Source organism: Streptococcus macacae NCTC 11558 (assembly GCF_000187995.2).
GTDB classification, from domain to species: domain Bacteria; phylum Bacillota; class Bacilli; order Lactobacillales; family Streptococcaceae; genus Streptococcus; species Streptococcus macacae.
Map to the genome: position 1 here is coordinate 461,374 of NZ_AEUW02000001.1, position 115,343 is coordinate 576,716.

Annotated in this window: 105 protein-coding genes, 3 pseudogenes and 2 other annotated features (2 of these 110 only partly in view); of the genes and pseudogenes, 90 read left to right on the forward strand and 18 right to left on the reverse strand. The window is 37.5% G+C overall.

The window, feature by feature from the left end; genetic code table 11:
• The 9 genes from STRMA_RS02325 to gorA form a co-directional block, all read left to right on the forward strand.
• A protein-coding gene (locus STRMA_RS02325; protein ID WP_003078494.1) for an ABC transporter permease crosses the window boundary here: on the forward strand, nt 1-32 show its final stretch. 778 nt of this gene lie to the left of the window's left edge; 32 of the gene's 810 nt are visible here — the last part of the coding sequence; its start codon lies beyond the left edge, outside the window; the stop codon is at nt 30-32.
• Nucleotides 32-1,240: an ABC transporter ATP-binding protein gene (locus STRMA_RS02330; RefSeq protein WP_003081369.1), complete on the forward strand. Its 1,209-nt coding sequence runs from the start codon at nt 32-34 to the stop codon at nt 1,238-1,240. Before STRMA_RS02325 ends, STRMA_RS02330 begins: the two co-directional genes overlap by 1 nt.
• Nucleotides 1,241-1,258: 18 nt before the next feature.
• Nucleotides 1,259-2,635, forward strand: coding sequence for a glycosyltransferase family 2 protein (locus STRMA_RS02335; RefSeq protein WP_003081241.1), 1,377 nt, complete (start codon nt 1,259-1,261; stop codon nt 2,633-2,635).
• Nucleotides 2,632-4,383 (forward strand): rhamnan synthesis F family protein, encoded by a 1,752-nt coding sequence (locus STRMA_RS02340; RefSeq protein WP_003081967.1) that lies wholly within the window; start codon nt 2,632-2,634, stop codon nt 4,381-4,383. Before STRMA_RS02335 ends, STRMA_RS02340 begins: the two co-directional genes overlap by 4 nt.
• A complete protein-coding gene (locus tag STRMA_RS02345) occupies nt 4,380-6,914 on the forward strand; it encodes an LTA synthase family protein (RefSeq protein ID WP_003080461.1) in 2,535 nt (844 codons plus the stop codon). Before STRMA_RS02340 ends, STRMA_RS02345 begins: the two co-directional genes overlap by 4 nt.
• A gap of 59 nt (nt 6,915-6,973) precedes the next feature.
• Nucleotides 6,974-8,248, forward strand: coding sequence for a hypothetical protein (locus STRMA_RS02350; RefSeq protein WP_003082181.1), 1,275 nt, complete (start codon nt 6,974-6,976; stop codon nt 8,246-8,248).
• 44 nt (nt 8,249-8,292) lie between these two features.
• Nucleotides 8,293-9,219 (forward strand): glycosyltransferase family 2 protein, encoded by a 927-nt coding sequence (locus tag STRMA_RS02355; RefSeq protein WP_003080589.1) that lies wholly within the window; start codon nt 8,293-8,295, stop codon nt 9,217-9,219.
• 235 nt (nt 9,220-9,454) lie between these two features.
• Nucleotides 9,455-11,080, forward strand: a complete 1,626-nt coding sequence (locus tag STRMA_RS02365) for a GBS Bsp-like repeat-containing protein (RefSeq protein ID WP_040841467.1) — start codon at nt 9,455-9,457, stop codon at nt 11,078-11,080.
• A gap of 221 nt (nt 11,081-11,301) precedes the next feature.
• Nucleotides 11,302-12,654, forward strand: coding sequence for a glutathione-disulfide reductase (gene gorA / locus STRMA_RS02370; RefSeq protein ID WP_003080378.1), 1,353 nt, complete (start codon nt 11,302-11,304; stop codon nt 12,652-12,654).
• Between the two features lie 186 nt (nt 12,655-12,840).
• Here the strand turns inward: gorA and STRMA_RS02375 are convergent, their stop codons facing one another.
• Nucleotides 12,841-13,293, reverse strand: a complete 453-nt coding sequence (locus STRMA_RS02375; RefSeq protein WP_003081673.1) for a DUF6556 family protein — start codon at nt 13,291-13,293, stop codon at nt 12,841-12,843.
• A 126-nt stretch (nt 13,294-13,419) separates the two neighbouring features.
• Here STRMA_RS02375 and STRMA_RS02380 point away from each other — a divergent pair, with 126 nt between their 5' ends.
• From STRMA_RS02380 to rpmA, 6 genes are all read left to right on the forward strand, one after another.
• Complete coding sequence (locus STRMA_RS02380; RefSeq protein ID WP_003078798.1) at nt 13,420-14,562, forward strand: cysteine desulfurase family protein; 1,143 nt, start codon at nt 13,420-13,422, stop codon at nt 14,560-14,562.
• A 4-nt stretch (nt 14,563-14,566) separates the two neighbouring features.
• Entirely contained in the window at nt 14,567-15,781 is a 1,215-nt protein-coding gene (gene thiI, locus STRMA_RS02385) for a tRNA uracil 4-sulfurtransferase ThiI (RefSeq protein WP_003082222.1), read from the forward strand.
• 89 nt (nt 15,782-15,870) lie between these two features.
• Nucleotides 15,871-16,392, forward strand: a complete 522-nt coding sequence (locus STRMA_RS02390) for a methyltransferase family protein (protein ID WP_003080333.1) — start codon at nt 15,871-15,873, stop codon at nt 16,390-16,392.
• Nucleotides 16,393-16,477: 85 nt separating this feature from the next.
• Nucleotides 16,478-16,553, forward strand: a sequence feature (ribosomal protein L21 leader region).
• A gap of 35 nt (nt 16,554-16,588) precedes the next feature.
• Nucleotides 16,589-16,903, forward strand: a complete 315-nt coding sequence (rplU, locus tag STRMA_RS02395) for a 50S ribosomal protein L21 (RefSeq protein WP_003082482.1) — start codon at nt 16,589-16,591, stop codon at nt 16,901-16,903.
• Between the two features lie 11 nt (nt 16,904-16,914).
• Nucleotides 16,915-17,250, forward strand: a complete 336-nt coding sequence (locus tag STRMA_RS02400) for a ribosomal-processing cysteine protease Prp (RefSeq protein WP_003079119.1) — start codon at nt 16,915-16,917, stop codon at nt 17,248-17,250.
• A gap of 21 nt (nt 17,251-17,271) precedes the next feature.
• Nucleotides 17,272-17,565 carry a 50S ribosomal protein L27 gene (rpmA, locus tag STRMA_RS02405; RefSeq protein ID WP_003080889.1) on the forward strand — a complete coding sequence of 98 codons (294 nt, stop codon included), beginning with the start codon at nt 17,272-17,274 and terminating at the stop codon, nt 17,563-17,565.
• A 350-nt stretch (nt 17,566-17,915) separates the two neighbouring features.
• Here the strand turns inward: rpmA and STRMA_RS02410 are convergent, their stop codons facing one another.
• The gene (locus tag STRMA_RS02410; protein WP_003081000.1) at nt 17,916-19,022 is read right to left on the reverse strand and encodes a cell wall-binding repeat protein; all 1,107 of its coding nucleotides are present in this window, start codon (nt 19,020-19,022) and stop codon (nt 17,916-17,918) included.
• A gap of 444 nt (nt 19,023-19,466) precedes the next feature.
• Between STRMA_RS02410 and STRMA_RS02420 the strand changes: the two genes are divergently transcribed.
• From STRMA_RS02420 to STRMA_RS09855, 27 genes and pseudogenes are all read left to right on the forward strand, one after another.
• Nucleotides 19,467-20,123: a CPBP family intramembrane glutamic endopeptidase gene (locus STRMA_RS02420; protein ID WP_003082187.1), complete on the forward strand. Its 657-nt coding sequence runs from the start codon at nt 19,467-19,469 to the stop codon at nt 20,121-20,123.
• Nucleotides 20,124-20,281: 158 nt separating this feature from the next.
• Nucleotides 20,282-21,199, forward strand: a complete 918-nt coding sequence (locus STRMA_RS02425; RefSeq protein ID WP_003081516.1) for a LysR family transcriptional regulator — start codon at nt 20,282-20,284, stop codon at nt 21,197-21,199.
• Nucleotides 21,196-21,663, forward strand: a complete 468-nt coding sequence (gene lspA / locus STRMA_RS02430; protein ID WP_003078609.1) for a signal peptidase II — start codon at nt 21,196-21,198, stop codon at nt 21,661-21,663. The genes STRMA_RS02425 and lspA overlap by 4 nt, the downstream gene beginning before the upstream one ends.
• Complete coding sequence (locus STRMA_RS02435; RefSeq protein ID WP_003081798.1) at nt 21,647-22,537, forward strand: RluA family pseudouridine synthase; 891 nt, start codon at nt 21,647-21,649, stop codon at nt 22,535-22,537. The genes lspA and STRMA_RS02435 overlap by 17 nt, the downstream gene beginning before the upstream one ends.
• Nucleotides 22,538-22,649: 112 nt before the next feature.
• Complete coding sequence (locus tag STRMA_RS02440; RefSeq protein ID WP_003079015.1) at nt 22,650-23,237, forward strand: TVP38/TMEM64 family protein; 588 nt, start codon at nt 22,650-22,652, stop codon at nt 23,235-23,237.
• Between the two features lie 204 nt (nt 23,238-23,441).
• Nucleotides 23,442-23,972, forward strand: coding sequence for a bifunctional pyr operon transcriptional regulator/uracil phosphoribosyltransferase PyrR (gene pyrR / locus STRMA_RS02445; protein WP_003082251.1), 531 nt, complete (start codon nt 23,442-23,444; stop codon nt 23,970-23,972).
• Entirely contained in the window at nt 23,969-25,231 is a 1,263-nt protein-coding gene (locus STRMA_RS02450) for a uracil-xanthine permease family protein (RefSeq protein WP_003080468.1), read from the forward strand. The genes pyrR and STRMA_RS02450 overlap by 4 nt, the downstream gene beginning before the upstream one ends.
• 5 nt (nt 25,232-25,236) lie before the next feature.
• Nucleotides 25,237-26,163: an aspartate carbamoyltransferase catalytic subunit gene (locus STRMA_RS02455; protein WP_003078842.1), complete on the forward strand. Its 927-nt coding sequence runs from the start codon at nt 25,237-25,239 to the stop codon at nt 26,161-26,163.
• Nucleotides 26,164-26,250: 87 nt separating this feature from the next.
• A complete protein-coding gene (locus tag STRMA_RS02460; RefSeq protein ID WP_003079902.1) occupies nt 26,251-27,339 on the forward strand; it encodes a carbamoyl phosphate synthase small subunit in 1,089 nt (362 codons plus the stop codon).
• 184 nt (nt 27,340-27,523) lie between these two features.
• Nucleotides 27,524-30,703: a carbamoyl-phosphate synthase large subunit gene (carB, locus tag STRMA_RS02465; protein ID WP_003079376.1), complete on the forward strand. Its 3,180-nt coding sequence runs from the start codon at nt 27,524-27,526 to the stop codon at nt 30,701-30,703.
• A gap of 206 nt (nt 30,704-30,909) precedes the next feature.
• On the forward strand, nt 30,910-31,185 hold the full coding sequence (rpsP, locus tag STRMA_RS02470) for a 30S ribosomal protein S16 (protein WP_003081353.1): 276 nt from the start codon (nt 30,910-30,912) through the stop codon (nt 31,183-31,185).
• Nucleotides 31,186-31,203: 18 nt separating this feature from the next.
• A complete protein-coding gene (locus STRMA_RS02475) occupies nt 31,204-31,446 on the forward strand; it encodes a KH domain-containing protein (RefSeq protein ID WP_003079020.1) in 243 nt (80 codons plus the stop codon).
• An 83-nt stretch (nt 31,447-31,529) separates the two neighbouring features.
• Nucleotides 31,530-32,048 carry a ribosome maturation factor RimM gene (gene rimM / locus STRMA_RS02480; protein WP_003080772.1) on the forward strand — a complete coding sequence of 173 codons (519 nt, stop codon included), beginning with the start codon at nt 31,530-31,532 and terminating at the stop codon, nt 32,046-32,048.
• Complete coding sequence (trmD, locus tag STRMA_RS02485) at nt 32,038-32,754, forward strand: tRNA (guanosine(37)-N1)-methyltransferase TrmD (protein WP_003078578.1); 717 nt, start codon at nt 32,038-32,040, stop codon at nt 32,752-32,754. The genes rimM and trmD overlap by 11 nt, the downstream gene beginning before the upstream one ends.
• 75 nt (nt 32,755-32,829) lie before the next feature.
• A complete protein-coding gene (locus STRMA_RS02490; protein WP_003082284.1) occupies nt 32,830-33,828 on the forward strand; it encodes an NAD(P)/FAD-dependent oxidoreductase in 999 nt (332 codons plus the stop codon).
• 327 nt (nt 33,829-34,155) lie between these two features.
• Nucleotides 34,156-34,868, forward strand: a pseudogene (locus tag STRMA_RS02495) (DeoR/GlpR family DNA-binding transcription regulator).
• Complete coding sequence (pfkB, locus tag STRMA_RS02500) at nt 34,865-35,776, forward strand: 1-phosphofructokinase (protein WP_003079916.1); 912 nt, start codon at nt 34,865-34,867, stop codon at nt 35,774-35,776. The pseudogene STRMA_RS02495 and the gene pfkB overlap by 4 nt, the downstream one beginning before the upstream one ends.
• A complete protein-coding gene (locus tag STRMA_RS02505) occupies nt 35,773-37,740 on the forward strand; it encodes a PTS fructose transporter subunit IIABC (protein WP_003081564.1) in 1,968 nt (655 codons plus the stop codon). The genes pfkB and STRMA_RS02505 overlap by 4 nt, the downstream gene beginning before the upstream one ends.
• Before the next feature lie 326 nt (nt 37,741-38,066).
• A complete protein-coding gene (metE, locus tag STRMA_RS02510; protein WP_003079234.1) occupies nt 38,067-40,304 on the forward strand; it encodes a 5-methyltetrahydropteroyltriglutamate--homocysteine S-methyltransferase in 2,238 nt (745 codons plus the stop codon).
• Between the two features lie 17 nt (nt 40,305-40,321).
• Entirely contained in the window at nt 40,322-42,178 is a 1,857-nt protein-coding gene (locus STRMA_RS02515) for a bifunctional homocysteine S-methyltransferase/methylenetetrahydrofolate reductase (protein WP_003080482.1), read from the forward strand.
• Nucleotides 42,179-42,335: 157 nt separating this feature from the next.
• Nucleotides 42,336-43,157, forward strand: a complete 822-nt coding sequence (locus STRMA_RS02520; protein ID WP_003082067.1) for a Cof-type HAD-IIB family hydrolase — start codon at nt 42,336-42,338, stop codon at nt 43,155-43,157.
• A 223-nt stretch (nt 43,158-43,380) separates the two neighbouring features.
• The gene (locus tag STRMA_RS02525; protein ID WP_003080321.1) at nt 43,381-44,679 is read left to right on the forward strand and encodes a PTS sugar transporter subunit IIC; all 1,299 of its coding nucleotides are present in this window, start codon (nt 43,381-43,383) and stop codon (nt 44,677-44,679) included.
• A complete protein-coding gene (locus STRMA_RS02530) occupies nt 44,672-45,529 on the forward strand; it encodes an alpha/beta hydrolase (RefSeq protein WP_003081664.1) in 858 nt (285 codons plus the stop codon). The genes STRMA_RS02525 and STRMA_RS02530 overlap by 8 nt, the downstream gene beginning before the upstream one ends.
• 125 nt (nt 45,530-45,654) lie before the next feature.
• The gene (locus STRMA_RS02535; RefSeq protein WP_003079929.1) at nt 45,655-46,173 is read left to right on the forward strand and encodes a DUF308 domain-containing protein; all 519 of its coding nucleotides are present in this window, start codon (nt 45,655-45,657) and stop codon (nt 46,171-46,173) included.
• 104 nt (nt 46,174-46,277) lie between these two features.
• Nucleotides 46,278-47,384, forward strand: a complete 1,107-nt coding sequence (locus tag STRMA_RS02540; RefSeq protein ID WP_003081222.1) for a low temperature requirement protein A — start codon at nt 46,278-46,280, stop codon at nt 47,382-47,384.
• A 236-nt stretch (nt 47,385-47,620) separates the two neighbouring features.
• Nucleotides 47,621-48,625: pseudogene (locus STRMA_RS02545) on the forward strand (alpha/beta hydrolase).
• A gap of 325 nt (nt 48,626-48,950) precedes the next feature.
• On the forward strand, nt 48,951-49,181 hold the full coding sequence (locus STRMA_RS09855; RefSeq protein ID WP_003080317.1) for a GlcG/HbpS family heme-binding protein: 231 nt from the start codon (nt 48,951-48,953) through the stop codon (nt 49,179-49,181).
• 75 nt (nt 49,182-49,256) lie between these two features.
• Here STRMA_RS09855 and STRMA_RS02555 read toward each other — a convergent pair whose 3' ends face one another.
• From STRMA_RS02555 to STRMA_RS02565, 3 genes are all read right to left on the reverse strand, one after another.
• Nucleotides 49,257-49,826 carry a TMEM175 family protein gene (locus STRMA_RS02555; protein WP_003079109.1) on the reverse strand — a complete coding sequence of 190 codons (570 nt, stop codon included), beginning with the start codon at nt 49,824-49,826 and terminating at the stop codon, nt 49,257-49,259.
• A 122-nt stretch (nt 49,827-49,948) separates the two neighbouring features.
• A complete protein-coding gene (locus STRMA_RS02560; protein ID WP_003080142.1) occupies nt 49,949-50,947 on the reverse strand; it encodes an alpha/beta hydrolase in 999 nt (332 codons plus the stop codon).
• Nucleotides 50,948-51,020: 73 nt separating this feature from the next.
• A complete protein-coding gene (locus STRMA_RS02565) occupies nt 51,021-51,584 on the reverse strand; it encodes a flavodoxin family protein (RefSeq protein ID WP_003081392.1) in 564 nt (187 codons plus the stop codon).
• Nucleotides 51,585-51,719: 135 nt separating this feature from the next.
• Between STRMA_RS02565 and STRMA_RS02570 the strand changes: the two genes are divergently transcribed.
• Both STRMA_RS02570 and STRMA_RS02575 read left to right on the forward strand, forming a co-directional pair.
• Entirely contained in the window at nt 51,720-52,112 is a 393-nt protein-coding gene (locus STRMA_RS02570) for a MerR family transcriptional regulator (protein WP_003079289.1), read from the forward strand.
• A gap of 290 nt (nt 52,113-52,402) precedes the next feature.
• Entirely contained in the window at nt 52,403-53,479 is a 1,077-nt protein-coding gene (locus STRMA_RS02575) for a serine hydrolase domain-containing protein (RefSeq protein WP_003080502.1), read from the forward strand.
• Between the two features lie 221 nt (nt 53,480-53,700).
• Here STRMA_RS02575 and STRMA_RS02580 read toward each other — a convergent pair whose 3' ends face one another.
• On the reverse strand, nt 53,701-54,327 hold the full coding sequence (locus tag STRMA_RS02580) for a hypothetical protein (protein WP_003078821.1): 627 nt from the start codon (nt 54,325-54,327) through the stop codon (nt 53,701-53,703).
• 295 nt (nt 54,328-54,622) lie between these two features.
• On the opposite strand from STRMA_RS02580, the gene STRMA_RS02585 reads away from it, so the two are divergent.
• The 9 genes from STRMA_RS02585 (at nt 54,623) to STRMA_RS02625 (ending at nt 68,936) form a co-directional block, all read left to right on the forward strand.
• Complete coding sequence (locus STRMA_RS02585; RefSeq protein ID WP_003080541.1) at nt 54,623-54,997, forward strand: DUF1149 family protein; 375 nt, start codon at nt 54,623-54,625, stop codon at nt 54,995-54,997.
• A 4-nt stretch (nt 54,998-55,001) separates the two neighbouring features.
• The gene (locus tag STRMA_RS02590) at nt 55,002-55,847 is read left to right on the forward strand and encodes a DegV family protein (RefSeq protein ID WP_003082179.1); all 846 of its coding nucleotides are present in this window, start codon (nt 55,002-55,004) and stop codon (nt 55,845-55,847) included.
• A gap of 10 nt (nt 55,848-55,857) precedes the next feature.
• Nucleotides 55,858-56,625, forward strand: coding sequence for a 4-hydroxy-tetrahydrodipicolinate reductase (dapB, locus tag STRMA_RS02595; protein ID WP_003081173.1), 768 nt, complete (start codon nt 55,858-55,860; stop codon nt 56,623-56,625).
• Nucleotides 56,622-57,830: a CCA tRNA nucleotidyltransferase gene (locus STRMA_RS02600; RefSeq protein WP_040841469.1), complete on the forward strand. Its 1,209-nt coding sequence runs from the start codon at nt 56,622-56,624 to the stop codon at nt 57,828-57,830. The genes dapB and STRMA_RS02600 overlap by 4 nt, the downstream gene beginning before the upstream one ends.
• Entirely contained in the window at nt 57,827-59,707 is a 1,881-nt protein-coding gene (locus STRMA_RS02605) for an ABC-F family ATP-binding cassette domain-containing protein (RefSeq protein WP_003080883.1), read from the forward strand. Before STRMA_RS02600 ends, STRMA_RS02605 begins: the two co-directional genes overlap by 4 nt.
• Nucleotides 59,708-59,774: 67 nt before the next feature.
• A complete protein-coding gene (locus STRMA_RS02610) occupies nt 59,775-61,511 on the forward strand; it encodes an ABC transporter ATP-binding protein (protein WP_040841739.1) in 1,737 nt (578 codons plus the stop codon).
• A 14-nt stretch (nt 61,512-61,525) separates the two neighbouring features.
• Nucleotides 61,526-63,301, forward strand: coding sequence for an ABC transporter ATP-binding protein (locus STRMA_RS02615; protein ID WP_003081527.1), 1,776 nt, complete (start codon nt 61,526-61,528; stop codon nt 63,299-63,301).
• Nucleotides 63,302-63,388: 87 nt separating this feature from the next.
• Entirely contained in the window at nt 63,389-64,312 is a 924-nt protein-coding gene (locus tag STRMA_RS02620) for an AEC family transporter (protein ID WP_003078656.1), read from the forward strand.
• A 208-nt stretch (nt 64,313-64,520) separates the two neighbouring features.
• Entirely contained in the window at nt 64,521-68,936 is a 4,416-nt protein-coding gene (locus STRMA_RS02625; protein WP_003079947.1) for a glycoside hydrolase family 70 protein, read from the forward strand.
• 203 nt (nt 68,937-69,139) lie between these two features.
• Here STRMA_RS02625 and STRMA_RS02630 read toward each other — a convergent pair whose 3' ends face one another.
• Nucleotides 69,140-69,646 (reverse strand): DUF308 domain-containing protein, encoded by a 507-nt coding sequence (locus STRMA_RS02630; RefSeq protein WP_003079140.1) that lies wholly within the window; start codon nt 69,644-69,646, stop codon nt 69,140-69,142.
• A gap of 45 nt (nt 69,647-69,691) precedes the next feature.
• On the reverse strand, nt 69,692-69,826 hold the full coding sequence (locus STRMA_RS09995) for a hypothetical protein (protein ID WP_268741100.1): 135 nt from the start codon (nt 69,824-69,826) through the stop codon (nt 69,692-69,694).
• A 129-nt stretch (nt 69,827-69,955) separates the two neighbouring features.
• On the opposite strand from STRMA_RS09995, the gene gdhA reads away from it, so the two are divergent.
• The 9 genes and pseudogenes from gdhA to STRMA_RS02675 all read left to right on the forward strand — a co-directional run bounded on the left by gdhA (nt 69,956) and on the right by STRMA_RS02675 (nt 79,274).
• Nucleotides 69,956-71,305, forward strand: coding sequence for an NADP-specific glutamate dehydrogenase (gene gdhA / locus STRMA_RS02635; protein WP_003082376.1), 1,350 nt, complete (start codon nt 69,956-69,958; stop codon nt 71,303-71,305).
• Nucleotides 71,306-71,613: 308 nt separating this feature from the next.
• Nucleotides 71,614-72,048, forward strand: a complete 435-nt coding sequence (locus STRMA_RS02640) for a MarR family winged helix-turn-helix transcriptional regulator (protein WP_003078644.1) — start codon at nt 71,614-71,616, stop codon at nt 72,046-72,048.
• A gap of 3 nt (nt 72,049-72,051) precedes the next feature.
• On the forward strand, nt 72,052-73,857 hold the full coding sequence (locus tag STRMA_RS02645) for an ABC transporter ATP-binding protein (RefSeq protein WP_003080340.1): 1,806 nt from the start codon (nt 72,052-72,054) through the stop codon (nt 73,855-73,857).
• Nucleotides 73,847-75,604, forward strand: coding sequence for an ABC transporter ATP-binding protein (locus STRMA_RS02650; protein ID WP_003081868.1), 1,758 nt, complete (start codon nt 73,847-73,849; stop codon nt 75,602-75,604). The genes STRMA_RS02645 and STRMA_RS02650 overlap by 11 nt, the downstream gene beginning before the upstream one ends.
• Nucleotides 75,605-75,877: 273 nt before the next feature.
• A pseudogene (locus tag STRMA_RS09775) lies at nt 75,878-76,026 on the forward strand (ComC/BlpC family peptide pheromone/bacteriocin); the annotation flags it as partial.
• Nucleotides 76,027-76,097: 71 nt separating this feature from the next.
• On the forward strand, nt 76,098-76,523 hold the full coding sequence (locus STRMA_RS02660; protein ID WP_003081483.1) for a hypothetical protein: 426 nt from the start codon (nt 76,098-76,100) through the stop codon (nt 76,521-76,523).
• Between the two features lie 199 nt (nt 76,524-76,722).
• Nucleotides 76,723-77,346 (forward strand): GTP pyrophosphokinase, encoded by a 624-nt coding sequence (locus STRMA_RS02665; protein WP_003079117.1) that lies wholly within the window; start codon nt 76,723-76,725, stop codon nt 77,344-77,346.
• 1 nt (nt 77,347) lies between these two features.
• A complete protein-coding gene (locus STRMA_RS02670) occupies nt 77,348-78,049 on the forward strand; it encodes a response regulator transcription factor (RefSeq protein ID WP_003080903.1) in 702 nt (233 codons plus the stop codon).
• Nucleotides 78,039-79,274: a sensor histidine kinase gene (locus STRMA_RS02675; RefSeq protein WP_003078690.1), complete on the forward strand. Its 1,236-nt coding sequence runs from the start codon at nt 78,039-78,041 to the stop codon at nt 79,272-79,274. The genes STRMA_RS02670 and STRMA_RS02675 overlap by 11 nt, the downstream gene beginning before the upstream one ends.
• Before the next feature lie 67 nt (nt 79,275-79,341).
• Here the strand turns inward: STRMA_RS02675 and STRMA_RS02680 are convergent, their stop codons facing one another.
• Both STRMA_RS02680 and STRMA_RS02685 read right to left on the reverse strand, forming a co-directional pair.
• On the reverse strand, nt 79,342-79,695 hold the full coding sequence (locus tag STRMA_RS02680; RefSeq protein ID WP_003080138.1) for a DUF1304 domain-containing protein: 354 nt from the start codon (nt 79,693-79,695) through the stop codon (nt 79,342-79,344).
• Between the two features lie 178 nt (nt 79,696-79,873).
• Nucleotides 79,874-80,779 carry a LysR family transcriptional regulator gene (locus STRMA_RS02685; RefSeq protein ID WP_003080908.1) on the reverse strand — a complete coding sequence of 302 codons (906 nt, stop codon included), beginning with the start codon at nt 80,777-80,779 and terminating at the stop codon, nt 79,874-79,876.
• A gap of 253 nt (nt 80,780-81,032) precedes the next feature.
• On the opposite strand from STRMA_RS02685, the gene STRMA_RS02690 reads away from it, so the two are divergent.
• The 8 genes from STRMA_RS02690 (at nt 81,033) to fni (ending at nt 88,452) form a co-directional block, all read left to right on the forward strand.
• Entirely contained in the window at nt 81,033-82,040 is a 1,008-nt protein-coding gene (locus STRMA_RS02690) for a uroporphyrinogen decarboxylase family protein (protein WP_003079879.1), read from the forward strand.
• A gap of 27 nt (nt 82,041-82,067) precedes the next feature.
• Nucleotides 82,068-82,922 carry a transporter substrate-binding domain-containing protein gene (locus STRMA_RS02695; RefSeq protein WP_003082419.1) on the forward strand — a complete coding sequence of 285 codons (855 nt, stop codon included), beginning with the start codon at nt 82,068-82,070 and terminating at the stop codon, nt 82,920-82,922.
• An 8-nt stretch (nt 82,923-82,930) separates the two neighbouring features.
• Nucleotides 82,931-83,626, forward strand: a complete 696-nt coding sequence (locus STRMA_RS02700) for an amino acid ABC transporter permease (RefSeq protein ID WP_003080191.1) — start codon at nt 82,931-82,933, stop codon at nt 83,624-83,626.
• Nucleotides 83,627-83,634: 8 nt separating this feature from the next.
• Entirely contained in the window at nt 83,635-84,309 is a 675-nt protein-coding gene (locus STRMA_RS02705) for an amino acid ABC transporter permease (RefSeq protein WP_003081948.1), read from the forward strand.
• A gap of 9 nt (nt 84,310-84,318) precedes the next feature.
• A complete protein-coding gene (locus tag STRMA_RS02710) occupies nt 84,319-85,083 on the forward strand; it encodes an amino acid ABC transporter ATP-binding protein (RefSeq protein ID WP_003079874.1) in 765 nt (254 codons plus the stop codon).
• A 428-nt stretch (nt 85,084-85,511) separates the two neighbouring features.
• On the forward strand, nt 85,512-86,444 hold the full coding sequence (mvaD, locus tag STRMA_RS02715) for a diphosphomevalonate decarboxylase (RefSeq protein WP_003081606.1): 933 nt from the start codon (nt 85,512-85,514) through the stop codon (nt 86,442-86,444).
• A gap of 1 nt (nt 86,445) precedes the next feature.
• A complete protein-coding gene (locus tag STRMA_RS02720; RefSeq protein WP_003081390.1) occupies nt 86,446-87,444 on the forward strand; it encodes a phosphomevalonate kinase in 999 nt (332 codons plus the stop codon).
• 9 nt (nt 87,445-87,453) lie between these two features.
• Complete coding sequence (gene fni, locus STRMA_RS02725; RefSeq protein ID WP_003078944.1) at nt 87,454-88,452, forward strand: type 2 isopentenyl-diphosphate Delta-isomerase; 999 nt, start codon at nt 87,454-87,456, stop codon at nt 88,450-88,452.
• Nucleotides 88,453-88,524: 72 nt separating this feature from the next.
• On the opposite strand, the gene trhA is transcribed toward fni, so the two are convergent.
• The 4 genes from trhA to STRMA_RS02745 form a co-directional block, all read right to left on the reverse strand.
• Nucleotides 88,525-89,181 carry a PAQR family membrane homeostasis protein TrhA gene (gene trhA / locus STRMA_RS02730; RefSeq protein ID WP_003078937.1) on the reverse strand — a complete coding sequence of 219 codons (657 nt, stop codon included), beginning with the start codon at nt 89,179-89,181 and terminating at the stop codon, nt 88,525-88,527.
• The gene (locus tag STRMA_RS02735; RefSeq protein ID WP_003081028.1) at nt 89,150-89,623 is read right to left on the reverse strand and encodes a DUF1836 domain-containing protein; all 474 of its coding nucleotides are present in this window, start codon (nt 89,621-89,623) and stop codon (nt 89,150-89,152) included. The genes trhA and STRMA_RS02735 overlap by 32 nt, the downstream gene beginning before the upstream one ends.
• A gap of 110 nt (nt 89,624-89,733) precedes the next feature.
• Entirely contained in the window at nt 89,734-91,002 is a 1,269-nt protein-coding gene (locus STRMA_RS02740; RefSeq protein WP_003079188.1) for a hydroxymethylglutaryl-CoA reductase, degradative, read from the reverse strand.
• A 2-nt stretch (nt 91,003-91,004) separates the two neighbouring features.
• Nucleotides 91,005-92,180 carry a hydroxymethylglutaryl-CoA synthase gene (locus STRMA_RS02745; RefSeq protein WP_040841478.1) on the reverse strand — a complete coding sequence of 392 codons (1,176 nt, stop codon included), beginning with the start codon at nt 92,178-92,180 and terminating at the stop codon, nt 91,005-91,007.
• Nucleotides 92,181-92,344: 164 nt separating this feature from the next.
• On the opposite strand from STRMA_RS02745, the gene STRMA_RS02750 reads away from it, so the two are divergent.
• From STRMA_RS02750 to mmuM, 7 genes are all read left to right on the forward strand, one after another.
• On the forward strand, nt 92,345-93,184 hold the full coding sequence (locus tag STRMA_RS02750) for a thymidylate synthase (RefSeq protein ID WP_003080244.1): 840 nt from the start codon (nt 92,345-92,347) through the stop codon (nt 93,182-93,184).
• 256 nt (nt 93,185-93,440) lie between these two features.
• Complete coding sequence (locus tag STRMA_RS02755; protein ID WP_040841742.1) at nt 93,441-93,953, forward strand: dihydrofolate reductase; 513 nt, start codon at nt 93,441-93,443, stop codon at nt 93,951-93,953.
• Nucleotides 93,954-93,970: 17 nt separating this feature from the next.
• The gene (locus STRMA_RS09780) at nt 93,971-94,141 is read left to right on the forward strand and encodes a hypothetical protein (protein WP_003080977.1); all 171 of its coding nucleotides are present in this window, start codon (nt 93,971-93,973) and stop codon (nt 94,139-94,141) included.
• Between the two features lie 21 nt (nt 94,142-94,162).
• Complete coding sequence (gene clpX / locus STRMA_RS02765; protein ID WP_003082210.1) at nt 94,163-95,395, forward strand: ATP-dependent Clp protease ATP-binding subunit ClpX; 1,233 nt, start codon at nt 94,163-94,165, stop codon at nt 95,393-95,395.
• Nucleotides 95,396-95,406: 11 nt separating this feature from the next.
• The gene (yihA, locus tag STRMA_RS02770; protein WP_003081520.1) at nt 95,407-96,006 is read left to right on the forward strand and encodes a ribosome biogenesis GTP-binding protein YihA/YsxC; all 600 of its coding nucleotides are present in this window, start codon (nt 95,407-95,409) and stop codon (nt 96,004-96,006) included.
• 329 nt (nt 96,007-96,335) lie between these two features.
• Nucleotides 96,336-97,712, forward strand: a complete 1,377-nt coding sequence (locus tag STRMA_RS02775) for an amino acid permease (protein WP_003078571.1) — start codon at nt 96,336-96,338, stop codon at nt 97,710-97,712.
• A 9-nt stretch (nt 97,713-97,721) separates the two neighbouring features.
• A complete protein-coding gene (gene mmuM / locus STRMA_RS02780; protein ID WP_003081788.1) occupies nt 97,722-98,693 on the forward strand; it encodes a homocysteine S-methyltransferase in 972 nt (323 codons plus the stop codon).
• A gap of 73 nt (nt 98,694-98,766) precedes the next feature.
• Here mmuM and STRMA_RS02785 read toward each other — a convergent pair whose 3' ends face one another.
• A complete protein-coding gene (locus STRMA_RS02785; RefSeq protein WP_003078999.1) occupies nt 98,767-100,050 on the reverse strand; it encodes an aminotransferase-like domain-containing protein in 1,284 nt (427 codons plus the stop codon).
• A gap of 104 nt (nt 100,051-100,154) precedes the next feature.
• Here STRMA_RS02785 and STRMA_RS02790 point away from each other — a divergent pair, with 104 nt between their 5' ends.
• Both STRMA_RS02790 and STRMA_RS02795 read left to right on the forward strand, forming a co-directional pair.
• Nucleotides 100,155-101,012, forward strand: a complete 858-nt coding sequence (locus STRMA_RS02790) for a pyridoxamine kinase (RefSeq protein ID WP_003082268.1) — start codon at nt 100,155-100,157, stop codon at nt 101,010-101,012.
• Nucleotides 101,002-101,532: an ECF transporter S component gene (locus STRMA_RS02795; RefSeq protein ID WP_003078666.1), complete on the forward strand. Its 531-nt coding sequence runs from the start codon at nt 101,002-101,004 to the stop codon at nt 101,530-101,532. Before STRMA_RS02790 ends, STRMA_RS02795 begins: the two co-directional genes overlap by 11 nt.
• Before the next feature lie 287 nt (nt 101,533-101,819).
• Here the strand turns inward: STRMA_RS02795 and STRMA_RS02800 are convergent, their stop codons facing one another.
• The gene (locus tag STRMA_RS02800; protein WP_003081746.1) at nt 101,820-103,922 is read right to left on the reverse strand and encodes an AAA family ATPase; all 2,103 of its coding nucleotides are present in this window, start codon (nt 103,920-103,922) and stop codon (nt 101,820-101,822) included.
• 228 nt (nt 103,923-104,150) lie between these two features.
• Nucleotides 104,151-104,283: a sequence feature (ribosomal protein L10 leader region), on the forward strand.
• Between the two features lie 32 nt (nt 104,284-104,315).
• Here STRMA_RS02800 and rplJ point away from each other — a divergent pair.
• Nucleotides 104,316-104,819: a 50S ribosomal protein L10 gene (gene rplJ, locus STRMA_RS02805; RefSeq protein WP_003079989.1), complete on the forward strand. Its 504-nt coding sequence runs from the start codon at nt 104,316-104,318 to the stop codon at nt 104,817-104,819.
• Nucleotides 104,820-104,884: 65 nt separating this feature from the next.
• Entirely contained in the window at nt 104,885-105,253 is a 369-nt protein-coding gene (gene rplL / locus STRMA_RS02810) for a 50S ribosomal protein L7/L12 (protein ID WP_003082454.1), read from the forward strand.
• Between the two features lie 217 nt (nt 105,254-105,470).
• On the opposite strand, the gene STRMA_RS02815 is transcribed toward rplL, so the two are convergent.
• A complete protein-coding gene (locus tag STRMA_RS02815; RefSeq protein WP_003078705.1) occupies nt 105,471-106,265 on the reverse strand; it encodes a DUF4145 domain-containing protein in 795 nt (264 codons plus the stop codon).
• 315 nt (nt 106,266-106,580) lie between these two features.
• Nucleotides 106,581-107,477 (reverse strand): polysaccharide deacetylase family protein, encoded by an 897-nt coding sequence (locus tag STRMA_RS02820; RefSeq protein WP_003081973.1) that lies wholly within the window; start codon nt 107,475-107,477, stop codon nt 106,581-106,583.
• A 108-nt stretch (nt 107,478-107,585) separates the two neighbouring features.
• Here STRMA_RS02820 and STRMA_RS02825 point away from each other — a divergent pair, with 108 nt between their 5' ends.
• The 9 genes from STRMA_RS02825 to STRMA_RS02865 form a co-directional block, all read left to right on the forward strand.
• Complete coding sequence (locus STRMA_RS02825; protein WP_003080007.1) at nt 107,586-108,872, forward strand: homoserine dehydrogenase; 1,287 nt, start codon at nt 107,586-107,588, stop codon at nt 108,870-108,872.
• A 1-nt stretch (nt 108,873) separates the two neighbouring features.
• Complete coding sequence (thrB, locus tag STRMA_RS02830; protein ID WP_003079713.1) at nt 108,874-109,737, forward strand: homoserine kinase; 864 nt, start codon at nt 108,874-108,876, stop codon at nt 109,735-109,737.
• A 202-nt stretch (nt 109,738-109,939) separates the two neighbouring features.
• On the forward strand, nt 109,940-111,211 hold the full coding sequence (locus STRMA_RS02835; protein WP_040841747.1) for a bifunctional folylpolyglutamate synthase/dihydrofolate synthase: 1,272 nt from the start codon (nt 109,940-109,942) through the stop codon (nt 111,209-111,211).
• Nucleotides 111,212-111,291: 80 nt separating this feature from the next.
• The gene (folE, locus tag STRMA_RS02840) at nt 111,292-111,861 is read left to right on the forward strand and encodes a GTP cyclohydrolase I FolE (RefSeq protein ID WP_003081506.1); all 570 of its coding nucleotides are present in this window, start codon (nt 111,292-111,294) and stop codon (nt 111,859-111,861) included.
• Nucleotides 111,861-112,661, forward strand: a complete 801-nt coding sequence (gene folP, locus STRMA_RS02845) for a dihydropteroate synthase (RefSeq protein WP_003079844.1) — start codon at nt 111,861-111,863, stop codon at nt 112,659-112,661. Before folE ends, folP begins: the two co-directional genes overlap by 1 nt.
• Nucleotides 112,662-112,667: 6 nt before the next feature.
• The gene (gene folB / locus STRMA_RS02850) at nt 112,668-113,030 is read left to right on the forward strand and encodes a dihydroneopterin aldolase (protein WP_003082094.1); all 363 of its coding nucleotides are present in this window, start codon (nt 112,668-112,670) and stop codon (nt 113,028-113,030) included.
• Nucleotides 113,027-113,539 (forward strand): 2-amino-4-hydroxy-6-hydroxymethyldihydropteridine diphosphokinase, encoded by a 513-nt coding sequence (gene folK / locus STRMA_RS02855; protein WP_003080330.1) that lies wholly within the window; start codon nt 113,027-113,029, stop codon nt 113,537-113,539. The genes folB and folK overlap by 4 nt, the downstream gene beginning before the upstream one ends.
• 163 nt (nt 113,540-113,702) lie before the next feature.
• Complete coding sequence (gene murB, locus STRMA_RS02860) at nt 113,703-114,605, forward strand: UDP-N-acetylmuramate dehydrogenase (RefSeq protein ID WP_003080335.1); 903 nt, start codon at nt 113,703-113,705, stop codon at nt 114,603-114,605.
• Between the two features lie 18 nt (nt 114,606-114,623).
• Nucleotides 114,624-115,343, forward strand: partial view of an ABC transporter ATP-binding protein gene (locus STRMA_RS02865; protein ID WP_003078566.1) — the 5' portion only. The gene runs 435 nt beyond the window's last position; 720 of the gene's 1,155 nt are visible here — the first part of the coding sequence; the start codon lies at nt 114,624-114,626; its stop codon lies beyond the right edge, outside the window.

Genomic DNA, 115,343 nt, shown 5'->3' on the forward strand with positions numbered 1-115,343 from the left:
ACAATGCTAAGAAATTTGCGGAGATTCTATAATGTTAAAAGATAATATTGCAGTAAAAGTAGATCATGTCAGTAAATATTTTAAATTGCCTACTGAATCCACTAATAGCCTTAGAACAGCGATGGTTAACCGCTTTAAAGGTATTAAAGGATATAAAAAACAGCATGTCCTGCGAGATATCAATTTTGAAGTTGAAAAAGGTGATTTTTTTGGTATTGTTGGACGAAATGGTTCAGGGAAATCAACGCTTTTAAAAATTATTTCACAAATTTATCTTCCTGAACAAGGTTCTGTCACTGTTGATGGTAAATTGGTTTCTTTCATTGAACTTGGCGTTGGATTTAATCCAGAACTGACAGGCCGTGAAAATGTCTATATGAATGGAGCCATGCTTGGTTTTACAACTGAAGAAGTTGATGCCATGTACAATGACATCGTTGAATTTGCAGAATTGCAAGATTTTATGAACCAAAAGCTTAAAAATTATTCTAGCGGTATGCAAGTTCGTTTAGCTTTTTCTGTCGCTATCAAAGCTCAAGGAGATGTCTTGATTCTTGATGAAGTGCTTGCAGTTGGTGATGAAGCTTTTCAGCGTAAATGCAATGACTACTTTCTTGAACGTAAGCAAAGCGGTAAAACAACTATTTTAGTTACTCACGATATGGGGGCTGTTAAAAAATATTGTAATAAAGCTGTCTTAATTGAAGATGGCTTAGTCAAAGCTATCGGAGAGCCATTTGATGTTGCCAATCAGTACAGTGTTGACAACACAGATCAGGTAGCAGAAGATACAGAAGTAAAACATGAAGATGACCAGATTGTTGTTGAAGATCTAAAGGTGAGACTTTTGTCAAAACAGCAGATAACTCCAGACGAACCTATCGCTTTTGAAATTTCTTATAATGTCCTTTCAGATATTGAGACCTATGTTGCTCTGTCTCTAACAGATATTGATCGCAATATATGGATATATAATGATAATTCTTTAGACCACTTAACAAGCGGGTCTGGTCGAAAACGGGTGACTTATACCTGTGATCTCAAAAATATGAATGATATTAAATTGAAATTGGAAGTGACAATCAGAGATAAACAAGAGCAGATGTTAACCTTTGCTAGTGCAACAAATACGCCTATTATATCCATTAACAGAAATGATATTAAAGGGGATGATAAGTCAGCAATGGATTCTGCCAGCGGACTTATTCAAAGAAATGGCCAGTGGGAATTTTCGTCATAAGCTGCATTGGAGAACAAAATGGTAAAAGTATCAGTTATTTGTACAAACTACAATAAGGGAAATTGGATAGGAGAAGCGCTGGAGAGCTTTCTAAATCAGGAGACAGCTTTTTCTATTGAAATTATTGTTATTGATGATGCTTCAACAGACTGCTCTATAGATATCATAAAACAATATCAAAGCAAGTATCCTCATCGCATAAAAGCTTTTTTCAACAATGAAAATAAAGGCATTACCAGAACATGGATAGAAGCTTGTCAAAAAGCGCAAGGCCAGTATATTGCAAGATGTGACGGCGATGATTATTGGACAGATTCTCTCAAACTTCAAAAACAGGTTGACCTTTTGGAAAGTACAGCAGATTCTAAATGGTCCAATACGGATTTTGATATGATAAGTCCAGAAGGAGAGGTTACTCAAAAGCATGTTTTGACCAATGGCATCATTCCCTTTATAGATTCTTATGAAAAAATGCTTGCTTTAAAAGGGATGACCATGGCATCTACTTGGTTAGTTGAAGCTGACTTAATCCGCCAAGTCAACGAAGAAATTGATTTGGAAGCTGTAGATGATACCTTTAATATTCAATTAGAACTTTTTAAACGAACAAAGCTGGCTTTTCTGAAAGATTCAACGACAGTTTACCGTATGGATAATGAATCTGATTCACGAACGCAGGATACAGAAAAACTGGCTAACCGTTTTGAAAAACTGCTTGAAACTCAGCTCAGTTATATCGATAAGTACCCAGACAGTGATTTTAAAGAAGCCCTTAAGCTCTTATTAAGACAGCATACAAAATATGAAATTGCACTTTCTCAAATACATAACTTAGCGCGTTTTAATGAACAGAAAGTAACTGTTTATTTTGGAACCGATGAAATACCTTTTAGCGAAGACAATATTCTTCAGTTTCCGATGAAAGAAAATGATACCATCAAGATTCCTTTGTCTCAAGGCATTACTAAGATACGCATTGATCTATCTGAGATTCCAAGTCTTTATTCTACTGTTTCACTCCTCAATACGAGCTCAAAAACAGCAATAGAACCAATCGAGACCAATGCAGATAGCATTGATGGGATGTATTTATTTGCTTATAGAGATCCTTTTATGATTTATGATGTGAAACATGAAGATACAGATACCCTAACCTTAACGTATAGATTATTTAATGAAGATGGGATAGCCAATGAGGATTCCCTGATAAGCAGACTTTCTAAATTGCTTTCGCAAAAGAAAAAGGAAATTTCTGAACTGAAACTTTATGAAGATGCCTATCAAAGAGTGTCTTCTGAGCTAGAAGAAATGACAAAGCGGTATGATGCCGTTATTCATTCTCGCCGCTGGACAATCCCTACAAAAATCATCAACTTATTTAGGAGAAAAAGATGAAGCGTTTGCTTTTATATGTTCATTTTAATAAATACAATCGTCTCAGCTCCCATGTTCTTTATCAATTAGAGCAGCTGAGACCTCTATTTGAAAAAATTGTATTTATTTCAAATAGTCAAATGACAGATGCTGATATTGACATGTTAAAAGATCAGCATCTCATTGACGATTTTATACAGCGGCAGAATTCTGGTTTTGATTTTGCGGCATGGCGTGACGGTATGTCTTTCATTGGTTTTGAACATTTATCTCATTATGATTCTGTAACGACGATGAACGACACCTGTTTTGGTCCATTATGGGATATGGGAAATCTTTATGAAAAATATGAGGCTGATCAGGCGGTTGATTTTTGGGGCATGACAAATAATCGTGCGACAAAAGCTTTTAGAGAACATATCCAAAGTTATTTTATCTCTTTTAAAAAAACTGTATTAGAAAATTCATCTTTTAGAGATTTTTGGGAAAAAGTAGAAGATTATCATGATGTACAAAAGGTCATTAATCAATACGAAACGAAAGTAACGACGGTTCTTTTGGATAAGGGATTTAGGTATAGTGTTGTTTTTGATACTAGAGAAGAAAATGCCAGCCAGCTGTTGCATGCTGACTTTTCTTATTATCATCCAACAGCTATTTTAAATCATAAGGTTCCTTTTATAAAAGTGAAAGCTATTGATGCCAATCAAACGATCAGTCCTTACCTTTTAGAAGAAATAGCTAAGAAAACGCAATATCCTGTGGATTTGATCGTTTCTCATATGTCTGAAATAAACTATCCTGACTCTATTTATTTGTTATCACAAAAATATGTCAGAGAAACTAAGCCAGCAGACTTTTCAAATAAGAAAATAGCAGTTCATCTCCATGTGTTTTATGTAGATTTATTAGAAGAATTTTTAGAAGCCTTTGAGCATTTTCATTTTTCTTATGATCTATTTATAACGACAGATAATGATCAGAAAAAAGCAGAAATCAGTGCACTTTTATCGGAAAAAGGCAAAACAGCACAAATTTTTGTGACAGGTAATGTCGGAAGAGATGTCCTGCCTATGCTAAAGCTAAAAGAGGAGCTGTCACACTATGATATAGTCGGCCATTTTCATACTAAGAAATCAAAAGAAGCTGATTTCTGGGCGGGTGAATCTTGGAGAAATGAATTGATCGCTATGCTTATAAAGCCGGCTGATACTCTTTTGTCAGCTTTAATCCATCAGCCTAAGTTAGGTTTAATAATTGCCGATATTCCTTCTTTTTTTAGATATAATAAGATTGTTGATGCATGGAATGAGCATCTAATTGCTCCTGAAATGAATAAGTTATGGCAGCAAATGAAAATGACCAAGTCCATTGATTTTGAACAGTTTCAGACTTTTGTTATGAGTTATGGCACTTTTGTTTGGTTTAAGTATGACGCTTTAAAACCCTTATTTGATCTGGATTTGACTGATAATGATGTTCCTGCAGAACCTTTGCCGCAAAACTCTATTTTACATGCTATAGAGCGTTTGTTAATTTATATTGCTTGGAATGAACACTATGACTTCAGAATTTCTAAAAATCCTGTGCCGTTAACGGCTTTTATAGATAATAAACAGCTCAATAAGCGCGGAGACGCAGCACCTAACACTTTTGTTGATTTCAATAATTTGGGAGGAATAAAGGGAGCCTTTAAATATATTTTTGTCGGACCGGCAAGAGCTATTAAATATATCATTAAACGTTCTCTGCAAAAGATAAAATCATGAAAAAATTAAAAAATTTATGGAATGTGATAGATAAGCATAGTCTGTTTATTTTTATTCACGTTTTCATTCTTAATTTTGCGCTGAGAAACTACGATCTTTTGATAGGACGTAGAGCGGACACCTCTCTTTCCATTAAGGTCCTTTCAAAAAACTTTACTATTATGACGGAACGCTGGGGAGGCCTGCCTAGTCATTTTAGGTTCATTGCAGGGATTTGTTTGATCGCTTATATTCTCTCGGCTTTGGGACTCTCAGTCTATTTGTCAAAAGTATTAAATAAGATATTTTTTGTTAAGCTGCTAGTGGGATATAGTATCTATGTCATCATATCCTATTTTTTGACTGTGACTAGGGAATTAAATAATGAGTCTTTTAAACCTTGGGACTTGTCAAAAAATGACTTTTTCCAACCTTACTTTTTACCTACTTTACTTTTAATTATTATTTTTGCATCTGTCTTAAGCTATTTTACTAAAGCAAAAAGATCTCATTTCTTTCGAGGGATTGCTGCATCACTGGAAGGTTCTTCTGGATCAGAATTTCTGCTTGCTGGCTTAATGGCTTCTTTCGTTTTTAGTGATACTCATTACGTTAGACTGTTGCAAGAAGCAATGGGAGATTTTTACAATGCACCTTGGCTTTATGAAGGTCTGTTGTTTCTTTATACTTTGCTAACATTAGTCCTTTTTACGGCAATCTCCAAAGCTTGTTTCAATTCTTATCATGCTATTAAGCTTAATAGTCCCAATGTTTCTTTGGCTTTTGCTTCTAGTCTTTTGTTTGCGATCATTTTTAATTATTTCCTTCAATATGGTTTGAAAAGTGATGCTCCCTTGTTAGGCAGATATATTGTCCCTGGAGCAACTGCTTATCAAATACTAGTATTGAGCGCAGCAGGTTTTTTCTTATACTTAGCAGTCAATCGCTATTTATCTGTAACTTTTTTGATTCTTATTTTAGGTTCGATTATCTCTGTTGTGAATATCCTGAAAGTAGGGTTGCGTAATGAACCTCTATTAGTGACAGATTTTACATGGGTCACTAATATGGAGCTATTAGTCAATTCTGTCAATAGTAACATTGTTATTAGTATTGTACTAGTTTTAGCTCTTTTGATTTTTATCTATTTATTCCTTAGAAAACGACTGTTACAAGGAAAAATTATTGAGAAACTTCGTTTGAGAATAAGTCTTATTTTTTGCCTCTGTACTTTAGGATTAAGCATTTTTACTATTTTTAGGAATGAGGAAGACAGTAAAGTATTAAATGGGATTCCTATAATATCTAAGGTTAATAACTGGGTTGATATAGGATATCAAGGCTTTTATTCGAATGCTAGTTATAAATCTCTTATGTATGTCTGGACTAAGCAAGTAACTAAATCCATTATGGATAAGCCAGAAGGTTACAGCAAAAAGCGTATTTTGAAATTAGCTAAGAAATATAATAATGTAGCTAAAAAGATCAATAAAGAACGTACAGAGAATATTTCGGATCAGACAGTTATCTATATTTTGAGTGAAAGTTTTTCAAATCCTGATCGTGTTCAAGGCGTCAGTCTTAGTCGCGATGTGATCCCTAATATTAATCAGATTAAATCACAAACGACTAGTGGATTGATGCATTCAGATGGTTATGGCGGCGGTACTGCTAATATGGAGTTTCAGTCGCTAACTGGTTTACCATATTATAATTTCAATTCTTCTGTATCAACTCTTTATACGGAAGTTGTTCCAGATATGTCGGTTTTTCCTTCTATTAGCAATCAATTTAAATCCAAAAATCGTATTGCCATTCACCCATCTTCGGCTTCGAATTATTCTAGAAAATATGTTTATGATAAATTAGGGTTCCCAACTTTTATAGCTTCTAGCGGTACAGATAATAAAATTGCTGATCCTGAAAAAGTAGGACTCAATATTAGTGATAAAACAACTTATCAGAATATTTTAGATAATATAAACCCATCAAAAAACCAATTTTTCTCTGTGATGACCATGCAAAATCATGTACCTTGGGCTTCATCAGAACCTAGTGATGTTACAGCTAGCGGCAAAGGCTATACAAATGAGGAAAACGGCTCCTTAACTAGTTATGCCAGACTGCTGACTTATACCGATAAGGAAACTAAAAGTTTCTTAGATCAGCTATCACAGTTAAATCATAAAGTAACACTTGTTTTTTATGGGGATCATTTACCTGGTTTGTATCCTGAAAGTGCTTTTGAAAAAAATCCTAAGAGTCAATATCAGACAGATTATTTTATTTGGAGTAATTATAAGACAAAACAGACCAATCATCCTTATGTTAATTCTAGCGATTTTACAGCTGAACTTTTAGAACATACTAATGCGAAAGTCTCGCCTTATTACGCTTTATTAACAAAGGTCCTAGATAATACAACTGTTGGTCATGGAAAACTCTCTAAAGGGCAAAAAGAAATAGCTAAGGATCTAAAACTTCTACAATATGATATATCTGTAGGGGAAGGTTATATTAGAAACTATAAAGGATTTTTTGACATTAGATGATTGATTTTTATACAGTTATCATAAAAAATCTTAACATTTAAGGAGAAAAGGAGAGCATTATGGAAAGAGCCAAATATTTTATTAAGAATAACTATCGGCTATTATTGCTTTATCTGCTTATCAGTACTATATTTACACTAGAGCTGATAGTGTACATTAATGATGCAGGGGATCAAACAATTTTTGCAAATGAGTTAAAAAAGCATGGGTTCTTTGAGTTCGCTATTTATCGTTATCAAACTTGGTCAAGCAGATTGCTTATTGAATCGGTGACCATGTTTATGTCAGGGCATCATTATATTATTTTTGATATTTCTTTATTAGGCTTTACCTTTTTCTTCTTGTATGCCTTGAAGCAGATTATTTTCCCCGAGAAGAATCATCTCTATCTAAAATATAGTCTTCCAATAATTTTTATCACTGTTTTTCCTGGAGTGCTCTTCACCAGTGCTGGGTTAATTCCTACAGTAACTAATTACTTATTTCCTATGTTTGCACTGGTCATTGGCTGGTATTTGCTTAATCAAAAAAACAAATTTTCTGTATTATTAGCTTTTATTGCTATTATCTTTGCTTTTATGCAAGAGCAGTTCACTGTTTTAGGCTTTATTATCATAGGCTTCCTTCTTATATCAGAATTTATCAGAAATAAAAAGATCAATGCAAAATATCTAGGAGCTTTTATTGTTTCCATATTGGGACTTGTATCTGCAGCTCTGGCTCCTGGTTCTGACATTCGATTATCTCGGGAAATAGCGACGTGGTATCCTGGTTTTAACAAATTACCTCTAATTACAAAACTATTAAAGGGTTATCTAGAGACCAACAGGGTTCTTTTTACAACAGCAGAATTCAATATTTTCCTTGTACTTTTGCTAACGATTATCATTTTGTCTATTATCAAAAGGCGATTTTTTTCAGCATTTATGATAAGTTCAATATTGTATACGCTTGTTATAAATAAGCTGGGAATTAGTAATTGGTTTACAGCCGTTCAAAAAATTATAGCAAGTCAAAATGCAAGAACTAATCAACTTTATTTTAATATTAAAGAAAATCTATACCCATTAATTATTTATACAGCTTTATTGCTAATAATAGCTACTGTCATCTTTTGCTTATTTGAAGAAAAGGTAAAGGGGATAACGGCAGTTGTTATTCTGTTTGCAGGATATGCTTCAAGAATGTTGGTTTCGTTATCGCCAACGATTTATGCATCTCAACTTAGAACTTATATACCATTGCTCTTTGCCATATTTGTTGTTGTTTTGCTGCTTTTGAAGGAAGGCTATTCTTTATTCAAAAACAGCAGTAAGCTAGTGAAATCACAATAAAAAAGTAGTAAGATCCGAAAATTTTTGATTTTCAAGGAGGAAAAATGAAAAAACTTTCAATAGTTATTCCTTGTTATAACGAAGAAGCTACCATTCGTTCATTTTTAGAAGAAACTCAAAAGGTTGAAAAACAGATGTCTGATGAATTAGTTTTTGACTATTATTTTGTTAATGATGGTTCAAAAGATAAGACATTGGCAGTTCTTCGTGAGCTTTCAGCTTATTTTAAAAATGTGCATTATCTTTCGTTTTCTCGTAATTTTGGTAAAGAGGCTGCTCTTTTGGCAGGGCTTGAAGCAGCAGATGGTGATTTTATCACTGTTATGGATGTTGATTTACAGGATCCGCCTGAGCTGTTAATAGAAATGTACTCTAAAATAAAACAAGGGTATGATGTGGTCGGTACACGCCGTGCTGATCGTAAGGGAGAGCCTTTTATTCGCTCCTTATTTGCTCGGACATTTTATTGGCTGATTAATAAAATATCAAGCACAGAAATGGTTGATGGAGCGCGTGATTTTCGATTGATGACACGTCAAGTAGTTGATAGTATCTTGGAATTGGGTGAGGTCAATCGTTTTTCAAAGGGACTTTTCTCTTGGGTAGGATTTGATGTAACTTATGTTGCTTATGAAAATCGAGAACGTATTGCAGGAAAGAGCTCTTGGAACTTTTGGAGTCTTTTGCGCTATTCTATGGATGGTTTTATCAACTTTTCTGAAGCACCGCTTAATTTATCCATGTGGGCGGGTGCTGTCTCATTTATAACGTCTATCATTGGTATTATTATTGTTATTGCAAGAAAACTGACCGTTGGAGGCAGTGTTTCTGGATGGGCTTCTATTATTTGTATTATTTTGTTTATTGGAGGTTTGCAATTACTGGCACTTGGGATTATCGGGAAGTATATTGCTAAGATATTTTTAGAGACTAAAAAACGACCCGTTTACATCATTAAGGAAAAAGGATAACGAGACAAAACAAGAAGATTGCTGTGACTATGAGATTTGTACAGTTATGGCTTTCTTTTAAAAAAGGCTGTGAAATAGCCTTTTTTAGTTTGCCGCAGAAAAAATGAAATACATAGGATAAATTTCCTGCTGCAGCTGCCAATAAGCCCTTTTTAAAAGAATCATATCTCTTTACCATTTTAGTTTTATCTTTCGAATAGTATAGATGTAACAAAAAATGAAAAGGGGATTATTATTGAAACGATTAAAAATAATGCTTTTAACGACGGCTTTTTTAGGTGTCATTACGGCTTTTCGCTATGCAGCAGCAGATACTCAGGCGACGATCACTCATTATGATAAACAAGCGGGTACTTTTGATCTTGTCCTTCCCCAAGTGTCTGATGGTCAAATTATAAAATCAGTAGACCTGGCGGTTTGGTCGGAAGAAAATGGTCAAGATGATTTAAAATGGTATTCTGCACAACAAAAAGAAAATGGTCAGCTGACAGTTCATTTTAGTACTGAACAACATGGCAATATGGCTGGAAGCTATCTTGTTCATGCTTATATAACTTATGCTAATGGTAAGCGAATTGGAGTTAATCTAGGGAAACGTGATTTCTCTTTATCAGAACCGCAGCTATCACTAGGTCCCAATGGTATTCAGATAGCTTCGAAAATGAAACCTGCAGGATCAGAACAATTGCTTTGGGCAGTTTGGTCAGATCAAAAAGGCCAGGATGATATCAAATGGTATTTGGCAGATGATGACGGCAAGGCTATAGCTCATTACGCTGATCATAAAGGTTATGGGACTTATCATGTCCATACTTATTTGAAAAAGGACGGTAAGATGATACCAATTGCTGCTCAAAAATTAGAGCTTCCTAAACCGCATATTAAGTCTCAAATTAATAAAATAAATGATACCAGCTATGAGATCACCGTGAGTGACGTTCCTTCTTATATAACATCTGTGTCTGTGCCTGTTTGGACTGAGCAAAACGGTCAGGATGATCTGCAATGGTATCAGGCAAGTAAGACAGCTGATGGTATTTTTAAAGCGGTTGTTTATTTAAAGTCGCATCGCTTTGGATTAGGACGGTATCAGGTTCATTTTTATGGAGACAGTCTTTTAAATCTTGATTTAGAAGGTTTAGGTTCTGCAAATTTTGAAGTCCCATCTATTGATCACTATGAAGCCCCTCAAGTGACTATAGGCCCTTATGATAACCATAAAGGGACTTTTGATATCAATGTAGCTGAAACAAATCACTCAAAAGTAATAAAGACAGTTAAAGCAGCAGTTTGGTCAGAAGCCAATCAGGAGAATATTCATTGGTATGAGTCTCAGCAAATATCAGACGGCAAGGCTGCTATTAGAGCAGATATTCAAAAACATGGCAATAAGACTGGAACTTACCATGTGCATACTTATATCACTTATACAGATGAAAGCAGCAGTGGCCATGTGCTTGCTGACCAGCAGCTTAATGCTATTGATCTTACTCCTGCACCTAGCGTTAGAATCACTGCCTATATAAATGAAAGAAATACTTATCCAGTTGGTCAATGCACTTGGGGGGTAAAGGAGTTGGCGCCTTGGATTCCTAATTGGCTTGGTAATGGCGGACAGTGGGCAGATAATGCGCGTGCTAAAGGGTTTAGAACAGGGAATGAGGCTAAAGTTGGTGCTGTTGCCTGCTGGGATGATGGCGGCTATGGCCATGTGGCCTACGTTAGCCATGTGGATGGCAATCATCGCATTCAAGTTAAGGAAGCCAATTATAAAAATCAGCAGTTTATTTCAAATTTCCGAGGGTGGTTTGACCCGACAGCTTCTTATTGGGGCCGTTTGACTTATATTTATCCTGATTAATCTTTATTTTAAAATAAGACTGAGGCAAAGAAAGCCTCAGCTTTTTAATATGCTGTTTCTGATAATTGTCCATTGTAACTATTTGCTCTTTCATTTTTTAAATTTCACGTTTGTAGGGTAAGCCTAAAAAGCTATTGTGTTTGTTGCGTATCAGAAAATTGTTTCTCTTTCTTTTTTATGATAAAGTTATTTTATCAATAAAAGCAGGAGAGGAGACAATAATGGTAAAACAGTATGATTATATCGTGATTGGCGGTGGTTCAGGCGGAATAGCTTCTGCCAATCGTGCAGCTATGCATGGGGCAAAAGTAATTCTTTTTGAAGGTAAAGCAATTGGTGGAACCTGTGTTAATCTAGGCTGTGTTCCTAAAAAGGTAATGTGGTACGGAGCACAAATTGCAGAGACCATTAATAACTATGCAGCTGATTATGGTTTTGATCTGACAGCAAATCATTTTGATTTTGAGACTTTAAAGAATAACCGCCAAGCCTATATTGATCGTATCCACGCTTCTTATGAACGCGGCTTTGACAATAATGGTGTCCAACGTGTCTATGACTATGCCACCTTTGTCGATAGCCATACCGTGGAGTCAGGAGGAGAGCGCTACAGTGCTCCGAATATTTTAATAGCTACAGGCGGGCATGCACTGATTCCTGACATTCCTGGAAGTCAATATGGGATAACTTCAGATGGCTTTTTTGACTTGGATGCTGTTCCTAAACGTACAGCTGTTGTTGGTGCAGGCTATATTGCGGTGGAAGTTTCAGGAATACTCCATGCTTTGGGCAGTGAGACACATCTTTTTGTCCGCAAGGAAGGTCCGCTTCGAAAATTTGATAAAGAAATTGTTGAAACTCTTGTTGAAGAGATGAAAAAAGATGGGCCGCAACTTCATACTTTTTCCATTCCTAAAAAAGTAGTGAAGAATGCTGATGGTAGTTTAACTCTTACTTTAGAAAATGGAGAAAACTACACTGTTGATACCCTCATTTGGGCTATTGGCCGCGCAGCTAATACAAAGGGCTATAATCTGGAAGCAACAGGTGTTGCTTTAAATGATAAGGGATTTATCATCACAGATGAGTATGAAAATACAAATGTCAAGGGTCTTTACGCTCTTGGAGATGTTAATGGAAAATTGGAATTGACACCAGTTGCGGTCGCTGCAGGGCGCCGTTTGTCTGAACGCCTTTTCAATAACAAGCCTAATGAAAAGTTAGATTATACTAAAATAGGAACTGTTATTTTCAGCCATCCTACTATTGGTTCGGTTGGTTTAACGGAAGAAGCCGCCCAAGCTCAATATGGTAAGGAAAATATCAAAGTTTACCGTTCAACATTTACCTCTATGTATACAGCTATTACCAAACATCGTCAATCCTGCAAGATGAAATTGGTGACAGCTGGTCCCGATGAAAAAATTATTGGACTTCATGGTATTGGTTATGGCGTTGATGAAATGATTCAGGGCTTTGCTGTAGCTATCAAGATGGGAGCGACTAAAGCAGATTTTGATGATACAGTTGCCATTCATCCTACTGGTTCAGAAGAATTTGTCACCATGCGCTAGCAGCTGAGGAAAAAGAGACTGGAATTTTGCCGCAACTCTCTAAAAAGCTGATCATAAAAGCTTCGTTTAGGGATTGCCCATGTTCCAGTCTCTTTAATTTTTATTGACAAGAAGGATAAGAGGCGGGCAGTATTTGTCAGCTTTCTCATTTCAGAAAATAAAAAAACTCTCTGTCAAAGAGAATTTTTACTGGTTTGCCTTTGCTGCGCCGCTGTTATTTGCATTTGACTGGTTAGCTGCCGGAGTATTATCTTTTTGATTAGCTGAATCGTTGGCGTTATTTTCTGCTGCTGTCGTCTCTGCTTGATTTTGGTTGTTAGCATTATTGGCTGAATCATTAGCACTGTCATTGTTGCCTTCTTGGGCTGCTGTGGTGTTGTTTTGATTATTGTTTTCGTCATCAACTTCTTTTTCGCGAATGACCGTTGTTTTAGAGGATGAGTCCTTTTTATTATTGTTTGAATGGTTTAGGTAACCGTTTATTGTAAGTAATGCTGTAACAATCCCTAGAAGTCCTGCAATGATAGCAACTGTTTTTTGAAGTGCTGAGAAACCAGTCTTGATATGCTCTGTTGGGCGTTTGCGATTGTTTGGTTGTTTAGTCGGCTGCTGCCGACGAGAATAGTTATTATTAGGCATGATTCCTCCTTTTGATAATATTATACGCTTTTTTCCTAAAAATTCCATAAAAAAGTCATTTTAATTCTCGAAAGAAGTTTCTGAAAATGTGTTATAATGATCCTATTGTAAATAAAGGTGAAAAAAATGATTTATTTTGATAATTCAGCAACAACTCAGCCTTATCCTGATGTTTTAAAGACTTATCAGGAAGTGGCCTCTAAAATAGTCGGCAATCCTTCTAGTTTGCATCAATTGGGAACACAGTCCATGCGTATCCTAAAAGCTTCTCGCCGGCAAATTGCAGAGCTTTTAGGAAAAGCAGAAGACGAGATTATCTTTACATCAGGAGGTACTGAAGGAGATAATTGGGTGCTTAAAGGTTTAGCATTTGAAAAAAGCTGCTATGGCCGGCATATCATTGTTTCTCATATTGAACATCCTGCTGTTAAAGAAACGGCCAAATGGCTGGCTGAACAGGGATTTGAAGTGGACTTTGCGCCTGTGTCACAGTCTGGCTTTGTAGATGTTGAAGCTTTAAGCAGATTAATCAAGGATGAAACGATCCTCGTTTCCGTTATGGCTGTGAATAATGAAATCGGCTCTATTCAGCCTATAGCTGAAATTTCTCAATTATTGGAAAATAAACCGACTATTTCTTTTCATGTGGATGCTGTGCAGGCAATTGGCAAGATAGCACCTGAAGCTTATTTAACTGACCGAGTTGATTTTGCGACTTTCTCAGGTCATAAATTTCATGCTGTCCGCGGTGTTGGTTTTGTTTATAAAAAGGCTGGCAAAAAAATTGCGCCTCTTTTACATGGAGGCGGACAAGAGAGCCGTTTCAGAAGCGGTACTGAAAACGCTGCAGGCATTGCCGCAATGGCAAAAGCTTTGCGGCTTATCTTTGATAAAGAAGAAAAAGCCAGAAAAGAACTTCTGACGATGAAAAAGGCACTTTTGGCAGGCCTTTCTAACTATAATGATGTTACAATTTTTTCAGGTTTGGAAAATTTTGCACCCCATATCTTAACCTTTGGCATCAAAGATGTCCGTGGTGAAATTTTGGTACATGCTTTTGAGGAGCATGACATTTATATCTCGACAACCAGTGCTTGTTCCTCCAAAGCTGGTAAGCCTGCTGGAACGCTGATTGCCATGGGGATTTCTCAAAAACTGTCCCAAACAGCTGTACGTGTTAGCTTAGATGAAACAAATGATATGGGACAAATTGAACAGTTTCTCACTATTTTTCAACACATTTATAATAAGACAAAGAAAGTAAGATAGAATTATGCAATATTCAGAAATTATGATCCGTTACGGAGAACTATCAACTAAAGGTAAAAATCGTATGTGTTTCATTAATCAATTAAAACGCAATATCAAACATGTCTTAGCGGCTTATCCTGATGTTCGTGTAGCAGCAGCACGCGATCGTGGTCATATCTATCTAAATGGCAGTGATTATATTCCCGTAGCGCAATCTCTGAAAAATATATTTGGCATTCAGGCTTTTTCCCCTGTTTATAAGGTTGATAAGAGTTTAGAGGCTATCATTCAGGCAGTTCAGGAAGTGATGCTCTCCATTTATCGAAAAGGTATAACGTTTAAAATTACAGCTAAGCGCAGCGATCATCATTTTGAACTTGACAGCCGTGAGCTTAATCAAGTTCTGGGAAGTGCTGTCTTTGATGTACTGCCTGATATTAAAGCACAGATGAAAAATCCCGATATTAACCTTAAAGTTGAAATTCGTGAGGAAGCTGCTTATCTTTCTTATGAAAATATTAAGGGAGCAGGCGGTCTGCCAGTTGGAACTGCCGGCACAGGCATGCTAATGCTGTCAGGCGGGATTGACTCACCGGTAGCAGGCTATTTAGCTCTAAAGCGCGGTGTCAATATTGAAGCTGTCCATTTTGCCAGTCCGCCCTACACCAGTCCCGGTGCTCTCAAAAAAGCGCAGGATCTGACGCGGAAATTGACAAAATTTGGCGGAAATATTCAGTTTATTGAGGTGCCCTTTACCGAAATTCAAGAGGAGATCAAGGAAAAAGCTCCAGAAGCCTATCTGATGACCCTGACACGGCGTTTTATGATGCGGATCACAGATCGCATTCGTAAAGAGCGCAGTGGGCTTGTTATCATCAACGGAGAAAGCCTTGGTCAAGTTGCCAGTCAAACTTTAGAATCTATGCAGGCCATTAATGCTGTTACAACGACACCAGTTATTCGCCCTGTTGTGACAATGGATAAATTAGAAATTATTGATATTGCTGAGAAGATTGATACTTTTAATATCTCAATTCAGCCTTTTGAAGACTGCTGTACCATTTTTGCGCCTGATCGTCCCAAGACCAATCCTAAGATTAAAAATGCTGAACAATATGAAGATCGGCTGGATGTGGAAGGGCTGGTTGAAAGAGCCGTCGCTGGAATTATGATCACCGAGATTACTCCAGAAGCTGAAACTGACGAAGTAGATGAGCTGCTTGAGGACTTGCTGTAAGATAAATTGCACTCCTTTTGGTGATAAAATCAAGCAGTTCTTAGATTTTCATTGAATCTTATTGCTATATATGAAAGAAGGTGACGTTAGTGCTTGGATTTTTCCTTTGGATTCCATTCTTGCTGATTCGTTTTCCTTTTATGGCTCATTTTAGTAGAAAAGCTCTGCCTCGAGCAGCCTATTTTGCGCCGGTTCAGGGCAAGGAAAAAATAGCCTACCTAGGCTATCAAATCAGCAACCTAGCCTTGTTTTTGCCGACTTTCTTTACTAAGGTTGACTTGGATTTTTCGTGGTTTTTCTATCTGGGCTTGTTTATTTACCTTTTGGGACTGCTGTTGTGCGCTGTCTGTGTCGCTCACTTTGCCAAGCCTGATGATAAGGGCATGAATACCCAAGGGATTTATCGCTTTTCCCGTCATCCCATGTATCTCGCTTATTTTATCTGCTTTTTAGGAATGGCTATGCTTTTGCGCTCTATCCCTTTCGTCATCATTCTGATTCTTTTTCAACTATCTGCTCACTGGATCATCCTTGCTGAGGAAAGATGGTGTTTGGTCCAATTTGGGAGTAGCTATCAGGATTATATGAAGCAGGTTCGACGGTATATCTAATTTTTTTGGGAAATTCATTTTTAAAAATCAAAAAAACTTGCCAAAGGCTGACAGAAGTGCTATACTTATAAAGTTGACTATGCACGTTCCTGTGCAACCGCACGAAAATCGTTTTTAAGTAATTGTAACAGTTCACGATTTAGGCGAGTCTTCACGGAGGAATTTCCTCGAACAAAAATTTTATAGGAGGTGCATAATGAGCACATATGCAATCATCAAAACTGGCGGCAAACAAGTTAAAGTTGAAGTAGACCAAACGATTTATGTTGAAAAACTTGATGTTGAAGCTGGAGCAGAAGTAACATTTGATCAAGTTGTTCTTGTCGGCGGTGACAAAACGGTTGTTGGTACTCCGCTTGTTGCTGGAGCTACTGTTGTTGGTACTGTTGAAAAACAAGGAAAACAAAAGAAGGTTGTTACTTACAAATATAAACCTAAAAAAGGCAGCCACCGTAAACAAGGTCACCGTCAGCCTTATACCAAAGTTGTTATCAAGGCTATCAATGCTTAAGATAAACTGATATGATTCAAGCAACTTTTATTCGTCACAAGGGTATACTGGAAAGTGTTGAGCTGACCGGTCATGCTGGAAGTGGTGAGTACGGCTTTGATATCGTATGCGCAGCTGTTTCGGCTTTATCAATAAACTTGGTTAACGCCTTGAAAGTCTTAGCAGACTGCACAGTTGATTTGCAAATGGATGAGATTGATGGCGGTTATATGAAGGTGGATTTATCACATATAGCCAACAAATCAGATGAGAAAGTTCAATTATTATTTGAATCTTTTCTCCTAGGAATAACCAATCTTGCTGAAAATTCTCCAGAATTTGTAACAGCTAAGATTAGGTCCAAATAATTTAAGAGAGGACACAACATTATGTTAAAAATGAATCTTGCTAACTTGCAATTTTTTGCCCACAAAAAAGGTGGCGGTTCTACATCTAACGGACGTGATTCAGAAAGCAAACGCCTTGGTGCTAAAGCAGCTGATGGTCAAACGGTTACAGGCGGCTCAATTCTTTACCGTCAACGTGGAACACATATCTATCCAGGCGCTAATGTCGGCCGTGGTGGAGATGATACACTTTTTGCGAAGATCGAAGGGGTTGTTCGCTTCGAACGTAAAGGCCGCAATAGAAAACAAGTATCTGTTTATCCAGTTGCAAAATAATTCTGAAAAAGAAATGAACTGATATTAGTTCAAAAAACGACATAACTTATTGATTAAAAGGATTGAAGTTCTGTAAACGGTCAGAACTTCAATCCTTTTAATTATCTTTATAATACTTTAAAAAATATAGCAAAAGTTTGCTAATGATGTAAAAATAAGACAGAGATATCTTTATTGGTCCAAGCTTATGCTCAAATACTTAAAGCATAAGCTGCTCACAGCTTAAGAACGACCTATTTAAAATAAACATTTGGATTTTTTAATAGATTAATGGAAAAGTTTACCCCTTTTTTGCTCATCAAGCCAAATGGCAATAGAGCAAAAAAGGGGTAAATTGTCAATTGCTGTTTTTAAGGGGTTAGCGTAGCTTTGCCGTCTTTATCAATCTGATAGTTTTTACCATTGTAAGTTAGGCTGCGATTAGTCCAAAGCTCACCAGAATCTTGGTCAAAATAGTAGAGGCTGCCATCTATATCAATGAGTTCGCCCTTAACTTGAGCCTCTTTTTGGCTATCAGTATTTGGGCGGAAGTACATCCTTTTTCCCTCTATCGTTTGCCAGCCGCTAACCGCTTTACCTTCGCTGTCAAAATAGTACCAGGCATTTTGATAAAAACCAAAACGATTTGTCAAGACCTGACCGGTGTTTGTATCAAAAAGGTATTTGTGACCGTCAATAGTATAAACATTACTTCCTTTATACATTTGGCCTTTTGTTTGATGGCCGGGACGATCACCATTTTTATCACTGAAATAATAACGTTTTCCCTCTATCGTTTGCCAGCCAGTGAGAGCTTTGCCATCTTTTCCTAAGTAATAGGTGTAGCCGTTCCAAGTGATAAATTGATTAGAAAGCGGCTGTCCTTTAGCATCGAAATAGTAAACATCTCTGTTGATCTCTATAAGTCTATTTTGGACAAGGTGGTAGTTGTAAAAATAGTATTGTTTTTGATTGATTGTTTGGAAACCATCAACGGCTTTGCCGTCTTTTCCAAAATAGTAGATTTGCTGATACTTATCTGCTTTAAATTGATTTGTAAGGGCTGCACCAGTATCCTTATCAAAGTAATAGTAGCTCATATTAATAAATTGGAGAGTATCTTTTTGCAAGACACCTGCAGAAGAGAAATAGTAGGTTTTGCCGTCAATAGATTGTAAACCGGTGACTGCTATTCCTTTTTCATTTATATAGTAGGTATTTCCATCAGCCTTGGTGATAAATCCAGTCTTTTTGCTATCTACTTGAGTTGGAACTGTTTGATTACCCTTAGCTGCGGAAATCTGTTGAGAGACTTTGCTAGTTTGTATAGATGAAGCAGTTTTGGCATTAGCAACTGTTGCTTGATTGGCATCAGCTAAACCAGCATAGTTTAAAGCAGCAAGTGAAACGATCGTTGCTCCGATAGTTTTTAGCCAACGCTTTTTGCTAAAAAACTTAACATTATTTTGTCTTTTCATAAATCTTCTCCTTATCTGTAAAGAGTAAATAATAATGCCCCTATTGTATCACTCTTATTATTCTTTTCTAGAGAATTTGAAAAATGAAAGAAAGATGTAATGGATTTGATAATAATTTGTTTTTACTTTCATCAAATGTACATAAAAAATCCTTATCAATATGCCATTATAATACCGTATGCTAAAAAGAATAGTCTATTATCCGTAGTGCTAGATAAATATTTTAATGAAATGATAAGTGAAAATAAGCTGATAATCATGGAAACAGATACCCTTTGTTTGTGTAAAATGATATTGTCAATGATATTTTATGGCGTTATAATAAAAATGGTGGATGACTTACAGTATAATTCAAATGAATTCTTTATTAATGAATAACCAACTAACACTAGACTTTGCTCTGGTATTATCCTGTAGGTATAGAGCTGTCTGAAAGGAGAGGGCATGACACTTAAATCATTTTTTAATTCTATTTTATACTTTGTTCTAGCTTTAGTGCTCTGTCAGATATATTTTTGGATTGAAAAATATGTCTATGTGCGAGAAATCTGGCAAGTGATCTTATTAACACTAATCAGTTTACTGTTTCTTGCTATTGTGATTTTCTTAGCCCGGCAATTGGGACTTTTAGAGGAATTCAAAACCTTAAAAACGAGAAAAGCTTGGCAGCTGATTATCTCAGCTTTTTTGATGAACTTATTTGTTCAGCTGTGCGGTTCAGTTATTAGGGCTAATCTTGAGGGAATGAAACCAACTAATGATAATGAAGGCCTTGTAAACATTATGCATATGAATCCCTGGCTTGCTTTTTTCATGCCGATTATTTTCGCTCCTATTATTGAAGAGACAATCTTTCGTGGTTTGCTTATGACGCGTGTTTTTAAGCAAGGATCGTTGATTGGATTTTTAACCAGTGCTTTTGCTTTTGGTTATATTCATCATCCTGATGGCATAGGAAGCTGGGTAACTTATGCCGGTATGGGGATGGTACTTGCTTGGGTCTATCAACGATCAAATAGACTAGAATATAGCATTATGATGCATATGCTAAATAATATCCTTGTTATCGTTTTAATAGCTTTGACTTTATACTTGAGTTAACTGTATACTTGTGCTACTCGTTGAACAAAGTTAAATAGGCTTCATGATGCTTCGATATCAAAGAGCTCATCTAAATTAAAAGAAAATGATAAGAAATCACGCGCAAGACGTGATTTTTTTGTATAATAGGGATATTAGGTTAAAAAGAAAGTAAAAAAATGAATATTCAGCAATTAAGATATATCGTTGCCATTGCAAACAGCGGAACTTTTCGAGAAGCAGCTGCTAAACTTTTTGTCAGTCAGCCCAGTCTGTCTGTTTCGGTCAAAGATTTAGAAGAAGAACTTGGCTTTCAGATTTTTACGCGGACTACGACAGGAACCGTTTTAACCAGTCAAGGTATGAATTTCTATGAGCAGGCTTTGGAAGTGGTTAAAAGTTTTGATTCTTTTGAAAATCGTTATGCTAAGCCCAATAAGAAAAAAAGGCAATTTTCAGTAGCTAGTCAGCATTATGATTTTTTACCGCCGCTTTTGACTGCTTTTTCAGATCAGTATCCTGAGTATAAGGATTTTCGAATTTTTGAAACAACAACGGCGCAGATTTTAGACGAAGTTTCCCAGGGACACAGTGAAATTGGCATTATCTACATGAATCAGCAGAACCGTAAAGGCATTTTGCAAAGAATGGATAAATTAGGCCTTGAATTTATTGAAATGATCCCTTTTAAAACACATATTTACCTACGTCAGGACCATCCCTTGGCTCAAAAAAAGTCTTTATCAATGGCTGATTTAAAGGGGTTGGAAACGGTACGATTCACACAGGAAAAAGATGAATATCTTTATTATTCAGAAAATCTGGTAGATACGACAGACAGCTCTTTGATGTATAATGTGACAGACCGGGCTACTTTAAATGGGATCTTGGAGCGTACTGATGCCTATGCAACAGGGTCTGGTTTTTTAGACAGCCGCAGTGTGAACGGTATTACAGTCATTCCTTTAGATGATGAGCTGGATAATCGCATGGTTTATGTCAGGCGTAACAGCAGCCACCTGTCAACTTGTGCCCTTAAATTTATCAATGTTATGTTTAATTACTTTGAGACTTTTCAGACCAAGGAGTCCTTATGAGAAAGCTAACCCTATTATCAAGTGTTTTTCTGTTAGTACTGCTGGATCAAATCAGTAAATTATGGATTGTGCATACTATCCGTTTGGGAACAGTGGTTGGATTTATACCGCATCTGATTAGTTTAACCTACCTTAGAAATACAGGAGCTGCCTTTTCGATATTGGAGAATCAGCAATGGTTTTTTCTGCTCATAACGCTTTTGGTTTTGGGCGGTGCTGTTTATTACCTTATGAAAAATATTGAAACAGACAATATTTGGCTGCTTCTAAGTTTGCTTCTGATTATTTCAGGCGGCTTAGGGAATTTTATTGATCGCTTGCGCTTAGGTTATGTGGTAGATATGATCCATCTTGATTTTGTTGATTTCGCTATTTTTAATGTCGCTGATTCTTATTTAAGTGTAGGGATTGCTCTTTTAATATGGGCTTTATGGAAAGAAGAAAAAAATGGAAATTCAAATTAAAGAAGCTGGAAAACGTTTAGATAAGGCTTTGGCAGATTTGACAGTATTATCGCGCAGTCAGGCGAGTGAGCAGATTAAATTAGGCACTGTGCTGGTAAATGGGAACAAACAAAAAGCTAAATATGTGGTTCAGATAGGCGATACCATTGTTTATAAATTGCCTGAAGAAAAAATTCTAGCCTATCAAGCTGAGAATCTTCCTTTGGATATTGTTTATGAAGATGATGAAGTGGCTGTTATCAATAAACCTCAGGGAATGGTTGTTCATCCTTCTGCAGGTCATCCTTGCGGAACATTGGTGAATGCCCTTCTTTACCATATTAAAAACCTATCTTCTATTAACGGTGTGGTAAGACCTGGTATTGTCCATCGTATTGATAAGGATACTTCTGGACTTTTGATGGTTGCTAAGAATGATTACGCTCATCAAATATTAGCTAAAGAATTAAAGGAAAAGAAGTCTCTTCGGAAATACCTTGCTATTGTCCATGGCAATCCATCCAGTGATCGCGGGGTGATTGAAGCACCAATAGGCCGCAGTGACAGGGACCGTAAGAAACAGGCTGTCACAGCTAAAGGAAAAGAAGCCAAGACACATTTTAAAGTTGCAGAGCGTTTTGGCAATTATAGCTTGTTAGAGGTGACTCTTGAAACAGGAAGAACACATCAGATTCGTGTCCATATGGCCTATATTGGCTATCCGCTTGCCGGAGATCCTTTGTATGGTCCTAAAAAAACTTTAGAAGGTAAGGGTCAGTTTCTTCATGCCAAGACTTTAGGTTTTACCCATCCTAGAACTGGCAAACTGCTGACTTTTAGTGCAGATCCGCCAGCTATTTTTCAAACCACTTTAGAACAATTGCGCCATCAGTAAGAAGGTAGCATTTTAACTTTTAATTTTACGCCTTTCCTTTACAGTATATTTTTAAAGTTTTTGATACAATGGTTTTATGAGGAATTCAAATGCATTTAAAACTGAAGCCAAGATGAAGTATGTTCGTCTGACTTTTAAAATAATAGCTTGGCTGGTGATTATTGGAACCATTGTATTAGCTGTCTATCTTTATCAAAAAGGCTATCTAACGGATGTTAAAAAGCTGCGTACAGCTATGCATCGCTATGGTGCTTGGAGTCCGTTGATTTTTGTGCTTCTGCAGATCATTCAGGTTGCTATTCCTGTTTTGCCAGGAGGCGTTTCAACTTTAGCTGGTGTTGTTATTTTTGGACCTTTCTGGGGGTTTATTTGGAATTATATTGGCATCTGCATAGGCTCTGTTTTAGGTTTTCATATTGCTAAGCGGTTCGGCCGGCCGGCTTTGGAGACATTTTTCAGTCCAAAACTTTTGGAAAGTTATGAACATCGGACCAATTCTAACAGCAAATTTGCCAAATATTTTGCCTGGGCTATTTTTCTTCCTATTGCTCCAGATGATTTATTATGTTATTTGGCAGGAACAACCAGTATGTCTTACAAACAGTTTACTTTGATCATTGTCTTAGGAAAACCGGCCTCAATTTTAGCTTATAGTTTGGGGCTGACAACCATTTTATCCAAATTATTAGGGATTGGCTAATTGAAAGAAAAAGAGAAGAAGTCTTGAAATATTTCTAAGCAGTATGTTATAATAATCAAAATGAATATTCCTTTAACACTGTCCCGTGAGGCAGGCAAGGAGCTAGAAGAAAAAATGTGCAGAAAACAACTGTACCTCTATTTTGTGAAATCTCCTTGTTCAGAAAGGAGATTTTTTTCTTATTTTCGAAAAGAAAGGTATGCTATGAAAACAAAAGAAATTGTTGATGGTGTCACAATGAAGCGTGCGATCACACGGATTACTTATGAGATTATTGAACGCAATAAAAATCTTGACAATATCATTTTAGCTGGTATCAAAACTCGCGGCGTCTTTATTGCTCGCCGTATTCAGGAGCGCCTCAAGCAGATTGAAGGTATAGATGTTCCGCTTGGGGAACTTGATATTAAGTCCTTTCGTGATGATGTAAAGGTTGAGGAAAATACGACTACGATGCCGGTTGATATTACCAATCGTGAAGTTATCCTGATTGATGATGTACTTTATACGGGACGTACGATTCGTGCAGCAATTGATAATGCAGTCAGCCTTGGCCGGCCGGCTCGTGTGAGTTTAGCTGTTCTTGTAGATAGAGGCCACCGTGAACTGCCTATACGTGCGGATTATGTTGGTAAAAATATTCCAACCAGCAGTTCAGAGGAGATTATTGTCAATATGTCAGAAATTGATGATAAAGACAATGTGCTGTTGCTGGCGAAAGAGGACAATGCATGAATAATATAAGGTATGATATTCATGACTTTCCTAAAAGAAGCATGTGGTTAGGACTTTCCTTCCAGCATCTTTTTGCCATGTTTGGGGCTACTGTTTTAGTTCCTATTCTGGTCGGTATTGATCCTGCCGTTGCGCTTTTATCAAGCGGGCTTGGAACACTGGTTCATCTCAGTGTAACCAAATACAAGGTTCCTGCTTATATGGGGTCTAGTTTTGCTTATATAGGTGCTATGCAGAGCTTGATGAAAACAGATGGTATTGCGGCAGTTGCTCAGGGAGCTCTTACAGGCGGTCTGGTTTATTTTGCTGTAGCCTTGATTGTAAAATCAATCGGCAATGCCTGGCTGGATAAGATTTTGCCTCCGGTAGTTGTGGGGCCGATTGTTATGGTGATTGGTTTAAGTTTAGCCAGCAATGCTGTTAGTGATGTCATGAATAAAAATGGCCATTATAATCTTACTTATTTAATGATTGGTTTGGTTACTCTTTTAGCTGTTATTATGTTTAACATTTATGGCAAAGGGCTGCTAGGTTTGATGCCAGTACTGTTTGGACTCATTTTTGGTTATATCTTTGCTTTATTGATTGGTCTGCTGACAGATCAGCCAGTCATTGATTTTTCAGGTTTGCTTAAAGCTTCTTGGATTCAAGTGCCAACAGTTCAGCTCCCTTTTTTAAACTATGATGTGAAGTTTTATCCGTCAGCTATTTTGACGATGGCACCGATTGCTTTTGTGACTATGACAGAACATTTTGGTCATATTATGGTTCTTAATAGCTTAACGGGCCGTGATTTTTTCAAGGATCCGGGGCTTGATAAAACGTTAGAAGGAGATGGATTGGCTCAAGTTGTTGCCGGAATTTTAGGAGCACCTCCGGTCACTTCTTACGGTGAAAATATCGGCGTTATGGCTCTTAATAAGATTTTTTCTGTTTATGTTATCGCTGGAGCTGCTGTTTTGGCTGTCTGTATGAGCTTTATAGGTAAAATATCTGCTCTCTTACAGTCTATCCCAACTCCGGTGATTGGCGGAATATCTATTGCACTTTTTGGTGTCATTGCTTCTAGCGGTTTGAAAATTCTTATTGAAAATAAGACAGACTTTGACAATAAAAAAAATTTACTCATTGCTAGTGTCATTTTAGTATCGGGTATTGGCGGTCTCACGCTGCAAATTCAAGGTCTGCAGATTACAGGTGTAGCTTTTTCGACTCTGCTTGGCATTATTCTTTATCAAATTCTTCCAGAAAAGGACTGATTTTTATGGTAGTTACAGATGGCGTCGTATCGCTAAAACATTTAGTGAGTATGGAAATTTTGTCAAATGAAGAAGTACTTGGTTTGATTAAAAGAGGTTTGGCTTTTAAGAAAAAAGAAGTATCTTTTACACTGGATAGGCAGTATTTTGCAGCTAATTTATTTTTTGAATCATCAACGCGTACCCATAAATCTTTCGAAGTGGCCGAGAAAAAATTAGGGCTAGATGTAATAGAGTTTGATGCCAAAACAAGCTCGGTCAATAAAGGAGAAACGCTCTACGATACTATCCTAACAATGAGTGCTTTGGGAGTTGATATCTGTGTGGTTCGGCATTCTGATGAAGATTACTATAAGGATCTTATTGATAGCCGAACTGTTCAGACCTCTATTGTTAACGGTGGTGATGGTTCTGGTCAGCATCCCAGTCAGTGTTTGCTGGATCTCATGACTATTTATGATGAATTTGGCTCTTTTGAAAATCTTAAAATAGCTATTGCAGGCGATATTACACATTCACGCGTCGCCAAATCTAATATGCAGATTTTAAAGCGTTTAGGAGCTCAAATCTATTTTGCGGGTCCTAAGGAATGGTATTCGCCAGAATTTGATATTTACGGCCGGTTTGTTGCCTTTGATGACATTGTTGAACAGGTTGATGTGCTCATGCTTTTACGTGTCCAGCATGAACGTCATGATGGTAAAGATAGCTTTTCAAAGGAAAGCTATCATAAGCTGTATGGTTTAAATCAGGCTCGCTATGACAGGCTAAAAGATGAGGCTATCATTATGCATCCTGCTCCTGTCAATAGAGATGTTGAAATCGCAGATAATTTAGTGGAAGCCTCTAAATCGCGAATTGTAGCTCAGATGCAAAATGGAGTTTTTGTCCGTATGGCAATCATTGAAGCAATCTTACATGGCAAAGTGTAAAAGTCCAGAATTTAGCATGAAACTGGTTCTATAAATCTTTACCAAACTCAGATTTTAGCTCCTTGTATCTTATGGAAAGGTAAAAAAATGGAAAAGAGACTTTTAATTTTAGAAGATGGGACAATTTTTGAAGGACAAGCATTTGGGGCAGATCTTGATGTCACGGGAGAAATTGTCTTTAATACAGGTATGACAGGCTATCAAGAATCTATCACTGACCAGTCTTATAATGGTCAGATTCTAACTTTTACCTATCCTCTTATTGGTAATTATGGCATCAACCGTGATGATTATGAAAGTATTCATCCAAGCTGTAAGGCTGTTGTTGTTTCTGAAAATACGCGACGGGCAAGCAACTGGCGCAGCCAAATGTCTCTGGATGAGTTTTTAAAGTCTAAGAAAATTCCTGGTATTTCAGGAATTGATACACGTGCTTTAACAAAAATTATCCGCCAGCATGGGACTATGAAAGCGACGATTGCTAGTCCTGGTGATGAACTGGAGCATTTGCAGGATCAACTGAGGGCGACTGTCCTGCCAACCAATAATATTGAACAGGTTTCGACTAAAACGCCTTATCCTGCACCTGGCATTGGTAAAAATATTATTTTAGTTGATTTTGGTTTAAAGCATTCTATCCTGCGTGAATTTTCAAAACGAGATTGTAATGTTACCGTTGTCCCTTATAATACAAGTGCAGAAGAAATCTTAAATCTCAGTCCAGACGGTGTCATGCTGTCAAACGGTCCCGGCAATCCTGAGGATGTGCCTGAAGCTTTGGAGATGATCCGCGGTATTCAAGGGAAAATTCCGATTTTTGGAATCTGCATGGGACATCAGCTTTTTAGTCTGGCGAACGGGGCAAGGACTTATAAAATGAAATTTGGCCATCGAGGTTTTAATCATTCCGTTCGTGAAATCGCAACCGGACGCATTGACTTTACGAGCCAGAATCATGGCTTTGCGGTAGATCGCAGCACGCTTCCAAATGAGCTGATTATAACGCATGAAGAAATCAATGATCAATCCGTTGAAGGTGTTCGCCATCGTTATTATCCCGCTTTTTCCGTCCAATTTCATCCTGACTCAGCACCTGGTCCGCATGATGCCAGTTATCTCTTTGATGAGTTTTTAGAGCTGATTGATGCCTTTAAAGCAGAGCAGGTTGATCGCTAAGACTATTTAATGCCGCCCAGAGAGTCGGCGAATGAAGAAAGGAGAAGATACAGCAAGTTTACGAAGGTGAACACGCCCTAACGACTGTGTGAAAGAGCTAAACAGCGCTTAGATGTAAAACATCTGCCTTGAATTTTTGACTTTCACTTTGCCGTTTATAGGATTTGTATCATAATTATAACTTATGCCAAAACGTACTGATATTAAAAAAATTATGGTCATTGGGTCTGGTCCCATTATCATTGGGCAGGCTGCTGAGTTTGACTACGCTGGGACACAGGCTTGTCTTGCCCTTAAAGAAGAAGGCTATGATGTTGTTTTAGTCAATTCAAATCCAGCGACTATTATGACCGACAGAGAAATCGCAGATAAGGTTTATATTGAGCCTATTACGGCTGAATTTGTCACACGTATTCTTCGGAAAGAGCGCCCTGATGCCTTGCTGCCAACTCTAGGCGGACAAACAGGCCTCAATATGGCTATGGAATTATCAAAAGCAGGTATTTTGGAAGAGCTTGATGTTGAGCTTTTAGGAACAAAATTATCAGCTATTGATCAAGCTGAAGATCGCGATCTTTTTAAGCAGTTGATGGAAGATCTTAAACAGCCTATTCCTGAGTCTGATATTGTGAACAGTGTGGAAGAAGCAGTTGCTTTTGCTGCTGAAATTGGCTATCCTGTCATTGTCCGCCCAGCATTTACCTTAGGAGGTACTGGCGGCGGTATGTGTTCAGACGAAGAAGAGCTCCGTGAAATTGCTGAAAATGGCCTTAAATTATCACCTGTTACGCAATGCCTCATTGAACGCTCAATTGCTGGTTTTAAGGAAATTGAATACGAAGTTATGAGGGACGGCGCAGATAATGCACTGGTTGTCTGCAACATGGAGAACTTTGATCCAGTAGGCATTCACACCGGAGATTCCATCGTCTTTGCTCCCACACAGACACTTTCAGATATTGAAAATCAAATGCTTCGTGATGCTAGCCTAAAAATCATCCGTGCTCTTAAAATTGAAGGCGGCTGCAATGTTCAGCTGGCCCTTGATCCTCATAGTTTTAAATATTATGTTATTGAGGTTAATCCTCGTGTCTCACGTTCATCGGCTTTGGCTTCTAAAGCGACTGGTTATCCTATTGCTAAATTGGCAGCTAAAATTGCTGTGGGTCTGACACTTGATGAAATGATTAATCCGGTTACAGGAACGACATATGCCATGTTTGAGCCGGCTCTTGACTATGTTGTTGCGAAGATTCCCCGTTTTCCTTTTGATAAATTTGAACATGGAGAGCGCCGTCTGGGAACGCAGATGAAGGCGACTGGAGAAGTGATGGCTATTGGCCGCAATATTGAGGAAAGTCTTCTTAAGGCTTGCCGGTCTCTTGAAATTGGCGTTTACCATAATGAGATGACAGAAGCTTCTTTGGTAAATGATGATGCCCTTATTGCTAAAATTGTTAAAGCTCAAGATGACCGCCTTTTCTATCTCTCAGAAGCAATTCGCCGTGGATATTCCCTCGAAGAATTGTCAGATTTGACTAAAATTGATATTTTCTTCCTTGATAAACTCTTGCATATCTTTGAGCTGGAAGCAGAGCTAGCTGCTCATGTTTGTGATATTGATCTTCTTAAGGAAGCCAAGCGCAATGGCTTTTCTGACCGCAAGATTGCTGAACTTTGGCAGATGACAGCAGATGATGTTCGCAAGTTCCGGCTTGATAACAAGATAATCCCAGTTTATAAGATGGTGGATACCTGTGCAGCTGAATTTGCTTCATCAACCCCTTATTTTTATTCAACCTATGAATGGGAAAATGAGTCAGTTCAATCTGATAAGGAATCTGTCCTTGTACTTGGCTCAGGTCCGATTCGTATCGGTCAAGGAGTTGAGTTTGACTATGCGACAGTCCATTCTGTCAAAGCACTTCAAGAAGCTGGTTATGAAGCCATCATTATGAACTCTAATCCTGAAACGGTCTCTACTGATTTTTCAGTTTCTGATAAGCTTTATTTTGAACCATTAACTTTTGAAGATGTTATGAACGTTATCGAATTAGAGCAGCCAAAGGGTGTTATTGTTCAATTTGGCGGCCAGACTGCTATTAATTTGGCGGAGCCATTGTCAAATGCCGGTGTTAACATTCTTGGGACACAAGTAGCTGACCTTGACCGTGCCGAGGATCGCGATCTTTTCGAGCAGGCTTTAAAAGATTTAAATATCCCTCAGCCTCCGGGACAAACAGCAAGCAATGAAGAAGAAGCAGTTGCTTCAGCTCGCAAAATTGGTTTTCCTGTCCTTGTGCGTCCCTCTTATGTCCTGGGCGGCCGTGCTATGGAGATTGTTGAAAATGAAAATGACTTGCGTTCTTACATGCGGACAGCTGTAAAGGCGAGTCCAGATCATCCTGTATTGGTTGATTCTTACTTGGTTGGCCGTGAGTGTGAAGTGGATGCTATCTCTGATGGCAAGGAGGTCTTGATTCCAGGCATCATGGAACACATTGAGCGTGCTGGAGTCCACTCAGGTGACTCAATGGCGGTTTATCCGCCGCAAACACTTTCAAAAGAAGTTCAGGCGACCATTGCGGACTACACTAAACGCTTAGCTATCGGACTTAACTGTATTGGTATGATGAACATTCAATTTGTCATTAAGGATGAAACTGTTTATGTTATTGAGGTTAATCCACGTGCCAGTCGGACAGTACCATTCTTATCTAAAGTGACAGATATCCCCATGGCTCAGGTAGCAACCAAGTTAATTTTAGGCAATAGTCTTGCTGATCTTGGCTATACAGACGGCCTCTATCCAGAAAGCCAAAATGTACATGTTAAAGCACCTGTTTTCTCCTTTACCAAATTAGCTAAGGTTGATAGCCTTTTAGGTCCTGAAATGAAATCAACAGGTGAAGTCATGGGAACAGATTCAACTCTTGAAAAAGCACTTTATAAAGCCTTTGAAGCTTCTTATTTCCACCTTCCATCTTTTGGTAATGTTATCTTTACTATCGCTGATGAGACCAAGGAAGAATCCCTAGATTTAGCACGCCGATTCTCCAATATTGGCTACAGTATTTTAGCCACAGAAGGGACCGCTAAATTCTTTGCTGAAAATCATTTAGAAGCTGTTCTTGTCAATAAATTGGGTGAGAATGATGACAATGATATCCCTGCCTATGTACGTGCAGGCAAGGTACAGGCTATTATTAATACGGTTGGTACTAAGCGAACCTTTGATGAAGACGGTGCAGCTATCCGCAGTTCTGCTATTGAACATGGCGTACCGCTCTTTACAGCACTTGATACAGCCGATGCTATGGTAAGGGTGCTTGAAAGCCGCGGCTTTATTACCCAAGCTATTTAATGATAAGGCTATAGTATTCCATAAAAGAGAATAAGAATGACATCATTCTTATTCTCTTTTCATTTTACAAGTTTCCGGTAAAGAAGGATTAAAATTAAAACATTTGTCAAGAAAAAAACTTGACAGACTCTTTTTTTATGTTATACTAGAAGCAGTTCATAGCTCAGCTATGTCTAAAATAAAAACAGAAAAGAGATTGTTGATAAATGGCAGTAAAAATCCGTTTGACTCGTATGGGGTCTAAGAAGAAACCTTTCTACCGTATTAATGTTGCAGATTCACGTGCACCGCGTGATGGCCGTTTCATCGAAACGGTCGGTACTTACAACCCGCTTGTAGATGAAAATCAAGTGACACTGAAAGAAGAACGTATTCTTGAATGGTTGGGAAATGGCGCACAACCTTCAGATACAGTTCGCAGTATCCTTTCAAAAGCTGGGATTATGAAAAAATTCCACGAAGCGAAATATTCCAAGAAATAATCTAAAAGTAGAGAGCCTATGGATACCATTGAAAATCTTATTATCGCTATTGTGAAACCTTTGATTTCACATCCAGAGCATTTCACTATAAAAATCGAAGATACACCTGAATTTTTGGAGTATCATCTTGATTTGGATTCTAGTGATATTGGCCGGATTATCGGTAAAAAAGGCCGCACGATTACAGCGATAAGATCAATTGTTTATTCGGTCCCAACTCAAGGTAAAAAGGTTAGAATTGTGATTGATGAGAAGCAGTAACAGCAGTTGCTGCTTTTTAACGTTATTGAGAATTGCAGGACAAGATGGTAAAATAAAAAGTAACTTTTGATAGTGGAGTAAAAATGAATTATTTTAATGTTGGAAAAATTGTGAATACACAAGGCTTGCAAGGAGAAGTTCGTGTACTGTCTGTGACAGATTTTGCAGATGAGCGTTTTAAAAAAGGAGCTCAATTGGCCTTATTTGATAAAAATGACCAGTTTATCACTAATCTGGAAATTGACAAACATCGTCGGCATAAGAATTTTGATATTATCCGATTTAAAGGACTTGATCACATCAATGCTGTTGAAAAATATCGAGATTTTACGCTTAAGGTAGCTGAAGAAAATTTGACTGAATTAGCAGAGGGTGAATTTTATTACCATGAAATTATTGGTTTAGATGTCTATGAAAATGACGAGCTAATCGGACACGTCAAAGAAATTTTACAGCCTGGTGCCAATGATGTTTGGGTCGTAAAGCGAAAAGGCAAGCGAGACTTACTGCTTCCTTACATTCCTTCAGCTGTCTTAAATGTTGATGTGGCAAATAACCGTGTTGATGTTGCTGTCTTAGAAGGGTTAGATGATGAAGATTGATGTTTTAACGCTTTTTCCGGAGATGTTTACAGCTCTAGAACATTCAATTGTGGGGAAGGCACGCCATAAAGGAATCATTAAACTCACTTGCCATAACTTTCGTGAAAATGCAGCTAATGCCCGTCATGTAGATGATGAGCCCTATGGCGGCGGCCAGGGAATGCTTTTATGTGCTCAGCCCATTTTTGATACTTTTGAAAAAATTGCAGCTAAAAAGCCCCGTGTACTTCTACTAGATCCAGCGGGCAAACGATTTAATCAATCTTATGCTGAAGAGCTAGCCAAAGAAGATGAGCTGATTTTTATCTGTGGTCATTATGAAGGCTATGATGAACGGATCAAGACCTTAGTGACAGATGAAGTTTCTTTAGGAGATTTTGTTTTGACAGGCGGCGAATTAGCAGCTATGACTATAATTGATGCGACAGTGCGGCTGATTCCAGAAGTGATAGGCAAAGCCATCAGCCATCAGGAAGACAGTTTCTCATCAGGTCTTTTAGAATATCCTCAATATACACGTCCTTATGAATACAGAGGAATGAAAGTTCCTGATGTTTTAATGAGCGGCCATCACGCTAACATTCGGAAGTGGCGCTTAGAACAAAGTCTTCGCAAAACCTATCAAAGACGTCCTGATCTTTTGGAAAACTATTGTTTGACAGAAGAAGAAAGGCAGCTTTTAGAAGAAATAAAAAATGAACTGTGATAAATAAAAAATATTTCATTATTTTTAACCGTTTGAGCTGATATATGCAGTTATTGATATAAATAAAGGAGAAAAATGGCAACTGAAGAAGAGATTTATGATATTACGATTATAGGCGGCGGACCTGTTGGACTTTTTGCAGCCTTTTATGCTGGTTTACGCGGTGTCCGTGTCAAGATAATTGAAAGTTTATCTGAATTGGGAGGCCAGCCAGCTATCTTGTATCCTGAAAAGGTTATCTATGATATTGCTGGCTTTCCAGCAATTACAGGAGCTGACTTAACAGAACAGTTAATAAAACAGCTGGAGCGCTTTAAAGATAAAACCAGTATCTGTCTGAAGGAAGAGGTTAAAAGCTTCCTTAAAGAAGATAATGTTTTTACCATTGAAACGGATAAAAAGAATCATTTCTCCAAAGCTATTATCATCGCATGCGGCAATGGAGCTTTTGCACCGCGCACATTGGGGCTTGAAAATGAGGATCTCTATGCTGATCATAATTTGTTTTATAATGTCCACCAATTAGATCAATTTGCAGGGAAAAAAGTTGTTATTTGCGGTGGCGGAGATTCCGCTGTGGATTGGGCTAATGCCCTTGATAAAATTGCTGAAAGCGTCACTTTGGTTCATCGGCGAACAGCTTTTCGTGCTCATGAGCATAGTGTAGAACTTTTGCAAGCTTCTCATGTTCAGCTGCTGACCCCTTATCTGCCTATAGAATTAAAAGGTCAGGCAAATCAAGTTAATCGTTTGCTTATTCAAAAGGTCAAGACTAAGGAGATAAAGGAATTAGACTTGGATGCCTTAATTGTCAGTTTTGGTTTTTCAACTTCTAATAAAAATTTGAAAAATTGGAATGTTGATTATAAACGCTCAAGCATTCATGTGTCTTCTCTTTTTGAAACCAGTCAAAAAGGCATTTATGCTATCGGTGATGCTGCTGATTATGAAGGTAAGATTGATTTGATTGCTACAGGTTTTGGTGAAGCACCGATCGCTGTCAGTCAGGCGATCAGCTATATCTATCCTGAACGTGACAATCGTCTGGTTCATTCTACTTCTTTAATTAAATAAGACTTTCGTTTTAAATAATTTTCATTATTCTTGACATAAGAGCTGTTTTTTGCTTTTATTTCTGTTTTACGAAAAAATTAAAACTATTGCTTGAGCAAACAGCCATCAAGCTGTAACTTAACATTGCTCAAAAAAATGAAAACATTCCTGTTAAGGTTTTATCTGCTTATCACCATTAACTGCCCTGTTTGTTAATGGTGTTATTTTTTGAAAGAATTTGACAGAAACTGCTTGACAGGTGAAAACTGGGAGTATATAATAGCAACTGTAAACGATTTCAAATGGGAGGTGAGGCTTATTTTAAAATCGGAACGCAAACAGATTATTATGGAAAAACTCAAGCAGGAAGATTTTGTTACACTGGACTTTCTTGTGGGTATCCTTGATACATCTGAGTCAACTGTTCGCAGAGATCTAGATGAGCTGGCCAATGAAAAAAACTCCACCGTGTTCACGGAGGTGCTGAAAGAAATCGTTCGTTAAGTACAGAAGAAAGCAATCTTCAAAAATCTATCAAAAACGTTCAATTAAAAGAAGTGATTGTCAAAAAAGCGGCAGAAATGATTGATTATGGTGATATTATCTTTATTGATGCAGGGACGACGACAGAGCTTTTATTAGAACACTTAGACCATTCTAAATTAACTGTTGTTACCAACTCCATCCATCATGCAGCCAAATTAGTTGATAAGAATTTACAGACTTTGATCATAGGCGGCTATGTCAAAAATGCGACGGATGCTAGCGTTGGACAGCTAGCTGTCAGTCAGCTGCGGCAGTTAAATTTTGATAAAGCTTTTATAGGAATGAATGGAATTGATCATTCTTTTTTAACAACGCCTGATACAGAAGAGGCTGCTATTAAAAAGACAGTCATGGACAATGCGCAGAGAACTTATGTATTAGCTGATGATTCTAAAATTGGGCAAACCTCTTTTGTTAAAGTAGAGCGGCTGGAAGCTGTGACGATTATTACCAATCGTTCTGACAGTATCCTTTTAAAAGAAATTAAAAAGAAAACGAAGGTGATAGAAGTATGATATATACGGTAACTCTTAATCCATCCATTGATTTTATTGTTCGCCTCAGCCAGCTTCAGCTGGGCAGTGTCAATCGGATGGCTAGTGATGATAAATATGTTGGCGGAAAAGGCATCAATGTTAGCCGTATCCTGAAACGTCTGGGACAGGCTAATACTGCGACAGGTTTTCTTGGCGGTTTTACAGGTAAATTCGTTGAAGATGGCTTAGCAGCTGAAAAGGTTACAACGGCTTTTGTTAAAGTTGATCAGGATACGCGTATTAATGTTAAAATTAAGTCTCAGCAAGAGACTGAGATTAATGGGCAAGGTCCTGTCATTACAGATGAACAGCTGAGTCAGCTTGAGCAGGTTTTGAGTAAGCTGACATCTGCTGACATAGTTGTTTTTGCTGGCAGTGCACCAACCAACTTGGGCAATCAGGTTTATAAGCGCTTGATTCCTTTTGTCAGAGAGACAAAAGCTCAGGTTGTTTGTGATTTTGAAGGCCAAACGCTGCTAGATGCTTTACATTATCAGCCTTTGTTGGTAAAGCCCAATAATCATGAACTGGAAGCTATCTTTAATGTTCAGCTGCATAATATAGCTGATATTGAAAAATATGGGCGCAAGCTCCTTTCTAAAGGGGCTCAGCATGCCATTATTTCAATGGCAGGAGCTGGTGCCGTATTAGTAACACCAGAGGCGGCTTACTTTGCCAAACCTATTGCAGGCCAGGTTAAAAACTCCGTTGGAGCTGGTGATTCTATGGTAGCAGGCTTTACAGGTGAATTTGCAAAGACTGCTGATCCTGTTGAGGCCTTAAAATGGGGAGTTGCCTGCGGTACAGCTACAGCTTTTTCAGATGATTTAGCTAGCTTTGACTTTATTAAAGAAACTTACAAAAAAGTAGAGGTAGAAAAACTATGAAAATTCAGGATTTACTGAACAAGGATGTCATGTTGCTCGATTTGCAGGCAACTACTAAAGAAGCTGTTATTAATGAGATGATTACAAGCCTTGTGGATCATGGAATAGTGACAGATTTTGATACCTTTAAAAAAGGTATTATGAATCGTGAAGCACAAACTTCAACGGGTCTTGGAGGAGGCATTGCCATGCCTCACAGCAAAAATGATGCGGTTAAGGAAGCCACTGTCCTTTTTGCGAAATCAAATAAAGGTGTTGATTATGAAGCTCTTGATGGGGAACCGGTTGATCTTTTCTTTATGATTGCTGCTCCAGATGGTGCCAATGATACGCATTTGGCAGCTCTTGCTGAACTGTCTCAATATCTTTTAAAAGATGGCTTTGCAGACAAGCTGCGCCAAGTAAAGAGCCCTGATGATGTTATTAACCTTTTTAATGAGACAGAAGAAGAAAAGCAAGAAGAAACAAAAGCAGCTGAACCAGCTTCAGATAATCAGGATTTTCTTGTGGCAGTTACAGCCTGTACAACTGGTATCGCCCATACTTATATGGCAGAGGAAGCTCTTAAAAAACAAGCTGCTGAAATGGGAGTAGCTATCAAGGTCGAAACAAATGGCGCCTCAGGTATTGGCAACAAATTAACAGCAGATGATATTAAGCGTGCCAAAGGTGTGATTGTTGCAGCTGATAAAGCTGTTGAAATGGATCGTTTCAATGGTAAACCATTAATTTCACGTCCTGTCGCAGATGGCATCAAAAAACCTGAAGAATTAATCAATAGTATTCTTGATGATAAAGCAGAAGTTTATCTTGCTGCAAATGAAGGAACAGCAGCAGAATCTGATCAGGAAAAATTAAGCTTGGGCGCTGCCTTTTATAAACATTTGATGAGCGGAGTTTCACAAATGCTGCCTTTTGTCATTGGCGGCGGTATTATGATTGCTGTCTCTTTCTTGATTGATCAATTCATGGGAGTTCCAAAGGAATCTCTCAGCCATCTTGGTAACTATCATGAGCTGGCTGCTATCTTCAATCAAATCGGGAATGCTGCCTTTGGCTTTATGATCCCAGTATTTGCGGCTTATATCGCTTATTCTATTGCTGAAAAGCCGGGGCTTGTAGCTGGATTTGTAGCTGGAAGCATGGCAACTACAGGACTTGCTTTCAATAAAGTCGCTTTCTTTGAATTTGGAGAAAAGGCCAGTCAGGCAAAATTAGTCGGAGTTCCTTCAGGATTCTTAGGAGCGCTTGTGGGTGGTTTTCTTGCAGGAGCTGTTATTCTTGTACTGAAAAAAGCCTTAACCTTTATGCCGAAATCGCTTGAGGGGATTAAGTCCATTCTTTTGTATCCTGTCTTTGGTGTACTTATTACTGGTTTCTTGATGCTTTTTGTCAATATTCCTATGTCGGCTATCAATACAGGCTTGTACAGTTTTCTTGATGGCCTCTCAGGAGGATCAGCTGTTTTACTAGGTTTAATTGTAGGGGGAATGATGGCTATTGATATGGGCGGTCCTTTCAATAAAGCAGCCTATGTTTTTGGAACCAGTACCTTGACAGCTTCTGTTCTTGCCAAAGGAGGATCTGTTGTGATGGCTAGTGTAATGGCCGGTGGTATGGTACCGCCCCTTGCAGTTTTTGTAGCTACCCTATTATTTAAAAATAAATTTACGCAAGAAGAAAGAGACGCTGGTCTGACTAATATCGTTATGGGACTATCCTTTATTACTGAGGGAGCTATTCCTTTTGGTGCAGCTGATCCGGCACGTGCTATTCCAAGTTTCATGGTTGGCTCTGCTTTGACTGGAGCGCTTGTAGGTCTCTTTAGTATTAAATTGATGGCACCTCACGGAGGAATCTTTGTCTTCTTGCTGACCAGCAATTGGCTGCTCTACTTTGTATGTATTGTTATTGGAGCTATTGTATCAGGTATCTTGTTTGGTTATTTGCGTAAAGCAAAATAGAATTTTACTTAAGAAAGGGCAGTAAACAAATATCCTGCCTTTTTTTGCTGGCATTTAAAAAGGATAGTTTGCTCTAATGATCAATGGCTAGCTTAATTAATTTAAAGAAGGCGGGATCTCTTCCTGCCTTTTTGTGTTATAGTTTTATTTTATAATAAACCCTAACTATATAGTTTAAAACTATAAGAAAGCATAAAAAGACAAAAAGCTCGAAAGGTTGATTTAATAAGGATTATCTAGTATTATTTTAACTAAAAATAAACGAATAGTTTATAGTTATGAGATGAATAATCATTTTTTATTTTATAACGCAAAAGGAGGATCTGATGACAAAAATTTCGAGTTTAGGCTATCCGCGTTTAGGAGAAAATCGTGAGTGGAAAAAATTAATCGAATCTTACTGGGCTAAGAAAATTAGTTCAGAGGAACTAGCTGCAGGCGCTAAAAAATTACGTCTTGCATTTCTGAAAAAGCAGCTTGATGCTGGACTTGATTTCGTTCCTGTGGGTGATTTTTCTCTTTATGATCATATTTTAGATCTATCTGTTCAGTTTAATATTATTCCAAAGCGTTTTGCTGATCAAACCATAGATATTGATTTGTACTTTGCGATTGCCCGCGGCAACAAGGACAATGTCGCTTCTTCTATGAAAAAATGGTTTAATACTAACTATCACTATATTGTGCCTGAGTGGTCCAAACAAAAGCCAAAATTGACTAATAATCGTCTTTTAGATCTTTATTTAGAAGCTAGAGAAGTTGTAGGAGACAAAGCAAAACCTGTTATTACAGGTCCTATTACTTATGTTGCCCTATCAACTGGTATTGAGGACTTTACGGCAGCTGTTAAAAGTCTTTTGCCGCTTTACAAACAAATCTTTACAGAATTAACGCAGGCAGGTGCCAGCTACATTCAGGTTGATGAACCTATCTTTGTGACAGATGAGGGAGAAAAGTATCTTGAAGCAGCTAAATCTGTTTATGCTTACTTTGCTAAAGAAATACCTCAGGCTAAATTAATCTTTCAAACTTACTTTGAAGCTTTGATTGATGCTCAAATTCTCTCTCAGCTGCCTGTGGCTGCCTTTGGCCTTGATTTTGTTCATGGTTTGGAAGAAAATTTAGAAGCTATACAGTCAGGTGTTTTTAAAGATAAGGAAATTTTTGCTGGCCTTGTGGATGGCCGCAATATCTGGGCTTCTGATTTCACCAGAACCTCTGAACTTTTGAAAGAGCTTAAAGCTAATGCTGCTGAGATTTTTATTCAGCCTTCTTGCTCTTTGCTGCACGTTCCTGTCACCACTAAAAATGAAACGGATTTAGAACCTGTTTTGCGTCATGGTTTGGCTTTTGCAGATGAAAAATTAAGGGAAATCAGACTATTGGCTGAGCGGTTAGACGGCAAAGAAAATTCAGCTTATGATCAGCATCTTGCCCATTTTGCTGCCCTCCAAGCAGCTGATTTTAGAAATGTTGAGCTGGAAAATCTGGATCATGTAGCTACCAAACGGCATAGTGATTATGCTAAGCGCCGCGAATTACAGCAGGAAAGATTGCATCTGCCTTTGCTTCCGACAACAACGATCGGTTCTTTTCCGCAGTCACAGGAGATTAGAAAGACGCGTTTGGCTTGGAAGCGCGGAGAAATTAGTGACCAGGCCTATCATGATTTTATCAATGCTGAAATTGAGCGCTGGATTCGTATTCAAGAGGATCTTGATCTTGATGTTTTGGTTCATGGTGAGTTTGAACGTGTGGATATGGTTGAATTCTTTGGCCAAAAATTAGCTGGCTTTACGACGACTAAGTGGGGCTGGGTTCAATCTTACGGCTCACGTGCTGTTAAACCGCCGATTATATATGGTGATGTTCAGCATATTGAACCGATTACAATTAAAGAAACCGTTTATGCGCAAAGTTTAACGGATCGTCCTGTTAAGGGCATGCTGACAGGCCCTATCACCATAACTAATTGGTCATTTGAAAGAACAGATATTCCGCGTGATCAACTCTTTAATCAGATTGGTTTGGCTATTAAAGATGAGATTAAACTGCTTGAAGATGCTGGAATTGCTATTATTCAAGTGGATGAGGCTGCTCTTCGTGAGGGTCTGCCTTTACGCAAAGACAAACAAAAAGCTTATTTAGATGATGCTGTTCACGCTTTTCATATTGCGACATCATCTGTCAAAGATAATACGCAAATTCATACGCATATGTGCTATTCTAAGTTTGATGAGATCATTGACTCTATTCGAGCGCTTGATGCTGATGTGATTTCTATTGAAACCAGCCGCAGCCATGGTGATATTATTAAATCCTTTGAAACTGCTGTTTATCCGCTTGGTATTGGTCTAGGGGTTTATGATATTCACTCACCGCGTGTGCCAACTAAAGAAGAAGTGGTAGCTAATATTGAAAGACCCCTGCGGCAGTTATCACCCAAGCAGTTTTGGGTTAATCCTGACTGCGGTTTAAAAACACGGCAGGAAGCAGAGACTATTGCAGCTTTGAAAGTTTTAGTAGCCGCAACTAAAGAGGTACGGCAAAAATTAGGAAAATAAAGTAAGGAGAAGTGTCCATGTCCAGATTGCTAGAGAGACTAAAAACAGATATTTTAGTGGCTGACGGTGCCATGGGCACCCTTCTTTATGCAGATGGTTTAGAAGCCTGTCATGAATACTATAATATCAGCCATCCTGAAAAGATCATATCGATTCATAGAGCCTATATTGCAGCTGGAGCAGATGTTATTCAGACCAATACTTATGCGGCTAAAAGGCATCGCTTAAAAGGATTTGGTTATGATCATAAAGTAGAAGAGATTAATCGAGAAGCCGTTGCTTTAGCACGGCAAGCGGCTGGGGATGACCTATTTGTTTTGGGGACTATTGGTGCTTCTAGAGGTTTGAAACAGTGCGATCTAACCTTGGATGAGATCGTTTCTGAAACAGTGGAGCAAGCCAAAATTCTTTTAGAGACTAGACAAATTGATGGTCTGTTGCTTGAGACTTATTATGATCTAGATGAGCTCATTGCTGCTCTTAAAGCCCTGCGTCCTCTGACAGACTTACCTATTATAACGAATATGGCCTTGTATGAAGCTGGCATCACAGAAAGCGGACGTCCCTTGGTGGAAGCTTTTAGCCATTTAGTGATGTTAGGTGCTGATATTGTAGGTTTAAACTGTCATTTGGGCCCTTACCATATGATTCAGTCCTTTAAGCAGGTACCATTGTTTGCACAAAGCTATCTGTCGGCTTATCCCAATGCCAGCCTTTTGTCTTTTAGCAATGATGATGAAAAGGGGCACTACAGTTTCAGCCAAAATGCGGATTATTTTGAACGGTGTGCGAAACTGTTTGTAGAAGAAGGTGTTCGTTTGATTGGCGGCTGCTGCGGGACAACACCGGATCATATCAAGGCTCTTAAACGCGGTATTAGGGGTCTCAAACCGATTGAAAAAAAGGTAACCCTGCCACCTGCGGACCCTGAAGAGCCTATTTTTGAGACTGAAAAGAAAGAAAGTCTGGTAGATAAGGTCAAAAGAGAGGTAACAATTATTGCAGAGATTGATCCTCCTAAGACTTTGGCGATTGATAAGTTTGTTGAGGGCGTTAAAGCCTTAGATAAAAAGGAGATTGCTGCTATAACCTTAGCAGATAATTCTTTAGCCAGAACGCGCATTTGCAATCTTAGTATGGCTTCCTTAATGAAAGAAGAGGTGGAGACACCGTTCTTACTGCATATCGCTTGTCGTGACCATAATATGATTGGTTTGCAGTCACGCCTTTTAGGAATGGATATCTTGGGTTTTGACCATGTTCTTGCTATTACTGGAGATCCTTCCAAAATTGGAGATTTTCCAGGAGCAACTAGTGTTTATGATGCGACCAGCTTTAAGCTGTTAAATCTGATTAAGCAATTAAATCAAGGAAAAGGCTACAGTGGAGCCAGTCTTAAAAAAGCAACTCATTTTACAGTGGCTGCTGCCTTTAATCCTAATGTAAAAAATTTAAGCAGAACAAGCCGTTTAATTGATAAAAAAGTTGCTGCTGGAGCAGATTACTTTATTACACAGCCAGTCTTTAATGCAAAAACCATTGTAGGATTGAAAGAAGTTACACAGAATTATGAACAGCCGTTTTTTATAGGTATTATGCCCATAACTTCTTACAATAACGCTGTTTTTTTACATAATGAAGTCCCAGGAATTGAACTATCAGAAGAATTTCTAGCGAGACTGGAAAAGGTTAAAGATGACAAGGAAATCTGCCAAGAACTAGCTTTAGCAGAAAGTAAACGGCTGATAGATTCTGCCTTAGAATCTTTTAATGGCATTTATCTGATCACTCCTTTTATGCGTTATGACTTAACGGCTGACTTAATTGATTATATTCATGAAAAATCAATGACGATTCAAGAGAAGAGAGCTTAACCTCTCTTTTTTGTTTGATTGTAACAGCAGCTGATCTTGTGATATAATGGAGGCAATTAAGGTGAGACCTTGGTAGATGTTTTGTTTTAATGTTAAGATAGGTGGCTTTAAAATAGCTATTTTAATATAAGATGCTATATAAAAAAGGAGATTGTGTATGTATCGCTTAGTCGCGTTTGATATGGATGGTACTTTATTGACTAGTCAAAAAACGATTGCAAAAGAAAGTATTGAGGCGATAGCGAAAGCGAGTTCAAAAGGAAAACAAGTAGTACTGTCTACTGGACGTGCTTTATCAGAGCTAAACAGCCATCGTGAAGAATTGAAAGATGTGCGTTATGCTGTTACGGCCAGCGGTGCTTTCATTTATGACTTTCAGAAAGAAAAAATTCTAGCAAAGCATGTCTTGCCTTCTCAAGTTGTTGACCAAATCAGAGAACGTGTTCAAACTCACAATCTCATGGTACTGGCTATAATGGATGGTCAAAGTTACATTCAGCGGTCTCATTATGAAGAAGCTAAAAACTATCATATGGGTATGTATAAAGAACTTTATCGTAAAACAGCTGTGTTTGTTGACAATATTAGTGAGCTTTTGACGAAAAACAGAGATCAATTTGAAAAGATTGATTTTTATCATTTCACAGCAGCAGAACGTGATCTTTCTTATCAAGCTCTCTTATCTGACTCTGTTATAGTCACTAAAGCTGAGGTTAGCGGTTTAGAAGTGACGGCAGCTGGAGTTGAAAAAGGTCAGGGTCTGTCCTATATCTGTCAAGAAGAGCTCCATATTCCGCTTGAAGAAGCCATTGCAGTTGGTGATGCAGACAATGATAAAAGCATGATTTGTCAGGCAGGTTTGGGAGTTGCTATGGGCAATGCCAATCAAATGATTAAACAGCTGGCAGATGTCATTGTTAAAGACAATGACCATGGGGGCTGTGCGCAAGTTATTGATGATTATTTACTTAAAAAGTAAAGGGACAGATTAAAGTAAAGTAATGGTCTGCATGTTCTTGTCTTCTCTATCCATTTTAATAAAGAGTTCCTCCTTTAGATCTATTCTAAAGGAGGTTTTTGATCAGAATAAAAGTGAGTTTTCAAGATTCTCCTTGCATTAAGTTTTAGTTTGATTAATTGAATTATGTCTATGCCTATGCTACAATCAGATTATTGATTATTTTTCATCTAGAAAGGATCTTATGGATCAGTATTTAATAAAAAAAATGATTGCTTTTCGGAAAAAGAGTTTTATCCAGATTTCGCAGGAAACACTGGTTTCTCTCTTTCCTTTTTTCTTGTTAACGACATTTGCAATGGTCTTTTCAGAATCTGTTTTTTCTGAGAATGGCTATATCAATAATCTTTTTTCTATCAGAAGTTGGTTTCCCTATTTTAGAGGAACTGGACTTGCTTTGACGAATTTTACGGCTCTGACTGGAGGTTTGGCAGGCCCTTTGACCAGCTATTTTAGTGCTAAATATACTGCTGGGCATTATGGCCGCAGTACTGGTACTGCGGGGATTACGGCCTTTGTTTTTAGCTTGCTGATTAATTCGCGTGATTTATTTACAAGATCCCTAAATGACGGTGATTTAACACGTATTAACCTTCCAGTTAATATCAATTTAGTGGTTGCCATTTTAATAGGTTATGCTGTTGGACAGATTTTTCGTTTTTCAAGTTCCAGTGATGATCGGATTGTCGATGCTCACTATATTTATCATCCAAAGAGTGTGAGACCAATCGTGCAGTCACTGGCTTTGGCCGTTTTAGGTAGTTTTTTGGTTTACCTAGGTAATACCTATAATGTCTTTTCGACAATTGGAAACTTTTTTTCTAGTCTTATTGTCAATCGCAATAATCTTTGGGTTATTTTATCAAATTCTTTTTTAAGAACCTTTGGGGCTTGGATTGGAAATAGCAATCCTTTTAACGATATTCCTTTTGTCAATGATTCTTATGCTTTGGATAATCTGAATTATGCCCTAAAACATCATACAACAGCAGGAGTGCCTTATCTTTTTTCAGAAACAAATCTTTATGACGCTTATGGAACTTTTGCGGGACTTGGCGGCTCTTTAGCTCTTTTGATAGCTATTTTGTGGAGATCACGCAGTACTAAAGATCGGGATGTCGGTATCAAAAGTATCTTTCCAGCTCTATTTAATCATGGGGTAGCTTTTATGGTAGGGATTCCTGTCTTTTTTAATTTTTTGTTTTTGATTCCTTTCGTACTAATACCCGTTGTCAATAGTTTGATTGCTGGTATAATGCTTTATTTTAGGGTAATGCCGCCTGCTGTTTACCCTGTTCCAAGCGGAACACCAAGTGTCCTTTATGCTTTTATCGGGACAGGCGGCAGTCTTCGTGCTCTTGCCGTTGGAGGGCTTATTTTTGTGGTGGATGTCCTCATTTATCTTCCATTTGTTAAGTTTAATGATCGCATCCATGAAGAAATCAACCAACTGGATGATGAGAAAGGAGCAGACCATGACTAAAAAAACTAAAATTGTCCTTATAGCTGTCCTTGTTTTTTTAGCGATCTTAGCTATTCCTTCGTACAGTTGGACCAAAAAGAATATCAAAGAAATTGATAAATTCTATAATGCACGCTTATCGCCTATTATCATGATTCCAGGCAGCTCTGCAACAGAAAATCGCTTTGATGGACTGGTAAAGAAGCTGAATCAAGACCGATCAGGTGTTAAACACAGTCTTTTAAAAGTAAAGGTCTGGAACGACGGCCGGATTACCTATAATGGTTCCATTGCTGCTAGGGATAATGAGCCTATTATTGTGATTGGTTTTGAAAATAACCATGATGGTTACAGTAATATCAAAAAGCAAGCTCGTATGGTTAATGCTGCTTTTGATGATCTTCAAGGGAAATATAATTTTAATAATTTTAAAGGCTTGGGGCATTCCAACGGCGGTTTAGTTTATACAGCCTTTATTGAGAAATATCTTGGTGACTATGATGTTGATCTTAAAAAATTGATGACCATTGGAACACCTTATAATTTCACAGAAACGAATATTAATAATAAAACGGAAATGCTGGCTGATTTTATTAGCAATCGAAAGCAAATTCCAAAGAGCTTAAGTATGTACTCAGTAGCAGGTACAATAACGTATGATTCAGATGAGTTAGTACCGGATGCCAGTGTTAATGCTGGTAAATATATTTATCAGGGACAGGCAGCACATTATACAGAGACAACCGTTACTGGTGAAGACGCTCAGCATTCCGATCTGCCAACCAATAATGAGATTGTTTCTCTTGTCCATCAGCGGATTGAAGATAGGCAGAGAAATCAGAGGAACCAAGGAAATCAAAACAATGGCTAATCTAAGCTTTCTTACACAAAATCTGTTTAGATGTCGTTTTATATCATACATCAAAGTACTTTGTCAGATTAGTGATAATATGTTAAAATAAGCAAAGAAGTGGAAATGAGAAAGGGGTTTTACTTATGAAACAATCAAACAAACTTCTCTTTGTTCTTGCTGGAATTTTTTACCTTTTAATTGGACTTTTACTGTTTGTTAATCCTATTGGAAATTTGGTGTCGCTTTCTTGGCTCTTATCCTTGGGACTTTTTATCAGTGCGATCAGTTCTATTGTGAATTATTTTACTATGCCGCAGGCTTTTCGCCACTCTATCTATCTTGTTGAAGGGGTGCTAAATGCACTGATTGCTCTTTATCTTATTACACGTGGCTTTGCAGTACTGCCTTTTGTTATTCCAAGCGTTCTTGGTATCTGGCTGATTTTTGAAGCTATTGTCATCTTTTCCAAGGGCTCGCTTCTTAACTTCATTTTTCCAATTATTGGCAGCAGTGTCACTTGGGTGGCTATTCTTGCATTTTTGCTAGGCTTGATTCTTATTATCAATCCTTTGGGAGCAGGTGTCTTTGTGATGTATGTTCTCGCGTTAGGATTTATTTTTGAAGGGATCAGCGTTATTGCTGAGGCCTTCCGGGAAAAATAGCCTTCTCATCTAAAAAGAACAGGCAGAAAGGAAATAGCTAAGAGCTATTAAACCAGCCTGTTTTATTCTTTTTTTATGAAATATTTTATGCAAGGAGCTTACTAATGAAAGCAAAAAAAGTTGAGCTGACTGAGCTCTTTTATGATCTGGTCTTTGTTTATGCTATTTCTAAAATGACGGGGCTCATCCATCATCTGCACCACGGGGTGGTTGCCCCTATGAGTATCTTTACCTTTGTTGCTTGTCTGGTGGTTGTGGTTAATGTATGGATTTTCCAGTCGGTTTTTATCAACCGCTACGGCCGCAATTCCTTCTGGGATATCAGTGCTCTTTTTATGAGTATGGCCTGTATCCTCTTTATGTCCAATAGCTTTTCTACAGAGAACTGGGAGACTGTCTTTCACCCCTATGCCCTGATGACGGGGCTGACGACCGTAATTTTGACGGCTCAGTATCTGGTCCAGCATTTTCGCTCGGACAGTGAGGGGGAGCGGCGCTATACCTTGCATTATGCCATTATTCTAGCCATTCGCTCGGCCATTGTCCTGCTGAGTGCCGTTCTGCCCTACAGCATTGGTATCATTCTCTTTTTTGCTGGGGTCTTTATCGGGGTGTTGCTGCCCTTCCTGATTCGTTCGGAAGCCTCAACTATACCAGTTAATTTTCCCCATTTAGTGGAGCGATTCTCCCTTTTGGTCATCATTACTTTTGGGGAAATGCTGATTGGGGTAGCTCCTTACTTTACGGTTGACACGTTAAACTGGTCTTCTCTGCTGGTTCTTTTAACTGTTGGCTTCCTTTTCCTCTTTTATATCGTGGAAATCGATCACCTGATTGACCATCATCGGAAGCAAGAAAGTGGTTATCATCTGATTTACTGGCATTATCCCATCTTTATCGGATTGAGTTTTATCACAGTATCTCTGGGTTTCTTTAGAGAAGAAGTGCATCCGCTCTTTCTCGTCATTTTCCTCTATACCGGATTTTTTCTTTTTTATCTGGGAACCTATGCTCTGCGGGTTTATAATAAAGCAGAAGTCGCCTATCCAAGGAATTTTGTGATCAGTCAAATTGCCATTTTCCTGATCAGTCTGATCTCCAGTCTCATTTTTCGAGATAATCCAGCAGTCATACTGACCATTACAACTGTTGCGGTCACTTTTATCAGTGTCCGATATGTTCGATTTACAATTTTGAGAATATATCAATAAACAGACTCCGCTCTACAACGAGGGCGGAGTCTGTTTGTTGATGAGATGGGGACAAAAGTATTTCAGTCACCATCACATTTAGTAATAAACGAATGACGCAGACTGAAAATGGTATAAAAATAAAGGGGGTAAATACTTGACAAACTTTATATATATATAATGTAAAGGATGGCCAATTTATTCAAATATTGAAAATTAGCTGTCCAAAAAAACTTGTGTAAAGAAAGGAAATCACAATGCAATTAGTTCAAGAATGGGATAAAACCTTCCCAAAAAGTGATTTAGTTGATCACGAAAAAGTGACTTTCAAAAACCGTTACGGAATTACCCTCGTCGGTGATTTGTACACACCTAAAAATAGTCAAGAGAAGAATCCTGCGATTGTTGTGAGTGGACCATTTGGTGCTGTAAAAGAGTAATCTTCTGGTCTTTATGCCCAAACAATGGCAGAACGTGGTTTTATCACGCTAGCTTTTGATCCGTCTTTCACCGGTGAAAGTGGTGGAGAGGCACGTAACATCGCTTCTCAAGAAATTTTTACAGAAGATTTCAGTGCAGCCGTAGACTACATTGGTCTGTTACCAAACGTTGACCGTGAATGTATTGGTTTGATTGGTGTGTGTGGTTTTGGTGGATTAGGATTAAATGCTACCATTATTGATCCACGTATTAAAGCAGCAGCAACATCTGTTATGTATGATATGTCTCGTTTCTTGGCAAAAGGTGCTAATGACTCTTTTACCGAAGAAAATCGTCGTACGATTATCGAAAACTTATCTCGTCAACGTTGGACAGACCTTGAAAATGGAACACCAAAATTCGCAGCACATGGTATCGGTTTTAATGAAGAAGGCGAAATGGTTCAACCAGATGCTTTCTTGCCGGATGAATTACCAGAAAATCCAGATCCAGTCTTGGAAGAATTCTATGAATACTACAAAACAAAACGTGGTTTCCATAAAAATAGTGTGAACTCAACAGGAGCATTCACAGCAACAAGCCCTCTTGTCTTTATGAACGCTCCTCAGTTAACTTACATCAAAGAAATTTCACCACGTCCAATTTTATTGATTGCAGGTGAAGTAGCACATTCACGCTACTATTCTGAAGATGTGTATGCAGCAGCAGCTGAACCAAAAGAATTGGTCATTGTTCCAGGGGCTAACCACTGTGACCTTTATGACCGTGTTGAGAAGATTCCATTTGACAAATTGGAAGAATTTTTCAAGAAAAATTTATAATAAACTAGCCGTGCCCTACAAAAATAAAGGAATGGCGCATAAATGACCCCGTATGAACTAGATGGCCTTGCTGCTTTTCTCTAGGTCATACGGGGTTTGTCTTGATATGGAGGAATGTCATGGAAAATATAATTGATACTCAATGAAAATCAAAATTAGACACGAAAGCGAGTTGGTCAAACTCTTTGGGAAAGAGTTTGAGTTGCAGATAAAGCAAACGGAGGTTGCCTCAAAGGTACTGGAGTTACATAAGTGAAAAGCTCCGCTTTTCCTATTCGCAACCTTCAACAGTTCAGTGAACTGTTGAACCTGACAAAGTATCATTTTGATTTTCGAAGAGTATGACGTGCAATATCAGGAAATATCAATATATAGAGAAGCATCCAACCAGATTCAGCCATGGAAAGACTTAGATGGTATGCAAAACAAACATCTTGGAAAATTTTGTGTCTTCGCTGGCGGACTACCTATTTTCAAAGATGGACAATGTATTGGTGCCATTGGTGTCTCGGGCGGTACCATTGATGAAGATGAAAGCATCGCAAAGCGGCTTTAGGGATTTAGGGAGCTCCCGCATTCAGGACTGAATATTAATAAATCAAAACCACCCGTTAGAATGGGTGGTTTTGATTCACTTTCGATAATCTCTTACAATCATAGGTCCTACAAAAATGACCATAATTAAGAGAATACTATACATAACGGCAGGTGGGTAAATGGTGATAGTAAGGATAAGTCCGATGATTTTCATTGTGATATCGTATTTCATCCATTTGCGCTCTGCCATGAATTCTGACATAGCAGTATTTTCAGGAATTTCCGCCAAGGAGCGATACATTAAGGTATTAAAGAGAGTGACAGCTAAAATAATAAAACCATAGCAAACTTGGGCAATCGTATTATTGAAATTTTGTGCTACGACGCTAGTGACATAAGGGAAAAAGGATGAAAAGAAGAGAAGAAAAACAGTATTCCAAACGACTTTGTTAGATATTTTTCGTACATCATGCCAACCCTTGTGCATATTGACCCACATGATGCCAATCCAAAAGAAGGACAGAGCATAGGCGAAAAAAGCATTGCGTATTTCCCAAAGACTTGCGAGAGTGAATGGATTAGGTTTTTCAAGATCTAAAACGAGAATCGTCATGATAATGGCAATAACGGCATCTGTAAAAGCAACCAAACGTTCTTTGGTCATATCATAAACTCCAGTCTAAACAATTTTTCTTTTTAATTTTACAGTTTTTTCCAGTAAATTTCAAAGTATGTTGTGCACAATAAAAGGGAGCGGACATTTTTGACCATTCCCTTTAGTTTCTTTTATAGATACTTTCCAAAGAATTCAACGATCTTGGCTTCTTCTTGGCTGACAAAAGGTTCTTTCCAGTAAGTTTGGATGTGGGTAGCACCGTCAATCAAGTAAAGTTCTTTTTGATCAGTTCCTGTTGCCTTCTCAAAGACAGCATCTGTCATGTAGCGAGTATCTGCATCTTTACCAGCAATCATCAGGAGCGGTTGGTCAATGAGTTCAGCCCGTTCTTCAGCATCAAAAGCCATGAGGTATGCAAGGCTTTCTGCGGTATACCAGCTTTGAGAATTTGGATGGTAGTATTTATCGGCATAATATTCAGCTCCATCACGGTAAAGGCCAGCAGGGATTTGTTCGAGCTGTTCTTGAGTGAAGTGTGTTTGGCCGTCCAAGTGGTTGCCAATGTAGTCTACTTCACCAGTTGTTAAGCGCTTCACGCGGGCAGCACGTGCTTGTTCCAAACGGTCTTTGATGCTGTCGAGTTGAGCATCCAAGAAACCATTGCGGCGGACACGGCCAGTATTAAACATGGAAATAGTGGCTACAGCTTTAAAGCGTTTATCTGTTTTGACTGCTTCGATAGTGTAACCGCCGCCTCCGCAAATGCCAAGCGCGCCGATACGATTTGTATCGACACCTGGGAAAGTTTGGAGGTAATCAGCCATAGCGCGAATATCTTCTACACGGTTGGCAGGATGGTCAGTGTTACGAGGAGTTCCTTCACTGGCACCTTGATAAGCAGCATCAGCAGCAATCGCAATATAGCCATGTTCTGCTAATTTTTGTGCAAACATGCCCGATACTTGTTCTTTGACACCGCCGTTTGGATGGGCTACGGTAACAGCTGGATATGATTTGCCTTCGTCATAACCGGCTGGGGTGTAAACGTTGGCAGAAATTTTAACTCCAGAGCTGATATAGCTGACGGGATGAATATTGACTTGTCCAGAAATATTTTCAGTAATGGCATTATCATAGACGAGTCCAAATGGGTTTGTTAAATCTGACATAAGATTTCCTTCTTTCTGTGTTTACATAACTATTATTATAAAAGTTTTTGATGATTTTTACGAAGAAAATGATTTATTTATCATTTTCGAGAGTTGTTTTTAATTTCTGCAGTTGGTTACTGTCTGTTGCAGTACCTTTGAGTTCCATGCCCAGTTGGTTGGCAAAACGCTGAATGATATAAACGGTACTTTCTTTAGAAAGCTCAGTAGGCGCAGCACCCTGCATAAAGAAATAGAGTTTCTTGCCTTTAAAAGGATTACTGCTTGTATCTTCTGAAGCACGGTCAATCAGCGTTTTTAAGGCACCGCTCATAGAATGCCAGTAGACAGGTGTTCCAATGACAATAGTGTCGGCCTGCTTGACAAGATCTGTGACTTCCTTAAATTGGTCGTCTTTTAGTTTTTGTCCTAAAAAACCGATGCGGTAGTCAATTAGGTTAATTTGATCATAAGAAGTACCATTGAGCAAATCTTTGCCCATTTTAACGGTATTGCCATCTTTATTTTGGCTGGCATTGATGAAAAGCACTTTGCTGGACATTTTCTCACCTCCTTTTGCTGTATTTTGGTGAGACTTAGTCTGGCTGCAGCCAGCTAAGCATAAGAAGGCTAGCAGCAGTGGGATTAGTTTTTTCATATATTTTCTATTTTCCTTTCTTGTAAACCCTTGATTTCCTTATCAAATTTGTTTACAATGATGAGTATATCAGCCGGGAGCAACCCCCGGTCAAGACTTTTACTCGAAAAAATGAAAAAAATTTTGGAGGTGTTTATGTATAACATGAAAGAAGCTTGTCAGCTCTGCCAAATGACTTATGATACTCTGAAATTTTACTGCAATAAAGGTTTAGTTCCTAATGTTAAGCGCGATAAAAATAACTACCGTATTTTTGATGATCATGACATTGCTTGGATACAGAGCTTAGCTTGTCTAAAAAAATGCGGCATGTCCATCAAGGAAATGCAGGACTATCTGGCACTTTGCCTTCAAGGTCAAAAGACTCTTCCAAAAAGACAAGAATTGCTCCAGTACAAACGTCAGTTTCTCTTAGAGCAACTGCAAGAAATTCAGAAAAGCTTAGATTATATTGATGAAAAGCAGCGTTATTATGAGGCAGTTTTAGAGGGGACAGCAGTCTATCAGAGTAACTTGATTTCATCCTGAAAATTAAAAGAAATTACAGACACTGTTTTCATCTATTTCTAATCAATCCTCCTGAGTGTTTGTAATGTGGTGATAAGTCAGTTCAAAATGATAAGAGAGTTTTAAAAGAGACTAGGTATTTAGAGAAAGTGAGGCTGCAAACCTGATTTCTGCCAATCACGATTGCGTCTCACTTTCTTTTTGATGGTTCTTTTATTTTAAATTATTTTTTATTCGCACATTTCTCATGAAATTAGAGCCAAAATAAGGTATAATAAAAAGCAGAAGATAGTTAAGATGGGAGTATATTTGTGAGAGTAAGAAAATTTTACCTTCGATTTCTTATTTTTCTCCTTATTTTTTTGGGGATCTTATACAAATGTGCTGAACCGGCTCGCATTGATTCCAATACGGTTAGCGACCCTAATTTACCCCTTTTAAAGCGGTTTTTAACAACAAACCAGCTTAATGGTGTCATGATTGTAACGGGACCTGATGGTAAGGCTCAGGTATTTTCAAATCAAAGTAAGATTGATGGCAGTCCTGTTTCAGACAGAAGCTATTTCCCCATTGCCTCTTTGCAAAAACTGATAACAGGTGTTGCTATCCAGCAATTAATTGATGAGCAGAAATTATCACTTCAGACCCCTTTAAGCCGTTATTATCCTCAAATTGAAAACAGTGATAATATTACCATACAGGATCTGCTGTGCCATACTAGCGGCTTATCAGATCTAAAAGAAGTGTCTCAAAAAGTACTGAAAACCCAAGAACAGCAATTAGATTTTGCACTGGCAAATTATCGAGTAACTTATCAAAAGACTTGGAAATATGCCAACACCAATTATGCCTTATTAGCTGGTATCATCAGCCAAATTAGCGGCCAAAGTTATGAAGACTATGTTCGTCAGCATTTTTTGACAGCTAGGAAAAATTGGCAATTTAAAAAATATATTAAAATAAAAGATCAATCACATTTGGCTGCTTTGGCAAAATCCAATCCAAAAGCGATCTGGAATAAAATTTCTAAAGAAGCAACCTCTACTTTTGGTGCTGGTGATTATGCTGCCAGACCTATGGATTACTGGAATTTTATGACAGCCTTTGTAAATAACCAATTTGTTCCTGTTCGCGAATACCGTCAATCTATGCAGGCTTCTTTAAGCCATTATTATGGCGGTCTTTATGTCAGCAAAAAGAGGCTGCATGCTAATGGCGGCGGCTTTGGTCCTTATTCTTGTTTCGTCTATTCTAATATTAAAACGAAGCAGGTTATGGTTTTGTTTGTCACTAATGGCAAATATAAGCACGTCAAATCTTTAGCAGCAAAAGCTTATAAGATATATGAACGCTCCTACAGTCTCCCTAAGAATGGCCCCTTAAACTAAAAAGTCCTGTAAGTACTGTCTTACATCGTTGAACAGTGCTTATCAGGGCTTTTTTATCAAAAATTTTTCCGACATTCTTTAACAAAATGATACTCAATGAAATCAAAAAGCAAACGAGGAAGCTAGCCGCAAGCAGTATTTAGCGTACGGCAAGGTGTCGCTGACCTCGTTTGAAAAGATTGTCAAAGAGTATTAATATCATAAAAAAGCAAGCGGCTTGACTACTGCCAGATGGAACTGTCTGCTTCTTTCTTTTTAGCAAAAATAGGCTGACCGTGTTCTACTAAGATGACTTTAAGATCAAACCACTTAGCAAAATATTTTTGATACCATTTGTTGATTTTGATATGAATAAAGACTATAAATATCAAGGCAAGGGCAATAATTAGTCCACGGATATATACTGATATAGCTGTGTCGCTATAGAGATCAAGCTGTATGACATAAGTATCAATCAAAACTAAGCCTGCATTCAATAACATAAATAAGCAATAAAACAAGCTTTGAAAGCCAATGTGTCTTGCTTGGTAGATCTGGCGGTAATCTTCACTTATTTTTTCAAAAGTAGGCAGTGTCACTCCCCCTTCAGGTCCTTCGCTGAAATAGTCAACTAATTTAGGAGAAGCATGGTAACCGCAGAGGCGGCAAATTTTATAATTAATATTTCTAAAAATGAAGTAGAAGATAGTGAGCGAAGGCATTATTAAATAAAGCTGAGCATTTCTTGTATGAGGGAAATACAAAGCGAAAAAAGTAAGTACGCAAAGAAGAATGGAGATGCTTTGCAGCAGCAGGTACAAGCATTTTATTGGCCAAGAATAGCTGGGCTGTGTTTCAAAATCTGTCATGGAAGCTCCCTCCTTTATTGATAGATATAGATTCTGCTTAAATTCTAAGTCTACACTGTAATCTTATAGCTTAAAGTATAATTTGTCAAACAAGGGCTAAAGGGGAACTTGACTCAAAAACTCAACAGATATTTTTGGTTTTAACAGTGATAATTCCAACGAGAGGCTGCCATTTTCCTGTTCAAATAGTGATCAAATTGATAAATATTTGAAAGAAATTCTGAAAACCAGGATTTCTTTAATTTTGGACTGAAATATGCTATAATGAAAAGCAATGTAAAATGAGGAGATAGCAATGGAAATCGAACGTCAAAAAGAATTTGTCAATCAATATCACTACGATGCAAGAAACATGGAATGGGAAAAGGAGAATGGTACGCCTGAAACGGATGTTGAGGTGACCTTCCAACTTGTTGAGAAAAATGAAGAACTGAAGGAAACAAGAGTTGTAGCTGTTTTGCAATTTATGATTGTTCGTGAAGAATTTGTTCTTAGCGGTGTTCTTTCGCAAATGGTTAAGATTAAAAATCGGATTGTTAACCAGCCCAGCGAATTCTCAGCAGAAGAAGTATCAACCTTGGCAGCTCCTTTGTTAGATATTTTAAAACGTATGACCTATGAGGTCACAGAGATTGCTCTTGACGCAGAAGGTATCAGCCTGGAGTTTTAGACATATGAAACTAGCAGTTATTACAGACTCTTCTGTTTATATTCCTGAACATTTCGCTGATAGAGACAATCTCTTTATATTGGATATTGAAGTCAGTATAGAAAATACAGCTTATATTGAAGGTAAAAATCTGACATTAGCCGCTTTCTATCAGAAAATGGCAGCATCAAAAGAGCTTCCTAAAACCAGTCAGCCAAGTTTAGCTGCTTTAGATACCCTTTTAACACAGTTAGAAGAGGAGCATTATACACATGCTGTAGGGCTCTTTTTGTCTGGAGGTATTTCTGGCTTTCACCAAAATATTCAGTACTTGATTGAAGAGCATCATAAACTTCAGCTCGCTTTTCCAGATACTAAGATTACATCCAGTCCAATGGGATGGATGGTAATGGAAGTGCTGAAATGGGCAAAAGAAGATTTGCCTTTTGAGCAGATTCTGTCGCAGCTTCAGATTTTGATTGATAAGACAAATGCCTTTATTATGGTAGATGATCTTAACCATCTGGTGAAGGGCGGACGTTTATCTAATGGCTCAGCTTTATTAGGGACGCTTTTAAATATTAAACCTATTCTTTATTTTAATGACGGCAAGATTGAAGTGTTTGAAAAAGTTCGTACGGAAAAGAAAGCCATTAAGCGCTTGATTGCTGCTTTGGATGAAGTTACAGCTGATGGTTCTTATATGACTTATATCATTCATGCTAATGTTAAAGATAAAGCAGAATATCTTAAAGGTTTGCTGGAAGAACATGGTTATACAGACAATCTTATGGTTGTCCCTTTTAACAGCATCATTGCAACCCATCTTGGTGAAGGAGCTATTGCAGTTGGTGCTGTACCTAAGATTTAAGGAGAAGTAAATGAGTATTAAAGTTATTGTGGCAGGTTTTAAGGGAAGAATGGGAGCAACAGCTGTTGATATGATCAAGGAAGACAAAGATCTGGTGCTTGCTGCTCTTTTAGATCCCTTTGCCAAGGAAAAAGAAATTGATGGTGTGCCTGTTTTTACAGATAAAAGAGAATTAAGTCAGTTTTCAGCTGATGTCTGGGTGGATTTTACAACCCCTAAAGTGGCTTATGAGAATACGCATTTTGCTTTAGAAAATGGTTTTCGTCCAGTTGTTGGAACGACAGGTTTCACGAAAGAGGAAATTAGTGAACTCATTGATTTATCAGCATCTAAAAAGATAGGGGGATTAATAGCGCCAAACTTTGCTATCGGTGCTATTTTACTGATGGAATTTGCAGCTAAGGCTTCTAAGTACTTCCCTGATCTTGAAATTATTGAATTGCATCATGATAAGAAAAAGGATGCTCCAAGCGGTACAGCAGTTAAAACGGCTGAATTGATCAAAGAAGTGCGCTCTTATAAAGAGCAAGGTGCAAAAGATGAAGAAGAAACTTTGCCTGGTGCCAGAGGGGCAGAATTTGATGGTTTCAGAATTCACAGTGTACGTCTGCCTGGATTAGTAGCTCATCAGGAAGTCATTTTTGGAGCTCAGGGAGAAGGGTTAACTCTCAGGCATGACTCCTATAATCGTGTTTCTTTTATGAGCGGTGTTAATTTAGGAATCAAAAAGGTTGTAAAACAAGAACAGCTTGTTTATGGTTTGGAACATTTATTATGAGATTAGAAACTTTGCCTTCTGAATTTCAGGAGGCTTTACCAGTGTTGGAGAAAATAAAAAAGGCTGGCTTTGAAGCTTATTTTGTCGGCGGCAGCGTTCGGGATGCTCTTTTAGGAAAGGCTATCCATGATATTGATATCGCCTGCAGTTCTTATCCGGCAGAAACTAAAAACATTTTTCCAAGGACAATTGACATCGGTATTGAGCACGGAACTGTTTTGGTTTTGGAAAATGGTCATGAATATGAAGTGACCACTTTTCGGACAGAGGATGTTTATGTGGATTATCGCAGGCCCAGCCGCGTTTCTTTTGTACGCTCTTTGGAAGAAGATCTTAAGCGCCGTGACTTTACCATCAATGCTTTTGCTTTAGATGAGGAATCTTATGTTATTGATAAATTCAATGGCTTAGAAGATTTAAAAAATAAAATTTTAAGAGCAGTAGGAGAACCCAGTGAGCGTTTTAAGGAAGATGCTCTAAGAATTATGCGAGGGCTGCGTTTTTCGGCCTGCCTCAATTTTACCATTGAAGAAAAGACCTTTTCTGCTATGCAGGATCATGCTGAACTATTGGAAAAAATCTCAGTTGAGCGCTCTTTTATTGAATTGGATAAATTGCTGCAGGCTCCATTTTGGAAACAGGGAATTCGTTATCTCATGCTTAGTCATGCCTATCAGTATCTTCCCTTTTTACAGGATTCATTAATAAAATGGGAGAAGATGCTGGCTGATTTGCCGGAAGATTTTGTCTTTTCATCTTCCGAGCAAGCTTGGGGGGCGGTTTTGCTCTATTTAGGAATTGATAAAACGGCCCCTTTTTTAAAAAAATGGAAAACATCAAATGACTTTCAAAAGACAGTTGAGAAGATGCTGGCTATTTATAAGTTGCGGCAGGAAAGAAAAGCTGATAAGGCAGATGTTTACCGATACGGGCTGCATTTAATGCTGCTGGTTGAGGAACTTCGCCAGGCTCAAGGTTTAACGGTTGATTTTGAGCGCATTAAAACGATCCATGCTAATTTAACGATTCATCATAAGCATGAAATTGTCATTAAAGGCCGAGATCTGATGGCTGAGTTGCAGCTAAAGCCAGGTCCGGAATTAGGAAAACTATTAAATCAAATAGAGGAACATCTTGTTGCTGGTCATTTAGTGAATGAACGGACAGCTATTTTGGATTTTGTCAGAAAGGAATTAGAAGCGTGAGTGATTTTGTCGTTGACGAATTGAGTAAGACAGTTGGGGATAAGACTGTTTTTCAAAATATTTCTTTTATCATTCATAAATATGATCGGATCGGTATTATTGGTCTTAATGGAAGTGGCAAGACGACTCTTCTTGATGTGATTTCTGGCAGGCTAGGTTTTGATGGCGATACTTGCCCCTTTTCCAGTCACAATCATTATAAGATTGCCTACTTGACGCAGGAACCTGATTTTGATGAAGAAAAGACAGTGCTTGATACGGTCTTATCATCCGATTTGCCAGAAATGCGGCTGATTAGAGAATATGAGACCTTGATGGCAGATTATCAGGACAGCTATCAAGTGCGCCTTGAAAAGATTATGGCAGAAATGGATGCTCTTGATGTTTGGACAATTGAAAGTGAAGTCAAGACAGTTTTGTCTATGTTAGGGCTTTCAGATTTGTCGCAAAAAGTAAAAAATTTATCTGGCGGCTTGAGGCGCCGTGTACAATTGGCTCAAGTACTGTTAAATACAGCTGATTTGCTGCTCTTAGATGAACCGACGAATCATCTTGATATGGATACGATTGCTTGGCTGTCTCATTATCTAAAAAGCAGTAGGAAAACACTGCTTTTTATTACTCACGATCGCTATTTTTTAGACAGCCTTGCTACGCGAATTTTTGAATTGGACAAGGCTGCTTTGCTTGAGTATCAAGGCAACTATCAAGATTATGTACGTCTGCGTGCAGAGCGAGATGAGCGCGAGGCTGCTTTGCTGCATAAAAAGCGCCAGCTCTATAAACAAGAACTGGCTTGGATGAAAAAGCAGCCACAAGCCCGTGCGACTAAGCAGCAGGCTCGTATCAATCGTTTCAATGATTTGAAGACAGATTTAGCTGGGTCAAGCAGCTCTTCAAACCTGGAAATCAATTTTCAGACCAGCCGAATTGGCAAAAAGGTTGTTCAGTTTGAACATGTGAATTTTGCTTATCCGAATAAGCCCATTTTGAATGACTTTAATCTGCTGATTCAAAATAAAGACCGAATTGGCATTGTTGGTGAAAATGGTGTTGGCAAATCGACACTGCTGAATCTGATTAGCGGCAGTTTGCAGCCAAAAGCTGGAAAGATTGATATTGGTGAGACTGTTCGTATTGGCTATTTTTCGCAGCAAATTCAAGGGATGGATGAGAGCAAAAGGCTTATTCATTACTTGCAAGAAACGGCAGATAAGGTTAAAACAGACAGCGGAAACATCAGTGTTTCAGAAATGCTAGAACAGTTTTTGTTTCCGCCTTCAATGCATGGTACACAAATTGCTAAACTTTCCGGCGGTGAAAAAAAGCGGCTTTACCTACTTAAAATCTTAATTGAACAGCCTAATGTTCTGCTTTTAGATGAACCGACCAATGATCTTGATATTGCGACTTTAACAGTACTTGAGAGTTTTTTGCAAGACTTTGTTGGTCCAGTTATCACAGTCAGCCATGATCGCTATTTTTTAGATAAGATGGCTAATAAAATAATAGCTTTTGAAGAGGATACTATTCGAGAGTTTTTTGGCAATTATACCGATTATTTAGATGAAAAAACATTTGAAATAGAAAAAGCTAACAAAGTTCAAAAGAAAGAAGCACCGAAAAGGGCTAAAGAAAAAACTAAAGATAAAAGTATGTCTTACTTTGAAAAGAAAGAATGGGCCACTATTGAAGATGATATTGCTCAGCTAGAAGAGCAGATTGTCAAAATCGAAGAAGACATGCAGATGAGTGCTTTTGACTATAGTAAATTGTCAAAGCTCCAAGAGGAACTTGATCTTAAAAATGATGAACTTTTGATGAAATATGAACGCTATGACTATCTAAGTGATTTGGAAAATTCAAAAAATAAATAATGAAAAGAAGTCAGTAGGCTGCTGGCAACTGTATGAAAACATAAAAATGGAGATGAAAGGGGATTATATGAACTATATTTGGTCTTATTTAAAAAAGTATCCCAAATGGTTAACATTGGATCTTTTAGGGGCCTTTTTATTTGTTGTTGTTAATTTGGGTTTGCCCACTGCTTTGGCGCAGATGATTGATCAAGGAATCACTGTAGGGAATAAGGCAGCTATTTATTTTTGGGCTGCGGTTATGTTTTTGATTTTACTCTTAGGAATTGCAGGACGCATAACACTCGCTTATGCTTCAGGAAGACTGACTTCTACTATGATCCGTGACATGCGCAATGAGATGTATGATAAATTGCAGGAATACTCTCATCATGAATATGAAAAGATTGGTGTTCCTTCTTTGGTGACAAGGATGACCAGTGATGCTTTTGTATTAATGCAGTTTGCGGAAATGGCTCTGCGTATGGGAATTGTAACTCCTTTAATGATGGTATCAAGTGTGACTATGGTCTTAGTGACCAGCCCTTCCTTGGCATGGACGGTTCTTGTTTCCATTCCCTTTTTAATTTTTGTCATTTACTATGTAGCTGTAAAGACTCGGCCTTTATCGGAAAAGCAGCAAAATACATTGGATAAGATTAATCAATACGTACGGGAAAATTTAACAGGGCTTCGTGTTATTAGAGCTTTTGCACGAGAGAAATTTCAAGAAAAACGCTTTGATCAAAAAAATGAACACTATGAAAATATTTCAAATCGTCTGTTTAAATTAACCGGTCTAACGGAAGCCCTTTTTGTTCAGATAATAGTAGCCATGATTGTTGCTATTATTTGGTTTGCTTTGGATCCTTTAAGACAGGGCTCAATCAAAATCGGAGATCTGGTTGCCTTCATTGAATATAGTTTTCATGCTCTGTTTTCTTTCTTAATATTTGCTAATCTATTTACCATGTATCCTAGGATGGTTGTATCTAGCCAACGGATAAAAGAAGTTATGGCCATGCCTATTTCAATTGATCCAAATGTGACAGGTGTTACAGAGACAGCTTCTAAAGGGTATTTAGAGTTTGATAATGTCACTTTTGCTTATCCTGGTGAGACAGAAAGCCCTGTTTTGCATAATGTCAGTTTTCAAGCTAAGCCAGGTGAAACAGTTGCTTTCATCGGAAGTACAGGATCGGGAAAGTCTTCTCTTGTCAATCTTATTCCAAGATTTTATGATGTTACTTTGGGCCGAATTTTAGTCGATGGAATTGATGTGCGGGATTATAATCTCAAAGCACTTCGCCGCAAGATTGGCTTTATACCGCAGAGAGCCTTACTTTTTACGGGAACTATTGGGGAAAATATTAAATATGGAAAAGAAGACGCTACTTTAGCTGAACTAGATTCTGCAGCAGATATTGCACAAGCTAAAGAATTTATTGAAAGCCGTGAAGAACGATTTGATACGCATCTTGCTGAGGCAGGAAGTAATCTTTCAGGAGGTCAAAAACAGCGTTTGTCTATTGCGCGTGCTGTTGTCAAAAAACCAGAAATCTATATTTTTGATGATTCCTTTTCAGCGCTTGATTATAAAACAGATGCCCAGCTGCGTGCCAGATTGAAAGAAGTGACAGGAGATGCCACTGTTCTTATCGTGGCCCAGCGTGTAGGGACAATTATGGACGCTGATCAGATTATCGTGTTAGATGAAGGTGAGATTGTTGGCCGCGGCAGCCATGAAGAACTGATGCGGACCAATGAGATTTACCGGGAGATTGCCAATTCGCAGCTCAGCAGTCAAAGTTTGACAGAAAGTTAGAAATAGGAGGGAAAATGAAGAAAAATAATAATGTGTTTCTGCGATTATGGAAGTATTTAAAAAATTATAAAGTCTCTCTTTTTCTTGCTATTTTTTTAAAAATGCTAAGCACCATTATGAATGTTTTAGAGCCTTTCATACTGGGCTTGGCTATGACAGAATTAACAGCCAATCTTTTAGCTATGGCACGTCATGTCAAAGGAGCCCATATTAATACTTCTTACATTTTAATGATACTGCTTCTTTATTTGATACGAGGTTTTTTGTATTCTGCAGGTTCTTATGGTTCCAATTATTTTATGACCAATGCGGTTCAAAAAAGTATCAGAGATTTGCGCCATGAATTGAGTAATAAAATCAATAAGATCTCTGTTTCTTATTTTGATCAGCATCAATTTGGAGATATGCTGGGACGTTTTACAAACGATGTCGAAACTGTTTCTAATGCTTTGCAGCAAAGTTTCTTACAGATCATCAATGCTTTTTTAACGATTATTTTAGTTATCGCTATGGTTCTCTATCTTAATTTACCCTTAGCGACAATCGTCATTGCTTGTATTCCGCTGACTTACTTTAGTGCTAGATATATACTTAACAGATCTCAGCCTTATTTTAAGAAACAGGCTGATGCCTTGGGAGCTATGAATGGCTTTGTCCAAGAGAATTTGACAGGCTTTAATATCCTAAAGCTGTATGGACGCGAAGAAGTATCAGCAGAAGAATTTCGCCGTATTACTGAAAATCTCAGAAATGTTGGATTTAAAGCTAGTTTTATTTCGGGAATTATGATGCCGGTACTGAATGCTATCTCTGATTTAGCTTACTTACTTGTCGCTCTCATTGGCGGTTTGCAAGTTTTAGCCGGCAGACTTACCATCGGGAACATGCAAGCTTTTGTTCAGTATATTTGGCAAATCAGCCAACCTATTCAGACGATTACGCAATTGTCTGGTGTTCTGCAAAGTGCCAAGTCTTCCTTGGAAAGAATTTTTGAAGTGTTAGATGAAAAAGATGAGAACAATGAAGTGCTAGAGCAGCTAGACCGCCCTTTGTCCGGCCAGGTCAGTTTTCAAAATGTCTTTTTCCAATATACAGCTGATAAGCCGTTGATTCAAAACTTTAATCTAGATGTAAAGCCAGGAGAGATGGTCGCTATTGTTGGACCTACTGGTGCTGGAAAAACAACTTTGATTAATCTTCTTATGCGCTTTTATGACGTTACTGAAGGAGCTATTACGGTAGATGGCCATGATATCCGCCATCTTTCTCGGCAGGACTATCGTAAACAGTTCGGAATGGTCTTACAGGAAGCCTGGCTTTATGAAGGAACAATTATTGATAATTTACGTTTTGGAAAATTAAATGCCAGTGAAGAAGAAGTTGTTCAAGCAGCAACAGCAGCTAATGTAGACCATTTTATACGGACGCTGCCTGGCGGTTATAATATGGAAGTCAATCAAGAATCAAGTAATATCTCACTAGGTCAAAAACAATTGCTGACAATTGCGCGTGCCCTTCTAGCAGATCCTAAAATATTAATTCTTGATGAAGCCACTTCCTCAGTTGATACACGCTTAGAATTATTAATTCAAAAAGCGATGAACAAGCTAATGGAAGGGCGGACCAGTTTTGTGATTGCCCACCGTTTATCTACTATTCAGGAAGCTGATAAAATTTTGGTACTCAAAGACGGCCAGATTATTGAACAGGGGAATCATGAAAGTTTACTTTCAGCTAAAGGTTTTTATTATGATTTGTATATGAGCCAATTTAGCGGAAAAAAGCAATAAGAATGATTTGAAACAAGCAGGAATTTTGAAACGGCTTGCTTGTTTTTTCTTTTGCATACTGTAATGAGCAAAATAAAAGGAGGAGTTATGGCGATAGCAGGTCTTGTTTTTCAGAAATTAATTGTTTTATTTTTATTAATGCTAATGGGCTTATTTTTAGCTCAGCGTCAGATATTGACTAAGGAGGTTACCTTTCAGTTATCTAACTTACTGACGCGTTTTGTTGCACCAAGTCTTTTTATTTCTTCGTTTATTTATCAGGACTTCTCATTAAAGAGACTAGTTTTGCTAATAAGTATGATTGGCTCTGCTTTTTTATTGTTGGTGACGCGTATTTTTTTCGTTTCTTTTTTACTGCCCAAAGAAAGAGCTACGGATCAATATGCTGTTCTCTTTGCTAATGTGGGTTTTATGGGAACCCCTCTGGCCTTTGCTGTAGGAGGCAAGGAGGCTGTTTTCTTCATTTCAGGTTTTGTAGTTGCTAATCAAATTATGCAGTGGACTTATGGCCTTTATTTAATTGCTCAGGATAAGAGCATTATTAATTGGCGCTCTATCTTGGTTAATCCGGCGATGATTGCTACTGTCATAGGCTTGGCTCTCTTTATTATCCCCTTTAAGCTACCTGTTGTTTTTAGAGGAGCGATTGATTCTTTTGCGGATTTAAATACCCCCTTATCAACGATCGTTTTGGGCAGTTATTTTTATAAGGCTGATATCAAGGAAATTTTTCTTTACAAACCAGCTTATTATACAGCATTTTTACGTCTGTGCTTAACGGCCTTGCTCAGTATCTTAACGATTTGGATTCTCCCTATTGACTCTAGCAGTGTGAAATTAGCTTTATCAATTGCAGCTGTTTCACCAGCAGCTCTGAACACAGCCCTTCTCAGTCAGGTTTACGGCGGAAATTATGAATATGGTTCCCGACTTGTTTTGCTAACGACTATTTTATCTCTTATTTTTATTCCTTTAAACATGGCCTTAGCCAGTTTATTATATCTATCCTAAGTCAATTTGCAGTATCAGAAAAATAGTCTGTCAGTAAGCATAAAAAAGCAGCCTTTAAAGTCCTATAGGCTGCTTTTTTACGCCCATAAATAGGTAATATTACAAGTAATATACTGGAAAAATAAAGAAAAAGAAATGTAATCCAGTTGACATCACTGTTGTGAAATTATGAAGTTATAATGGTTTAGTCAATTAAAGGAGGATTTATATGGAAACCAAACTTCGTTACAAGATGCGCAAGGTGAAAAAACACTGGGTGACAGTTGCTGTAGCTTCTACTTTAGTCACTTTAGGCGGGACAACTTTGGCATCTCCTGTTTCAGCTGATACTGATAAAACGACAGATAATGCGGTAACACAATCATCAGAAGGGAGCAGCTCTGCAGCGTCTCAGGCAAAAGAACAGGCACTATCAGAACCAGTCCAGACTAAAACGCAAGTAAAAGAAGAGTCAGAGTCTACTGAGGCAACAACTGAAACGGTTAGCAGTGAACAAACAGCTGCTAAGACAGAGTCACCTCAAAATAGGTCAAATCAATCCAAAGCTGCTGAAGAAACCACCACAAAAGGCAGTTCAGCACAGGTAAAAGAGACTAACGAACAAACAACAGCTCAAAGCAGCAAATACTCTGCTAACTCTAAAACTTCGCAGTTAAAAGCAGCTGCCTCTAAAAGAATGACTTCCGGTCAAGTACAAACAGCCGCTGGGCAGCAAGAAAATAAAGATGACTTAGCCAATATTCCTAATGTCAAAAAGATTGATGGGAAATATTACTATATTGGCTCAGACGGTCAAGCCAAGAAAAATTTTGCTTTAAAAGTTGGCAATCAGACTCTCTTTTTTGATAAAGATACTGGTGCCTTGTCGGATAGCTCACAATATCAGTTCAGCAAAGGTTTAACAAAGTTAAATAATGAATATACTCCTCACAATCAAATCGTTAATTTTGAAAAGAACAGTCTTGAAACGATAGATAGTTATGTAACAGCAGATGCCTGGTATCGTCCTAAAGATATTTTAAAAGATGGTAAAACTTGGACCGCTTCTACAGAATCTGATCTGCGTCCTTTATTAATGTCATGGTGGCCGGATAAGCAAACGCAGGTTGCTTATCTCAACTATATGAACAAGCAAGGCTTGGGAACAGGCAGCACTTACACAGCTGATAGCAGCCAAGAAAGCTTAAATCTTGCAGCTCAAACTGTCCAAGCTAAGATTGAAACAAAGATTAGTCAAACAAAACAAACACAATGGCTTCGCGAAACGATCAATAGTTTTGTGAAATCACAGTCCAGATGGAATATCGACACTGAATCTGATACTTCAGCTGGCGAAAAAGATCACCTGCAAGGTGGAGCTTTGCTTTATAACAACAGTGATAAGACAGCTTATGCAAACTCTGACTATCGGCTTTTGAATCGCACACCGACAAATCAGACAGGTAAACCTAAATATTTTGAAGATAATTCATCAGGTGGTTACGATTTTCTGTTAGCCAATGATATTGACAATTCTAATCCTGCAGTTCAGGCTGAGCAGCTGAACTGGCTTCATTATCTGATGAATTATGGCTCTATTGTTGCTAATGATCCAGAAGCGAATTTTGATGGTGTCCGTGTGGATGCAGTTGATAATGTCAATGCAGATCTCTTACAAATTTCTTCAGATTACTTAAAAGCTCACTACAGTGTTGATAAGAGTGAAAAAAATGCCATTAACCATCTTTCCATCTTAGAAGCATGGTCTAATAACGACCCACAGTATAATAAAGATACTAAAGGTGCACAGCTCCCTATTGACAATAAGCTTCGCCTGTCGCTTTTATATGCTCTGACACGTCCGCTTGAGAAAGATGCTAGTGATAAAAGTGAAATCCGCAGCGGACTTGAGCCTATTATTACCAACAGTTTAAATGATCGTTCAGCTGAAGGTAAAAACAGCCAGCGTATGGCAAATTATATCTTTATCCGTGCTCATGATAGCGAAGTTCAGACAGTCATTGCTAAAATTATCAAGGATAAAATCAACCCTAAAACGGATGGTTTAACCTTTACTTTAGATGAACTAAAACAAGCCTTCAAGATTTATAATGAAGACATGCGCCAGGCCAATAAAAAGTATACTCAGTCCAACATTCCAACAGCATATGCTCTGATGCTGTCAAACAAGGATTCGATTACCCGTGTTTACTATGGTGATATGTATACTGATGATGGTCAATATATGGCGACGAAATCACCTTATTATGATGCTATTGAGACTTTGATGAAAGCTCGTATCAAATATGCTGCTGGCGGTCAGGACATGAAAATCACTTATCCTGATGGTGATAAGGCCAATATGGATTGGGATTATACAGGTGTTTTAACTTCTGTTCGCTATGGTACAGGGGCTAATTCTGCAGCAGATGCGGGCAATGCGGCAACAAGAACACAAGGAATGGCAGTCGTTACCAGCAATAATCCAAGTCTTAAACTGAGTCAAAAAGATAAAATAGTAGTTAATATGGGGGCGGCTCATAAAAACCAAGAATATCGCCCGCTTATCCTGTCAACCAAGGATGGTTTGTCAACCTATGCAACAGATGCAGCTGCTAAAGCGCTTTATCGCAAAACAAATGACCAAGGGCAGTTGATTTTTGATGCTAATGATATTCAAGGCTATCTCAATCCACAAGTATCTGGTTATTTAGCTGTATGGGTTCCGGTTGGTGCCAGCGATAATCAAGATGTTCGCGTAGCAGCAAGTGATAAGGCCAATTCAAGCGGCCAAGTCTATGAATCATCAAGTGCCCTTGATTCCCAATTAATTTATGAAGGTTTTTCAAACTTCCAAGATTTTGTCACTAATGAATCTGATTATACCAATAAAAAAATTGCTCAAAATATTGATTTGTTCAAATCTTGGGGGGTTACTTCCTTTGAAATGGCACCGCAATACGTATCATCTGAAGATGGCTCATTCTTAGATTCTATTATTCAGAATGGTTACGCTTTTGAGGATCGTTATGATCTTGCCATGAGTAAGAACAATAAATATGGTTCCAATCAAGATATGATCAATGCTGTTAAGGCTTTGCACAAAGGCGGCATTCAAGTTATCGCAGACTGGGTGCCAGATCAGATCTACAATCTTCCAGGAAAAGAAGTTGTCACAGCTACCCGTGTAAATGATTACGGTGAATATCGCAATGATGCTGAAATAAAGAATACACTTTATGCCGCAAATACAAAAAGCAGCGGTAAGGATTATCAAGCTAAATATGGCGGTGCCTTTCTAGATGAATTAGCTGCTAAATATCCAAGTATTTTTAATCGAACCCAAATTTCAAATGGTAAGAAGATTGATGCCAGCGAAAAAATTAAAGAATGGAAAGCTAAATATTTTAATGGAACCAACATTTTAGGTCGCGGTGTTGATTATGTCCTTAAGGACTATGCGAGCAATCAGTACTTTAATCTTAAAGATAACAAGGCTTATTTACCAAAGCAAATGACCAATAACGAGGCTTCTACTGGCTTTACTGATGATGGCAAGGGAATTACTTTCTACTCTATGAGTGGTTATCAGGCTAAAAATAGCTTTGTGCAGGATGCTAAAAATAACTGGTATTACTTTGATAATAACGGACATATGGTTTATGGCCAGCAAAATATCAATGGGGATGTACAGTATTTCTTGCAAAATGGCGTTCAGCTTCGCGATGCTCTCTTAGAGAATGCTGATGGAACAAAGAATTACTTTGGTCATCTTGGAAATAGATATAATAATGGTTACTATTCATTTGATAACGATACAAAATGGCGTTACTTTGACAGCAATGGTACAATGGCTGTTGGTATGAAAACTGTTAATGGCAATACCCAGTATTTCGATCAAGATGGTTATCAAGTTAAAGGAGCCTGGATAACGGATGCTAATGGCAAGAAACGTTATTTTGATGACGGTTCAGGTAATATGGTTGTCAATCGATTTGCTAATGATAAAGACGGCAACTGGTACTATCTCGGCTCAGACGGTGTTGTTCTTGTAGGCACTCAAACCATTAACGGCAAGACTTATTACTTTGCACAAGATGGTAAACAGGTGAAAGGCAAGATCGTTACTGATAATCAAGGGAAAAAGACTTACTTCCTTGCTAATTCAGGTGAATTAGCCAAAAATATTTTTGCCACAGACAGTCAAAATAATTGGTATTTCTTTGGAGCAGATGGTACTGCAGTTATTGGTGAACAGACAATCAATGGTTATAAACTGTATTTTGCACAAGATGGAAAGCAAGTGAAAGGCAGCTTTGTTACAGACAATAATGGCAAAGTTCGTTACTATAATGCTGATTCAGGCCAGTTGGAAACTAATCGCTTCGAAGCAGATAAGGATGGTAATTGGTACTATTTAGGTTCAGATGGAATTGCTGTAACAGGAAGTCAGACGATTAACGGTCAGCGAATCTTCTTTGCAAAAGACGGCAAACAGGTCAAAGGTGATGTCGCCTATGATGCTCAAGGACTCCTGCGTTATTATGATAAGGAGAGCGGTAACATGGTTTATAACAAAACAGTTACTTTAGCCAATGGACGCAAAATTATCATTGATCAGCAAGGAGTAGCTAGATATCTCTAAGTTAAAAAATCAATAGTGTTTCACTTTATAGAAAAATGAAAAGGCCGGGATTTTGACCCGGCCTTTTCAACTGCATAGTAAACCAATAGGATAACAGTGAAATATATATAAAAGAAAAGCATTTTAGCTTCAATTGATGAGATAAAACGATTGAAGATTAATCATTTTCTAAGGAACTGTAACAATGCAGAAAAAAGGTACCATTAGCGCAGCCGTATAAAGGTCAGCAAGCTTGAGATGCCTGTTAGGATTAGCAGTAAGGCAACGAAGCGGCCAATAATGGCAGATGAGAGAAGAGGCTGTCCTAATAAAATAAGGCCTATAAGCAGTGCACCAATACCTGATAGGAAGAATCGGTTGCTTTGAGGAAAGCCTGCCTGCCTCAAACGATAAGCAGAAATCAGTCTTAGAACACCAATGACGATTATCCAATAAGCTACGATTGCAATAACTGCTGTTGTGAGAGAAAAGAGAGAGGATGTTAATAGAATAAAGCCAAAAATAATTGAGATAATACTTTGCAGTAAGCTCCAAATATTGCGTTCATCGGCTGCTTTAGACATATAATCCATAAAACTTGTTATACCGACTAGAAAAATAATAAGGGCTAAAATCCATCCAATAGATGCTGTTACAACAAGCGGATTGGCGAATATCCAGAGACCGATTAAAAGTGTCAGTACTCCAGAGATTAGTGTAAACCATTTCATATAATAACTCCTTGTTTTTAATGTCTTTTTCATTTTATAAAAAGCTTAAGCGCTTGTCAAAGAAACAGAACCAAAGAAGTGAGCTTTCTTTTGCCTTATTTTTACAATATTAATTTTTATTTTTTTCCTATTGCAATGACTAGTAAACAGGCTAATCAAAGAAGTTTTAATTTTTGCCATGTCAGATTTTCTGACATATTTTTTAGAAAAAATGAAAAAATGACGAAAAAGTCTTGACAAGAATATTCAGAAAATTTATAATATTCACTGTAATAAAAATTACAAATCTCAATTTTGGAGGAAATGATAATGACAGCAGGTAAAAAATACGTAGACAGCGTATTTGAAAAAGTAAAAGCTCAAAATGGGCATGAAACAGAATTTCTGCAAGCAGTAGAGGAAGTCTTTGAATCGTTAGTCCCGGTCTTTGACAAGTACCCAGAATATATTGAAGAAAATCTTCTTGAACGTTTAGCAGAGCCGGAACGTATCGTTTCTTTTCGTGTACCTTGGGTTGATGATCAAGGAAAAGTACAAGTTAATCGTGGCTTCCGTGTACAGTTCTCATCAGCTATTGGTCCCTACAAAGGCGGTCTTCGTTTCCACCCGTCTGTTAATCAATCCATTGTAAAATTCCTTGGTTTTGAACAAATTTTTAAAAACTCTCTTACTGGTCAGCCAATCGGCGGCGGTAAAGGCGGTTCTAACTTTGATCCTAAAGGTAAATCTGATAATGAAATCATGCGTTTCTGCCAAAGCTTTATGACTGAACTTAGCAAACACATTGGTGCAGATACTGATGTTCCTGCTGGTGATATTGGTGTTGGCGGACGTGAAATTGGTTACCTCTACGGACAGTATAAACGTCTTCGCAACGAATATACTGGGGTTCTTACCGGTAAAGGTTTGAATTGGGGGGGCTCACTTGCCCGTACAGAAGCTACTGGCTACGGTGCTGTTTATTTCGCAGAGCAAATGCTAAAAGCACGCGGTGAAGATTTTGCCGGAAAAGTAGCAGTTGTTTCTGGTGCAGGTAACGTTGCTATCTATGCTATTGAAAAATTGCATGAGCTTGGAGCTAAAGCCGTTACAGCTTCAGACTCATCCGGTTATGTTTATGATCCAGATGGTATTGATGTTGCACTCCTGAAAGAAATTAAAGAAGTAAAACGCGAACGTATTGTTAAATATGCTGAAGCTCGTCCAAATGCTAAATTTATAGCAGCTGGCCAAGGCTCAGTTTGGGATGTTAAAGCAGACCTTGCTTTCCCATGTGCCACTCAAAATGAAATCAATGAAGAACAAGCTAAGACTCTTGTAGCTAACGGTGTTATTGCTGTTTCAGAGGGTGCTAACATGCCTTCAACACTTGAAGCTATTGATGTCTTCCTTAAAGCTGGCGTTTCATTTGGCCCTGCCAAAGCTGCTAATGCGGGCGGTGTAGCTGTATCAGCACTTGAAATGGCGCAAAACAGCGGACGTACACAGTGGACCTTTGAAGAAGTAGATGCTAAACTTTACGACATCATGAAGGGTATCTACGAAAACTCAGCAGCAGCTGCTAAGGAATTTGGTCAAGAAGGCAACCTCGTTGTCGGTGCTAACATTGCTGGTTTCCTTAAAGTAGCTGATGCCATGTCAGCACAAGGAATTGTCTAATTCTTTCTGCCGATGATAAGCCTTAACAATAAAAGATAATATAATAAATAATAGAGGGTAAGATCTTTTGTCTTATCCTTTTTTTATGAAATAGATTTGCCTAGTGCAGCGGTTGCTTCTTGCTTGTGCTGCTGCACTTATATAATCAATAGTAGAAATACAGTTACTTGTGCAGTCAATTAAATCAAATGAAAACGTTTTAAAATAAAAAATGACACTTTAATCTTGACAATAGTTCTCATGATAACTATAATAGTTCGCGGAAAGCTAATAAAGATTGTTTACAGAAAAGAGAATAAGGAGTCTTCATGAAAGAACCTTTAGGTCAATTTAGAATTTTATTAAATACCATTGAAAACAGAGTTCAGGAAATTTCTAAAGGTTATGACATTGAATCATTAGCTGGACCTCAGGGTTCTACAGTGGTATTCTTACTAAAAAATCAGGATCAAGAGCTTTTCATTAAGGATATTGAAAAAGAACTCCAAGTTTCTAAATCAGTTGCCAGCAATTTAGTGAAACGCATGCAAAAAAATGGCTTTGTTAAGATTATTCCATCCCTAAGTGATAAACGTCGTAAGCAAGTCGTTTTAACGCCATTTGGTTTAGAAAAAGCAAAAGAAATGCAGTTCTTTCTTAATGACATTTATGATGCCGTTTTAGCTGATATCAAACCTGAAGAATTAGCTGTTGCTAAGAAAGTTTTCAGGCAAATTCAAAGTAATTTAGAAAATAGGGAGTAATATATGTTTAAAATTTTTAAACGTTTAAATGCCAAGGAATGGGGCATGATTCTTCTTAGTACTGTTTTTATCTGTTTAGCTGTTTGGATGGATTTAAAAACACCGGAGTACATGTCAAATATCACGACTTTATTGCAGACTAAGGGAACCAAGGTTTCAGATATTATGGATCCTGGCTCTAAGATGCTGTTTTTCTCTTTTGGAAGTTTCTTTATGGCTATCTTGGTAGGTTTTTTAGCTTCCAGAACAGCAGCAAGTTTTACAACACGGCTTCGTTCCAGCATTTTTAATCAAGTTATGGACTATTCAGAAGCAGAGATTAAAAAGTTTTCAATTCCTAGTTTATTAACACGTACGACTAATGACTTAACACAGTTGCAAATCCTGATTACCATGGGAATGCAAGTTGTTACCCGCGGTCCCATTATGGCTGTTTGGGCTTTAACAAAGATTTGGGGTAAAAATGATAAGTGGACAGCTGCTGTTGGTGTTGCAGTCTTTGTTGTCTTTATTTTATTATCTGTTTTAATGTTTGTGGCCTTTCCAAGACAGCGTAAAGTACAAGGTCTGACAGATGACTTAAATGGTACAACCCGCGAATCTCTTACAGGTGTTCGGGTAGTTCGTGCTTATAATGCTGAAGATTATCAGGATGCCAAATTTAAAGAAGAAAATAAAAATTTAACAAAATTAAACTTATTTGTTTACCGTCTGATGTCCTTGATGAATCCTGTTATGACTGTTGTATCAGGAGGATTGACCCTGGCCATTTATTGGGTTGGATCTTACATTATTAACGATGTAAAAGTTTCTGCAGTCAATGCAGCTGCAGCGGCTGGAGCCGTTAAAGAACGTGTTTCAATCTTTAGTGATATGGTTGTTTTTTCTTCCTACGCCATGCAGGTGGTCATTGGTTTTATGATGATGGTCGCTATTTTTATCATTCTTCCGCGTGCTCTTGTTTCTGCTAAACGTATCAATGAGGTTTTAGCTCTAAATACGACTGTACAGTTTAAGGAAAAGACTCAAGGAAATACAGAAGGCAGAAAAGGTGAAATTGAGTTTCATAATGTTTCTTTCCGCTATAGCAAAAATTCCAGAGCTGTGGTTGAGCGTGTATCATTTAAGGCTAATACTGGAGATACAGTAGCCTTTATTGGTTCAACAGGATCTGGGAAATCAACGCTGGTCAACTTGATTCCACGTTTTTATGATGCGACTGATGGATGGATTAAGATTGACGGTATAAAGATAGAAAACTATTCCCACAATGATCTGAATAATAAAGTGGGTTATATCCCGCAAAGTGCCGTACTATTTAGCGGAACTGTCCGATCTAATATTGAATTTGGTAAGAGTCTTCAATCTCCTTTAGATGATACTGCCATTTGGGAAGCACTTGAACTTGCTCAGGCAAAAGATTTTGTAGAAGCTAAAGAAAAAGGCTTGGATACAGAAGTGGCTCAAGCTGGAACTAATTTTTCCGGCGGTCAGAAACAGCGTTTGGCTATTGCGAGAGCCTTAGCACGTAAACCTGAAATTTTGATTTTTGATGATTCTTTCTCAGCCCTTGATTATAAAACCGATAGAATTTTACGTGAAGAGTTAGCTAAGAAAACTGGTCAAATGACTAAGTTAATTGTAGCGCAGAGAATCTCGACTATTATGGACGCTGATCAAATCATTGTTTTGGACAAAGGGAAAGTTGTTGGCCAAGGAACTCATGAAGAGCTGCTGGCTGATAATAATATCTATCAAGAAATTGCCTACTCACAATTATCAAAGGAGGAGTTAGAAAATGAAAAATAAACAGAATAATTCATTATTAAGACAAATGGCTCCTTACCTTAAAGGATACAAACTGCTGTTTGGCCTTGCTATTATTTTTACAATTATTTCAAGTATCGTTACGGTAATTGGGCCTGATCGGCTCAAAGAGATAACAGATATAATGACAAAAGGCTTAACTGGCAAGATTGATCTTGATAAAATTGCTGGCATTAGCTTCTTCTATGCTTTCTTGTATATTGCCGGGGGATTGGTTTCTTATGCTGCTAGCTTTATTGTATCTACTTTGATTCAAAAAGTTTCACAGCGGCTGCGCAATGCTATCGCAGATAAAATCAATAAAGTGCCTTTGGCTTATTTTGACAGTCATTCACAAGGTGATACTTTATCTCGTGTCACCAATGATGTCGATCTAATGACCCAATCTTTTAACCAAAGTTTGGTTTCAATGGTGTCAGCAGTCGTCCTGCTCATTGGTTCTATTTTTATGATGATCAAGACAAACGGTGCTTTAGCAGCGACAGCTATTTTATCTGTTTTTGCTGGTTTTTCCATTTCTTCTATTATCATGGTAAAAAGCCAACCCTTCTTTAAACGGCAGCAGGACAACTTAGCTAGTGTTAGTGGTTATGTTGAAGAAATCTATTCGGGCCACAATGTTGTTTCCAGCTATAATGCACGCCAGCAAAGCAAACAGCAATTTGAGAAATTAAACAGTCAATTATTCTCCAGCATGTGGAAATCACAGTTCTTTTCAGGAATTATGATGCCAATGATGCAGTTTATAGGTAATTTTGGCTATGTTATGGTTTGTATTGTTGGTGCTACGATGGCTATCAATGGTCATATTACGATAGGAACGATTGTTGCCTTTATGACTTATGTCCGTATTTTTACACAGCCTATTTCGCAAATTGCTCAAGGCATTACCCAGTTGCAGTCAGCCAATGCTGCAATTGGCCGTGTTTTTGAATTTCTGGATGAAAAAGAAATGGAAACTGAGGATTATAAAAAGAAACAGCTTGATAAAGTTGAGGGTAATATTATTTTTGAAAATGTCTTTTTCGGTTATGATACAGACAAGACTATTATCCATGATTTTTCAGCTCAGGCTAAGGCTGGTCAAAAAATTGCTATTGTTGGTCCCACTGGTGCTGGTAAGACGACGATTGTTAATTTGCTGATGCGTTTCTATGAGGTCAATAAAGGAAGAATTTCTATTGATGGTGTTAATATCCATGATATGAAACGAGAAGAAGTGCATGATGCTTTTGCTATGGTGCTTCAAGATACTTGGCTCTTTAAAGGTACTGTTAAAGAAAATCTGATTTATAATCAGAAACATATTACAGATGAACAAGTGATTGCAGCAGCTAAGGCAATTGGTGTCCATCATTTCATTAAGACTTTACCTAAAGGTTATGACACTGTTTTAGATGATTCGGTTACCTTATCAGTTGGTCAGAAACAACTCTTGACCATTGCTAGGGCTCTTCTTAAGGATGCACCGCTTCTGATTTTAGATGAAGCAACGTCATCGGTTGATACACGGACAGAAGAGCTTATTCAAAAGGCTATGGATAAACTGATGGAAGGTAAAACTTCATTTGTCATTGCCCATCGTTTGTCTACTATCCGCAACGCTGATCTAATTCTTGTCATGAAAGATGGTAACATCATTGAACAGGGAAATCACAATCAGCTGATGGCGCAAAATGGCTTTTATGCTGATCTTTATAATAGTCAGTTTACAGAAGAAGTGGCTTAAAGATAAGATTAAACAGCAGCAAAAATTAATTTTGCTGCTGTTTTTTATACCTCTTTATTGGCTGCAGTGAAAGGTTTTGCCCAATAGTGAGAGCAGCTAAAAGCACTTACCATATTTTCGAGATTGGACAAGCAGATTAGTTGCAAATATGCAAATAATAAAAAAATAATTTTCATATTTGCGAATTTTTAAAAACCGTAAATTAAAGTGGTAAGATAATAGTGTAAAATATTTTACTTGTCGATTGGCCAAGCAGACAAGGTGGTAAATGGAAATTGTGCAGCAGGTGTTGTTTGGGTGCTGGACAAGGTTACATGGCTACTGCAGGCGGAACAGCATTCCTTGGCCCATACGCTATTGGAACAGGCGTTTTGGGAGCACTTGCTGAAAGAATTGGAGGAGCTATGAGTTCCTGCGGTTAATGCTTATTATTAAAATAAGGATTTTGAAAGGGAAAGAGAATTAGGCCATAAAAGCGGGAAGGAGGAAAGAAATGATCAAAAAAGAAAATCAGCAATTTAAGTTATGGAGACTTTTTACAGCCCAGCTAATAGCTCTTTGTTTGCTCATTATGGTTGTGACGCAAGCAATTTTTAAATCTCCCTTGCTTGTGCAGATTGGCTTTTTTATAATAACGCTCTGTACAGCTGGTTTGAACTATTATTTCGTTAAAGAACTTCAAAAGACTGCCTCAAAAGAAAATTCTGTTGCAGTAGTGACCAATCAGCTTGTCTGGGCTGTCATTTTTTTATTGCTGAGTCTCTTAAGTTGTTATAAAGTTATTAGTGTCAGAGAACTTTACAGCAGAATTATTTTCTCAGCTGCTGCTGTAATCTGCTTCCTCCTCTTTATCCTTTTGCTATGGGGAGTCAAATACGTAAAACAAGCACAGACTTCTTTAAAAGAAACAGGTGATTAATACAGTGATTTATCAAGCACACCATGCTAACAATGGTGTGTTTTTTACTGCTTATCCAGCTAGATGATGAAACACAGCTTTAAGAACCAATTCTTCCTGACCTTTATTTTAGAGAATATGGGATATCTCACTTGGTGAAATAAGAATTCTTTAATCTTGTATGATATAATAAAGGGCAAGTATATAAAAAGGATGAATTATGGTACAAGAAACGATCTATGGGAAATATGAAACTTATTTGCCGCAAATTTTAGAGAATTTAAGTCAAAAAATCCAAAAAGAAAATCAACGTGTAAAAGCAAATACTGGATTTAAACTTTTTGAACATTTCCTTGCGCGCGTAAAAACCAATGATAGCATGATTGAAAAATGTCAGCGTAAGCAATTGCCGCTAACAGCAGAGTCTGCTCTAAAAGACATCCGCGATGCGATTGGCATTCGCATTATCTGCGGTTTTGTTGATGATATTTATAAAACCGTTGACCTTCTTAAAAAAATGGACGGCATCAGTATCTCTAATGAAAAAGATTATATTTATAATGCTAAACCTAATGGTTATCGGTCTTATCATTTGATATTAGAAATAGAGACACCTTTTGAAGATTGTCTGGGACAGTCACCAGGAAAATATTTTGCTGAAGTTCAGCTAAGAACTATAGCTATGGATTCTTGGGCTAGCTTGGAGCATCAGATGAAATATAAGCATGATATCAAAAATCCTGAGCGCATTGCTAAAGAATTAAAACGCTGTGCTGATGAGTTAGCTTCTTGTGATCTCTCTATGCAGACCATCCGAAATTTGATTGCAGAAAGTGGTGATTAAAATGCCTTTGACGATTTTATTAGCAGAAGATGAAGAGCAGCTGTCACGTGTTTATGCAGCAGCTCTAAAGCACCAAGGTTATCAAGTTGATCAAGTTTATAATGGACAAGATGCTGTTGATAAAGCGCATGAAAATGCTTATGATGTTTTTATTTTGGATATTATGATGCCGGTTAAAACTGGTTTAGAAGCTTTACGTGAAATCCGTGCAGGTGGTGATAGTACTCATGCTATTATGCTGACAGCTATGTCGGAAATAGAAGATAAGGTAACAGGTTTAGAAGCAGGGGCTGATGATTATTTAACCAAACCCATTTCTCTCAAAGAACTTTTAGCCCGTTTAGCTTCTTTAGAGCGACGCTTAGACGATTATACTGATAAGGTCTTGACATTTGGCAGTGTCAAACTTGATCTTGCCCAGCAGGAAATGGTATCTGGTAATTCTATCCGTTTGGCAGGAAAAGAAGCGAAATTAATGGCTTTTTTTATGCTTAATCCGAATAAATCCTTATCCACAAAAGATATTTTCCAGCATGTCTGGGCAAAAGATGATGATCCTGAGATTGATGAAGGTTATGTTTTTATCTATATTTCTTATCTTAGGCAAAAATTAAAAGCCATTAAAGCAAATCTTACTATCTTAGGAAAAGAAAATGGAGATTTCGCCTTGGTAGAGATGGCAGGTGATGAACATGTTTCGTAAAATTCGGTTTCGCTTTATTTTGATTTCTTCTCTTGCTATTTTGGCCATTCTCATTTCTTTTATCAGTGTTTTCAACTCGGTTCGTTATGTTCAAAATAATGGCGAAATTGAATCTGTTCTAAGGATTTTATCAAAAAATAGAGGTGAATTTCCCAGACCCGAAGAGATTAATAAGGAGCCAGAAGGAAAAAATCTGGCTGTATCAGTTATCAATCAATATCAATACTACAGCTTTATTATAAAAAATAAAAAGGAAGTTACTTCCTTTAATTTGCAGCATATTCCTGATTTGACTGAGGAACAAGCAGCTGATTATATGAGAAATATTAACTTTAATAGCAAAGAAACGGGCTATTTCAGAAGGAACCACCATTTCTATGCTTATAAAGTAACAAAACTCAAGCAAGCAGGGCAGCAGTTGGTTGTTGTCTTAGATTCAACACGCTTTATTGATGATCGTTCAGAATTAATTTCTCTTTCAGTTAGAATGTCCTTATACAGCTTTGTCTTTTTTATTCTTATTGTGTCTATTCTCTCGGGATTTGCTATTAGACCTTACATTGAGAATTATGAAAAGCAAAAGCGCTTTATCACTAATGCTGGGCATGAACTAAAGACCCCATTGTCTATTATTTCAGCTAACAATGACTTACAAGAGCTAATGACAGGTGAGACAGAGTGGACTAAAAGCACCAAGGATCAGGTGGAGCGTCTGACTCAGCTGATTAACCGGCTGGTCAGTTTGGCTCGACTTGAAGAGCAGGCAGATATTGTCCTTAAACTGGTTAACTTTTCTACTCTTACCCAAGATGCTGCAGAAGATTTTAAAGGCCCCATTATTAAAGATGGTAAGACTTTTAAAATGCAGATTGCTCCAGATATTTATGTTAGAGCTGAGGAGAAATCACTCTTTGATTTGGTAACGCTTCTGGTTGATAATGCTAATAAATACTGTGATGACAAGGGAACTGTCAAGGTGACCTTAAGCAAAACGAATAGTCTAAAAAAAGCAAAATTAGAAGTTTCAAATACTTATAAAGAGGGGGCAAAACTAGATTACAGCCGTTTCTTTGATCGCTTTTACCGTGAAGATGAATCCCATAATCATCAGACTTCAGGTTACGGTATCGGATTATCAATGGCGCAAAGTATTGTCAAAATTTTTAAAGGAAAAATTTCTGTTTCTTATAAAAATGATACGATTACCTTTAAAGTTGTATTATAAAGCGGACATATAAAAAAGAAGAGTTTGGGATAATAATAGTTCCAAACTCTTCTTTTTTTATCACATTTTACCAAAAGAGATAAAGAATAGCTGCTAAAATAGCCAAGCCGCCCTGCGTTAATAAGATTTTAGGATTGCTGCTGTAAGCTCCGTAAGCGGCAACAAGAATAATATAAATCAAGATTGGTAAAATGATGGCTGCATTAAAAACTAATCCGTAAAACAGACCTAGACCAATGAGGCCATTATAAATCCCTTGATTTTTGAAAAGTGTAGCAATTTCTTTTTCGCCTAATTTTTCTTGAGTCATCCCAAAGACCTGGGCTGTTTTGGCAGACTGTGTTGCCAAAGTTTCCAAATACATAATGTAAAAGAATTCCAAAGCAACCAAAATAACGAGAATCATTTTAATGATTGACATGATAGCCTCCTAAATAGTAATGCTTTAGTATTATAAGATTTGTTAGCGAACTTTGCAAGAAATCAGCTTGATAATAGCGGAAACTTTGCGATAGCTAACCATGCAGACAACAATTTTAGCCTCTTAAATTGCTGACTTTCTCAACAGTTCTATCAAGGAAGCTGGTTATAATGATGGGCTAATGAGCCTTGCTGTATTTTTCCAAGCTGTTTTTAATAGCAGTGATAAATTTCTGAGCGATAATGGTTTCTTGCTTACGCTTATTGCTGACAAAACCAAGGGTATGGGTTTCACTGTTTTTGAGTGGGACTAGGGCGATTTGATCTTTGATAAAACTGTTGACAATACCCAGTCCAGAAGCATAAGCATCAGAACCGCAGAGAATGTTCATGATGGTACCGCGATCATTGCTGTAAAAGACAGACTGATTTTCAGGGATATCAAGCGTATCTTCGTCAAAATGAAGCCCAGATGTTTCCTGTCTGAAACGAACTTGTTTATAATCTTTCAATTGAGACTTTTCAATGACTTTTTGTTTGGCGAGCGGATGCCCTTTTCTCAAGAAAATGCGTGTCGGAAAATTGCCAAGAGGGGTAAAAGCAAGATCATGCTGTTTAAAATAATGTTCTAAAATATGGCGGTTATCGTCGTTAAGATAAAGAATTCCTAAGTCACTTTCAAAATTTAAGACACTTTCTAGAATTTTTTTAGTTGTTGTCTCATTTAGGTGAAAATGCTGGTAGTCACTTTTGAACTTTTCAGCTATTTCAAGAAGCGGAATAGCTAGAAAATCGTAATGATGTGAACTAATCGTAAAACTATTTTTGTAATTAGCATGATAACGTTGCTTTAGCAGATCCACTTCTCCAATGATGCGTTTAGCGTACTTTAGAAAATCATAGCCATCATCAGTTAGCTGTGCTCCTGCATTGGAGCGGAAAAAAAGCTGGACTCCTAATTCATTTTCCAGTTCTTTAATAGCTGAAGAAAGATTGGGCTGTGTGACATACAGCTTTTTGGCAGCTTCGCTAAAAGAGCCTGTACTGGCAATTGCTTGGACATAGCGGCATTGTTGAAAATTCATATATAAACTCCTAAAATCTTTTTGCTATTATAACAAAAGTTAGTTCTAAAAAGCTGTTAAAATCTGATAGAAAAAAAGAAAGAGCTGATAACTTTTTCTTATATCCATCTATTATTTGTCTTTTTACCTTTGTTCACGCTGTTTTTTAGACCGCTATAAATAAAATTTATGGTCTGCCATAAAAAAGATAGATTATACAAGGAGTTTGGGAGATGGTAGGATAAAATCATATTTTACAAAGGAGATGGCTTTTATGGCAAGGAATAAAAAAGAATGGGTTTTAAAAGCTTTTAGAGGTGAAGAAGTAGATCGTGTACCTGTAGGATTTTGGTATCATTTTTTACCCGAGGAAGAATTTGGCCAAGGTCTTGATAACGCTCAGCTATTTGATAAAAATTGGCAAGGGCACCAAAAATTCATTAAAGAAGTAGATCCGGATTTTATTAAAATAATGAGTGATGGTTTTTTTAACTATCCTAATGAACTTATCCATAAGGGTGTTTCTTCTGTAAGAGAATTGGCTAATATAGTTTCCATTGGGGAAAATCACCCTTGGTTTGATCAGCAAGTAGAATTAGTAAAAGCAATTAAACGTACTTTCTCAGAAGATATACTAGCTATTTATAATATTTTTGCCCCAGTGACTTATCTCAAGTGGCAATTGTCTGGTCAGGTGGCGCACGGCGATAGTATTATTGCTCAATTTTTACAGGAAGATGCTAAAACCTTAAAAAAGGTTTTAAATGTGATTGCTGGAGATATTGCTATCTTAGCGAAAAAGATCATTGCAGAAGCAGGAATTGAAGGGATTTATCTCAGTGTCCAGTCTATTCAAGATAGCAAGGTCACCTCTGAAGATTACCGTCATTATATTGCACCTAGTGATTTAGCTATTATTGAAGCAGCACATCAGGCTGATGGATTGACTGTCCTTCACATTTGCGGTTATGAAGGAGCCAGCAATGATATTGAGCTCTTTAAAGATTATCCTGCTCAGGTCTTTAATTGGGCAGTAGGACCAGAAGGCATCAGTCTAGCTCAAGGCCGCAAACTTTTCGGCGGTAAGACTGTCTTGGGAGGCTTTGTTAATACTAAGGACGGCATCCTCTATAAAGGAAGCAAGGAAGAGATACAAGCTCAAGTAAGGAAACTCTTGCAAGAGTCAGGTTCCTTAGCTACTATCATTGGTGCAGATTGTACCATTCCAAGTGATATTGCTTCTGAGCGGATTGCTTGGGTCAAAGAGGCCGTAACTTTGTAAGTCAGATAGAAGAAGGAGATTATTGATATGTCTAAGAAAAAATGGATTGTTGCAGGAGGAGTTCTTGTTCTCCTTGTTGGCGGAACACTTATTGGGCGTTATTTGGCAGGAAATGGCAGCAATGGGAAAGTTACAACTTTAAAAGTAGCACATACTCAAAATTACGCTCCTTATGATTATGTTAATGACAAGGGAGAAAGTACCGGCTATGAAGTAGAAGTTTTGAAAGCTGTTGATAAAAAACTGCCGGATTATAAATTTAAATACACGGGAACAAGCGATGAAGATCTGCTCATTGGCCTTGAATCTGGCAAATATGATATCGGGACTAAAGGAGCCTGGTATACAAAAGAGCGAGCTAAAAAATTTATTTTTCCTAAAGATGCTCTAGGAGCTAGTGTTATTGGTTTTACAATTCGAAAAGATGATAAAAAAAGAATAAAGGATATTGACTCTTTTGCTAAATCGGGTGGAAAGCTGGTTCCTATTTCTCCGCAAAATGCCCAGTGGAATGTCATTGAAGATTATAATAGCAAACATAAGGATAGTCCTATTGCTTTAAAATCGGCAGAAAGTTTTACAGTGGCTGATGCTTATGCCTGGGTTTTGGAAGGACGCTATGATGCTTATTTTGATATCAAATTATCATTTGAACAAGCAGTAAAAGACAAGAAGGGAGCTTATCACAAATATGCAGATAAACTCACCTGGGTTCCTTACAAAGGAATTGAAACCTATCCCCTTATCCATCGGAATAAGGCTAATAAAAAATTTGCGAAAGCTTATGACAAAGCCATTAAAGAATTAAAGAAAGATGGAACCTTGTCAAAACTATCTAAAAAATATTTTGGAGAAAATGTCTTTAATTATGTCACTAAATAGGAGGTTTTATGGTTTCTTATACACCATCTTATGTCTTTAAGTTTTTACCGACTATTTTGGCTGCTCTTCCTGTAACTTTGTGGGTTATTTTTTTGACGGTGCTTTTAGGTTCCTTGTTGGGAGCAGGACTAGCTTGGGTGCAGGTGAGTTTTAAAAGCAGAGGCTGGGTAAACGTTGCTAGGACTTATGTCTTTGTCTTAAGATGCACCCCGCCGATTGTCTTGCTTTTTCTTGTCTTTTATGGACTGCCTAAATTTTTAGCGTGGTGGCTTCATTTAGAGGCCGATGATTGGTCACGGACCATTTTTGTCATTGTAACTATGGTTTTACTGTTTGCTGCTTCTATCTCAGAAGTTTTTAAATCAGCCTATTTAGCTGTTCCCAAAGGACAGCTAGAGGCAGGCCTCAGTGTTGGTATGACTGGTTTTCAAACTTTTATTCGAATTCTCTTGCCGCAGGCTTTTAAAATCGCCCTGCCTAATATAACAACTGCTATTTTAAATTTGATGAAAGATACAGCTTTAGCTTATACAATTGGTTTGGTAGATGTCATGGGAGCAGGAAATCTCCTCATCAGCCGAAATTTAGGCAATTACTCTTTGGAAACATATACAGCAGTTGCGTTTATCTATTGGGGGATTGCCTTGGTTTTAGCGCTGGTATCCTATTTTATGGAACATGGTTTCAATAAAGGAAATGTCTAGGAGGTCGTATGGATTTTTCGTATATTTTACAAACTTTTTGGCTCTCCTTAAAGGGCATTCCTGTTACTTTGTCTATTATGGCCGTCTCGCTCTTATTAAGTTTTCTGCCAGCTCTCTTTTTAGCTCTGGGGAGAATTTATAAGGTAAAGGGTGTGACAGTTTTTTCTGTTGTTTATCTGGCATTTATTAGGGCAACGCCGCCTATTCTTTTGATACTCTTTTTTTACAGCCTTTTGCCTAGTGTTTTAAATACTATTTTAAAATCAAGCGGTCTGAATATTTTTAAACTAAACCCTATTTTTTATGCCTTTATTATTTTTAGCTTGATGGCAACAGGCAGTCTATCGGAGATTTTACGCTCAGCTATTTTAACGGTTGACAAAGGACAGCTAGAAGCAGCTCAATCTATTGGTTTAACAACAAGCCAAAGTTACCTTAGAATTGTCTTTCCCCAGGCTTTAAAGTCTGCTCTTCCAAATCTTTGCAATTTGGTCATTAATATTGTCAAAGGGACATCCTTAGTTTTTGTCATGACTGTTAAAGATATTACGGCCATTGCCAAGGTTGAAGCAGCTCATGGTTACCAATATTTTGAATCTTATCTTGTTATTTTCATTATTTATATTATCATTTGCGGTTTGATTCAGTGGGCTTTTTCAGCTTTGGAGAAGCGTTTTGTTTAAGGAGAATAAATGTTAGAAATTAAAAATTTATCAAAACGATTTGGAGATAAACTTGTTCTTGAAGATGTTAGTTTAACAGTTGACAAAGGAGATGTTGTCGTTATTTTAGGTCCTAGCGGGTCAGGGAAAACAACTTTTTTGCGCTGCCTTAATCATTTAGAAAAAGCAGACCAGGGACAATTAACTTTAGATAAGCAATCTTACGATTTAGCAGATCTTAGTCGCAAAGAAATTTTGACTATTCGACAAAAGACGGCCTTTGTTTTTCAGCATTATAATCTTTTTGCTAATAAAACAGCTCTTGAAAATATTTTAGAAGGGCTTGTTGTTGCCAGAAAGATTCCTAAAGCTGAGGCAGAAAAGACAGCCCTAGAGGCCTTGGAAAAGGTAGGTTTGCTTAGTTATAAGGACTATTACCCTAGTCAGCTTTCTGGCGGTCAAAAGCAACGGATAGGGATTGCACGCGCCATTGCTGTTAAACCTGATCTTATCTTTTTTGATGAACCAACATCGGCGCTTGACCCTGAATTGATAGGTGATGTTTTGGGTGTCATGAAACAATTGGCTAAGGAAGGCATTACCATGATTGTGGTTACGCATGAAATGAGTTTTGCTAAAGATGTTGCTAACCATGTTGTTTTTATGGATGGCGGTCATATTATTGAAGAAGCATCTCCAAAAGAATTCTTTTCAAAACCTAAAGAAGAAAGAACACGTCGCTTTTTGGCTCGCATTTTATCGGATGACAGTTATTCAGTTGATTACATTTTATAGATTTTGGCTTGTTTGGAGGATTAAGGTCTGTTAAAAAGGGCGGTAAAGTAAGAATGAGCTGGAAAATGAGGCCGGGATAAAGTCCTTGGTCTCATTTGATTTTTTCTGATCTATTGCAAGACGCAAAAGGAGGGAGTAAAACAGTCCTGTGGGCTGTTTAAGATCAGCAAATCCTCGTTTCTACTTGCTGAAAATCGAAGACTTCGTCTGATCGTTTTTGGCTCGCTCCTATTTTCTTCTGTCTCAAGGTCGCTTTTTTCTCTTATTTATATTACAATAAATAGGAATGTAACAATTAATATTCTTTGAAAATCTCTTCAAACGACGTCAGCGTCACCTTGCCCTAGCTTAGTACTGCCTGCGGCTAGCTTCCTAGTTTGCTTTTTGATTTTCATTGAGTATAAATATAAATAAAAGGAGCTTGGAAGGTGAGCCAACAAACAATTAGTGTAAAATCTTATGCTAATATTGCTATTATTAAATATTGGGGGAAAAAAGATGCGGTAAAAATGATACCTGCAACCAGCAGCATTTCTTTAACATTGGAAAATATGTATACTGAAACAAAACTTTCTTCTTTAAAGGAGGCTAAAGCTGATAAATTTTATATTAATGGTGTTTTGCAAAATCAGGAAGAACAGGCTAAAATCTCTAAAATTCTTGATCTTTTTAGAAAAGAAGAACCTATTTTTCTAAAAATAGAGACAAAAAATAATATGCCGACAGCTGCAGGCCTGTCTTCAAGTTCCAGTGGGCTGTCAGCCCTAATTAAAGCAGCAGATATCTTTTTTGAGACGCAGCTCAGCCAAAGAGAGCTGGCACAAATGGCAAAATTTGCTTCAGGATCTGCTTCACGCTCTTTTTTTGGTCCTTTGACTGCCTGGGATAAAGATTCTGGAGAGATCTATCCAGTGCAGACCGATTTAAAATTAGCGATGATTATACTGGTTTTGGACGCTGCCAAAAAGCCTATTTCCAGCCGTGAAGGGATGAGAATCTGCTCGGAGACCTCAGCTGTTTTTGATGATTGGGTAAAACAGTCAGAAAAAGATTATTCTGCCATGCTTACTTATCTTAAAAATAATGATTTTAAAAATGTTGGTGAATTGGCAGAAGCAAATGCTCTTGCGATGCATGCGACAACGAAAGCAGCTAGACCGCCATTTTCTTATTTGACGAAAGCTTCCTATAAAGCTATGGACAAGGTAAGAGAATTACGCCAGCAAGGGGAAAGATGCTATTTTACAATGGATGCAGGCCCTAATGTCAAAATCTTATGCTTAGAAGAAGACTTAGAGCACTTATCTGCCTTTTTTGCCCGCGATTATCAGATCATTGTTTCTAAAGCAAAGGAATTGTAAAATGAATGAGAAAATTCAGGTGCAAGCAGGTGGTAAATTATATATTGCAGGTGAGTATGCAGTATTAACACCGGGTCAGTCAGCTATTATTAAAAATATTCCCATTTATATGAATGCTGAAATCAAGTTAGCGCAGTCTATTTCCATTTGGTCTGATATGTTTAACTACAGTACGGATATGTCAAAAGATTCCAACTATGCATTGATTCAGGATACTATCGCTGCCTTTGCTGAATTTCTAGGAAAAAAAGTATCTGACCTTCAGCCTTTTACCTTGGAAATTAGAGGAAAACTAGAAGAAAAAGGTAAGAAGTACGGTATCGGATCTAGCGGAAGTGTTACCGTTTTAACCTTAAAAGCTCTTTTAGCTTTTTATCATCTTCATTTGTCTAAAGATACTATTTTTAAATTAGCTTCTTATGTGTTGATCAAAAGGGGAGACAATGGCTCAATGGGCGATCTTGCCTGTATTATTTATGACGATTTGGTATATTTTACATCTTTTGACCGCGATCTTATCAGAAAATGGATCGCTTCAGAAACTCTGGAGAAACTCTTAAAAAGAGAGTGGGGGTATGAAATTTTTGTCCTGAAAACGGATATCAACTGTGACTTTCTTGTAGGCTGGACGAAGCAGCCTTCTATTTCTAAAGATATGATCGACTATGTCAAAACAGCCATCAGCCAAAAATTTCTAATCCAAACACAAAACCATCTTAACTGTCTAAAGACAGCATTTTTAGCTGCTGACAAAAAGACGATAAAAAAAGAGCTTGAAGCAGTATCAGACCTTCTTTTAAATCTCAGTCCTGTTATTTATAATGAAAAATTGCTGCAACTAAAAAGGGCCAGCTATGGTTTAGACATCGTAGCAAAATCATCTGGTTCAGGCGGCGGAGACTGCGGTATTGCCTTGTCATTTAATGAAAAAGACAGTCAAACGATTATTGAACGCTGGCAAGAAGCTGGAATTGAATTACTTTATCAAGAAAAATTATAGGAAGAATATATGACAAACCGAAAAGACGAACATCTGAAACATGCTTTAAGCTATCATTCACCATACAATAGTTTTGATGATATGGAGCTGATTCATCATTCTTTGCCAGACTATGACCTTTCTGATATTGATTTATCAACACATTTTGCGGGCTATGACTTTGACTTTCCTTTTTATATTAATGCTATGACCGGCGGCAGCCAAAAAGGTAAAGAAATCAATGACAAATTGGCACAAGTAGCAGAAGCTTGCGGCCTTCTTTTTATAACAGGATCTTATAGTGCAGCTCTTACAAATCCAAATGATCTTTCTTATCAAATGAAACATGATAGACCACATTTACTGTTGGCAACTAATATTGGTCTTGATAAAAGCTACCAAGCTGGTTTGCAAGCCGTTTCTGACTTACAGCCCTTATTTCTTCAGCTGCATGTTAATCTTATGCAGGAATTGCTTATGCCGGAAGGAGAAAGAACATTTAAAAACTGGAAAAAGAATCTGGCTGCTTATGTGAAACATCTTACTGTTCCTCTTATTCTTAAAGAAGTTGGCTTTGGTATGGATATAAAAACGATAGCATTAGCTGCTGATTTAGGGATTAGAACTTTTGATATCTCTGGACGCGGTGGTACTAGCTTTGCTTATATTGAAAATAAGCGCAGTGGGAGTGATCGAGCTTATTTGAATGAATGGGGACAGACTACCGCCCAGGTTCTGTTAAAGGCTCAGGCTTACTGTGATAAAGTAGAAATACTGGCCAGCGGCGGTATCAGGCATCCTCTGGATATGGTGAAAGCCTTGGTTCTTGGAGCTAAAGCTGTTGGTTTATCAAGAACGATGCTAGCATTGCTTGAAAAATATCCTGTTTCAGAAGTAATTGCTATTATGAATGGTTGGAAAGAAGACCTTCGTATTATCATGTGTGCCTTAAATTGTAAAACAATTGCAGAACTAAAGAATGCTGACTATATCTTATATGGCCGTTTAAGAGAGGCACAAAGCCAATAACAAAATAGTAAAAATGAACTGTTCCAAAATAGAAACTCTAATGATGGAACAGTTCATTTTTTATACTCATTTTTATAACATATAATAAACAATAGCAACATACTGTAAGGCAGAAGCCAGTAAGATAAAGAGGTGCCATATCATGTGGAAATACGGTTTCTTCTTCGCATAAAAGAAGGCTCCGACCGTATAGGATAGGCCGCCTCCTAACATCAAAAGCCAAAAGGCCAGACCAGTTTTACTAATGATAGCAGGAATAATGAAGATAACCAGCCAGCCCATTAAAAGGTAAAGGAAGAGGCTGAACCTATCATTGATTTTTTTCGCAAAGATTTTATATAAAATGCCAAAAATAGTTGTTCCCCACTGTAAGAAGATAATGACATATCCCAGCCAGCCACCGACTAATGACAGAGCAACGGGCGTATAGCTTCCTGCAATGGCGATATAAATCATGCTGTGGTCAATAATTCTCAGCACATACTTTTGGGGAGAGTCATAAGTCATAGCATGATAAACAGTGGATGAGAGAAACATTAAAAATAAACTGATGACGAAGATAGCCATGCCAACCGAGGCAGCTATCCCAAAATTGTGATAGCTGTAAATAGCGGTGATTGGCAGTAAAATAAGCATCAGAACAGCACCGACAGCATGAGTGACGCTGTTTGCTACCTCTTCGCCAAATGTTAGCTGTTTACTCAGTTTTAAGCTGTGTGTTGGGCTCATTTTCTTGATTTCCTTCCAGTTCTAACACCAGTTGGTGTGTTTTATGATAAAGTTTAAGTGTCTGGCAAGCTGTTACAATGACTTGCGGAATGTTTTCTGATGGCTCATCGTTCATGCAGGCTACAAAAGCATTGTACATTGCTTGTGACTGTTGATTTTGAGTCAATATAGCTAGTGTCTGGCTGATTTCCTGAATGGCAAAGACATTTTTTAAGCTGGTAATAACGATCAAACGTGCGATCTGCTGACGGCTGTATTTCTTTTTAAGAGGTTTTTCGATATGGCCGTGTTTAACATAATTATTGATCATAGAAGCTGTCAAGCCTTTATCATTGGAGTTAGCAGAAGTGCTGGTTAACTGATTAACATAAAGCAGTACTTGATCCAAGTATAAATCAAGTTCTGGTAACTGATCCCATTTAGGAAAGACCCTAGTGCTCAAATTATCAACTCCTTTTAATCTAGTCTTTATAACTAGATTATATATTTATCATAAATGAATGTCAAGAAGAAACTGAAATGTTGTGTTATTAAAAAAGAACTAATCTCGTTTTAGTTCTTTTTTTCTTTAAGTGATTTTAAAATGAGTGTTGCTGTTTCTAGATTCATATGCTTCTCTTTTAGCAGCTGTGAAACGACAGAGTCAATTTCTTTTTCTTCAGCCCCAGCTAACAGTGCCAGCGATTTGGCTTGTAATTTCATATGACCGGCTTGTATACCTGTACTTGTTAAGGCTTTAAGTGCTGCAAAATTTTGAGCCAATCCTACAGAAACGATGATAGAAGCCAACTCTTTGGCTGAAGGGTATCCTAAGATCTCATGAGCTATTTGTACTGTCGGATTTAAACCAATAGAACCTCCCTTTGTGGCAATTGGCATGGGGAGAGTTAACGCTCCTCTTAGAACACTTGCATCTTTGTCATATTGCCAAGTAGATAACCCTTTATAACTTCCTGTCTGATTTGCATAAGCATGTCCAGCAGCTTCAATAGCCCGCCAGTCATTTCCAGTAGCAAGGACAACAGCATCAATACCATTAAAAATACCTTTATTGTGGGTACTAGCACGGTAAAGATCAGCTTGGGCCAGTTGACTGGCTAATTCCATTTTTTGAGCTAATTTTTTGGCTTCTGTCTTGTCTCGGCTCAAAAAACGAAGGTCTATTTGACATTGAGCTGTTACTAATGATTCTGTGGCATAATTGGAAAGAATAGCCATGAGCTTCTGCCCGCCAGTTAGCTTTTCTAAAGGGTGAGCGATAGCCTCCATCATCGTATTGACGATATTAGCTCCCATAGCTTCTTGAGTATCTACTGTTAGGTAAATGATGAGAAAATCTTCTTTGATTGTTACGTTTAGCTCCCTTGCCCCGCCGCCGCGTTTAACAATGGAAGGGTAAGCGTCGTTAGCAAGCGCTAGCAGATGTTGCTTTTTATCTAAAATGATTTGTTTAGCTTTGTTTTTATCCAAAATATCATAAAGAGCCACTTGCCCAATCATTTGGCGATTATGGATGGTTGTTTTAAAACCGTTTGATTTTCTAATAATTTTAGCTGCAAAACTAGCAGCAGCTGTAACAGATGGTTCTTCTGTTACAAAAGGGACTTGATAGTCATGACCGTCAATAAGAAAATCAGGAGCTAAAGCAAAAGGGAGAGAAAGTGTCCCTAAAACATTTTCGGCCATTTGATTGGCTATGTTAAGAGGGAGCTGTTCATTCTGGTCTAGCTTATTTAGGCTCTTTTGATCAAGTAATTGATTTGTTCTAAGCTGATCCAGACGTTCAGAAATTGATTTTTTTGAAAAACCAGTCCAATTCATTTTTACTTATCCTTCACTCTTTTATAAATGCGCTGATGATTTTTGATACCTGATAAATAAAATGGCCCAGTCCGGTAGAAGTCAAGATAGGCATTTCCTTTAGCATCTAATTCTATTTCTTCAAAGAAAAGTTTTTCATAATCAAATACAGTAAGCTGTATGCGATTATCCAGTTCTTTTATGTGGCTTGTCTGTATTTGCTTTTGGAAGCCTTCAGCAAGCCGCGCGCTGAAAATCTCACAAACAGCTCCGCTGCCATAGCTAAAAAATCCGATAGTATCTCCTGCCCGCAGTGTCTGGCTGTTTTCTAGCATAGAAAGCAGTCCGAGATAGAGAGAACCAGTATAGATATTGCCGATTTGGCGGCTGTAGATGATAGAGTCTTGGAAATGTTTCAACAATTGTTCTTTATGACTAGCAGAAACAGTTTCGCTAATTAGCTTTTTAAGTCCTTTAAAAGCTAATTTAGGAAATGGGATATGAAAGCAAAAGGCAGCAAAATCAGATATTTTAAAACCTGTTTGTTTCTGATATTCTCTCCAAGTCGTTTTTAGAGAGTCAAGATATTGTTTTGTTGAATACATTCCATTGACAAAAGGTGTTGTTGAATAATTAGGACGCCAAAAATCCATTACATCGCGTGTTTGCGCTAGATTATCATCAGTTAGTATCAAAATGCTTGGATTGCTTGTTATTAGCATAGCGACAGCACCAGAGCCCTGCGTGGACTCTCCTGAGCTTTTAATACCATATTTTGCAATATCACTGGCAACAACTAAGACACGGGATTCAGGATGTTTTTCCACATGCAGTTTAGCATAATTAAGAGCTGCGGTAGCGCTATAGCAAGCTTCTTTCATTTCAATAGAACGTGCAAAGGGCTGAATCCCTAGTAGACTGTGCAGATAAACAGCTCCGGCCTTGCTTTGATCAATGCTTGATTCTGTTGCAAGAATGACCATATCGATCTTTTCTTTATCCTCATCATTTAAAATCTTTTCTGCAGCAGAAGCGCCTAATGTAATGATATCTTCTGTGGGAGGAGTAATACTCAGAGCATCTAACATCAGTCCCTTACTAAATTTTTCAGGATCTTCCTTTCGAGCATCAGCCAAGTCATCCATTTTTAAAACATATTGGCCAGTTGCAAAGGCTATTTTATCAATTCCAATTGTCATAATCTTTCCTTCTTTTAACATATTTGGTTCAATGTCATAGCTATTTTATCATAATTTAAAGTAAAGGTAATTAATAAACTTTGATCAGCCAAAAGGAAATAATAAGTCTTTTTTTTGGGACCTATGTTATAATAATCTGAAAAAGCAGAAAAAGAAGGAGAATCATGACAAAAGCTGATTATATTTTTAAAGAAAATATTCAAAAAATTCTTGCTGAAGGATCTTGGAGCGAGCAAGCTCGGCCAAAATATAGAAACGGCCAGACAGCTAATTCCAAATATATAACTGGCTCTTTTGCTGAATACGATTTAGCAAAGGGAGAATTTCCTATTACAACGCTTCGGCCTATCGCCATTAAATCTGCTATTAAAGAGGTCCTGTGGATCTATCAGGATCAATCAAACAGTCTTGATATCTTAGAAGATAAATATAATGTCCATTATTGGAATGACTGGGAAGTCGAAAATACACGGACAATTGGCCAACGTTATGGAGCTATTGTCAAAAAGCATGATATTATGAATAAAATTCTCAAACAGTTGGCAGAAAACCCATGGAATCGCCGCAATGTTATTTCACTCTGGGACTATGAGGCTTTCGAAAATTCTGCAGGACTTTTGCCATGCGCTTTTCAGACCATGTTTGATGTCCGCCGCGTAGACGGTGATATTTATCTGGATGCTACACTGACACAGCGTTCAAATGATATGCTTGTTGCTCACCATATCAATGCGATGCAGTATGTGGCTTTGCAAATGATGGTTGCTAAACATTTTGGCTGGAAATTGGGAAAATTTTTCTATTTTGTCAACAATCTCCATATCTATGACAACCAATTTGAACAAGCAGAAGAGTTATTGCGACGAGAGCCGGTAATTTGCCAACCTCATTTGGTTTTAAATGTCCCAGACAAAACAAATTTCTTTAGTATTAAACCTGAAGATTTTGAATTATTAGATTATAAACCGGTAAAACCACAATTAAAATTTGACTTAGCTATTTAATTTTACTGTTTTTTTATGAGAGTCAGCTTTGACTCTTTTTATAATTTAAAAGAGTAGGAATTGGCTGGCATATGTAACACACTTGCCTTATATCTCAAAAACTGTAAATCATCAGAAGAAGACGTTCAAAAAATCAAGCGGGATTGATTGGAACAAATAGAAAAAGATTTCAAGAAAAAATGAGAAAAAAGATTTAAAAAGCACATTTGATTTTTTTCAATGCATTTTTTTAAGAAATTTGTTAGAATAAATGAGTATGAATGATAGTCAAAAAAAGAGAATTGTTGCTATCTGGGCAGAAGACAGCCATCACTTAATTGGTGTTCAAGGAAAACTGCCTTGGCATTTGCCAAAGGAATTAAAACATTTTAAAGAAACAACCATGAATCAGGCTTTATTAATGGGACGGGTTACTTTTGATGGCATGAATCGCCGCATTTTACCTGGACGTGATACGCTTGTTTTAACACGTGATCCTCAGTTTAAGGCAGAAGGTGTTACAGCTGTTCATAGTGTTAAGGAAGCTCTTTCTTGGTTTAGGCAACAAGATAAAACGTTATTTATTGTGGGTGGGGCAAGCATTTATAAGGCCTTTGAAAATTATTATGACGAGATTATTAGAACTTCTGTTCAAGGACAGTTTGAAGGAGATACTTATTTTCCATCTATAGATCTGTCACATTTTCAAAAAATTTCGCAACGTTTTTTTGAAAGGGATGAACAAAATGCTTATGATTTCACTGTCGCTGTATTTAAGAAAAAGGAATGAGGAGACTACCTAGGGTCATGCAAAGAAGTATTTTTGGGGTTTTTACAGCCTTTTTGTTCGTTATTTGTATTTTATGTGCAATTCCGGCATTTAAGAAAAACCGTTATGGCTTAGGAACATTCTTTTTGTTAAATGCTTTTACTAATATTGTTAATACTATCCATGCTTTTTATGGAACATTATTTTAAAATTAGAAATTAGAGGGAAAAATGGCTGGAAATAGAACTAATGATGTCACAGTACACTGTTCATTTTGTGGTAAAAACCAAGATGAAGTCAAAAAAATCATTGCAGGAAACGGTGTGTTTATCTGTAATGAATGTGTTGAGTTATCCCAAGAAATTATCCGTGAAGAATTGGCAGAAGATATCCTAGCTGATCTGTCAGAGGTTCCTAAACCTAAGGAGCTGCTGGATATTTTAGATAGCTATGTTATCGGCCAAGATCGAGCAAAACGCGCTTTAGCAGTAGCAGTTTATAACCACTACAAACGTATCAGCTTTACAGAAAGCCAAGAAGAAGACGATGTTGATTTGCAAAAATCAAATATCTTAATGATTGGCCCAACGGGTTCTGGCAAGACTTTTTTAGCTCAAACGTTAGCTAAAAGCCTTAACGTACCTTTTGCTATCGCTGATGCAACAGCTCTGACTGAAGCAGGCTATGTTGGAGAAGATGTCGAAAATATTCTTTTGAAATTGATTCAAGCAGCAGATTATAATATTGAACGTGCAGAACGCGGTATTATCTATGTGGATGAAATTGATAAGATAGCTAAAAAAGGCGAAAATGTTTCCATTACACGTGATGTCTCCGGCGAAGGCGTTCAGCAAGCTCTATTAAAAATTATTGAAGGTACTGTAGCCAGTGTCCCTCCTCAAGGCGGACGCAAGCACCCACAGCAAGAGATGATTCAGATTGATACAAAAAATATTCTCTTTATCGTTGGCGGTGCCTTTGATGGTATTGAAGAGATTGTCAAACAGCGTTTGGGAGAAAAAATTATTGGATTTGGTCAGAATAGTAAAAAGATTGATGAAAAATCTTCTTATATGCAAGAAATTATTTCTGAAGACATCCAAAAGTTTGGACTAATTCCTGAATTTATTGGCCGCCTGCCTGTTTTAGCAGCGCTGGAGCAGTTAACTGTTGAGGATTTGGTGCGTATTTTAACAGAACCTAAAAATGCTTTGGTAAAACAATATAAAACGCTCTTATCCTATGATGGTGTCGAGTTGGAATTTGACCAGGAAGCTCTTGAGGCCATCGCACAAAAAGCCATCGAACGAAAAACTGGAGCACGCGGACTTAGATCTATAATTGAAGAAACAATGCTTGATTTGATGTTTGAAATCCCAAGTCAGGAAGAAGTGACGCATGTTCGGATAACGAAAGCGGCAGTCGAAGGTAATGATAAACCTATTCTTGAGACGGCGTCTTAAGGAGGCCTTTTATGGAGACCAGTATCTTAAATACACACAATGCTTCTATTTTACTCAGTGCAGCTCAAAAAAGTCACTATCCGCAGGATGATCTGCCTGAGATTGCTTTAGCTGGCCGCTCAAATGTTGGTAAATCAAGTTTTATTAATACGCTATTAGGGCGCAAAAACTTGGCACGGACATCCAGTAAGCCTGGTAAGACACAATTACTAAATTTTTATAATATTGATGATAAGCTGCGCTTTGTAGATGTTCCCGGTTATGGCTATGCCAGAGTTTCTAAAAAAGAACGTGCCAAATGGGGAAAGATGATTGAGGATTATCTGACCAGCCGTGAAAATTTACGAGCTGTGGTGAGCCTTATTGATTTTCGTCATGATCCAAGTGCTGATGATGTCCAAATGTATGACTTCTTAAAATACTATGACCTTCCTGTCATTTTAGTGGCTACCAAAGCAGATAAAGTGTCGCGTGGCAGATGGCATAAATATGAAGCTTTGGCTAAGAAGAAATTGCATTTTGATGATAAGACCGACAAGTTTATTATTTTTTCGTCAATAAATCAAACAGGTTTAGATGAATCATGGGATGCTATTTTAGAATATCTATAAAAAGGTTAGAGAGGAAAAAGTTCTAACCTTTTAAGTTTCTAATCAGCTCTTTAGTAAGGATTAAGTCCTCAGAAAATATTTTCTGAGGACTTTTTTTCTAAAAATAGTGTTTTAAAAAACTCTTGTGACGCACTTTGAAAACTTCGAAAGGCAATAAGTAAAATTCTTTTAGAAAACCTTATTTGGGCTTTTGAGTGGTTGAACAATGTTTCAAAGCAGAGCAAATGGCTATTTAGGATATAGACTAAGCATAACTAGTCATAAAAAATAACTAATCATAGCTAGCTTTGTTTTATGTTATGATAGTCCTAACAGTTTTAGGAGGACTTATGGAAAATCATAATTTTGATAATGAAGGTCAGTTTAAACGCAAGATGACCAGCCGTCATCTTTTTATGCTATCTTTGGGTGGTGTTATCGGAACTGGTTTATTTTTAAGCTCTGGTTATACTATCGCTCAGGCAGGACCATTAGGTGCCGTCATCTCTTATTTTATTGGAGCAATTGTTGTTTATTTAGTCATGCTTTCTTTAGGAGAATTAGCAGTAGCCATGCCTGTTACGGGTTCTTTTCATACTTACGCAACCAAATTTATCAATCCCGCAGCCGGCTTTACTATTGCTTGGCTTTATTGGATATGCTGGACAGTTGCTTTAGGAACAGAGTTTTTAGGGGCAGGCATGCTGATGCAGCGCTGGTTTCCTCAAATCCCAACTTGGATTTTTGCTGCTGCTTTTGCTTTGATTATTTTTGGTATTAATGCTCTTAGCGTACGCTCTTTTGCTGAAGCAGAATCCTTTTTCTCTAGTATTAAGGTTATTGCTATTATTGTTTTTATTGTATTAGGGTTAGGAGCTATGTTTGGCTTTGTTTCATTTGAGGGAAAGCATGAAGCCATTTTGTTTCGCCATTTAACAGCACATGGTGCTCTGCCAAAGGGCCTTCCCGCTTTTGTTTCTGTTTTATTAACAGTAAATTATGCTTTCTCTGGAACGGAATTAATTGGTATCGCCGCTGGCGAGACGGATAATCCTCAAAAAGCAGTCCCTCAGGCTATTAAAACGACTATTGGGCGCTTGGTTATCTTTTTTGTTTTAACCATAGTCGTACTGGCTTCTTTATTGCCAATGAAAGAGGCAGGAGTATCGAAAGCTCCTTTTGTTGATGTTTTTGATAGGATGGGGGTACCTTATGCTGCTGATATGATGAACTTCATTATTTTAACAGCTATTTTATCAGCTGGTAATTCAGGGCTTTATGCTTCCAGCCGAATGCTTTGGTCTTTAGCTAATGAAGGAATGATCAGTAAAGCTATTGTTAAAATTAACGATCATGGTGTTCCAATGAGGGCTTTGCTTTTATCTATGGCAGGAGCAGTTCTAGCTTTATTTTCTAGCATCTATGCAGCTGATACTGTTTATTTAGCCCTTGTTTCTATAGCCGGCTTTGCCGTTGTGGCAGTTTGGCTGTCTATTCCTATAGCACAAATAAATTTTAGAAAGAAATGGTTAAAAAAGCATACAGTTGAGGAATTGTCTTATAAAACGCCTTTTACACCGATTCTTCCTTATGTGACAATAATTCTATTACTTGTTTCTATTGTAGGTATTGCCTGGGATCCTGAACAACGTGTTGGTTTGTTTTTTGGTATTCCTTTTGCTGCTATATGCTATTTTTATTATTACTGGCGTCATAAAACTTATTAAGGAGAAAATATGGGACGTTTTAAAGAACTGCTCAGCCAAGAAAATTATTTAATATTACACGGAGCCTTAGGGACTGAATTAGAATTTTTAGGTTATGATGTTTCTGGTAAGCTGTGGTCTGCAAAATATTTATTAAAAGATCCGCAACTAATTCAGGATATTCATGAAACCTATTTAAAAGCCGGTTCAGATATTATCACAAGCTCAAGTTATCAAGCTAGTGTCTTAGGCTTGTGTGATTACGGTTTAGACTATGAGGAAGCTTTGAACGTTATTGCCTTAACCGTTCAGCTGGCTAAAAAAGCACGTGAGAATGTCTGGTCCACCTTAACTGAAAAAGAGAAGAAAGCACGGCCTTATCCTCTCATTAGTGGAGATGTCGGCCCTTATGCTGCCTATTTAGCAGATGGATCTGAGTATAGCGGAAATTATGGCTCTATCAGCAAAGAGACCTTGAAAGATTTTCATAGACCGCGCTTGGCTGTTTTAGTGGATGAAGAATGTGATCTTTTAGCTCTTGAAACAATTCCCAATTATCTTGAAGTCCAAGCATTGTCTGAATTGCTTCAGGAAGAATTTCCAGCAGTTGAAGCCTATATTAGTTTTACAGCACAAACTAAAGACAGTATTTCAGACGGAACAGCTATTGAAAAGGTGGCACAATTGGTAGATCGCTCTCCGCAGATTTTAGCATTAGGTATCAATTGCAGCTCACCGCTGATTTATAAGAGTCTATTGCAAAAAATAGCTGCTATTACAGAAAAACCTTTAGTAACTTATCCAAATTCTGGTGAAATTTACGATGGAAAACATCAGAATTGGACTAAAGCAGCAGCAAGCAGCGGCAGTCTATTAGAAAATACTTTAACTTGGTATAAATTAGGGGCTAAAATCCTTGGTGGATGCTGTCGTACAAGACCAGCTGATATTAAAAATCTCAATCAAGGGCTGCAAAGAGCTATAAAAAAGAGAGTGGGTTAAATGGCAAGAATCTCCTTATAAGCGCTTCTTGCCAAAATGCTCACTTCTCTTTTTCGGATTACTGTATTTTCATCTATTGCACAGATTGGCTGAAAGAGGTATGGAGAACTCTAATAACTTCTTTCCAATCCGTCTCTTTTTGCAGCTGAATGTACTGATAAGGACAGTTTTTAATATAATTTTTTTCTAACCAATCGACCGTTTTTAATTTTTTCTTTAGAAATGATTTTCTTAATTTTGCCGGCAGCTCAAGTGTTAAAATATTTTGAGAAAGATGATAAGGAATGCAAATACGGCTTAAATGAACCTCTTTTTTGAATTCTAGACTTTTTTGCTGGCGGATTTGTCTTAAATATTTTTTATTTTTAGCAAACATGCCGTTATCAATATAAAGTGATAGTGCTTTTTGCATGATAAGATTGGTATCATAGTCAATTAAACTTTTATCAGCTAGAAATCTTTTCCGTAATTTTTTAGGCAGCACTAACCCCCCTAGACGTAAGGCTGGAAAAAGTGACATTGAGAAAGACTTTAGATAAATGATCCGATCATGAGTATCAAGGTAGTGAAGAGGGACGTTAGCGGCTTTGTCAAAATCAGCCATGTAGTCATCTTCAATGATGTAAACATCGTATTTATGAGCTAAATTAATCAAGTTTTCTTTTTCTTTCAAAGTATAAGATAGGCCTAAAGGATTAGAAAAACGGGGAATAGTATAGAAAAACTTAATATCTCCTTCTTTAAATAGTTTTTCCAAACGTTTAAAGTCAAGTCCTTCAAAATCACGTTTAATCGTCAAATAAGGAAGATTTTGTGATTTAACAAGTTCATTCATCCGATGATAGGTAGGCTGTTCTAAGAGAATAGTCTTTTTTTGATTGGGAAAGTTCATTTGAGATAGGATATAAAGAGCCTGCTGTGTTCCAGAAGTGATAACAATATTTTCTTGCTTACAATAAACCGATTCATCTAAAAAAAGATTTTGCAAAGACTGTGTTAACTCCTCAAGCCCTTCTTGACGATGGTAGTAATTGAAAAGATAGTTTTCGCGTCCGATTAAAGTTTCATTGACGCAAGTTCGAAAATTTTCATAAGCTAAATAATGATAATCCGATGGTGTAATAGCAGGAATCATATCATCTTGATGGTTATCCTCAAGAACGTAGTAACCGCTTTTAAGAATAGGATAGATATATTTTTGGTATTTTAATTCGATCAAAGCTTTTTGAGCAGTATCTTTGCTGCAGTGAAAAGTTTGACTTAATTGACGAACAGAAGGCAGTTTATCTCCTCTTTTTAAGCGGCCTGTGTCAATTTGCTGGATAATAGTATTAACTATTTCTTGATATTTACTCATTTTTTGTCCCCATACAGTTTAAATTTTAATCTATTGTACACTATTTGAAAATAACATACAATAAAATATATTGATTAAAGAAAAAACCATTTTAAGGAGCAGTTATGTCCTCACGATTGCTTATTGCTAATGATTTACCTGGTTTAGGTAAGGTAGCTTTAGGAAGTGCTTTGCCAGTAATGGCTGCTTGCCAAGTAGAAACTGCAGTTTTGCCAACAGTTTTATTATCTTCACATACCGGAGGGTTCTCTCATGTTCATATAGCTGATTTGACAGCAGACATGCAGGCTTTTCTTCATCATTGGGAAAAATTACCGATTTCTTTTGATGGTTTAGTAACAGGATATCTCAAAAATATAAAACAGATAGACTTGTTACTGGATTTTGCTGATAAAAAGCAGTTACCTCTGTTTGTTGATCCAGTAATGGCGGATAAAGGCCGATTTTATAAAGGTTTTGACCAAGAATATGCCAATAGGATGAAACAGCTCTGTCAAAAAGCTGATGTGATTATACCTAACCTAACAGAAGCAGCTTTTTTAACAAATATGGCTTTTTTAATTGATGGCTATAAAAGGGTTCAAATTGAAGAACTATTAAGAAAATTAGGAGATCTTGGACCCAAATATGTTATTTTAACAGGTGTTTCTTTAGAACAAGGTAAGATAGGTTTAGCCATTTATGAAAAGGCCGTAGATAAAATAATCTATCTAATGTCTAACTATTATGATAAGCACTTTTGGGGAACAGGAGATATTTTAACAGCTATTTTAGCATCATTATATTTTCAAGGTATTGATTTAAAAATAGCTGGAAAAACAGCCTTAACTTTTTTAAATCAAGTCCTATTAAGTACCATAAAGTTAGATAGAGACTTAAGATTTGGTTTATATTTCGAACCACATCTTTTAGAACTGGCTCAAAACTGTGTGACTTTAAAGGAGGAAAAAGATGGAAAATAATCAACTACGTCAGTATGTCAATATTAGTTTGTTTGCAGCTCTTATATTTGTCAGTGTCCAATTTTTGCGTATTCAAGTGGGGCCGCAGTTTATTCATTTAGGCAATGCTTTGGTTGTTGTAGCAGTACTTATTTTTGGAGCGAAATTTGGATCTTTAGCTGCGGCGATTGGTTTGGGTCTTTTTGATATTTTGAACAATTATGCAGCTGAAGCCTGGATAACTGTTATAGAATCACTTATTGTCTGCTTTGTTTTACATCTGGTTTATGAAAAAGGTATGAAATCAAATGACAGACCTCTGAATATTATTTTGGTCGGTTTTATCGCTGCAGTGACAAAGATTATCCTTAATCTTTTTAAATATACACTGATTAATAGCTTAGTAGGCAGTTTAACTTTATTTCCAGCTCTTTGGGCTGCAGCAGTTAAAATATTAGGTACTTTTGGGACATCAGCTGTAACAGTTATAGCAGTACCTTTGCTTTACCCTGTTTTTAAAAGGATTGTTAAAGGACAGTAATAGGAGAGATAAGAGATGTGATTTCTTGTTTAGAATAAAAGCAAAAGGAGCTTGGGATTATTTTATCCCAAGCTCCTTTTGTATAGCAGTAATGAAGTAAGACTGACTGTTTAGGCTCGAACTTTTAACAGTCCACTGGATCGTTAAAAATATCCCTTGTAGTGCAACAATAAGCTCAACTGTTTAGGAAACAGTTGAGCTTATCAAATCCCGTAAGTGATCAATTCCTAATTACTGTGCGGAAGTGGAACTGCAAAAAAGATTACTGTTCCCACTCTCTTAATGATTTATTCTGCTTCGTTTTCTGTGATAATAAGTTCCTTGTCTTTCATATCGGCTTTAAGGTGTTTTACATCTGTATGATCAAGATAAAAGTCAGTAACTTTATCGCGAATTTCTTGTTCGATAACACGGCGAAGCGGGCGTACTCCCATAGCTTCATCATAACCTTCTTCAATAAGGTGAGCTTTAGCACTGTCACTAACAGTAAGATCAATTCCCTTTTTAGCAAGTGTCTGATTAACTTCAGAAAGCATGAGATTAACGATTTCATTCAAATCTTCTTTTGTTAAATGTGAGAATTCGATAACAGCGTTAAAGCGGTTGAGAAACTCTGGTCGGAAGAAAGGAGCGATACGATCCATAATTTTCATATCTTTATCTTCATTTCCAGTCAGACTTTCGTTGCCAAAACCAGCATTTGAAGTAGCGATAATAACAGTGTTTTTAAAGTTTATCGTGTTGCCTTGGCCATCAGTCAATCGGCCGTCATCAAGCACCTGTAAAAGCAGTGTAATAACTTGTGGATCAGCCTTTTCGATTTCATCAAGGAGAATAATAGAATAAGGATTGCGGCGCACACGTTCCGTTAAAGTATTACTATTGTCATCATACCCTACATATCCAGCTGTTGTACCAATGAGCTTAGAAACAGCTGTACGATCGCTATATTCAGACATATCCAGCCGAATGATAGCATCTTTAGAGCCAAACATATCAAGAGCTAACTGTTTAGCAAGTTCAGTTTTACCAACTCCAGTTGGACCAACAAATAAGAAACTTCCGATTGGACGATTGCCTTCGTCAAAGCCTGCACGATTGCGGCGAATAGCCCGTGATACAGCTTCAACAGCTTCGTCTTGTCCAATAACTTTGCCTTTAAGGCGAGAGTTCATTTCTTTCAAACGTTCAATATCGCTTGTCCCCATTTTAGAAACAGGTATTCCAGTTAAACGTTCAACGGCCTCAGCGACATCATTGATGCTTGCTGTAACTTTTTGACCCTCAGTGTGGTTATCAATTTGAGCTTGAAGTTTATCAATTTTGGTTTTTTCTTCCAGAGCTGCTTCATAATCTTCTTTTTCAGCAGCAGCTTGCTGTCTGTCTTTAGCCTTTTGGATATCAGCCTCAAGTGATTTGACATCTGTTGCTGGATGCTGAGCAGCTAAGTGAGCAGCAGTCATATCCACTAAATCAATAGCTTTATCTGGCAGACTGCGTTGAGGAATGTATTGGACAGATAAATCTACCGCAGCTTTTAGAACTTCTTTAGGTAAAACAACATTATGGTGCTGTTCATATAGGGCTGCAATACCTTCCAAAATTTGGTAAGTATCTTCTGCAGAAGGAGCATTGACCTTAACTTCATTGAAACGGCGGGCCAGTGCAGCATTCTTCAAAATGGTATTGCGGTATTCATCTTGCGTAGTTGCACCAATAACAGTTAATTCTCCTCTAGAAAGTGCTGGTTTTAAGATATCTGCAAGGCCTTTAGAACCATTATCACCGCCCATACCTCCAGCTCCTAAGATCTGATGGATTTCATCAAAGAAGAGAATGATGTTTCCTGCTGATTTGACTTCATTGACTAAATTTTGAATATTTTCTTCAAAAGAGCCACGGTATTGTGTACCTGCTTCAAGGCCAGAAATATCAATAGAAATAATCTCTTTATTTTTAATAGCAGCAGGGACATCGCCATTAACGATAGCCTGTGCTAGGCCTTCAACGACAGCAGTTTTACCAACCCCTGCATCTCCTACAAGAACAGGGTTATTTTTTGTTCGCCGTGCTAAAATTTCAGCAGTTTCTTGAATTTCTTTATTTCGGCCAATAACAGGATCAAGATTATTTTGGCGAGCTTCTTCAGTTAAGTTGCGTCCGAGTTTGGCTAGAATACCATCTGCTTTAAGAGAAGAAGCTGGTTGATTTTTCTGAGCTTCTTCGCTTGCTGGCAGTTGCCCAGTTTGACGATAGTAAGCGAATTCTTCCGGAGTAACTTCACGCCCGTTAATAAGATAGCGTCTGTTTTCTGAATTATATCCTCCCATATTTCCCATTAATTGGTTAAAAATATCATCCATATTGTTAAAATTGTCAAAATTTGCCATAGAATTTTACCTCTTTTTTATTAAAATATAAATAGTTATGCAAAGTTTATTATATAACATAGCAATTAAGAAATAGGTCAAAATTATTGATACAATAAGCTTTATCAACTATTTGCCTATAGTATAACATAAATTCTATTATATATCAATAGAAAAGTGTTCTATAATATAAAAAATATTTTAAACTTTTCTTACCTTGACAAGTCTGATAGATATGATATAATAAGCAAGGTTTTGAAAAACTGACCTAAGACAGCAGGGGAGCAAGCTCATAATATTCCTGCCGAGGCACAAAACGTAATGTAAAAAAAACGTATTGTACTTTCGTGTCTAGGTCTGGATGCGATTTTTTTATTGCATCCAGCCAAAAATAAAAACGGAGGTTAAACACTGATGAGTGAAGCAAGTATTGCTAAAAAAGCAGAATTAGTTGATGCTGTTGCTGAAAAAATGAAAGCAGCTGCAAGTATTGTCATTGTTGACTCACGCGGCCTTACAGTAGAACAAGATACCGTTCTTCGCCGTTCACTGCGCGATAGTGATGTTGAATTTAAAGTCATTAAAAATTCAATCTTACGCCGTGCTGCTGAAAAAGCTGGTCTTGAAGGACTTGAAGATGTTTTTACAGGACCGTCTGCTGTAGCCTTTTCAAATGAAGATGTTGTAGCGCCAGCTAAAATCATCAACGATTTTGCTAAAGATGCTGAAGCTCTTGAAATTAAGGGTGGTGCTATTGAGGGTTCTGTCTCTTCAAAAGAAGAAATCATGGCTCTTGCAACCCTGCCAAGCAGAGAAGGACTTCTTTCTATGCTCTTGTCTGTACTTCAAGCGCCAGTCCGCAACGTTGCCTATGCTGTCAAAGCCGTGGCAGAAAGCAAAGACGAAGACGCTGCTTAAGTCTTCAAACCGTAGCATAGCGCTACAAATAATTTAATTAAAAACATATTTGGAGGAAATTAACAATGGCATTGAACATTGAAAACATTATTGCTGAAATTAAAGAAGCTTCCATTCTTGAACTGAATGATCTTGTGAAAGCTATCGAAGAAGAATTTGGTGTAACTGCAGCAGCTCCTGTAGCAGCTGCTGGTGCAGCTGGCGGAGAAGAAGCTGCTGCTAAAGATTCATTTGATATTGAATTAACTGCTGGCGGTGACAAGAAAGTAGCTGTTATCAAAGTTGTTCGTGAAATCACAGGTGAAGGACTTAAAGAAGCTAAAGGTCTTGTTGATAATGCACCATCTGTCCTTAAAGAAGGTGTGGCTGCAGAAGAAGCAGAAGAACTTAAAGCTAAACTTGAAGAAGCTGGAGCAACTGTTACTCTTAAATAAGAGGAACATCAGAATGACTTAAGTAAAAAAGGAGCTTGGGACTATTTTTTATCCCAAGCTCCTTTTTGTCTAGCAGTTATATCATAAGGCAGTAATTGAAAGTAAGATTGACTAGTTATATCTCATTGCAATTGAAATCTCCTTTTTGGTATTCAGTTTAATTTATTCATTATGTAATAGGGATCTAAAAGAGAGAACAAACTTTGCAATGTGACTTTTATTTTAACTCTTTTGCATCCAGTATCTGCTGTTGGTGTATTTCTATCATGGGTTCAGAAAGGGAGTTTAGTAAAATGGAAGAAATAGTTTGTATTTCTTTATTTTGGCTGATTTGATTATTAACGATGAAATTGAGTAATTTTAAGAGTGATAAGGCAAGCTCCTTATTATCATGGCTGTTAATCTTTCCTGGAGCTATAGCCTCATCTCCTAAAACTTGCGCTTTAATAAGCATTTCTTTGACTTCTTTAGGGAGTCCTTTGGTCAGTAGAGCATTAATGTTTTCATCAAGAGAGTTTTCTTTGTTTCCTAAGTATTTCAAGAGTTCTTCGATAGCTAATCTAGAAAGGGCAGCGGCAGCTTTTGGAGATTTTCCTAAAATCGCTCTAGCTTCTAAATATAATGAACAGATAGTTTGAGGCATATCAAGGCTAGGTAAGGGAATTTCTTCCATAGTTTTTTGAGGATAGATTAACTTTTCGAATTCTGACTTATCTGTATCATTAAAGATATTGTGAGAAGTATTGATTGTCTTTATCCAAATAGAAATCTTATTACAGGCTAAACATTTTGCCTGTAAAATATAGGTTGTGATATTAGGATTCTTCTCTTCTTTGATTGTTTGTGGGTTAGGGTCAAAATCTAATTCTCGTGAAATCCATCTGTGTGATGCTAACGAGCTGCAATAAGGGCAGATTAGTCCTTTTGAGTTCATTGGTGTATTGTAGCCAAGAAGCTTACTATCGAAATTCTCTTTTCTTTTTGGGCTAGTTTCTTGTATATCTATGACCATTGCTAAATCCTCCGGTAAATCATTATTCTAAGTCAATAATAGCATAAAATGCTGATAAGAGATTTTAAAAAGTTAAGATTCAGTTTTAAAATTATCAAGAGCTAGCAAATTGGTATTTCAATTTTGAATTTTTGGTTATTGAGTTATGGCTGTAGCGCAAAAGTTGGTGTGTAAATAAATATAATATAGCTTGTTATTATTAAATCTGCAGATAAGCTGCTGTACTATTATATAAAGATGTAAAAACAACTAAAGAGCGATAGGACTCCAAATGTCTTATCGCTCTTTAGTGCTCTTTAGTTATGTAGATAAACTTTATTCAGAAACGGCGGAAGAAATACTGTTCATCAAGAGATCAGCATTTGTACTAGGCAGTATCCTTACGCGGTTTAAAGAAAGCAAACCATTGTCAACACTTGCTAAACCTTCGTGGGTAGTCACTCCTAATTTATAGCTTTTAGCAAGAGTAATAGTAGTGGCATTGTATCGACCTGCTGGGTAGGCAATAGCATAGGTATCTTGGTTTAAGGACTTATCAAGGTAGTCTTTAGACTGTTTCAATTCTTTCATTTGCGTTTGGGGATCAGAAACAGCTAAATCAGGATGGGTTACAGTATGTGATTGAAAAGACATGCCGTTTTTCTTCATTTCCCTCATCTGCTTTAAACTAAGATTGCTTGGACGCTTTTCATCAGTGAAGCTAGTAATCACATTATTTGTTGCTTTAGCATGATATTTTTTCAAAATAGGGTAGGCAATAGAATAAAAGTCAATTAAGCTATCATCAAATGTCAGCCAGATAACTTTTTTAGAAGGCAGACTGTTTTGAGTAAATGCCTGATAAGCTTCTTCGGGAGAAAGGAAATAATAACCTTCCTCACTTAAACGTTTGATATGGCTTTCAAAAACACGAGGTGCAAGGATGAGATTAGCATTTGAAGCTTCCTCAGGAGCCATTTCATGAATGGCATGATACATAAGGATGGGAATTTTGACGGTTTTTTCTTGCTTAGTCCATTTTAGCGTGTTTGGTTTTATATTTTGTTGTTGTTTGCTAATAGGCGTTTTTGTTTTTTGAGTCAACTGTCTGTGAGCTGTTTTTTTAAGAAATATAAGAAGCAGCAGTAAAACTAAGATGCAAATAAACCCCAAAATTTTCAGAATTGTGCTTAAGTTTTTATTTCGTCTTGATTTTGTCTTTCTTTTTCTCATAAATGTTTTCTCCTAAAGTTATTATAGCATAAAGAATGCCTAAACTTTCTGTAAATTACGATAAAAATTTGGTATAATAAGAAAAATGTTTTTTACAAGGAGAAGGAAATGTCTATAAGAATTGGTTTACTTGGTTTTGGTACGGTAGCAAGTGGAATTCCTTATCTATTGCGAGAAAATGGAAGTAAAATAACAGACGCTGCTGGAAATACGCTTGAAATAGCTAAAATTTTAGTGAAAGATAATGAAGAAAAAAATCGTCTTTTGGCAGCAGGCAATGATTTTAATTTTGTAACAAATGTGGATGATATTTTGTCTGACGATAGTATTGCTATTGTTGTAGAATTAATGGGACGGATTGAACCAGCTAAAACTTTTATCACTAAAGCACTTGAAGCAGGAAAAAATGTTGTTTCAGCTAATAAAGATTTGATTGCAACACACGGTGCGGCCTTGATTGCACTTGCTAAGGAAAAAGAAGTAGCCTTTTATTATGAGGCTGCTGTTGCTGGAGGAATTCCTATTTTGCGGACCTTGGCTAATTCTTTAGCTGCTGATAAGGTTACCCGTATTCTTGGAGTGTTAAACGGAACTTCTAACTTTATGATGACCAAGATGGTAGATGAGGGTTGGACTTATGAAGCTGCTTTAGCAGAGGCTCAAGCTTTAGGCTATGCTGAAAGTGATCCTACCAATGATGTGGAAGGGATTGATGCTGCTTATAAGGCTGTTATTCTCAGCCAATTTGGTTTTGGTATGACGATTGACTTTGATCAAGTATCCCATCAAGGAATTTCAACAATTACACAAGATGATGTAGCAGTAGCTCAGCAATTGGGATATGTGATTAAATTGCTTGGCTCAGTAGAAGAAACACCGTCAGGAATTTTTGCGGAAGTGTCACCTACCTTCCTTCCGAAATCACATCCATTAGCTAGTGTTAATGATGTTATGAATGCTGTCTTTGTAGAATCAATCGGTATCGGTGAATCAATGTATTACGGGCCTGGAGCTGGCCAAAAACCAACAGCAACTTCAGTTGCAGCTGATATTATTCGAATTGCACGCCGGATCACAGAAGGTAATCTTGGCAAATCCTTTAATGAATTTACACGTGAAACAGTTATCGCTAATCCCAATGATGTTCAAAGCAATTATTATTTTGCTGTGGATACACCGGACAAAAAAGGGCAGCTATTGCGTTTAGCGGAGCTTTTTAACGCAGAAGATATTTCATTTGAACAGGTTCTGCAGCAAAAGGCTAATGGTGAGAGAGCACGTGTTGTTATCATTACTCATTCTTTAAATAAGACACAGCTAGCTAATATCAAACAGAAACTTCAGGATGAACCTGAATTTGAGCTTTTAAATACCTTTAAAGTATTAGGGGAATAATATGAAAATTACTGTACCGGCAACATCTGCTAATATCGGGCCTGGATTTGATTCTGTAGGAGTTGCTTTATCAAAGTATCTTTCTATCGATATTTTAGAACCGTCTGCTTCATGGGAAATTATGCATAATTTAGGAGATATTCCTAGTGATGAAAAGAATTTGCTCATCACAACTGCACTGAAAGTTAAACCTGATCTTAAACCGCATCGCCTGCAGATGAGCAGTGATATCCCCCTTGCTAGAGGCTTAGGGTCATCCAGCTCTGTTATTGTAGCAGGGATTGAATTAGCTAATCAATTGGCAAATTTGGAATTAACAGATAATGAAAAGTTGGCTATAGCAACAGAAATTGAAGGCCATCCTGACAATGTAGCGCCAGCCCTTTTGGGTAATCTTGTTATTTCAAGCTATGTCAATAAGAAAATAAATTACATTGTTGCTGACTTTCCAGAAAGCTCCTTTGTAACTTTTATTCCAAATTATGAATTAAAAACAAATGATAGCCGCAGTGTTTTGCCTAAAGAATTTTCATATAAAGAGGCTGTCGCTGCTAGCTCTATTGCAAATGTAGCTATTGCGGGGCTTTTAAAGGGAGACTTGAATACTGCTGGAGCAGCAATTGAGAATGATTTGTTTCATGAACGTTTTCGTCAAGATCTTGTTAAGGAATTTTCAGCGATAAAAACCATTGGAAAAAAACATGGTGCCTATGCTACTTATTTATCAGGAGCTGGTCCGACGGTTATTGTCTTATCATCAAAAGATAAAGAAAGGCTTATCCAGAAAGAAATTGAACAGCTAAATCTCTCTGGAGAACTCCACTTGCTGTCGGTTGATACTGAGGGAGTGCGTGTTAGGGCTTGATTGTTTAGCTATATTTTATGGACTAAGGGGGAGAATTAACTCCCTTTTTAAAAACTATTATTAAAAATGATAATTGTTTATGGTGTTCTTTTAAAGAGATAGCTTCTTGTGAAATACTTTGGATAATAAAGAATTTCCAGCAAATGCACTTTTTATAGGTAATTATCATCTGCTTATGGGTTTTGATGAAATGGAGAAGAAATTGACGTATCAAGAGGCTTTAAACTGGATACAGGGGAATTTGAAATTTGGAATCAAACCAGGACTTGATAGAATGTCTTGGATGTTGAAGGAATTAGGCAACCCGCAAGAAAATATTAATGGCATACACGTAGTTGGAACAAATGGGAAGGGGTCTACAGTTCATTATTTGCAAACGATTTTTAGTCAAGCAGGTTATGAGGTAGGTACTTTTACTTCACCTTATATTGTTGATTTTCGAGAGCGTATTGCCATTAATGGAAACATGATCCGTCAAGAAGACTTGATGGTTTTAGTACAATTAGTGTCTCCTGTTGTCAAGCGGCTTCCCTTAGAGACTTCATTGGAGCCAGCGACAGAATTTGAAATTATTACCTTAATGATGTTTCTTTATTTTGGTAAATTGCACCCTGTTGATTTAGTCATTGTTGAGGCAGGTTTAGGAGGGCTTTATGATTCTACCAATGTTTTTAAGGCTCAAGCTGTTATCTGTACCTCTATTGGACTGGATCATCAGAATATTTTAGGAACGGATTACATTCAGATTGCTCAGCAAAAAGTAGGAGTGCTAAAAAATAAGGTTCCCTTTATTTTTAATGAAAACAGAACTGAAGTTGAAAAAGTCTTTTGTAAACAAGCAGAACAGACACAAAGTCCTATCTATCAATTAGGTAAAGAATTCTCTATTGTCAATTATGATAACAGTTTTGATTTTATATATGGAAAAACAAGAATAAATGATATTCAACTAGCTATGAAAGGACAGCATCAGTATTTTAATGCTGCCTTAAGTATTATGACCTGCCTCTTATTGCAGGAAAAATTTCCTCAAGTCACTCAAAATATTATCAAACAGGCACTTGGTCATAGTCGCTGGATAGGCAGAATAGAATTTATCAGAGACAATCTGATAATAGATGGGGCGCATAATAAAGAAAGTATTACTGTTTTGATTGATTTTTTAAAAAAGGAATACCCCACTAAAAAAATTCATATTCTTTTTGCAGCTATTGATACGAAACCTATCGAAACAATGCTCTCCTTGCTAGAGCAGTTTAATGATTTAACTGTGACAAGCTTCGAGCATCCTAATGCTATTTGTCTAGAATCTTATCCAGAAAAATATGAGAGAGTTGCAGATTTTAAAGATTGGCTTCCTAAATGGGAAGCAGCAGAGCCCAATGATCTGTTTGTTATTACAGGGTCTTTATATTTTATCGCGCAAGTTAGGAAAACCCTTTTGCAAAGTCAAACAATAAACCGTAATAAATAATAAATTGGCCATAACTTTATCCATTTAAAGAAAAGCAAAAAGAAGACTTTTTGCTAAATATATTATATAGGTGAAAATAAATGTCGAATCAAAAAAAGATTGAACAAGCTGTTTATCAGTTGTTGGAAGCACTTGGTGAAAATCCAAAACGTGAAGGTTTATTAGATACCCCAAAACGTGTTGCTAAAATGTACCAAGAAATATTTTCAGGATTACAAGAGAATCCAAAAGATCAGTTTACAGCAGTCTTTTCTGAAGGTTATGAGGAAGTTGTACTGGTTAAAGATATTCCCTTTGCTTCCATGTGTGAACATCATCTGCTCCCTTTTTATGGTACAGCTCATGTGGCTTATATTCCTAGTCAAGGCCGTGTAACAGGTTTGAGTAAGCTTGCGCGTGCTGTAGAAATAGCCAGCAAGCGGCCGCAATTACAAGAACGGTTAACTGCTCAAATTGCTGATGCTTTGCAAGAAGCTTTGCAGCCTCAAGGTATTTTTGTAATGCTGGCAGCAGAGCATATGTGTATGACCATGCGCGGTATCAAAAAACCAGGCAGCAAAACGGTAACGAGTGCTGCTAGAGGCATTTATAAGGAAGATAAAGAAGCGCGAAAAGAGATAATAGCTATGATTCATAATAAGGAGAAATGATGAAGATCGGTAGATATAACTTACCTGGTCAGGCAGCAATAATGGGGATTCTTAATGTCACTCCCGATTCTTTTTCAGATGGGGGATATTACGAAACGATTGAACAAGCTTTGAGACAGGTTCAAGAGATGTTGAACGCTGGCGCAGACATTATTGATGTAGGTGGTGAATCAACACGGCCAGGGGCTGAATTTGTGACAGCTCAGGAAGAGATAAGAAGAATTGTTCCAGTTATTAAGGCTATTAAACAGCGTTTTAATTGTCTTATCAGTGTTGATACTTATAAGACACAGACAGCTCAAGCAGCACTTGAAGCTGGGGCAGATATCTTAAACGATGTTTGGGCAGGCCTTTATGACCATCAAATGTTTACTTTGGCGGCTCAGATGGAAGTTCCGCTGATTTTGATGCACAATCAAAAAGAAGAGGTCTATCATAAGGTTACAAGAGATGTCTGCCAATTTTTAACAGAACGAGCCCAATTAGCTTTAGACAGTGGTGTTAAAAAAGAAAATATTTGGATTGATCCTGGCTTTGGTTTTGCTAAAAATGTTGAGCAGAATGTAGAGCTTTTGAAACATTTAGATGAAATTACCCACTTAGGATATCCTGTCTTATTTGGTATTTCAAGAAAACGTGTAGTTGATAGTCTGCTTGGCGGCAATACGAAGCCTCTTGATCGCGATGCGGCAACAGCAGCCTTATCAGTTTATGCTATCAATAAGGGTTGCCAAATGATTAGAGTTCATAATGTAGCTGCTAACAAAGATGCAGTTAGAGTAATAAATCAGTTGATGTGAGAGAAAATGGATAAGATTATTTTAACAGGCTGCCGTTTTTATGCCTATCATGGTGCTTTAGCTGAAGAGCAGATTTTAGGACAGATTTTTGTTATTGATGCAGAGTTGTTTCTTGATTTAACAGCGGCTTCACAAACAGATAACTTAGAAGATACTGTTCATTACGGCCTTGTTTTTAAAACAATTAAAAAATGTGTGGAAAACAATAAGTTTCAATTGATTGAAAAGCTAGCAGGTGTTATCTGCCAGGATATTTTTGATCATTTTCGTTTAGTTCAATCTATTAAAATAAAAATTACCAAAGAAAATCCGCCCATTGCTGGTCATTATAATACTGTTGGTATTGAATTGGAGCGTAAGAGGCCATGACGACTGTTTATCTTAGTTTAGGCAGCAATATAGGAAATAAACAAAAATATATAAGTCAGGCTTTATCTAAACTGGAAAGTTTAGAGCAAACTCGGCTATTGCTCGTATCTTCTTACTATAAAACCAAACCTTGGGGGAAAACAGATCAAGATGATTTTCTTAATATTGCCTGTCAGTTAGAGACAGAATTAACTTGTCATAACTTACTTCAGCAGTGTCAAAAAATTGAACATGACTTAGACAGGATTCGCCATGAACATTGGGGGCCAAGGACGATTGATATTGATATTTTATTTTTTGGTCATCAGATTATTGATGATGATCTTTTAAAGCTGCCTCATCCTTATCTTCAGGAACGTGCATTTGTTTTAGTGCCTCTCAATGAAATTGCCAGCGATTTCATCCATCCTGTTTTAAAAAAGCCCATTAGTAAACTGGTAAAAAATATTGAACAAACAACTGTGGAAAAAATAGAAACTCCTTTCTTAAAAGATGGATTTAGTGAGTAAACTGACTTTAGCAATGCACTTTGATATAGTCTGTTTGGCCTTTTTTAACTTTTTTATCCAATAACTCTTATCGTCAAAGCTTATAAAATTTGATATAATAAATTTTAGATTTTACTATTATACAGAAATAGTCAATATTAAACAGTATAGAATTGAGTTAGCTATGTTAAATCAAATGAAAGAAGCTCTAAAAGGAATTGATATCCGTATAGATGAACCTTTAAAAAAATACACTTATACAAAAGTTGGCGGTGCTGCTGACTTTCTGACTTTTCCGCGTAACCGCTATGAACTTTCGCGGATTGTTAAGTTTGCAAATGAATTTCAGATTCCTTGGATGGTTTTAGGAAATGCCAGCAATCTTATCGTCAGAGATGGCGGAATCAGAGGATTTGTCATCATGTTTGATAGATTAAACAGTGTTACGGTTGATGGCTACATTATTGAAGCTGAAGCAGGTGCTAATTTAATTGAAACTACAAAAGTTGCCCAGTATCATAGTCTGACAGGCTTTGAGTTTGCCTGTGGCATTCCAGGAAGTGTTGGCGGTGCTGTTTTTATGAACGCGGGCGCTTATGGCAGTGAAATAGCCCATGTTTTAACTTCTGCTTTAGTATTAACGAGAGATGGGGAAATTAGAACCATTGAAGCAAACGAGATGCGATTTGGTTACCGTCATTCTATTTTGCAAGATACAAAAGAAGTTGTCATTTCCGCTAAATTTTCCTTAAATCCTGGCGATTATGATGTTATCCGTCAAGAAATGAAACGTTTAAATCACTTGAGAGAACTAAAACAGCCCTTAGAGTACCCTTCTTGCGGTTCTGTCTTCAAACGGCCGCACGGCTATTTTGCAGGGCAGCTTATCATGGAAGCAGATCTTATGGGATATCGTATTGGCGGAGTTGAAGTTAGTCGTAAGCATGCTGGGTTTATGGTGAATATTGCTGAAGGGACAGCTAAAAATTATGAAGACCTGATAGCAGAAGTTATTCATAAAGTCAAAATACATTCAGGAGTTACCTTGGAACCAGAAGTGCGTATTATAGGTGATAAAGAAATATAAACGGGGGATTCATGGCTATTGACTAATCCAATCATTGCATTTAAAAATGTTTCCAAAATTTTCGAAGACAATGGGACTGTTGTTTTAAAAGATATCAATTTTGAATTAGAAGAAGGGAAATTTTATACCCTTCTAGGTGCTTCTGGTTCAGGAAAATCTACGATATTGAATCTTATTGCTGGTTTAATTGAGGCAAGTAGCGGTGATATTTTTCTTGATGGTAAACGTATTAATGATCTGCCTATTAATAAACGCGATGTCCATACTGTATTTCAATCCTATGCTCTTTTTCCTCATATGAGTGTATTTGAAAACATTGCTTTTCCTTTAAAGCTGCAGAAAAAATCTAAAAAGGAAATAGAAGCACGTGTTGCAGAAGTTTTAAGACTAGTTCGGTTAGATGGTTTTGAAAATCGCTCCATTCAAAAATTATCTGGAGGCCAGAGACAGCGTGTAGCTATTGCACGTGCTGTTATCAATCAGCCAAAGGTTGTACTTTTAGATGAGCCTTTATCTGCTTTAGATCTAAAGCTTCGCACAGAGATGCAGTATGAGCTGCGAGAATTGCAGCAGCGCTTAGGCATTACTTTTGTCTTTGTAACGCATGACCAAGAAGAAGCACTGGCTATGAGCGATTGGATCTTTGTCATGAATGACGGTGAAATTGTTCAATCTGGAACTCCTGTTGATATTTATGATGAACCCATTAATCATTTTGTAGCAAGTTTTATTGGTGAG

Excerpts from the sequence above, each read along its gene's own strand:
- STRMA_RS02330 (WP_003081369.1), top strand. The coding sequence starts at position 32 with ATGTTAAAAGATAATATTGCAGTAAAAGTAGATCATGTCAGTAAATAT.
- STRMA_RS02335 (WP_003081241.1), top strand. The coding sequence starts at position 1,259 with ATGGTAAAAGTATCAGTTATTTGTACAAACTACAATAAGGGAAATTGG.
- STRMA_RS02340 (WP_003081967.1), top strand. The coding sequence starts at position 2,632 with ATGAAGCGTTTGCTTTTATATGTTCATTTTAATAAATACAATCGTCTC.
- STRMA_RS02345 (WP_003080461.1), top strand. The coding sequence starts at position 4,380 with ATGAAAAAATTAAAAAATTTATGGAATGTGATAGATAAGCATAGTCTG.
- STRMA_RS02350 (WP_003082181.1), top strand. The coding sequence starts at position 6,974 with ATGGAAAGAGCCAAATATTTTATTAAGAATAACTATCGGCTATTATTG.
- STRMA_RS02355 (WP_003080589.1), top strand. The coding sequence starts at position 8,293 with ATGAAAAAACTTTCAATAGTTATTCCTTGTTATAACGAAGAAGCTACC.
- gorA (WP_003080378.1), top strand. The coding sequence starts at position 11,302 with ATGGTAAAACAGTATGATTATATCGTGATTGGCGGTGGTTCAGGCGGA.
- STRMA_RS02375 (WP_003081673.1), bottom strand. The coding sequence starts at position 13,293 with ATGCCTAATAATAACTATTCTCGTCGGCAGCAGCCGACTAAACAACCA.
- STRMA_RS02380 (WP_003078798.1), top strand. The coding sequence starts at position 13,420 with ATGATTTATTTTGATAATTCAGCAACAACTCAGCCTTATCCTGATGTT.
- thiI (WP_003082222.1), top strand. The coding sequence starts at position 14,567 with ATGCAATATTCAGAAATTATGATCCGTTACGGAGAACTATCAACTAAA.
- rplU (WP_003082482.1), top strand. The coding sequence starts at position 16,589 with ATGAGCACATATGCAATCATCAAAACTGGCGGCAAACAAGTTAAAGTT.
- STRMA_RS02400 (WP_003079119.1), top strand. The coding sequence starts at position 16,915 with ATGATTCAAGCAACTTTTATTCGTCACAAGGGTATACTGGAAAGTGTT.
- rpmA (WP_003080889.1), top strand. The coding sequence starts at position 17,272 with ATGTTAAAAATGAATCTTGCTAACTTGCAATTTTTTGCCCACAAAAAA.
- STRMA_RS02410 (WP_003081000.1), bottom strand. The coding sequence starts at position 19,022 with ATGAAAAGACAAAATAATGTTAAGTTTTTTAGCAAAAAGCGTTGGCTA.
- STRMA_RS02420 (WP_003082187.1), top strand. The coding sequence starts at position 19,467 with ATGACACTTAAATCATTTTTTAATTCTATTTTATACTTTGTTCTAGCT.
- STRMA_RS02425 (WP_003081516.1), top strand. The coding sequence starts at position 20,282 with ATGAATATTCAGCAATTAAGATATATCGTTGCCATTGCAAACAGCGGA.
- lspA (WP_003078609.1), top strand. The coding sequence starts at position 21,196 with ATGAGAAAGCTAACCCTATTATCAAGTGTTTTTCTGTTAGTACTGCTG.
- STRMA_RS02435 (WP_003081798.1), top strand. The coding sequence starts at position 21,647 with ATGGAAATTCAAATTAAAGAAGCTGGAAAACGTTTAGATAAGGCTTTG.
- STRMA_RS02440 (WP_003079015.1), top strand. The coding sequence starts at position 22,650 with ATGAAGTATGTTCGTCTGACTTTTAAAATAATAGCTTGGCTGGTGATT.
- pyrR (WP_003082251.1), top strand. The coding sequence starts at position 23,442 with ATGAAAACAAAAGAAATTGTTGATGGTGTCACAATGAAGCGTGCGATC.
- STRMA_RS02450 (WP_003080468.1), top strand. The coding sequence starts at position 23,969 with ATGAATAATATAAGGTATGATATTCATGACTTTCCTAAAAGAAGCATG.
- STRMA_RS02455 (WP_003078842.1), top strand. The coding sequence starts at position 25,237 with ATGGTAGTTACAGATGGCGTCGTATCGCTAAAACATTTAGTGAGTATG.
- STRMA_RS02460 (WP_003079902.1), top strand. The coding sequence starts at position 26,251 with ATGGAAAAGAGACTTTTAATTTTAGAAGATGGGACAATTTTTGAAGGA.
- carB (WP_003079376.1), top strand. The coding sequence starts at position 27,524 with ATGCCAAAACGTACTGATATTAAAAAAATTATGGTCATTGGGTCTGGT.
- rpsP (WP_003081353.1), top strand. The coding sequence starts at position 30,910 with ATGGCAGTAAAAATCCGTTTGACTCGTATGGGGTCTAAGAAGAAACCT.
- STRMA_RS02475 (WP_003079020.1), top strand. The coding sequence starts at position 31,204 with ATGGATACCATTGAAAATCTTATTATCGCTATTGTGAAACCTTTGATT.
- rimM (WP_003080772.1), top strand. The coding sequence starts at position 31,530 with ATGAATTATTTTAATGTTGGAAAAATTGTGAATACACAAGGCTTGCAA.
- trmD (WP_003078578.1), top strand. The coding sequence starts at position 32,038 with ATGAAGATTGATGTTTTAACGCTTTTTCCGGAGATGTTTACAGCTCTA.
- STRMA_RS02490 (WP_003082284.1), top strand. The coding sequence starts at position 32,830 with ATGGCAACTGAAGAAGAGATTTATGATATTACGATTATAGGCGGCGGA.
- pfkB (WP_003079916.1), top strand. The coding sequence starts at position 34,865 with ATGATATATACGGTAACTCTTAATCCATCCATTGATTTTATTGTTCGC.
- STRMA_RS02505 (WP_003081564.1), top strand. The coding sequence starts at position 35,773 with ATGAAAATTCAGGATTTACTGAACAAGGATGTCATGTTGCTCGATTTG.
- metE (WP_003079234.1), top strand. The coding sequence starts at position 38,067 with ATGACAAAAATTTCGAGTTTAGGCTATCCGCGTTTAGGAGAAAATCGT.
- STRMA_RS02515 (WP_003080482.1), top strand. The coding sequence starts at position 40,322 with ATGTCCAGATTGCTAGAGAGACTAAAAACAGATATTTTAGTGGCTGAC.
- STRMA_RS02520 (WP_003082067.1), top strand. The coding sequence starts at position 42,336 with ATGTATCGCTTAGTCGCGTTTGATATGGATGGTACTTTATTGACTAGT.
- STRMA_RS02525 (WP_003080321.1), top strand. The coding sequence starts at position 43,381 with ATGGATCAGTATTTAATAAAAAAAATGATTGCTTTTCGGAAAAAGAGT.
- STRMA_RS02530 (WP_003081664.1), top strand. The coding sequence starts at position 44,672 with ATGACTAAAAAAACTAAAATTGTCCTTATAGCTGTCCTTGTTTTTTTA.
- STRMA_RS02535 (WP_003079929.1), top strand. The coding sequence starts at position 45,655 with ATGAAACAATCAAACAAACTTCTCTTTGTTCTTGCTGGAATTTTTTAC.
- STRMA_RS02540 (WP_003081222.1), top strand. The coding sequence starts at position 46,278 with ATGAAAGCAAAAAAAGTTGAGCTGACTGAGCTCTTTTATGATCTGGTC.
- STRMA_RS02555 (WP_003079109.1), bottom strand. The coding sequence starts at position 49,826 with ATGACCAAAGAACGTTTGGTTGCTTTTACAGATGCCGTTATTGCCATT.
- STRMA_RS02560 (WP_003080142.1), bottom strand. The coding sequence starts at position 50,947 with ATGTCAGATTTAACAAACCCATTTGGACTCGTCTATGATAATGCCATT.
- STRMA_RS02565 (WP_003081392.1), bottom strand. The coding sequence starts at position 51,584 with ATGAAAAAACTAATCCCACTGCTGCTAGCCTTCTTATGCTTAGCTGGC.
- STRMA_RS02570 (WP_003079289.1), top strand. The coding sequence starts at position 51,720 with ATGTATAACATGAAAGAAGCTTGTCAGCTCTGCCAAATGACTTATGAT.
- STRMA_RS02580 (WP_003078821.1), bottom strand. The coding sequence starts at position 54,327 with ATGACAGATTTTGAAACACAGCCCAGCTATTCTTGGCCAATAAAATGC.
- STRMA_RS02585 (WP_003080541.1), top strand. The coding sequence starts at position 54,623 with ATGGAAATCGAACGTCAAAAAGAATTTGTCAATCAATATCACTACGAT.
- STRMA_RS02590 (WP_003082179.1), top strand. The coding sequence starts at position 55,002 with ATGAAACTAGCAGTTATTACAGACTCTTCTGTTTATATTCCTGAACAT.
- dapB (WP_003081173.1), top strand. The coding sequence starts at position 55,858 with ATGAGTATTAAAGTTATTGTGGCAGGTTTTAAGGGAAGAATGGGAGCA.
- STRMA_RS02600 (WP_040841469.1), top strand. The coding sequence starts at position 56,622 with ATGAGATTAGAAACTTTGCCTTCTGAATTTCAGGAGGCTTTACCAGTG.
- STRMA_RS02610 (WP_040841739.1), top strand. The coding sequence starts at position 59,775 with ATGAACTATATTTGGTCTTATTTAAAAAAGTATCCCAAATGGTTAACA.
- STRMA_RS02615 (WP_003081527.1), top strand. The coding sequence starts at position 61,526 with ATGAAGAAAAATAATAATGTGTTTCTGCGATTATGGAAGTATTTAAAA.
- STRMA_RS02620 (WP_003078656.1), top strand. The coding sequence starts at position 63,389 with ATGGCGATAGCAGGTCTTGTTTTTCAGAAATTAATTGTTTTATTTTTA.
- STRMA_RS02625 (WP_003079947.1), top strand. The coding sequence starts at position 64,521 with ATGGAAACCAAACTTCGTTACAAGATGCGCAAGGTGAAAAAACACTGG.
- STRMA_RS02630 (WP_003079140.1), bottom strand. The coding sequence starts at position 69,646 with ATGAAATGGTTTACACTAATCTCTGGAGTACTGACACTTTTAATCGGT.
- STRMA_RS09995 (WP_268741100.1), bottom strand. The coding sequence starts at position 69,826 with ATGGCAAAAATTAAAACTTCTTTGATTAGCCTGTTTACTAGTCATTGC.
- gdhA (WP_003082376.1), top strand. The coding sequence starts at position 69,956 with ATGACAGCAGGTAAAAAATACGTAGACAGCGTATTTGAAAAAGTAAAA.
- STRMA_RS02640 (WP_003078644.1), top strand. The coding sequence starts at position 71,614 with ATGAAAGAACCTTTAGGTCAATTTAGAATTTTATTAAATACCATTGAA.
- STRMA_RS02645 (WP_003080340.1), top strand. The coding sequence starts at position 72,052 with ATGTTTAAAATTTTTAAACGTTTAAATGCCAAGGAATGGGGCATGATT.
- STRMA_RS02650 (WP_003081868.1), top strand. The coding sequence starts at position 73,847 with ATGAAAAATAAACAGAATAATTCATTATTAAGACAAATGGCTCCTTAC.
- STRMA_RS02660 (WP_003081483.1), top strand. The coding sequence starts at position 76,098 with ATGATCAAAAAAGAAAATCAGCAATTTAAGTTATGGAGACTTTTTACA.
- STRMA_RS02665 (WP_003079117.1), top strand. The coding sequence starts at position 76,723 with ATGGTACAAGAAACGATCTATGGGAAATATGAAACTTATTTGCCGCAA.
- STRMA_RS02670 (WP_003080903.1), top strand. The coding sequence starts at position 77,348 with ATGCCTTTGACGATTTTATTAGCAGAAGATGAAGAGCAGCTGTCACGT.
- STRMA_RS02675 (WP_003078690.1), top strand. The coding sequence starts at position 78,039 with ATGTTTCGTAAAATTCGGTTTCGCTTTATTTTGATTTCTTCTCTTGCT.
- STRMA_RS02680 (WP_003080138.1), bottom strand. The coding sequence starts at position 79,695 with ATGTCAATCATTAAAATGATTCTCGTTATTTTGGTTGCTTTGGAATTC.
- STRMA_RS02685 (WP_003080908.1), bottom strand. The coding sequence starts at position 80,779 with ATGAATTTTCAACAATGCCGCTATGTCCAAGCAATTGCCAGTACAGGC.
- STRMA_RS02690 (WP_003079879.1), top strand. The coding sequence starts at position 81,033 with ATGGCAAGGAATAAAAAAGAATGGGTTTTAAAAGCTTTTAGAGGTGAA.
- STRMA_RS02695 (WP_003082419.1), top strand. The coding sequence starts at position 82,068 with ATGTCTAAGAAAAAATGGATTGTTGCAGGAGGAGTTCTTGTTCTCCTT.
- STRMA_RS02700 (WP_003080191.1), top strand. The coding sequence starts at position 82,931 with ATGGTTTCTTATACACCATCTTATGTCTTTAAGTTTTTACCGACTATT.
- STRMA_RS02705 (WP_003081948.1), top strand. The coding sequence starts at position 83,635 with ATGGATTTTTCGTATATTTTACAAACTTTTTGGCTCTCCTTAAAGGGC.
- STRMA_RS02710 (WP_003079874.1), top strand. The coding sequence starts at position 84,319 with ATGTTAGAAATTAAAAATTTATCAAAACGATTTGGAGATAAACTTGTT.
- STRMA_RS02720 (WP_003081390.1), top strand. The coding sequence starts at position 86,446 with ATGAATGAGAAAATTCAGGTGCAAGCAGGTGGTAAATTATATATTGCA.
- fni (WP_003078944.1), top strand. The coding sequence starts at position 87,454 with ATGACAAACCGAAAAGACGAACATCTGAAACATGCTTTAAGCTATCAT.
- trhA (WP_003078937.1), bottom strand. The coding sequence starts at position 89,181 with ATGAGCCCAACACACAGCTTAAAACTGAGTAAACAGCTAACATTTGGC.
- STRMA_RS02740 (WP_003079188.1), bottom strand. The coding sequence starts at position 91,002 with ATGAATTGGACTGGTTTTTCAAAAAAATCAATTTCTGAACGTCTGGAT.
- STRMA_RS02745 (WP_040841478.1), bottom strand. The coding sequence starts at position 92,180 with ATGACAATTGGAATTGATAAAATAGCCTTTGCAACTGGCCAATATGTT.
- STRMA_RS02750 (WP_003080244.1), top strand. The coding sequence starts at position 92,345 with ATGACAAAAGCTGATTATATTTTTAAAGAAAATATTCAAAAAATTCTT.
- STRMA_RS02755 (WP_040841742.1), top strand. The coding sequence starts at position 93,441 with ATGAATGATAGTCAAAAAAAGAGAATTGTTGCTATCTGGGCAGAAGAC.
- STRMA_RS09780 (WP_003080977.1), top strand. The coding sequence starts at position 93,971 with ATGCAAAGAAGTATTTTTGGGGTTTTTACAGCCTTTTTGTTCGTTATT.
- clpX (WP_003082210.1), top strand. The coding sequence starts at position 94,163 with ATGGCTGGAAATAGAACTAATGATGTCACAGTACACTGTTCATTTTGT.
- yihA (WP_003081520.1), top strand. The coding sequence starts at position 95,407 with ATGGAGACCAGTATCTTAAATACACACAATGCTTCTATTTTACTCAGT.
- STRMA_RS02775 (WP_003078571.1), top strand. The coding sequence starts at position 96,336 with ATGGAAAATCATAATTTTGATAATGAAGGTCAGTTTAAACGCAAGATG.
- mmuM (WP_003081788.1), top strand. The coding sequence starts at position 97,722 with ATGGGACGTTTTAAAGAACTGCTCAGCCAAGAAAATTATTTAATATTA.
- STRMA_RS02785 (WP_003078999.1), bottom strand. The coding sequence starts at position 100,050 with ATGAGTAAATATCAAGAAATAGTTAATACTATTATCCAGCAAATTGAC.
- STRMA_RS02790 (WP_003082268.1), top strand. The coding sequence starts at position 100,155 with ATGTCCTCACGATTGCTTATTGCTAATGATTTACCTGGTTTAGGTAAG.
- STRMA_RS02795 (WP_003078666.1), top strand. The coding sequence starts at position 101,002 with ATGGAAAATAATCAACTACGTCAGTATGTCAATATTAGTTTGTTTGCA.
- STRMA_RS02800 (WP_003081746.1), bottom strand. The coding sequence starts at position 103,922 with ATGGCAAATTTTGACAATTTTAACAATATGGATGATATTTTTAACCAA.
- rplJ (WP_003079989.1), top strand. The coding sequence starts at position 104,316 with ATGAGTGAAGCAAGTATTGCTAAAAAAGCAGAATTAGTTGATGCTGTT.
- rplL (WP_003082454.1), top strand. The coding sequence starts at position 104,885 with ATGGCATTGAACATTGAAAACATTATTGCTGAAATTAAAGAAGCTTCC.
- STRMA_RS02815 (WP_003078705.1), bottom strand. The coding sequence starts at position 106,265 with ATGGTCATAGATATACAAGAAACTAGCCCAAAAAGAAAAGAGAATTTC.
- STRMA_RS02820 (WP_003081973.1), bottom strand. The coding sequence starts at position 107,477 with ATGAGAAAAAGAAAGACAAAATCAAGACGAAATAAAAACTTAAGCACA.
- STRMA_RS02825 (WP_003080007.1), top strand. The coding sequence starts at position 107,586 with ATGTCTATAAGAATTGGTTTACTTGGTTTTGGTACGGTAGCAAGTGGA.
- thrB (WP_003079713.1), top strand. The coding sequence starts at position 108,874 with ATGAAAATTACTGTACCGGCAACATCTGCTAATATCGGGCCTGGATTT.
- folE (WP_003081506.1), top strand. The coding sequence starts at position 111,292 with ATGTCGAATCAAAAAAAGATTGAACAAGCTGTTTATCAGTTGTTGGAA.
- folP (WP_003079844.1), top strand. The coding sequence starts at position 111,861 with ATGAAGATCGGTAGATATAACTTACCTGGTCAGGCAGCAATAATGGGG.
- folB (WP_003082094.1), top strand. The coding sequence starts at position 112,668 with ATGGATAAGATTATTTTAACAGGCTGCCGTTTTTATGCCTATCATGGT.
- folK (WP_003080330.1), top strand. The coding sequence starts at position 113,027 with ATGACGACTGTTTATCTTAGTTTAGGCAGCAATATAGGAAATAAACAA.
- murB (WP_003080335.1), top strand. The coding sequence starts at position 113,703 with ATGTTAAATCAAATGAAAGAAGCTCTAAAAGGAATTGATATCCGTATA.